Genomic DNA, 115,343 nt, shown 5'->3' on the forward strand with positions numbered 1-115,343 from the left:
GTAACAAGGTAGCCGTATCGGAAGGTGCGGCTGGATCACCTCCTTTCTAAGGAATATTACGGAAACCCCACACATTCGTCATTACTTTGTTCAGTTTTGAGAGGTCTAATCTTCTCAACTGAAATTTGTTCTTTGAAAACTGGATATTGTAAGAAAGCAATTTATGAAAAAAGAAACAATGTATACACCGCGTTTTAAATGAGTTTTTTAACGTTCTTATCGTAAGATAAAACGTATTAACGACAATTTTGAGTAATCAAAATAGGTTAAGTTAATAAGGGCGCACGGTGGATGCCTTGGCACTAGGAGCCGAAGAAGGACGGGACTAACTCCGATATGCTTTGGGGAGCTGTAAGTAAGCTTTGATCCAAAGATTTCCGAATGGGGGAACCCAGCATCTTTTATAGGATGTTACTACTAACTGAATACATAGGTTAGTAGAGGTAGACGCAGAGAACTGAAACATCTAAGTACCTGCAGGAAGAGAAAGAAAATTCGATTCCCTGAGTAGCGGCGAGCGAAACGGGAAGAGCCCAAACCAAAGAGCTTGCTCTTTGGGGTTGTAGGACACGACATTAAGAGTCATAAATGAATTTTGTAGAAGAAGCGACTTGGAAAGGTCCGCCGAAGAGGGTAAAAGCCCCGTATTTGAAACAAAGTTCACTCTGTTGTGTATCCTGAGTACGGCGGAACACGAGAAATTCCGTCGGAATCCGCGGGGACCATCCCGCAAGGCTAAATACTCCCTAGTGACCGATAGTGAACCAGTACCGTGAGGGAAAGGTGAAAAGAACCCCGGAAGGGGAGTGAAAGAGTACCTGAAACCGTGTGCTTACAAATAGTTAGAGCCCGTTAATGGGTGATAGCGTGCCTTTTGTAGAATGAACCGGCGAGTTACGATTACATGCGAGGTTAAGTTGATAAGACGGAGCCGCAGCGAAAGCGAGTCTGAATAGGGCGAATGAGTATGTGGTCGTAGACCCGAAACCAAGTGACCTACCCATGTCCAGGTTGAAGGTGCGGTAATACGCACTGGAGGACCGAACCCACGTATGTTGAAAAATGCGGGGATGAGGTGTGGGTAGCGGAGAAATTCCAATCGAACTTGGAGATAGCTGGTTCTCTCCGAAATAGCTTTAGGGCTAGCCTCGGAATTAAGAATCATGGAGGTAGAGCCACTGTTTGGACTAGGGGCCCTTCTAGGGTTACCGAATTCAGATAAACTCCGAATGCCATTGATTTATATCCGGGAGTCAGACTGCGAGTGATAAGATCCGTAGTCGAAAGGGAAACAGCCCAGACCACCAGCTAAGGTCCCAAAGTTACTGTTAAGTGGAAAAGGATGTGGGGTTGCTTAGACAACTAGGATGTTGGCTCAGAAGCAGCCATCATTTAAAGAGTGCGTAATAGCTCACTAGTCGAGTGACCCTGCGCCGAAAATTTACCGGGGCTAAACAGTACACCGAAGCTGTGGATAGAACCTTAGGGTTCTATGGTAGGAGAGCGTTCTAAGGGCGTTGAAGCTAGATCGTGAGGACTAGTGGAGCGCTTAGAAGTGAGAATGCCGGTATGAGTAGCGAAAGACGGGTGAGAATCCCGTCCACCGTATGACTAAGGTTTCCTGGGGAAGGCTCGTCCTCCCAGGGTTAGTCGGGACCTAAGCCGAGGCCGATAGGCGTAGGCGATGGACAACAGGTTGATATTCCTGTACCAGTTTGTTTTGTTTGAACAATGGAGGGACGCAGTAGGCTAAGGAATGCGCGCTGTTGGATATGCGCGTCTAAGCAATAAGTCTTGAAGTGAGTTAAATGCTTGCTACTATAAGGACAAGTTGTGATGGGGAGGGAACTAATAGTACCGAAGTTCCTGATGTCACACTGCCAAGAAAAGCTTCTAGTTAGAAACAATCTGCCCGTACCGCAAACCGACACAGGTAGTCGAGGAGAGTATCCTAAGGTGTGCGAGAGAACTCTCGTTAAGGAACTCGGCAAAATGACCCCGTAACTTCGGGAGAAGGGGTGCTGACCAATTGGTCAGCCGCAGTGAATAGGCCCAGGCGACTGTTTATCAAAAACACAGGTCTCTGCAAAATCGTAAGATGACGTATAGGGGCTGACGCCTGCCCGGTGCTGGAAGGTTAAGAGGATGGGTTAGCTTCGGCGAAGCTCAGAATTGAAGCCCCAGTAAACGGCGGCCGTAACTATAACGGTCCTAAGGTAGCGAAATTCCTTGTCGGGTAAGTTCCGACCCGCACGAAAGGCGTAACGATCTGGGCACTGTCTCAACGAGAGACTCGGTGAAATTATAGTACCTGTGAAGATGCAGGTTACCCGCGACAGGACGGAAAGACCCCATGGAGCTTTACTGCAGTTTGATATTGAGTGTTTGTACAGCTTGTACAGGATAGGTAGGAGCCATAGAAGCCGGGACGCCAGTCTCGGTGGAGGCATTGGTGGGATACTACCCTTGCTGTATGACCACTCTAACCCTCACCACTAATCGTGGTGGGAGACAGTGTCAGACGGGCAGTTTGACTGGGGCGGTCGCCTCCTAAAGAGTAACGGAGGCGCCCAAAGGTTCCCTCAGAATGGTTGGAAATCATTCGTAGAGTGTAAAGGCAGAAGGGAGCTTGACTGCGAGACCTACAAGTCGAGCAGGGACGAAAGTCGGGCTTAGTGATCCGGTGGTTCCGCATGGAAGGGCCATCGCTCAACGGATAAAAGCTACCCTGGGGATAACAGGCTTATCTCCCCCAAGAGTCCACATCGACGGGGAGGTTTGGCACCTCGATGTCGGCTCATCGCATCCTGGGGCTGTAGTCGGTCCCAAGGGTTGGGCTGTTCGCCCATTAAAGCGGTACGCGAGCTGGGTTCAGAACGTCGTGAGACAGTTCGGTCCCTATCCGTCGCGGGCGTAGGAAATTTGAGAGGAGCTGTCCTTAGTACGAGAGGACCGGGATGGACACACCGCTGGTGTACCAGTTGTTCTGCCAAGAGCATCGCTGGGTAGCTATGTGTGGAAGGGATAAACGCTGAAAGCATCTAAGCGTGAAGCCCCCCTCGAGATGAGATTTCCCATTGCTTCGGCAAGTAAGACCCCTGAGAGATGATCAGGTAGATAGGTTGGAAGTGGAAGTACAGCGATGTATGGAGCGGACCAATACTAATCGGTCGAGGACTTAACCAAATAAATGGTGGAACACATGAATCAAAAAGTAAATTGCGCTTACAATATCCAGTTTTGAGAGAACGAAGTTGTCTCAACTAAATAAGAAGTGTGGTGGCGACAGCGAGAAGGATACACCTGTTCCCATGCCGAACACAGAAGTTAAGCTTCTCAGCGCCGATAGTAGTTAGGGGTTTCCCCTTGTGAGGGTAGGACGTTGCCACGCAACTGATTTAAGCATCTAGTAGTTTACTAGGTGCTTTTTTTTGTATATTACAAAGCAAAAGATAGCTTAGAAGATACCTAATGGGCTAAAAGCATAATTTCAAAATAAGAAGCGAATAAAGTTATGGCTAGAGGTGTAAATCTAAATATAGATACGTTAGAGGTATTCTAAAGCCATCTATTACAAGTGCTATTACCTAGTACAGTTACGTGACAATGATTTTTAAGCATCTATCAAGTACTAAACGGGTTACTTTTCAAAGCAGTATGACTCTTAAGAATAAGATGAGAGCAAAAGCTAAGTAAGTATATAGTGAGTAATTGAATAGTAATCTAAAAAGAATCCTTTAGCTATTTTAGCTAAAGGATTCTTTTTAGATTCGTTATTTTTCTAACATCCAAGAGTCAGTTTGATCAGGACGATTATTTTGACTCCACCATTTTGCGATGTAGTTATTTCCTTGATAAACAACTTTATCTCCACCAGTATATGCTTTGCTTGAGTTCCAATCAACTGAAGCGTTAGGAGTAATTAATTGCCAAACATCTGAAATGTCTGGTTGCTCACCTTGTGTCCACCATCTTGCTTTATATTCTAGACCATTATACATTACTTTTTCATTATATAGATAAACAGTATTAGCATTCCAAGTTGTTGAAGGATCTGGTTTTTCTTGCTCTTTTGTTGTGACAGAAATGATTTGGCTGTTAGCTGAACGATTGCCAGCTGCGTCAAATGCAACAATACTATATTTATAAGTTGTATTTGCTTTAAGCTCTTTATCTGTATACATTAAATCTGTTGTTACTTTGATTGATTTTCCATCACGATAAATTTCATAACCAGTTACTGCAACATTATCAGTTGAAGCATTCCAATGTAACATTGTAGAGGTGGCGGTTGTCATATGTCCCATTAAACCTTCTGGTGTTGAAGGTTTCTCAGTATCTATTAATGGTTTTTCTGGTGTTTTAACGGTTAATGCTTTGCTATTTTTTGATACATTTCCTGCAGCATCAAGTGCTCGGATTTCATAGCGATAAGTTGTTTTTTCAGTTACGTTTAAATCATCGAAGGCAGTATCCTTTGTTGAATCAATTACTTTACCATCACGTAAAATTTCATATTTTGAAATTCCAACGTTATCAGTAGAAGATTTCCACGAAAGTTTAATTTGGTTAAATGCTGTATGGTTTGCTTTTAATTCAGTTGGGCTAGTAGGAGCTTGTGTATCTTCTTCCACTGGACCATTTTTAACATTTACATCAATTACTTGATAAAAAGCGAAGTCAGTATCTGAAATGTCCCATGCACCTACAATAACATGATATCCAGTACGATCTGAAGGAATAGTTATTTGTTGTGTAACTATTTTTTCAGGAATTTTTCCAAAATCATTTTTTGTTGAAATTTTTTCTAAATTCTCACGTTTTAGTGGTTCATTGGGATTCCAACCTTGCTTTGTAATGAAATAGTTCCAGCTATGAGTGCTATGAGGAGCTGTTAATTGCCAAGTGATATCTAACTTGCCTGTGTTGATGTCTGTTTGATGCCAATTAGTATTTTGTACATCCATCGGCTCAAATCCACTAACGCCACCACTAGCAATTTTACCATCCTGTGGACTATTAGCGACACTTGGAAAGCCTTTAGGAGCTTCAATACTTTGGGGTTCCCATTGTGCTCGACCAACTTCTTTGTTTAAGTTTCCGCCTGAGGCAGTTCCTTTATATGCTCGACTTTCAGGTTGTAAAATATAACCATGAGCTAAACTTTCTTGGTTAAAAGCGACTAAACCTACCCCAATTGTTGCGACTAGCATAAGTGGTTTCATTAATTTCATTTTCATTTTCTCCCTTTTGGTACCGATTTTTTAATCTTTTTTAATTTAACTTTAGTATATAGGAATTATGAGTTCATTTAAAAAGGATTTTTTGCAGTGATGGATGAAAAAATAACAATTGAAATAACTTGTTTTTTTAAAATCTACTTTTTTTTTAATGTAAATAAAGTATAATAAAAACTTAAACGAATATAGTTTTGTTATTTTAAGGAGTTTTATAAATGAATAAAACAATCGAAAAGTTAATTATTGAAAAAGATATTAGAAGACAATTAACAATTCTTAGTTTATTGGAATCAGGGAAAATCGGACTAACTTATGGTGAGATTTCGATAAAATTAAATTGTTCTAAACGTACTGTTTTAAATGATTTTGAAAAGATAAGAGGGTTACTTCCTGAAAATTGGGAAATTGAGACAACTCGAAAAAGTGGACTTTATTTAAAAAAATGCCCATATGAGCCGATGGCTATTTTATATGAAAAAGTGTTGAATCAATCTCCTATGGTAGAAATTTTAAAGGGCTTACTAGTGAATAAACAATGCTCTATCGGCGAATGGTCGGAAGTTTTACATATTGGTGAAGATACTACAAAAAAATATTTTAAAAAATTGAATACTATTTTATTAGAGTTTGATTTAACGATTCATCCTTCCAAGTTGATTATTGAAGGAGATGAGATCAATATTCGCTATTTTTACAGTCGTTTGTTGTTTAGTTCTTCAGAGATAGTATCAGTACGAAAAGAAAATAGTGTGACCTTTAGATTGTTTCAAGAATTTTTTGAAGCAATTCTTGAGAAGCAACGTTTTCAGATTGATCTCGCCGTTTCATGGAGTTATATTATTGCAAAAAGACTAGAGTGTGATCTTCAAATTGGTTTGTATTCGGATTCGGATTTATCGTTATTTTATAAAGAATCGTTTTTAAAATATGAGAAACCATTAAATAAACTATTGAACAGTTTAAAATTAGAAAATAACATTAGTTTATGCAGAGAAGAGCAGGAGTTTTTATTTATTGTTCTTTTAGAAGCATCGTTGTCTTCAGAAGTGGTTGTGGATGAACATCCTTCTATTTTTAATAATGCCACGAGGAAAATGCTTGAATGCTGTATGGATTTTTCAGCTGCAGTATGCCGAAATACAAGCTTAAAAGGAATTGAAAAAGAGTACGGAGAGCATTGTTATCAATTGTTAAACACAAAAGTAGTGTTGGGGAAAGTGTCTAAATTACTACAAAAAACTGAAGAGGGAATTAGTTTAGAGGTGGAAGCGAGTTATGGCGACTGGTTAGATGTGATAAAAGGAAACAGCAAGTTGCTTCCTAGTGATTTGATAACTGAAATTTCTTATTTTGAGGATTTGATGATAGAGCTAACTTTATTATTAATCGCTTGTCAGTCACAACATCAACAAGATAAAAAAATAGTAGTTCTCGCGGTGAATAGTTATCCTATTTGGTTGCAATTTGTTCGAGAAAATTTGGAGGTTAATCTTAATCGCTCAATTGAATTTGTTGATTTTTGTGACAAACCTTCTGCAATCAATGAAATTATTTTGTTACAGCCTGATGTAGTTATTACGAATCAAAAGCTTGATTTTCCAAAGGAACTTTTATGTATTTGGATTTCAAAAGTTCCAAGCTTTATTGAAATGCAACAAGTGATTGAAAAAGTTCATAGACTAATGTAGAAGGTTATAAAAGTGACAAATTACTTAAGAATGTTAAAAGATAACGCTAGATGTGCTATAATTGTTTAATATGTTTCAAAAAAATGATAAAATAAATACATGCTAACAAAAAATTAGTAGCATAGAAAATTAAGCAATCACTAATTGCTAAAAAAGGAATGAAATCAATGAGTATGAAGAAGACGACGATTGGTATAATTTTAGCAATCCTTATTCTAATAGTGGGTTTTTATAGTTTTAAGAGCATTGGGTATCAAACCAAGTTTCTTCCAAAGACAGTTGTTGATGGTGTTGCCATTGAAAATAAAACAATTTCTGAAGCAAACGCTGCTTTGAAAAGTCATTATCAAGATAAAGTATTTAAAGTAACAGAGGGTGAAAAAGAATTATTTTCATTTAAGGGTCAGGAAATAGGAATTACAGATGACTTTACTAAAAATCTTAAAAATTTGAAATCGAAACAAAATCCTTGGTCATGGCCTGTTCGAATGATGGGTTCTAAGGGTGATAAGGAAGAGATGAAGGATGTCACATTTAATGAGGCTACCTTTGATGCTTATTTTGCAAAACTACCGTTAACAAGCTCTGAACGTGTGAAACCGGAGAATGCGAAAGTTGAAAAAACAGCAACTGGTTTTTCAATCAAAAAAGAAATTCTAGGAAATACCTTTGATGAAGCTAAAGTTAAAGCTTGGTTGAAGAAAAGTATCGATGAAGGTAAGACAGACATTACTTTAGACGACACGTATCAAAAACCAACTGTTTATTCAAATGATAAAGCATTAAAAGATCGTTTGGCAAAATTAGAATCGTTAAGTAAATTAACCATTACTTACAATATCAGTGGACAATCAGTAACGGTTCCCCACGAAACCTTGCTAAGCTGGCTAGATGAGAATGACAAGGGTGAGGTTGCTGTAGATGAAGCTGGAGTGGAAAAATATGTGACTGAGTTAAGTAATCAATATAGTACGTATAAAAAAACCAGAACTTTTAAAAGTACTAATCGAGGAGAAGTCCAAGTGCCACCAGGTATTTATGGATGGACACTCAACGCAGAAGATGAAGCCCCAGCATTAGCAAAAGATATTTTAGCTGAAAAAAACTTAACCGATCGTAAGCCAATTGTAAGTGGGTCTGGCTATGGACGTGATGATATTGGAAATACCTATATCGAAGTTGATTTGGCTAGTCAACATATGTGGTATTACAAAGATGGTGCCAAAGTGTTAGACACGGATGTTGTTACTGGAAAACCAGCAACACCAACACCACCCGGTGTTTTTAGTGTATGGAATAAAGAACGAAATGCAACATTGCGTGGAGAAGATTATGCGACACCAGTAGATCATTGGATGCCAATTGACACTACAGGAGTTGGAATTCATGATTCACCTTGGCAACCAGCTTATGGTGGAACATTGTATCAAACGGTTGGATCACATGGTTGTATTAACACACCACCGGCGATTATGACTCAATTGTATGATATGGTTGAAGCAGGTATTCCTGTTGTTGTTTTTTAAATATTAAATAAAAGGATTGTCTATTACTTAGACAATCTTTTTTTTATTGGAAGACCTTTTTACATACTAGAACGCAAAAAAATAACTTTTTAAATCTTTAAATATAAATTAAAATAAGTATATGAATTCGTTTGTTTTTATAAAAATAGAAAAGAGGGTTAAAAATGAAGAAAAAAGTAGCAGTTCTTTTAGGCTTAGTTGTTTTGCTGTGTGGGATGAAAAATTTACAAGTTGAAGCAACAAGTAGTGAGGATGGCATTCCAAAAGTGAATTTTAGTCAAAGAGCAACTCAATGGCAACCGAATGTAATTGATATTTCAAGTTATCAAAAAGCAAGTGATATTGATTTTAAAAAATGGAAAGAGCAAGGAATTGAAGCGGTTGTTATCAAACTAACAGAAGGTATGGAAGATGATGCTCCGTATTATAGTCCAGAAGCAAAGGAGCAGATATCAAAAGCAACAGCTGCAGGTTTAAAAGTGAATTTTTACCACTTTAGCTGGATGAACAGTGTTGAAAATGCAAAAGCAGAAGCAGATTGGTTTACTAAAATTGCGAATCAGTACAATGTTCCGAAAGACTCTGTTATGGCACTTGATTTAGAAAATAGTGTTTTGACAACAGATCCACTAGCGTTAACAAATCAAGCCAATGCCTTCTTTGATCGAATGATTGAAAATGGGTATCCGAAAATTGATATGTATGCGTCACTATCATGGTATGGTACTCGCTTTTATACAGAACAGTTGAGAACTAAAAATTATTGGGTTGCTTATTGGGCGGATGAAAAACCTGAAATTTTAACCGGTATGTGGCAATTTGCAAGTGACTATCAGTTAGAAGGATATGATGGAATGCTTGACGCGAATATTGATTTTACCGGATATTACACAAAATAAAATAGTTGTTTAAGAAAGCTAATGAGATTTTTCTTGTTAGTTTTTTTATTTAAAAAACTAATTTGACATGTAATGCATTACATATGATAGGATGAAACCGTAAACAAAATTAAACAGAGACATGTAAATAGATTAAGGGGGCATTTAAAATGAGTAAAGTTGAATCAAATTTTCCAAAAGATTTTTTATGGGGCGGTGCAGTTGCTGCTAACCAATGTGAAGGTGCGTATTTAGAAGATGGAAAAGGGTTATCACCCGTTGATATTTTACCTGATGCGGCTCATGGTCGTTGGGATGCGTTGACAAATCCAAAAGAAGCAATCGCAACAACGTATGATTTTTATCCGAGTCATCAATCAATCGATTTTTATCATCGTTATAAAGAAGATTTAAAAATGTTAGCCGAGATGGGTTTTAAAACGTTTAGAACATCGATTTGTTGGGCACGTATTTTTCCAAATGGAGATGAAAAAACGCCTAATGAAGCAGGATTGAAATTTTATGATGATTTATTTGATGAATGTCATAAATATGGAATTGAACCGTTGGTTACAATTAACCACTTTGATACACCTGTCGCTTTATTTGAAAATTATGGTGGTTGGAAAAACCGTCAATTAGTTGATTTTTATTTAAATTATTGTGACGTTATTTTTAAACGCTACAAAGGAAAAGTAAAATACTGGATGACATTTAATGAAATCAACATGATCTTACACATTCCATTTTTCGGTGGCGGTATGGATGTTAGTGGTGAAGAAAACCCAATGCAAGCTAAGTATCAAGCAGCGCATCATCAATTAGTAGCATCTGCTAAAGCAACAAAATTAGGACATGAAATTGATCCAGAAAATAAAATTGGTTGCATGTTGGCAGCGGGAACCACTTATCCAAATACATGTAATCCAAAAGATGTTTGGGCAGCTCTTGAAGCAGATCGCGAAGGTTATTTCTTTATTGATGTTCAGGCTCGTGGTTATTATCCAAGCTATAGCAAACGCTTCTTCAAAGAAAATAATATTTCTTTAGATATAGCAGCAGGTGATTTAGAAGTATTGAAAGAAAATACAGTCGATTATGTTTCTTTCAGTTACTACTCATCACGCTTAACAAGTGCCGATCCAGAAGTTAACAGTCAAACGGAAGGCAATGTATTTGCTACATTAAAAAACCCCTATTTAAAAGCAAGCGAATGGGGCTGGCAAATTGACCCACTTGGGTTAAGAGTGACGATGAATGCGATTTATGATCGTTACCAAAAACCTTTGTTTGTAGTGGAAAATGGATTAGGTGCCGTTGATGCTGTGGAAGCAGATGGAAGTATCAATGATGATTACCGTATTGATTATTTACGTGAGCACGTTCGTGAAATGGGTGAAGCTATTGCGGATGGCGTTGAATGTTGGGGTTATACGCCATGGGGCTGTATAGATTTAGTCAGTGCTGGTACAGGGGAAATGAAAAAACGCTATGGTTTTATTTATGTTGATAAAGACAATGACGGAAATGGAACCTTAGATCGTTCAGCTAAAAAATCATTTTATTGGTATAAAAAAGTGATTGCAACAAATGGCGTTGAATTAGATTAGAAAAAATGACATTGGGTAGAGAAATCTATCTAATGTCATTTTTATTTATTTGAAAGGTAACATAAGGTATGTTATAATATAACTGCTGTTAATTAAATACAATTTGTCCGCCAGACACAATAAACTATATAAACAAGGCTTGTAAATCACTTGAAAAACCAATTTTTTAAGCGATTTAGCGAGCAGAAAGGTGATCCAATGAATATCTATGAAAAAATTAAATTTTTATCAAAGCAAAGAGGAGTAACAATTGCAGAACTAGAGCGAACGTTGCATTTTGGGAATAGTACCATTCGAAAATGGGAAAAACAATCACCATCAGTTGACCGTTTACATAAGGTATCAAATTATTTTAATGTGTCTATTTCAATGTTACTAAATGAGCAAGAGGATAACTATGCTAGTGAATTAAGCCATTTTATACTGTTACAAACAAGTGATTTAAAAGAAGAGTTACAAGCTTATTTGATTCAAGATTTTAAAGACTACTTGGAATTTAAAACAGATAAAGTGAAAAAAGAACAAAAAGATTAGTTAAGCTAATCGTCTTATATTATATTCTTCGAATATTGAATTGGATAATGGCCTATGGTATAGTATAAGCATAGTAATGATAACCAATTGGTTCAAATAACCCATTTATTGTTTTATTTGTTATTACTTTGTCCGCCAAGACACAATAGTTATATAAAACTATGCTTACAAACTTATTATAACGGTTGATATTCTAAAAGTCAAAATATTTTAGATTATTAGCTAAAACTTTTTTAGTTTGTAAAGCTAGAGAGGTTGATAAAATGAGTATTTATGAAAAAATAAGATTATTAGCAAAAGAGAAAAAAATTTCAATTGCAGAATTAGAACGCACCTTGAATTTTGGAAATAGCACGATTCGAAAATGGGAGCACCAATCTCCTTCGGTTGACCGCTTGCAAAAGGTTGCTGATTACTTTAATGTCAGCATTTCAACCTTAATTAATGAAAATAATATCCACTATTCAAAGGAACAAGAATGTATAGAGGAATTGAGCCAATTTATCTTACTTAAAACACATGGATTAGCCGAAGAAACACAAGCTTATTTGATTGAAGATTTTAAGGATTATTTGGAATTTAAATCAGATAAAGTAAGGTCTGAAGAAAAATAAAGAGTCACGGAATGACTGTTCCGTGACTCTTTGCTTGGTTAGTTTTTATTTTCAATTAAAGTTAATAATAAGAATTTTTGCCATTTTTTTTCTTGCATAAATTGTGTATCCAATTCTGGATCGACGTAATTAAATAATCTTATCCAAGATTGAGGTCTAATTTTGGAATGCATTCTAAAGATGCGAATCCAACTATATATTACACCCACAATCAAAATGAATAGACCTAAAAAAACCAGGGTACCAAGTAAAGTGGGATTATTTATAGAGGTACCTATCGCGACCCCCAATAGAGCTAAGACAGCACCACCAATAATTGATCCAAAGATAATCCAAAGAGTCGTTATCTGATAAGAATGAAATCCTTTAATATTAAAATATTTTTCTATTAGAAAAACCTGTTTCACTGGATTTTTCACTTTTTTGACAGGTATTTTATACATATCGATAAATAAATGGCTTGCTTCTTTTTCAACTTTAGTGTGTTTTGGAATAATAATTATTAACAAAATAAATAAAAAAAGATAGAACATTTTTTAAATCCCCCTATTGTTTGTAATACTAGACTAGTCACTCATTAAAGTATAGCACAGGAATGATTTCGGTTGTTATTTATTTTGTCCATTGTATTCTTAATTTTTTTATAGTACACTTGTGTCAATTAAAATAAACTTAATATAAAGCGTGGGGAGGTCATAAATGGCCTGAGAGTAAGCTGTGAGCTTAGACCCGTTGAACCTGTTGGTTAGTACCATCGTAGGGAGTGAACGTGTTCTTTTACTGTGCCTACTTTCCGTGGGCGCAGTTTTTTTATTGGTTAGGAGTTAGTATGAAAAAGAAAACGTTAGTCTATCCGCTAGTGACATTTCTTGCAATTTTGATGATTTGGGAGATGCTAGTTTCCATTGGCGGAATCCCGCTGTATATTTTGCCAGCGCCCTCTAAGATTATAAAGACATTGTTTGAGAACCGTTCGATATTGGCGATGCATGGAGTCGTTACATTGACTGAGGCAACGATTGGATTGGTGATTGCCAGCATATTAGCTTTTGGAATGGCACTAATAATGGATGCTTCTCAAACGATTAAGTTTTCAATCTACCCACATTTTGTTGTTTCCCAAACCATTCCAGTGATGATTTTAGGACCGCTATTTTCGATTTGGTTGGGTTTTGGTATGGCACCTAAAATTGTAATGGTGATCTTGATGTGTTTTTTTCCAATGGTCGTTTCATTTTCAGATGCTTTAGGGAAAGTTGAAGTGGCGCAATTAAATTTACTCAAAACGTTTGGTGCAAGTAAGGGACAATTGTATCGATTGGTTAAAATCCCAGCAGCGATTGGCGGATTTTTTTCTGGCTTACGTGTTGCAGCAACATATTGCATTGGTGGTGCGATTATAGGAGAGTGGCTAAACGCTTCAGCAGGCTTGGGCTATTACATGATTCGAGTGAAAAATGGGTACATGTTAGATAAGGTATTTGCCTGTGTAGTGGTCATTATTTTATTGAGTTTATTTATGAATGGTGTAGTAAAATTACTTGAAAAATTGGTTTATTTAAAAAGGGGAAAAAGAATATGAAAAAAATAGTAGTAGCAATAATAGCACTTATTTTCATCGGCAGTTTAGTTGGATGTAGTCAGGAGTCGAAAAAAAGTCAAGAAGCCAAAAAATTAAAAGATGTGACAGTTATTTTAGATTTTGTTCCAAATACAAATCATACGGGAATGTATGTAGCCTTGAAAAAGGGATACTATAAAAAAGCGGGTTTAAATGTTCAATTTGTTGAGCCTGGTAACGAAAATACTTCAGCTACTTTAGTTGCAACGGGAAAAGGTCAATTTGGGATCAGTTATCAAGAAGATGTTACTTATGCATTGACTTCAGAGGATAAATTACCGATTAAGACGATTGCTACGATTATGGAACACAACACTTCCGGCTTTGCGAGTGCTAAAAATAGTGACATTAAAAGTCCGAAAGATTTTGAAGGAAAAGTCTATTCTGGTTGGCAAGCGCCAAGTGAAGAAGCGACCATCAAAGCAGTTATGAACAATGTTGGTGCAGATTTCAACAAACTGACATTAGTAGGAGATTCTGGTGGTGGATTTGATTCATTAGGTAAAGACGTGGACATCAAATGGTTTTACGAAGGTTGGGATAACGTTAAGGCTGAAATGGCTAATGCAAAGTTAAACTATCTGCCTTTGCGAACGTTAGATAAGCGTTTAGATTATTACACACCCGTCATCATAACGAATAAAAAAATGATTGATGAAGATTCAGCTACAGTTACAGCATTTTTAGCAGCCACCAAAAAAGGATATCAGGAAGCGATTAAACATCCAGATGCTTCAGCAGAAATTCTTCATGAATATGCGAGTGATTATGATAGTGAATTCTTAAAAAAATCGCAACGTTTTGTGTCAAAAAATTATTGTGAAAATCCTGAAAAATGGGGAGAAATGAAGGCTGAAATTTGGGAGGGGTATACAGATTTTTTGTTTGTTAATAACTTGATTCCTAAAAAAATTGCTGCAGATGAGCAGTACACAAATCAATTTTTGAGTGAGGGTGAGTGATATGAAATTAAGGGTTGAATCTATTTCGTTCGCTTATTCAAAGAAGAAAATTATTGAAGAGCTTTCCTTTCAAGTTGATAAAGGAGAATTTGTTACAATTTTAGGACCTAGTGGCTGCGGGAAATCCACTATTTTAAAGTTGTTAACGGGTCTAACAGAAAAGCAAAATGGGCGCATTTTAGTAGATGGGAAAGTAGTGGAGGGATTGTCTTTAAAATTTTCCTATATGCCTCAAGAAGACCTTTTATTAGAATGGGAGACGGTGTTACAAAATGTCTGCTTATATCAGCGCATTCATAAAGAAAAATACAATCAAGAAGAAGTGATGCAACAACTTGAAGCGTTTGGTTTGAAAGGCTATGAGAATGCATACCCTAGTGAGTTGTCTGGTGGGATGCGGCAACGAGTCGCTTTTTTAAGAACAGTGCGTTGTGATGCAGATATTCTCTTGTTAGATGAACCTTTTGGAGCGTTAGACGTGATTACGAGAGGTGAAATGCAAGCGTGGTTGCGTACCTTAAGACAAACAGTGAATAAAACGGTACTTCTAGTGACTCATGACATTGATGAGGCTCTTTATTTATCAGATCGAATTTTAATAGTAGGAGGCAGTCCTTCTAAAATAAGAAAAGAATTTAACATCGAAGCATCTACTGATACCCATGAAGAGGGTACTGAAAATCTTGCGTTAAGAGCTGAAATTTATCACAATTTAAAAAGGCGGTAAGGTAAAAATGTTAAGTGATGCACATTTTCATATAAAACAAACCGATTTTTACTCCTTGTTAAAAGACGAATCTATTTTTGGAATCTTAAATTGTGACTCAAAAGCTGAATTTGATCAGCATCAAAAACGACTATGTAAGGATTCAAAAGTAATTCTAAGCGCTGGGATTCACCCGTGGAAGGCAGGTGAAAATGACTGGAAAGAGATGGAAACATGCTTTCAACAAGTTGCCGTTATCGGTGAAATTGGCTTGGATTCTATTTGGTGTGAGGTAGATATGGATGTTCAAATGACTATTTTTAAACATCAGTTGGCATATGGAGTAACACATAAAAAGCCAGTGATTCTCCATACAAAAGGAATGGAAAAAGAAATTGCCGAAATAATAAAAGAGTACCCTAATCGTTATTTGGTTCATTGGTATTCTAGTATGGATCATCTAGATGCATATATAGAACAAGATTGTTATTTTTCAATCGGTCCCTCTTTTGCAACAGATGCCGCAGTAAAACAAGTGGTTGAAAAAGTTCCCTTAAACCGTTTACTTGTTGAATCAGACGGAATTGAGGCGATGAACTGGGCGGTAGAACGAGACATTCAAGTGGGGAATTATGTAGAGATGCTAACGAACACTTTTAATTATTTAGCAAAGAAGAAAAATATAAAAATAGAGACGGCGATAGATTGTGTAAAAGAAAATTTGGAATTTTTTATTTGGACCGGGAATGAAAACGAAAGCTAGCATTAAAAAATGTCAAAGGATTTTAAATCCTTTGACGTTTTTTAAATAGTTTTATTTTACAACGATAACGGGACAAGCTGCATCGTGAATAATTTTTTTAGAAACACTTCCAACAACGATTCGATCCAAACCTTTACGATTATGATGACCGATAACGATAAAATCAACGGGATTCTTTTTTTCAAAATCAAGAATTTTAGTGGCTGCAAATCCTTCAAGAGCTACGATTTCTACCGCTAAATTAGCTTTTTCAACTACGTTTTTAACTTTAGTTAAGTAAGCATTTGTTTCTTCGTGAAGTTTTGACTCTAAGTCAACCGTTGTTTCAACAGCATCAGGAGCAATTTCTCGATTGATAACGTGTAAAATTGTGATTTTTCCTTGTTCTTTAAAGCTTTTTGCTAGTGTAATAGCTTCTTGCAACGCATGTTTTGATGTTTCATCCATATCCATAGGTACTAATAAATTCATAAAATCTTCCCCAATCTATTCAATATTATCTAAATAACGACGTCCAGCAAATAAGACAAGTGCGCCAACAGCAACGGCTGCTGCTGCAAACCAGAAAGTAACGTGAGGATTATACCAGTCAGCTAATTTTCCAGCTAACCAAGGAGCCAAAGCGCCACCTGTAAAACGAATAAAGCTGTAAGCAGAAGATGCGATTGAACGTTCAACGGGTGCGACTTCCATTACTGCAGTGGTGATTAAAGTGTTGTTAATCCCTTGGAAAAGACCAGCAATAATGATGCAAACGGAAATGACAGTACTGTTGTTTGCACCAAAGCCCATAATCATTAAATCAAAGGCAAATAATAGTAATGCGGTATACATCATATTTTTAGTGCCGAATTTTTCTTGTAATTTTGGAGCTAGGAAAACAGAGGAGATAGCTAAACAAAGTCCCCAGCCAAAGAAGACGAAACCTACTTGCATCGCGCTGTAACTTTCCATTCTAAAAGGTGAATAGGCCAATAAAGTAAAGAAACCGAAATTATAGAAAAGCGCAGTAATTCCTGTAATCAATAAACCTTTATGTTTTAAAGCGCGTAAAGCATCCCAAAAACCGACTTTTTTCTCAGGTTTTGGAATTTTTTCTAATAAAATGGTTACGGAAATAAAAGCGACAGTCATTAAGGTTGCAACGCCAAAGAACGGTGCACGCCAAGAAAAACTACCTAAAATTCCTCCTAGTAAAGGCCCAACAGACATTCCTAGTCCCATTGCAGCTTCGTACATAATAATCGATTGTTCGGTTCCGCCAACACTTACACCAACAATTGCAGATAAAGCAGTTGAAATAAATAAAGCATTTCCTAATCCCCAGCCGGCACGAAAGCCAACAAGTTGACCAACAGAATTAGAAAGTCCACCTAGAATTGCAAAGATAATAATAATGACTAGACCATATAATAAAGTTCGCTTTGCACCAATTCGACTTGAGATAAAGCCAGAAAAAAGCATAACAATACCAGTAACAAGCATGTAACTGGTAAATAATAAAGACGTTTGTGCAGGTGTTGCATGTAGTTGTTCTGAAATTGATTTTAAAATGGGATCAACTAAACCGATGCCCATAAAGGCAATAACGCAAGCAAAGGCAACAGCCCAAGCAGGTTTCGGTTGTTTTAATAACCCTTTTAAAACACTTTCCTGCTTTTCGACAGGCAGTTCATTTAATTCATTCAAATAATCTTGATTTTCTTCCACTTGTATTCCTCCTTGTATATCTATTTATTAGTATAGAAGACTCTTATATATATGTCAATATTTACATATATAAATATTGACATAATAGTTTGCTTTTTTTAAAATCATGTTATACTAGAGAGAGAAAAGTGTAAGGATTAGAGGAGGGTCATCATGAATTCATTAGGCTATACATTACTCAGTATGCTAGTTCGTAAACCATGCTCTGGTTATGAATTAAAAGGATACTTAGAATTATTTTGGCAGGCACATCACAGTCAGATTTATCCGCTCTTAAATAAGCTCGAAAAATTAGGGTATGTTGTCTATATTTCAGAAAATGACCCAATTCATAAAAAAATCTATTCCATTACAGATGAAGGAAAAGAATTCTTACAAGAGTGGATTCAAGGGAAAACAGCTAAACCAATTACAAGAGATGAATTTTTAGGAAAGTTATACGCTATTTCGATTATTGATCCTAAGCGTGTTGAAGAGCTTTTCCAAGAACGACAAGCCTATTTTCAAAAGTTAGCAACAATTCATAAGAAAACGTTAGATGAAATTGACGAACAGTTTGGTGCTGATTTAACAGGTGAAGGTTGGGAATCATCATTTGGACGTTATTTAATTTGTAAACGTCGTTATGATATGGATTTAGCAGAATTAGAGTGGTGTCAGTGGGCGAATGACCAGTATCGTCAAAAATTTAACAATAAAAATTTTTCAAACTAGATAAATAAGTAAAACCTTAGTGTAGCAAGATAGCTGACTAAGGTTATTTTTTTTGAGTTAAAATTAAAAAGAAAGGGCTTGCAATAAAATCGTTAACCATTTACAATAGAATCAAACTCAATCGAAACGTTTCGATAAAATAAGGAGATGACTTTTTTGAAGCAAACAGAATTAGTAAACTTAGTGGCGCAGTTATCATTAGAAGAGAAGATTGGACAATTACAACAATTAACAGGAAATTTTTATACAGAAGAAGAAGCAGAAATTACAGGACCAATGACCGAAGTAGGATTAACTGAAAAAAGTGTCTATGAGGCGGGATCTGTTTTAGGATTGTCTGGAGCAAAGGCAACAATGGAAGCGCAGTCAAAATATTTATCGAAAAATCGCCTGCAAATTCCATTGCTATTTATGGCAGATATTGTTCATGGTTATCGGACAATTTTCCCAATTCCGTTAGGCTTAGCTTCAAGTTGGAATCCAAAATTAGTTAAGAAAACCGCACAGGTGGCAGCAGTTGAATCAGCTGTTTCAGGATTACATGTTACTTTTTCACCAATGGTTGATTTAGTTCGAGATCCACGTTGGGGACGTGTCATGGAGAGTACGGGAGAAGATCCTTACTTGAATCAATTGTATGCGAAAGCCTTTGTTGAAGGATATCAAGGTGACTTGGCTAATGACCCATTAACAATCGCGGCGTGTGTCAAACATTTTGCTGCGTATGGTGCACCAGAAGGCGGGCGTGAGTACAATACCGTTAACATGTCAGATCGTCAGTTAAGAGAGTCCTACTTGCCAGCTTATCAAGCAGCGCTTGAGGCAGGGTGTAAATTAGTAATGACAGCCTTTAATACTGTAGATGGCATTCCAGCGACAGCTAACCGCTATTTAAATCGTGATATTTTACGTAAAGAATTTGGCTTTAAAGGTGTCTTAATTTCTGATTGGGCAGCAACTAAAGAAGTTGTCGCACATGGCGTGGCAGCAAATGAAAAAGAAGCCGCCGCATTATCACTTAAAGCAGGTGTTGATATTGAAATGATGGCATTTTGTTACCAACATTTCTTAAAAGAATTAGTAACAGAAGGCAAAATTTCGACGGATTTAATTGATGAGGCTGTTTTACGAATTTTAGAGCTGAAAAATGATTTAGGGTTATTTGAAAACCCCTATCGTGGAGCAAATGAAGAGCAAGAAGCTGCTCTTGTTTTTAGTAAAGAACATCAAGAGATTGCGCTACAAGCAGCTAGAGAATCTATTGTCTTACTGGAAAATAAACAGAATGTACTCCCTCTTCAAAAACAAGAAAAAGTAGCGTTTGTCGGACCTTTTGTAGAGTATCATGATCTTTTAGGGAACTGGAGTTGGAAAGGGAATCCAAGCGAAACCGAAACCATTAAAGAAGTGGCAAGCAAGCGTAAGGAATCCATTGAATTTGTTGCAACTTCAGGCATTTGGGAGCTGACGGATGAGGAGTTAACAGCTGCTCATAAAGCTGCAGAAAAAACAGATAAAATAATCCTCTTCTTAGGTGAAACAGCTGATATGAGTGGCGAGGCAAGTAGTCGTACAAATATTCAGTTGCCAACCGCTCAATTGACGTTGTTACGTGAGCTGAAAATCCATGGAAAACCAATTGTTGTAGTGACATTTAATGGCCGACCACTTGATTTGACAGAAGTAGCGGAGTTATCTGATGGATTAGTCGAGGCGTGGTTCCCGGGAACCAAAGGAGCTCAAGCTGTTACGGAAATTTTATTTGGTGAAACCGCGCCAACAGGTAGATTGACAATGAGTTTCCCTCGAAATGTTGGACAAATTCCAGTTTATTACAATCATTTTAATACGGGACGTCCCATTGATGCGAATGATGCTGATAACAAATATGTATCGAAATATTTAGATGTTTCAAATGAACCGTTGTATCCTTTTGGTTACGGTTTAAGCTACGATAAGGTAAGTTATCAAGATTTAGTGATTCAAGAAGAAACGATTGGGCTAGATGGCAAAATCAGTGCAAGTGTCACACTTCAAAACAATAGCAATCAACCGGTAACGGAAACGGTTCAATGGTATGTCCGAGACATTGTCGGAGAAGTTGTTCGTCCAATGAAGGAATTAAAAGGCTTTGAAACATGCATTGTTCCAGCAGGTGAAAGTAAGCTGGTAACATGGGAAATTTCAGTAGAGGAACTGGCATATATCCATGTGAACTTAGAAAAGAAAGCAGATGCTGGTGAATTTGTAGTAATGGTGGGAAGCAATAGTTCAGAAGTACTAGCGAAAACGATAACAGTAAAAAATTGAGGTGTAAGTAGTGGAAAATAGAGTGTTGAAAAATGGCAAAACGACTTTTAATTTTTTGCCAACTGGGGATTTATATCAAGTGAAGCACCAAGGAATTCAGTTAAATCAAGTAAAAGGAAATGTCATTGATGGATCAATGAATGGGATTTACCTTCGTATTTTAGATGATCTTACAGCCATTCAAGCTTTTCCATTAATTGGAGGAGCTGCCAAAGGACACATGTCCGTTGGGGAAAATCAGTTGAAATGGCAAGGCACAATTTTAGATATTGCTTATGAAGTCGTTTTTTCATTGACGGATGCTGGAATTTGGTTTTGGGATATTTTGCTTTCAGGAAGCGGGCATGTTGTTGATGTTGTTTATGGACAAGATATAGGCTTAGCTACACCTGATTCGTTACTGGCAAACGAGGCTTATGTTTCGCAATACGTTGACCACCGTGTGTTATCTGATGATTTGGGTGTGGTAGTGGCTTCTAGGCAAAATCAAGTTCAAAATGGTCAAAATCCATACCTACAGCAAGGTTCTTTAACGGGAGCTGCGCATTTTTCAACAGATGGGTTTCAATTTTTTGGGAAAAGCTATAAAGGGACGAATGTTCCTGCTATTTTAGCAAAAGAACAATTGGAAGATCGTGTGTATCAATATGAGTTTGCATACGTGGCGCTACAAACGAACCCAATCGTCTTGCTTCAGCAACAAAAGGTTAATTTTTACGGCATGATACTAGAGGATCATCCTTTAAAGATCGAAACGATTGAAAATAAAGCACTTATTTTAGAGAAATATCAAGAAATTCAGCAAACTAAAGGGAGTTTTGTTCCAATTGAAAAAGCGACTAAAAATTCTCAAATTAGTGGAATTTTGAATGGAAAAGAGCTAAGTAATGGGCAATTAGACCAACTTTTCCCCGCTAGAAAGTTAGAAGAATTCTTAGCAGGCCAAATCAGTTCCTTTTTTACAGAGTCTAATGAACATGTGGTGCTTGCAAATAAAGAATTGGAAATGGAACGACCAAATGGACACATTTTAATGAGTGGTAAGAGTGTTGATGCAAAAGAAGAGACGTTAACGACTACTTCTTATATGTACGGGGTCTTTCAGTCGCAAATTGTGGCAGGCAATACATTTATGAATCGTTTTATTTCAAACACCAGAAATCCGTTGAATACCTTCAAAACAAGCGGACAACGTATTTATTTACTAGTAGATGGGTGCTATCAATTACTGGCGATTCCTTCTGCGTATGAAATGGGCTTTAATTATGCCCGGTGGCATTATCAACTAGTGGATGATTTAATTACCATTACAGTTTATACAAAAACGACTCAGTCAGAAGTTGCACTAACCGTTCATTCTAAGCAAGGGAAAAAGTATCAAGTGCTTGTAACACAAGAAATTATTGTCAATGATACCGCAACTGATAATGCGCCTGATATAAAGGTGAATGCTACAGAAAATCAGTTAATTGCAAAACCTAATCAAGCAACGTTAGCTTATCAAAAATATCCGAATCTAACGTATCGAATGGAATGGGAAAGTGATGGAACCGCTAAATGGATTGCCAGTGATTTTTGGTTTGAAGAAGAGCTTGCAGAAGTGCAGATTCCAGTGACAAGTTTATTATTTGAACAGGTGAGCGAGCTTAGTATTACGATTTCAGCTAGCCTAGAAGGTGAGTTAACCGCTGTTTCACCAGAGTCTTTTAATGAAGCGACAGAAGCGTATCGTCTTTATTTAGCAGATTTGCATCGTCATTTTAATTTGACATCAGAGACGCCAAACACTGAAATAGAGCGATACAATACCATTGTTTGGTGGTATACCCACAATATGTTAATTCACTACTTGGTTCCACATGGGTTGGAACAGTTTGGTGGAGCCGCTTGGGGAACAAGGGACGTCTGTCAAGGTCCAATCGAATTCTTTATGGCAACGCAACGTTTTGATGTGGTAAGGGAAATTTTAACGATGATTTTTGCACATCAATTTGTTGAGGATGGCAACTGGCCTCAATGGTTTATGTTTGATCGTTATGAGGAAGTAATGGCAGATGAAAGTCACGGGGATATTATTGTCTGGCCGTTAAAAGTAATTGGCGATTACTTGGTAGCAACTGGGGATGTTTCGATTTTGGAAGTAGAAGTTCCATACATGTCACGCAAGGATAAAAAAGCAACGGACTTTAAGGAAAGTGTGAAGGAGCATATTGCAAAAGAATTGGCGTATATTACATCACATTTTCTACCGGGAACGTATCTATCTTGTTATGGCGATGGCGATTGGGATGATACCTTACAGCCTTACGATAGTCGCTTGAAGGAAGATATGGCAAGTACGTGGACGGTAGCGTTGACGTACCAAGCATTAAAAACATTTGCAACAGGAATAGAAAAAGTAAACCCAGAATGGTCAAAAGAGTTACTGGAACTGGCCCAAAATGTCGAAAAAGATTACCGAAAATACATGCTACAAGATCAAACGTTACCTGGATTTGTGTTAAAAGAGGGTGAAAGTTTTGATTACATTGTGCATCCAACGGATCAAAAAACACAGATTGATTATCGTTTGTTGCCAATGACAAGAAGTATGATTAGTGAATTATTGACTCCAACAGAGATGCGTCACCATATGGCGCTAATTGAAGACAATCTATTGTTCCCAGATGGTGTTCATTTGATGAGTCAACCGGCGACTTACCAAGGTGGTGTTAGTCAATACTTTAAACGTGCGGAACAAGCTGCAAACTTTGGTCGAGAAATAGGGTTGCAATACGTTCATGCGCATATTCGTTATTCAGAAGCCTTAGCAAAAGTTGGAGAAGGTCAAAAAATGTGGCAGGCGCTCTCAACAATCAATCCTATTTTATTGACGGACTATGTTGCAAATGCGGAAATCAGACAAAGCAATGCATACTTTAGCAGCTCTGATGGCAAGTTTGATACACGCTATGAAGCAGCAACTCATTTTTCTGAATTAAAAACTGGAGATCGTCTTGTAAAAGGCGGATGGCGAATTTATTCTAGTGGACCAGGCATTTATTTGAACCAATTTTTCACTCATCTCATCGGGATTCAAGTAGAAAAGCAAGCGTTGATTTTAGACCCTATGCTTCCCATCGAGTTAGGGGAAGTGAAGGTTGACTTTGCCTACTTGTCGATGCCGCTTAAGGTGATTTATCGATGGCATGAAGCGGAGGATAGTGTTGTTATTAATCAGCAATCGGTTCCATTTAAACGAACGTTAAATCCTTATCGTACAGGTGGGTTTAAAATTGAAGGGAATCAAATGCAGGAAATTGTGAAGAATACGACGGGTCCGATTCAAGTGATTGTCTCCATGAAAACAAGGTAATAATTTAAAAGAGTCTCCTATATAAAATTCATTTTTATATAGGAGCTCATTTTAAATTGTATCAAGTTAAACGTTTCACTTAATTTTTGTTTAAAAATTTGATGAAATTAGATTAGAATAGCAAATTAAGTATAAGAGATTATTATGTTTTTATTGCTGATTTTTCAATGTTTATATGGTTTTTAATGGATTTATTTAATAAGTTGCGTTCTTAAAAATAAAAAGATTGCAAGCGGTTACTTATCGTGTTAGAATAATTTATAGAAACGTTTCGATAAAAGGTTTTTTAAGAAAGGAAGTATGAAAATTGCAAAATACTGGAGGGAGTCCAACTTTCGTTCGAAAATCTAGAAAAAAATTTAAAGATCGATTGAAAACATTTATATCACAGTGGCAATTGCAATCCATGGTTCTTCCAGGCATTGCTTTTATGTTTATTTTTACTTATATTCCTATTTACGGACTGATAATTGCGTTTAAGAGCTATACAGTTGTTGATACAATTAAAGATGCACCGTGGGTTGGATTAGAGAATTTCCGCATTATTATGAATGACCAATTTTTTTGGGAATCAGTGGTGAATACGCTAGGCATTAGTTTATTGAAATTATTGTGTGGCTTTTTTATTCCCATTGTTTTAGCGATTATGATTTTTGAAGTGAAAAGTGGTCCTTTTAAACGTGTTGTTCAAACCGTTTCCTACTTACCCCATTTCTTATCTTGGATTATTCTTGGTGGGATGCTGATTAGTTGGCTGTCAACAAGTGGTCTATTGAATCAAGTCTTAGAGGGCGTTGGAATGATTGAACCAGGAGCTGGGCCAAATTATTTGCTAGATGCCGATAAATATTGGTGGATTGCGGTTTTATCTGATATTTGGAAGGAAGCCGGATGGGGAACAATTCTTTATTTGGCGACAATGTCTCGAATTGATCCGACTTTTTATGAAGCGGCTCGAATGGATGGGGCAAATAAATTAAAACAAATTTGGTACATTACAATTCCAATGTTAAAACCTATTATTTCGTTAAATTTAATTTTAAATGTAAGCGGTCTACTAGGGTCGAATTTAGATCAAACATTAGTTTTAATGAACTCGCAAAACCAAGCAAAATCAGAAGTAATTAATTCCTATGTTTACCGAATGGGGTTGGCGCAAGGCGATTTCTCTTATGCTACCGCAGTTGGATTAGGAATTTCAGTTGTATCAGTTATTTTATTATTTGTAGCAAATCAAGCAACGAAAAAAATGAATGATAACCAATCGGTAATCTTCTAGAAAGGAGCTACATGATGGCACTCATTAAAAAGAAATCTCAAATGAAGGAAAGTCGTTCTTTCTATTTGATTAATACGATTTTACTTGTTCTCTTTACGCTAATCATTATTATTCCAATTTGGAATGTAATTGTCTCTTCTGTTAGTTCAGGAAAGGCATTGGCAGATGGTGGTTTGATGTTATGGCCTAAAGAATTAACCTTTGATAATTATAAGCGTGTTTTAAGTGATGGTTCGATTTTAAATGCGTTCTTTATCTCTGTTTCTAAAACCGTTTTAGGCGCATTAACTCATGTTTTATTTTGTTCAATTATGGCTTATGCCTTAAGTAAAAAGCGTTTGGTAGGACGTGGCTTTTATACAACGTTTGGCGTGATCACGCTTTACTTTGGAGGCGGCATGATTCCTTACTATTTATTGATTCGTTCATTAGGATTATTAAATAGCTTTTGGGTGTATATTATTCCGAGTCTGTTAAGTTATTATGACGTGATTATATTAATGAATTTTTTCAGAGAAGTTCCTGTATCGCTGGAAGAATCAGCTAGGATAGATGGCGCAAACGATTGGACCGTCTTTTTTAGAATCTTTTTACCATTATCAAAACCCGCTTTAGCAACGATTACCTTGTTTAGTGGGGTAGCACAATGGAATGACTTTATGACAACGAAAATGTTTATTACCGATAAGGCCTTGTATCCCTTACAAATGAAAATCTATGAAATTATTGTTCAGTCTCAAATGCAGGGAATGGACAATATGGGCGCAAGTGCAATTGTTGAAACCACTACAAGGGGTGTACAACTCGCCACGATTGTGATTACAACCATTCCGATTTTGATTATTTACCCATTACTTCAAAAATACTTTATTTCTGGAATGATGGTTGGAGCAGTTAAAGAATAAAAGGAGGCAATAAAAATGGTTAAGATGAAAAGTTTGGCAGTAGGGGTATCGTTAGTAGCATTGACAGCAGTAGTATTAGGAGCGTGCGGCGGGAAAAATGCAGAAAATGATGGAGGCAAAGATTTCTCGATTGCTGATCGTTATAAGCTAGACAAAACGAAACCAGCGTGGGAATTAGATAAGAAGGAAGAGCCGACAACCCTTACTTGGTATTTAAACTCTGATTGGAAAACGATTCCTTTTGGAGATGACGTAACGACTGCGCAAATTAAAAAAGACTTGAATATTGACGTTAAATTCATTACAGGTGATGATACGAAATTAAACACGATGTTTTCTGGTGGCGATATGCCCGATATTGTAACGTTATTTGATCCAACCTCTTCAGCTGCAAAAAAAGCCAATACATGGGCATACCCATTAGATGATTTGGCTAAAAAATACGATCCTTATTTCAAATCAGTAACCTATGACCAAACCTTCAAGTGGTATCAATTAGATGATGGGAAAACATACGGCTATCCAAACTACTCAAACACGCAAGAAGACTATGATAGTGGTGTGATTCCAGTAAATACCAATTTCATCATTCGTCAAGATATCTATGAAGCATTAGGCAAACCAAGTGTTGCGACACAAGCAGAATTTGAAAATGTGATGAACCAAATCAAAGAAAAATATCCAGAGTTAACACCATTTGGATTTAGCCCATTAGGAGATACCACAGGTTCGCTAGGTGAACCCTTACAAGATTGGTTAGGTGTACCGCTAGAAAAAGACGGAAAATTCTATGATCGTAACCTAGATAAAGACTATCTAAGCTGGGTGAAGACATTGAATAAAGTCTATCGTGATGGTAATATTAGTGATGATAGCTTCGCTGATGATGGCCCAACTTTTGATGAAAAAATCAAGTCTGGTAAGTATGCAACTTTATTTATCAATGGAACCAGTGGACTTGTGCCACAACTACAAACCTTCTCAAATAACAACAAAGGCAATGCGTATATGGCGATTGACGGACCAAAGAGCACACTTGGCAATGAGCCTACATTAAATCAAACAGGTATTTCTGGTTGGTTAGTAAACTATATTACAAAAGACGCTAAAGATCCTGCTAAAGCAATCCAATTATTCACCTATTTATTAGATAAAAAAGGACAAATTTTAACTCGTTACGGTGTTGAAGGCGAAACGTATCAATACAACCAAGACGGAAAAATTGAATTTTTACCAGAAGTATTAAAACTAAAAGAAGACAATCCAGTTGAATATAGTGAGAAATATCGTATCAGCGAATTCTTATACTTTAACCACGACCGCAACAATGCGTTAGGTGTTGGTTCAACAGATGCTTCTGTGAATCAAATGCAAGAGTGGGGCAAGGGAAAACTAAAACCTCATTTCATTATCGAAAATACCAATCCTGATGCGGGTACTCCAGAAGCTAGAAGCTTTGACGGCATTAAAACGAAATGGAGCACAGCGTTAGTTGGAATGATTCGCTCAAAAGATGATGCAGGATTTGATAAAAAATTAGCAGACTACAAAACATTCCTGAAAGAAAACAACTGGGATAAGATTGAAAAAGTAAGAAATGAAAAAATGAAAGAAAACAAAGAAAAACTTGAAACGAAAGACTAAGAGTAGGGGAGAAGCCAAAAAGAATCGTCTTTTTGGCTTCTTTCAACTAGGAAAGGAAACTGACCATGAATGATATCTTTAAATTAAATGGCCCGCTGTTTACCTTATTAAATCGAATCGCGAACTTAGCAATTCTAAATGTCTTGTTTATCCTTGCGTGTCTCCCAATTTTTACTATTGGTGCGGCGATAACAGCGCTATTTAGTGTGATTTATCGCTCGAATAAGGATGACCATTTGGCCATTGCCAAGGAGTTTTTTAAAGCTTTTCGAGAAAATTTTAAACAAAGCAGTTTGTTGTGGGGCATTCATTTAGTGATGATTTTACCTTATGTTGGTGTAACAGCCTACGTCATTCGTTCATTTCCAGTCTTTACGTTACCGATGGCAATTATCGGTTCAGTTTTAGCTCTCTATTTTATCGTACCCTATGCCTTACAAAGTCAGTTTAAAAATAGTGTGAAAGAAACAATGAAAAATGCGCTGTTGATTGTGTTTCGCTTTTTACCTTACGTGATGATGATGTTCTTAGTCGGCCTTGTCTTATTAGTGATTTTGCCGGTGTTTTATCGTCAGACATTCTACTTTGTCACCTTGTTTGGTTTTTCTGTTACAGCACAACTTCAACTTATTTTCTTTAAAAAAATCGTTACACAATTAGAACAATTAAAGGAGGGATGACAATTGGTTGGAATTAAAGACATTGCAAATCAAGCGGGAGTCTCTATTTCAACGGTTTCCTATGCGTTGAACAATAGTCCAAAAGTAAAAGAAGAAACACGGTCACGTATTATGAAAATTGCCGATGAGATGAACTACATTCCAAATATGGCAGGGCGGACATTGAAAAGGCAACAAACGAATTTGATTGGTGTTTATTTAACGAATTATGGAGGCTCATTTTATGGATCGCTCCTTGAAGGCGTAACTAAAACTCTTGGGAGACACGGTTACGATATGATTGTGTGTTCCGGAACAAAGTCCCATTTATTTTTACCAGAAAAATTAATTGATGGAGCCATTATTTTAGATGCTACTTTTCCAACAGCTGAAATCGAAAAATATGCTGAGCGAGAGCTGAATATCGTTGTATTGGATCGCGAACTAGAATCAGAAAAAGTCTGTCATGTCTTGTTAGATAATCAAGCAGGAACGACGTTAGCTTTAGATTATTTGTTAGCGCAAAGTCCAACGAAAACCTATATTGTAACGGGACCTGACCACACATATGACAGCAATATTCGGTTAGCGATTGCCAAGCAAGAACTGGAACGCTTTGAACATATTGAGTACGAGGTGCTGGAAGGAAACTTTACAAAAGAATCTGGAATGCGGGCAGCTAAAAAGATTGCGGAAAAAAATGAAAAAAACGTCGCTGTTTTTTGTTTAAATGACGAAATGGCCATCGGGATGTATGATTATTTAGCAAAAACCGACCTAGAAATTGGGAAGGATATTCGAATTATTGGTTTTGATCATTCGGAGGTCAGTCGTTATATCCAGCCTAGACTGGCTACTGTTGATTATTCGATGTACAAATGGGGCGCGGTTGCGGCAGAAAAAATATTAGCGTTGCTTGAGGGTACTCCTGCAAAAAGTGAGCGAATTTACACAACCTTGATTCGAGGGGAATCGGTGGAAGGAGTGCAAGATTAATGGTTTTTGAAAACTATTTACCCGAAATGACCCGCAAACCGGATTTTGAAGAATTTTGGAAACGAACCTTAAAAGAACTAGCTTCAGAAAAACTGGCTTTAAAATTAACCCCCTATGAATACCCGAGTGACTCGATTGAGATTTTTTCCATTCAATTCACAGGGTTATTTGGAGAAGTGTTAAATGGATGGTATCTTTTACCCAAAAATCGACAAGGGAAAGTTCCTTGCATGATTGACTATTTAGGGTATTTATCAGTTGTTGGAGAGCCGATTGGCCATTTACATTGGGCGTCATTAGGATTTGCAACTATTGTCATGGATGTTCGCGGACAAGGTGGGTTAACAGGAGATGCGCATCCATACCCAGTTCCATTACTACCAATGCCAATTACTCATGGATTACTCAATCGAGAAGTTTATTACCAACGAAGACTCTTCGCGGATGCGTTACGGTGTGTCGAAGCAGCAGAAGCTTTGCCTGAAATTGACAATAAGTTCATCAGCCTTACTGGAGCAAGTCAAGGAGGTGCCTTAGTAATGGCCACAGCTGCACTAGGCAAAGAACGAATTTTTGCTTCCTTTCCAGATGTTCCTAGCAGTTCAGATATAGCCACACGTATTCAAGAAGAAACAGGAAGTTTCAAAGCCATTGCGGACTATTTGCGTATGAATCCAGAAAATGAAACGGCTGTGCTAGATGTCCAAACTTATTTTGATACTATGAATTTAGCGGAATGGATTACCTGCCCCGTTTATGCCTCAGTAGCATTGAAAGACCCTGTTTGTCCTGCGAAAAATTATTTTGCTTCCTACAATCGAATTCAATCAAAAAAAACGATGACTTGTTATCCTTACAATGGCCATGAGGGTGGCGGACAAAAGCATTTGTTGAAGAAAATGAGGCTGGCTAAACAGTTGGTTGAAGAGAGAAGTAGATATTGAAACTGCAGGAAATAAACTAACCTTTCATGTTACGAATATCAGTGGTACTGGCGGAAGCTACACTCAATTTATTAAAGGCAATGATACAACAGAAATTATTGAGTTTGATGGAAATGCAAGTTTCCCAAACAACCCTACCAGAAAAGATACAGTTAGAAATTCAGATCATGTTATTATAAATACAGAAGAGTTGTGGAAAAATAATTAATTGATTTAGTAGACTTAAGAAACTATCAGTATACCGGTTTCTTGGGTCTTTTTATTTTGTTTTATAGTTGAATTTTTAGCGTGTCTTCAATTTTTTTTGATGTTATTTTATTAAAAAATAGTCTGGAAATTAAAAAATAATACTTGACATCCCATGAGATTAGAATTAGATTAGTAAATAAGAATTAGATTAAAAATAAATTAAAAAATAAATGGAGAACCCAAACGAAAAGGAGAATACAATGATGATGACTCAAACAACTAAAGCTAACCAAAAAACGCCAATGTTCCATTCAGTCATTACAATTTTATTACTTTAGAAGGGCTTTGAACACTGAAAAATCAGTAGTTTGAGTCCTGTTTGTGATTGCTAAACGGGATTCTTCGCTAAAAGCATCCCTACTTTATTGTATAGGGATGCTTTTTTTATTTTAAAGAAAAGGAGTGATAAGGATGCGTAGTGATACGATCAAAAAAGGAGTAGAACAAGCTCCAGCAAGAAGTTTATTGCATGCAACAGGTCAAATAAGAAGTTCGGGGGATATGGACAAACCGTTCATTGCAATTTGTAATTCTTATATTGATATTGTTCCAGGTCACGTTCATCTAAGAGAACTAGCAGATTTGGCAAAGGAAGCCATTCGTGAAGCTGGAGGAATTCCTTTTGAATTTAATACGATTGGAGTAGACGACGGAATTGCGATGGGACATATTGGGATGCGTTACTCCTTACCAAGCCGTGAAATTATTGCCGATGCTGCAGAAACAGTTATTAATGCCCATTGGTTTGACGGCGTCTTTTACATACCAAACTGTGACAAGATTACGCCAGGTATGCTATTAGCAGCTGTTCGAACGAATGTACCCGCTATTTTTTGTTCAGGAGGTCCCATGAAAGCAGGACTTTCTGCAACTGGTAAAGCATTGACACTCTCTTCTGTCTTTGAAGCGGTAGGAACCTTTAAAGAAGGCAAAATGTCGAAAGAAGAATTTCTAGATATGGAGGCAAATGCTTGTCCAACCTGTGGCTCTTGTGCGGGAATGTTTACGGCTAATTCAATGAATTGTCTGATGGAAATTCTTGGAATGGCAGTCCCTTTTAACGGAACAGCCTTAGCCATTTCAGATGAGCGTCGTGAGTTGGTGAGGCAATCAGCTTTTCATTTGATGGATTTAGTGAAAAATAATATCAAACCGAGAGACATCATTACAAAAGATGCCATTGATGACGCCTTTGCTTTAGACATGGCAATGGGAGGCTCAACTAACACTGTTTTACACACATTAGCCTTAGCCAATGAAGCAGAAATCGACTATGAACTAGAGCGAATCAATGAAATCGCAGCTCGTGTTCCTTATTTATCCAAAATTGCTCCCTCTTCTGCTTATTCAATGCACGATGTCCATGAAGCGGGTGGCGTACCTGCGATTATCAAAGAGCTAATTGATTTAGAAACGGCTATTCATCCCGATCGAATAACAGTAACAGGAAAAACACTTCGAGAAAATGCAGCGAACGCTAAGATTTTAAATACGGAGGTTATTCATCCAAAGGAAAATCCTTACAGCCCAGTTGGCGGTTTGTCCATGCTATTTGGCAATATTGCTCCAAAAGGCGCAACTATCAAGGTAGGTGGCGTTGATCCTTCTATCAAAGTTTTTAAGGGAAAAGCCATTTGTTTTTCCACTCATGATGAAGCAGTGGCAGCTATTGACGATCACCGCGTTACACGAGGACATGTAGTGGTGATTCGTTATGAAGGACCAAAGGGCGGTCCTGGAATGCCTGAAATGTTGGCGCCTACCTCATCTATTGTTGGGCGTGGTTTAGGAAAAGAGGTAGCTCTCATTACAGATGGTCGTTTTTCAGGAGCAACAAGAGGAATTGCGGTGGGACATATCTCGCCAGAAGCAGCAGCAGGTGGACCAATTAGTTTAATTGAAGATGGCGATGAAATTACCATTGATTTAGTTCAACGAAAAATTGATATGGCGGTTTCAGATGAAGAGCTAGAGCAACGGAAAAAACGAGTACCAAAGTTTAAGGCAAAAGTAAAAACCGGCTATTTAGCAAGATATACGGCTTTAGTCACTTCTGCTCATACCGGTGGGGTATTAAAAATTCCAGATGACTTATTAGATTAAATGAGAGGTGAATCCGATGGAATCGAATAAACAAGCAATGAAAAGTGGCGCAAAACTTTTAGTAGAGGCCTTAGAAAACCAACACGTAGATTTGATTTTTGGTTATCCTGGCGGAGCCGTTTTGCCTCTCTACGATGAATTTTATAAAAGTAACATTCCCCATATCCTAACCAGACATGAGCAAGGCGCAGTTCATGCAGCAGAAGGCTATGCACGTGTAACTGGAAAGCCTGGAGTGGTGGTAGTTACGAGTGGTCCGGGAGCGACGAATGCTTTGACAGGAATTGCAGATGCAATGAGCGATTCGATTCCTTTAGTTGTCTTTACAGGGCAAGTTCATCAGCCGGGAATTGGAAAAGATGCCTTTCAAGAAGCAGATATGATCGGCTTAACTACACCAATTACTAAATACAACTATCAAATTCGCGATGTAAAAGAATTGCCAAGAATTGTCAATGAAGCTTTTTATATCGCTTCAACCGGTCGCAAAGGTCCGGTAGTCATCGACATTCCTAAGGATATTGGAATCTTAACAACAGCCAACGTTCATCCCATTGACATAGAGTTGCCAGGTTATCATCCAGAATCTACTTTTAACGAGGATCAACTAAGCCGAGTGTTCCAGTTGTTAAAAAAAGCGAAGAAACCTTTGATTTTAGCTGGAGCGGGCATACATCATAGTGGAGCAGTAGAGGCGTTGCAAGAGTTTAGTCAGTATCATCAAATCCCTGTTTTAACAAGTTTATTAGGACTAGGAAGTATCCCCCATAACGATCTATTATTTTTAGGAATGGGCGGTATGCATGGTTCTTATGCAGCTAATATGGCGTTGTCTGAATGCGATGTGTTGCTTAATTTTGGGGCCCGTTTTGACGATCGTTTAGCAACGAAGCCAACTGAATTTGCACCTAATGCTGCAATTGTTCATGTTGATATTGATCCAGCTGAACTGGGAAAAGTCATTCAGACAGATGTTCCGATTCATGGTGATTGTCAAGAAGTCCTAACTCAATTGCTAACGATGCAGAAGGAACCACTTTTTCCTCAAGCAGAATGGCTTCGAACAAGTCAATTAAGAAAAACAAACTATCCTTATAAATACACAGATTCGACTGAGATTATCAAACCTCAAAAAGCGATTGAATTAATTGGAGAAATAACAAATGGTGAAGCAATTGTTACAACTGATGTAGGGCAACATCAAATGTGGGTTGCACAATTTTATCCATTTAAAGAACGTTATCAATTGGTCACAAGTGGTGGATTAGGAACGATGGGTTTTGGAATTCCAGCTGCAATTGGCGCACAGTTTGCCTATCCAGAAAAATTAGTCGTCTGCTTTGTAGGCGATGGAGGGTTTCAAATGACCAATCAAGAACTGGCTATTTTAAACGACTATCAGTTAAATGTTAAATTTATTATTTTAAACAATGGCGTTTTAGGAATGGTGAAACAATGGCAAGAAAAATTTCATGGCGAACGCTTTTCTCATTCGATATTTAATAGTCAACCCAATTTTGTAAAACTAGCAGATGCCTATGGTATTAAAGGAATTCAGCTAACGGCCCCCACAACCTTAGAAGCAGATTTGAAGGCTATCTTTAATGAAACGGGTCCTGCGGTCATCGATATTATTGTAGACAGCAACGAGTTGGTTTTGCCAATGGTAGCAGCAGGTCAACCCAATCATTGTATGGAAGGAGTGGAGTAAATGCGACGATTGATTACAGCTACAGTTAAAGATATGACCGGAGTGATGAATCGCTTTACAGGTGTATTTGCTAGAAGGCAATACAATGTATTAAGCATCGCTGTTGGAAAAACGATTGAAGCAGGTATTTCAAGAATCACCATTGTCGCAGCGATTCCAACGGAGGAAGATGCTAGACAAGTGGTTCAACAACTTAAGAAACAAATTGATGTTTTAAAGGTCAAAGATATTACGGATTGTTCTCATGTCGAGCGGGAATTGGTTTTATTGAAAGTGACCGCTCCACTCAAAAAACGTGCTGAAATCAACGCATTGATGGAACCCTTCCGTGGAACCGTGATTGATGTTGGAACAGAAAACATCGTCATTCAATTAGCAGGAACAAGTGAAAAAATAGAAGCCTTCATTGAACTAATTACTCCTTACGGTATTGAACAAATTGCACGAACAGGTGTTGCTGGTTTTACACGAAGTCCTAAAAATAATCAGGAATTATAGCACTACCCAATAAACTAAAAAACTTGGAGGTACAAAAAATGGCAAAAATATATTATGAAAATTCAGTAGCAACAGATGCGTTAACAGGTAAAAAAATTGCAGTGATTGGATACGGTTCGCAAGGACATGCTCATGCTCAAAATTTACAAGATACAGGTCATGAAGTTGTAATTGGCATTCGCGAAGGGGATTCCGCAGATAAAGCGAGAGCAGATGGATTTGAGGTGCTTTCAGTTGCCGAAGCAACGAAGCAAAGTGACGTAGTGATGATTTTATTACCAGATGAAAATCAAGGAAGTGTTTATGAAGCTGAAATCAAACCGAATTTAAAAGCAGGAGATGCGCTAGTCTTTGCTCATGGTTTTAATATTCATTTTGATGTTATTGAACCGCCAGCAGATGTAGATGTTTTCTTAGTAGCACCAAAAGGTCCAGGACATTTAGTACGTCGAACTTTTGTAGAAGGAGCAGCTGTTCCAGCATTGTTTGCAGTTTATCAAGATGCCACCGGAAATGCACGTGACTTAGCATTGTCCTATGCAAAAGGAATTGGGGCAACAAGAGCAGGTGTTTTAGAAACCACCTTTAAGGAAGAAACTGAAACGGATTTATTTGGTGAACAAGCCGTTCTTTGTGGCGGAGTGACGCGTTTAATTCAAGCGGGTTTTGAAACACTAGTGGAGGCAGGTTATCAACCAGAAGTAGCTTATTTTGAAGTGTTACATGAGATGAAATTAATTGTTGATTTGATGTATGAAGGTGGAATGGGTAAGATGCGCCATTCGATTTCCAATACGGCTGAATACGGGGATTATGTATCAGGCCCTCGTGTAGTGACGGAGGATGCGAAAACAGCAATGGGAGAGGTATTGGCAGATATTCAAAATGGAACGTTTGCAAAAGCCTTTACAGCAGATAACGCCAATGGATTTCCTGAATTTAAAGCGATGCGTGAAAAACAAAAGGGTCATCAGATTGAAGCAGTGGGGGCAACATTACGTGAAATGATGCCTTTTGTAAATCCAAAAAATTAAACTAAATAGCAGCACCTTTCTTTCAATTAAGGAAGAAGGGTGCTCCTTTATAAAAACAACGGAGGAGGAATTGGAAATGACAGAGATTCAATTTTTTGATACGACTTTGCGAGATGGCGAACAAACGCCAGGTGTTCATTTTGACCAAAACGAAAAAGTTCAAATTGCAAAACAACTTGAAAAATGGGGCGTAAATGTGATTGAAGCAGGATTCCCAATTGCTTCAAAAGGTGATTTTGAATCTGTACAAGCAATTGCTAGAGCTTTAAAAAAAGCGACTGTTTGTGGACTAGCTCGTTGCGTCAAGGAAGATATTGATTGTGCCTACGAAGCTCTTAAAGAAGCTTTTTCTTCACAAATACATATCTTTATAGCTACCAGTGACATTCATTTAAAATATAAGTTGAAAATGACTCAAACAGAAGTTTTAGAAACGATTCAAGAGCACGTTCGCTATGCAAAAGAGCGTTTTGAAGTTGTACAGTTTTCTCCAGAAGATGCCACTCGAACGGAATGGGGCTTTTTAGTCCAAGCAGTTCAAACGGCAATTGATGCAGGGGCTACGATTATTAATATTCCTGATACAGTAGGCTATACCAATCCGACTGAATTTGGCGCTCTTTTTCGTCATTTAAAAGAGCAGATTCTTCAATTTGATGAGGTGATTTTTTCAACCCACTGTCATGATGATTTAGGAATGTCTGTTGCCAATGCGCTTGCCGCAATTGAAAATGGTGCAAGGCGTGTCGAGGGAACTGTCAATGGAATTGGAGAACGTGCAGGCAATACCTCTTTAGAAGAAGTCGCTGTAGCATTGCATATTCGAAAGGACTACTATCAAGCTGACTCGACGATTGTTTTAAATGAAACCAAACGAACCAGTGAGTTGGTTAGTCGTTTATCCGGCATGATGGTACCTAAAAATAAAGCTGTAGTTGGAGGGAATGCGTATGCGCATGAGTCAGGAATCCATCAAGATGGTGTTTTGAAAAATCCTGACACCTATGAAATTATCACACCTTCTCTAGTAGGCGTAGAAAAGAATAGCTTGTCTCTTGGAAAACTATCCGGCCGACATGCATTCTTAACGCGTTTGGCAGAACTTGGTTATCACTTAGAAAAATCCGAAGCAAAAGGAGCTTTTCAGCGCTTTAAACAATTAGCCGACATGAAAAAGAACATTACAGAAGAGGATCTTCACGCTCTTGTGCTGAGTCAAGAAGTAGAAAAATCAGCTAAATACGAGCTGACTCATTTGCAGTTACAGTACGTTACTGGTGGCGTTCAAGGAGCCGTTTTAACCATCGTAACCGATGAAAAGGTCATCTTAGAAGATGCGGCTACAGGATCTGGGAGCATTGAGGCAATCTATAATACAATTAGCCGTTTATTGGGTCAAGAAGTGGAATTGACAGACTATCGAATTCAGTCAATCACTAATGGGAAAGATGCGCAGGCAGAAGTGCACGTTGCAGTCAAAGCACAAAATGGAGAGCTGTATCACGGAATAGGTATTGATTTCGATGTGTTGAATGCATCCGCAAAAGCGTATCTACAAGCATGCAGCAAAGTAAAAGAGCAAACTGAAAAAAGGGGGATAAATTAGTGGCATACCAAATTACAGCTTTGTCAGGAGACGGTATTGGTCCTGAGCTTATGGCGAGTGGCTTGCAGGTATTAAACCAAATAGGCGAACGATTTGAGCACCGTTTTACAATTCAAGAAAAACCCTTTGGAGGGATTGCCATTGAAGAACAAGGAAATCCGTTGCCAGCAGAAACGGTAACCGCTTGTCAGCAAGCAGATGCGATTTTATTAGGAGCAATTGGTGGCGAACAATGGCAAAATTCAGAAAATACGCCAGAAATGGGTCTGTTGCGATTACGAAAAGAACTGCGCTTATTTGCAAATTTACGCCCGATTACAGTTCCTAACAGCGTTGCTCACTTGTCGCCATTAAAAGCAGAAATAGTGACAGGAAGCGACTTTGTGGTAGTTCGTGAATTAACTGGGGGCTTGTATTTTGGAGAGCCAAAGGAGCTTCGGGAATTTGATGCAGTGGATACGCTTCACTATACAAAAAAGGAGATTGATCGAATTGTACGCTACGCTTTTGAACTGGCGATGACAAGACGGAAAAAAATCACTTCGGTAGATAAGGCAAACGTACTAGCCACCAGTAAATTATGGCGTCAGACGGTGGAGGAAATAAGAACTGATTTTCCAGAAGTAACGGTGGAACATTTATATGTTGATGCTGCTTCCATGCTGTTAATTCAACGCCCTACAGAATTTGATGTGTTGGTAACGGAAAACTTATTTGGAGATATTTTAAGTGACGAAGCCTCGGTTTTAACAGGATCGTTAGGTATGTTGCCTTCAGCGAGCCATAGTGTATCAGGCCCTTCTTTGTACGAGCCAATCCACGGTTCAGCCCCAGATATTGCAGGAAAGAATTGTGCCAATCCCATGTCGATGATTTTATCTGTCGCCTTAATGTTGCGACAAAGCTTTGGGTTACATGAGGAAGCAAATGCAATTGAACTAGCAGCGGACCAAATTATGCGGAACGGTTATCTAACAGCTGATTTAGGGGGAAGTACGACAACGACTGACTTTACAAAACAGTTGTGTAAAAAAATTCGTGAAGGAGGGAGCGACTAATGGGGAAAACCTTATTTGATAAGCTATGGGATCGACATGTGATTTACGGAGAAATCGGTGAGCCACAACTATTATATGTTGATTTGCATTTAATTCATGAAGTCACGTCTCCTCAAGGATTTGAAGGTCTTCGTTTGGCCAATCGAGGAGTTAGAAGACCAGATAAAACTTATGGGACATTGGATCACAATGTTCCAACCGAGGATATTTATCATATCCAAGATTTAGTTGCTAAGAAACAAATTGAAGCCCTCCAAAATAATTGTCGAGAATTTGGCATCACGTTGGCTGATAACGGCAGTGAAAATCAAGGGATTGTGCATATGGTTGGACCAGAAACGGGTCTAACACAGCCAGGGAAGGTAATCGTGTGTGGTGATTCCCATACAGCAACTCATGGAGCCTTTGGTGCTATCGGTTTTGGCATTGGAAGTAGTGAAGTGGAACATGTGTTGGCTACGCAAGCAATTTGGCAGCAAAAACCTAAATCAATGGGGATTGAAATTACGGGGAAATTGGCTAAAGGCGTCTATGCAAAGGATATCATTCTTCATTTAATCGCAACATACGGGGTTGCTTTTGGAACGGGGTATGCAGTAGAGTACTTTGGCGAAACAGTTCGTGGAATGACCATGGAAGAACGCATGACGATTTGCAATATGGCCATTGAAGGTGGCGCAAAAATGGGGATGATGGCGCCAGATCAAACCACATTTGATTACCTCGAAGGTCGAAGCTACGCACCCAAAAACTTTGCTAAAGCTGTGTCAGATTGGCAAACGTTAACGACTGATGCCGATGCACACTTTGATACATTACTACAGCTAGATGTGAGTGAATTAGCACCCTACGTGACGTGGGGAACGAATCCAGAAATGGGCGTGCCCTTTGGAACTGCTTTTCCTGCAAGTGAATCCATGAATCATGAACGAGCGTACGATTACATGGGGTTAAAACCAGGGCAAAAGGCAGAAGATATCCCTTTAGGTTACGTGTTTATAGGGTCGTGTACAAATGGAAGGTTATCAGACTTAAAAGAAGCCGCAAAACTAGTGGATGGAAAAACAGTGAAAGCGGAGATACGTGCCTTGGTTGTACCGGGATCGAGACAAGTAAAAAGAGCAGCTGAAAAAATAGGGTTGGATAAAATTTTTAAAAAAGCTGGTTTTGAATGGCGTGAGCCAGGATGTTCCATGTGTTTAGGAATGAATCCAGATCAAGTTCCTGCTGGGATACATTGTGCATCAACTTCGAATCGGAATTTTGAAGGGCGGCAAGGAAAAGGAGCTCGAACACACTTAGTTAGTCCCGCTATGGCAGCTGCAGCAGCTATTCACGGACATTTTATTGATATAAGACAGGAGGTGTGATGAAGATGGAGCCAATTAACAGACATTTTGGCACAACGGTTGCTTTAATGAATGATAACATTGATACCGATCAAATTATTCCCAAATCATTTTTAAAGCGAATTGAAAAAACAGGCTTTGGAGAATTTTTATTTGATGAGTGGCGCTATTTGCCTGACAGAACGCTAAATGAAGATTTTTCATTAAATGATCCAGATAGGCAAACTGCAACGATTTTAATTACGGGGGAAAACTTTGGATGTGGATCTTCTCGAGAACACGCAGCATGGGCATTGTTAGATTACCATTTTCGCGTCATTATTGCGGGAGGTTATAGTGATATTTTTTATATGAATTGTACAAAAAATGGCATCTTACCGATTGAACTGCCTAAAAAAGCAAGACAAGCATTAGCTACATTAAAAGGTCATCAAAAAATTGAAATTAATTTACAACAACAACTAGTGAAGAGTCCCGTTGGAGAGTACTCCTTTACGATTGACCCCGTTTGGAAACACAAACTGATTCATGGCTTAGACGATATTGCAGTGACCCTAGGAAGCCATCAAGAAGCATTAACGAATTATGAAAAGCAAGTTGACTTTAATTATCAATAGAAGGAGGTTACTTTGTGGAGAAATTTGTTACAAAAACAGAAATCGAGAAAGCTTATCAAGTCTTAAAGCCAATTGTAAAACAGACACCGTTAGAAAAAGATCTGTATCTTTCAAAAAAATACAATTGCAATGTTTACTTAAAAAGAGAAGACTTACAATGGGTCCGTTCATTTAAATTACGAGGTGCTTATTATGCCATTTCTCAACTCTCAAAAGAGCAGATGAAACAAGGTGTAACCTGTGCGAGTGCTGGAAATCATGCACAAGGAGTCGCTTATACTTGTGCTACATTAGCAATACCAGCAACTATTTTTATGCCTACAACGACTTCAGCTCAGAAAATTTCCCAAGTAGAATTTTTTGGTGGAGAAATGGTAAAAGTTGTGTTAACAGGAGATACATTCGATGAATCAGCCTTTGCAGCGAGCGCTTTTTCAAAAGAAAAAGGGTCTGTATTTATTCATCCATTTGATGATCCAGCGATTATAGCAGGTCAAGGAACAGTGGGGGTGGAAATCAATACAGATTTAGATAAAGCTGGAATCAAAGCCGATTATTTATTGGCTGCAGTTGGTGGAGGAGGCCTTATTTCAGGTCTGCTCAGTTACTTTAAAGAGGTAAGCTCAACTACTAAAGTCATTGGAGTTGAACCTTCCGGTGCTGCTTCAATGGAGCTATCATTAGCTCAAGGGAGTGTTACGACTTTATCAGAAATCGATAAGTTCGTAGATGGCGCAGCAGTTGGAAAAGTAGGGCAGTTAAATTACCAACATTGTAAAAAATGGATTTATAAAATGATAAGCGTTGAAGAAGGTGCAGTCTGTTCAACGATTTTAGATTTATATACAAAGCAAGCGATTGTTGCGGAGCCGGCAGGAGCATTATCGGTTGCAGCATTAGAAGCGATGAAGGAAGAACTAGTTGGTAAAACAGTGGTTTGTGTGATTAGTGGAGGGAACAATGACATTAATCGAATGCAAGAGATTGAAGAGCGGTCATTGTTATTTGAAGGACTAAAGCATTACTTTTTAGTGAATTTCCCACAAAGACCAGGTGCCTTGAAAGAATTTGTGAACGTTGTACTAGGACCAAATGATGATATTACAAAATTTGAATACACGAAAAAAGTAAATCGAGGAAGTGGTCCTGTTATCATCGGAATTCTCTTAAAAGAGAAGAGTGACGCTTCTGAACTCGAGGAACGTGTAAGAAGTTTTGATTCGTCGTATCTTTCAATTAATAAAAATCCCATGCTATATACGTTATTGGTATAGTGTAACTATTTACTATATTACAGTAAGTAATTTTTTTGTCACTGAAACGAAAATTATTAAGCTGCTTTTTTGTGCTATACTCAGTTCATACAAAACAAACATTATGAATAAAAAAAATATAGATATGAAGAGAAAAGCGGAGGAAACAGCAGTGAATAAAAAAATGACCCAATTAGCCGTTTTAACAGTGCTATTAGCTAGCCCAGTTGTTTCAACTATTGCAGTTCATGCAGAAACAATTGATACAAAAATCGAAGAACAAGATAAAAAAATCGATACATTAAAAAGTCAAACAAAATTAACTCAAGATGATTTAGTGAAAATAGAAGATACTGTATCAAAAAATGAAGACAAATCAAAACAAATTTTAACAGATATCCAAAATACACAAAATGATGTGGATCGTTTAGCCAAAGAAAATATGAAGCTAACTAAAAAAATTGAGCAACGCAACGATCAATTAAAAGAGCAAGCCCGCTCTGTTCAAGTCAATGGCGCATCTGAAAATTACATTGAATTTGTGATTTCAGCCGAGTCTTTATCGGATGTTATTGGACGAATTGACGTGGTAAGCCAAGTCGTTTCAGCGAATCGCAATATGGTAAAACAACAAGCTGAAGATAAAGCTAAAGTTGCAGCTCAAGAAAAAGAAGAGTCAAAAAAAGTGAATGAGCAAAAAACATTAGCGCAAGAATTATCAGAAACACAAAGCAAGTTGCAACAACAAAAATTAGAAAAAGAAACAATCGTAGCTCAATTAGCAGCTGATACATCAACTGCCGAAGGGGATAAACAAACCTTCTTAGCTCAAAAAGTTGCAGCTGAAAAACAAGCCGAGGACTTTAGAATTGCTAAATTAGCAGCCGACAAACAAGCGCAAGAAAATGCCGCAGCTCAAAAAGCTGTTGCTGAAGAAGCTGCAAAAGCAAATGTTAAAACACCGGCTGTAGCAGCACCAACAAATACAACTACGAATAACAACAACCAAGGCTCATCTTCAACGCCTGTTGGTGGCGGAGCATATGGAATGCCTGTTAATAGCCCAGTGTCATCGTCTTATGGACCTCGTTCTGGTTACGACCAAAACGGTTTCCACAAAGGAATTGATTTTGCAAGCCCAGTTGGAACTCCAGTCCACGCCTCATTAGATGGAGTGGTTGTCATTGCACAACAAGACGGAATGCCTGTATCAGGTTATGGTATCGCAACAGTTATCAAACACGACAACGGGACATGGACGCTGTATGCTCACCAATCTTCTCAATCAGTTCGTGTAGGTGATCGTGTCACAAAAGGACAAGTTATTGGTGCAACTGGCGCAACGGGACAAGTTGATGGACCACATTTACATTTTGAAATCCGCACAGCGCAAAATGGCGGAATGGGAAATGTTGTCAACCCAGCACCTTTATTAGGACTATAATCAATTAGATTAAGTCCTAATAAAAAAGCTTTTTCAATTAACAGTTGACAAACCTAAAAATCTTTTCTATACTTGTAACAATTCAAAAATTTAGTTATGGAGTGAGTGACATGAGTTTAACTAACAATACTAATAAACAATTAAATAATCGTTACTTTAGCTATTTTAGATAAGTTTGTAGTCATGAAACTCATGGGTGCAGACAACGCAAACTTGTTTGTATCTATGATGGCTAGAGAATTTTAAGTTGACCAAATTCGCCACATAGATTTCGAAAAAATCTATGTGGCTTTAATAGTTCAGTGATGACGATTCTGTTCATCCGTTAGCATCCACTTTAGATTTTTGACAAATCTAAAGTGGATGCTTTTTTATTGGCATTTTGATCTAAAAATCACTAATCCAAACTGAATTCAAGAAAACTTATCCAAAGGAGGAGCACTAAATGGCAGAAAGAATCACAGGAAAAACAGAACTAATTGGCTTATTTGCAACACCGATTCGTCATAGTATTTCTCCGCAAATGCATAATGAAGCTTTTCAACGTTTACAGTTGGATTATGCGTATCTAGCTTTTGAAGTTGGACAAGAACAACTTCCATCCGCAATTCAATCTATCAAAACACTCGGAATGAGAGGCGCTAACTTATCAATGCCAAATAAGCAACTGGCATGTCACTATATGGATTATCTTTCCCCAGCAGCAAAACTGGCGGGAGCAATCAATACAATTGTCAACGACAATGGAGTATTAACAGGACATATAACCGATGGAACAGGTTTTATGAGTGGTTTGCTACAAGAAGGAATTCAAATTATAGGGAAAAAAATGACTCTACTTGGAGCAGGAGGTGCGGCAACTGCTATCTGCATTCAAGCAGCGTTAGACGGTGTGTCATCAATTGCAATCTTTGACCGTTATCCAGAAAAATATAAAGAAAAAATTGCGACTATCAAAAAAGAAACGAATTGTACTATTCAGATTTATGACTTAGCAGATTCGGATAAATTACACATTGAAGTGAGAAACAGTGCAATTTTGGTCAATGCTACAAACGTAGGCATGAAGCCATTAGAAAATGAAACCCCCATTCATGATACAAGTGTATTTAGAAAAGATTTAGTGGTGGTAGATGTTATCTATACTCCAAGAGAAACCATAATGCTTAAGCAAGCAAGAGAGGCGGGTTGCCAAACGTTAAACGGTTTAGGGATGTTGCTTTGGCAAGGAGCTGCAGCATTTCAATTATGGACAGGAAAAGAAATGCCGGTTGCTGAAATCAAAGAGTTATTATTTTAACTAAAAACAATTAATGGAGGAACAGATAATGATTATTACAATGAAAGCAGAAGCAACACAAGAAGAGATTCAAGCGGTGATTAAAAAAGTTGAAGAAGAAGGCTTAGCAATTCAACTGAATGAAGGGTTAGAAAAACTTGTTATCAGCGTTATTGGTGACACAACGAAAATTCAAGAAGCACTATTTGAAGCCTGCGATGGTGTTGAAAATGCAGAGAAAATTTCATCCACTTACAAATTAACAAGCCGTGAATTCCACCCAAGTTCAACCGTAATTGACGTTGACGGTATTAAAATTGGAGATGGTCATTTTGTTACAATGGCAGGTCCTTGTTCGGTAGAATCTAGAGAGCAAATTATCGAAACTGCAAAAATTGCTAAAGCAGGAGGCGCTCAATTTTTACGTGGAGGTGCCTTTAAACCAAGAACATCGCCATATGCCTTCCAAGGGCTAGAAGAAGAAGGCTTGAAATACATGCGTGAAGCTGCAGATTTAACTGGATTAAAAGTAATTACCGAAGTAATGGATATTGAAAATTTACCATTAGTAGCAAAATACGCAGATATGCTTCAAATTGGTGCCCGAAATATGCAAAATTTCCAATTGTTACGTGCTGTAGGAAAAACGGGAATGCCTATCGCGCTAAAACGTGGCATTTCAGGTACGATAGATGAGTGGATTCATGCGGCTGAATACATTGCCAATGAAGGAAACTTTAATATTCTGTTTGTTGAACGTGGCATTCGTTCATACGAAACTTACACTCGAAATACCTTTGACTTAAGTGCAGTGCCAGCGATTAAAAAATTAAGTCATTTTCCAATTATGGTAGATCCAAGTCACGGAACAGGTCGCTGGGAAATGATAGAGTCAATGTCATTAGCTGGAATAGCTGCTGGAGCCGATGCTTTGATTGTGGAAATTCATCCAGATCCAGCTAACGCATTATCTGATGGGCCGCAGTCGCTAACTCCTGAAAACTACGAAAAAATGATGAAAAAAGTAACAAAATTAACAGCGTTCATGAAAGAAATCGACGAATAGGAAGTGGACAACTCATGGAAATCAATGTAAATTTACCCGACCATCGCTACACACTTACCATTGAAAAGGGCTTGCTACAAGATGTTGGCAATTGGGTCAAAAAAAAATGGCAGCCGCAACGTATTGTGGTGGTGACAGATGAAACCGTTGAGGCATTATATGGAGAAACGGTAATCACGAGCTTAACTAAAGCAGGTTTTAAAGCTCATTTAGCCGTTGTACAACCGGGAGAAACGAGTAAAAGCTTAACTGTAGCAGAAGCATTATATGGTGCGTTTCTAGATGCTGGACTAACCCGTACCGATGGTGTGATTGCGTTGGGCGGTGGAGTAATTGGAGATTTAACAGGTTTCGTTGCGTCTACTTACTTGCGAGGGGTGCATTTTATGCAAATTCCAACGACGCTATTAGCACAAGTCGATAGCAGCATTGGAGGCAAAACCGCGGTTAATCTACCTCAGGGGAAAAATTTGATCGGCACCTTTGCTCAACCTGATGGGGTTTTAATTGATCCCATGACATTGAATACTTTAGAGCCACGCCGAATTCGTGAAGGCATTGCTGAAATAGTGAAAATGGCTGCGATAGCGGATTATGAACTTTGGACACTACTAGCGAGTCTAAAAGATGAGGCAGAGCTAGTTGCTCACAGCGTAGAAGTTATTGCTGCGTGTTGTGAAATCAAGCGAAAAGTAGTAGAAGAAGACGAATTTGATACTGGAAATCGTTTGTTACTAAACTTTGGGCACACGATTGGCCATGGCATTGAGCAAGTTGCAGGGTATGGCATCTGCACACATGGAGAAGCCGTTGCTATTGGAATGGTTCAAATGAACACCATTACCGAAAAAAAAGGACTCACAGCAGTTGGCACAACGCAGCAATTAAAGGATATGTTGGATAAATTTCATTTGCCACTTAGCTGGGAACCGTGGGAGCCTGAAAAATTATTAAAAGCAATGAACCACGATAAAAAAGCAACAGGCGATACTTTACGGATTATCTATTTAGAAGAGATTGGAAAAGCCAGTTTGAAGCGCATTTCAACAAATGAATTATCAGCTTATTTAATCAAAGGGGAGTGACAGAAAATGAGATATTTAACAGCAGGGGAATCACACGGACCAGAACTAACAGCTATTATTGAAGGCTTGCCAGCCGGAATGCCGCTTTTAAAAGAAGATATTGATAAAGAATTAAAACGTCGTCAACAAGGGTACGGACGTGGCGGACGAATGAAAATTGAAAAGGATCAAGCAAGAATCACTGCTGGTATCAGACATGGACGAACTATGGGCTCGCCTGTTTCATTAGCCGTTGAAAATAAAGATTGGAAACACTGGGAAACCGTTATGAGCATTGAACCAATTGACGAAAAAAAAGTGGGCATGCGTCGTGTATCAAAACCCCGTCCAGGACATGCAGATTTGGTTGGTGGCATGAAATATGGACACCGCGATTTACGAAATGTATTAGAGCGATCAAGCGCTAGAGAAACCACTGTTCGAGTAGCAGTAGGTGCGATTGCAAAAAAATTATTGCATGAACTTGGTATCGAAGTCGTTGGACATGTGCTAGAAATTGGTGGCGTTCGTGCAGAGCTTGGAAAGAGCTATACAACAGCTGAAATCAAAGAGCTATCAGAGAATTCACCAGTGCGTTGTTTAGATAAAGAGGTAGAACAACAAATGATGACGAAAATTGACGAAGCTAAAAAAGCGGGAGACACAATCGGTGGCGTTGTTGAAGTCGTTGTTGGTGGTGTGCCAGCAGGGTTAGGAAGCTATGTACAATGGGATAAAAAATTAGACGCTAAAATTGCGCGTGCCGTAGTGAGTATCAACGCATTTAAAGGTGCAGAATTTGGTGTGGGCTTTGAAGCTGCAAGAAGACCAGGCAGCCAAGTGATGGATGCAATTGAATGGGATGAAAAAACAGGCTATACAAGAACGACGAATAACTTGGGCGGATTTGAAGGAGGTATGACCAACGGTATGCCAATTGTGGTACGTGGTGTAATGAAGCCAATTCCTACCTTATATAAACCATTACCAAGTGTCGATATTGATTCAAAAGAAACCTTTAAAGCAGATATTGAACGTTCAGATAGTTGTGCAGTTCCAGCTGCGAGTGTTGTCGCAGAAGCCGTTGTGGCATGGGAAGTTGCAGAAGCATTATTAGATAAATTTGACGGAGATTCATTTAAGCGTCTAAAAGAAGAATTAGCTGAATACCGTGAATACATCAAGAATTTTTAATTCGTAGAAAGCTAAGGAGGATTGGATGGAGAAAAAAAGAGTAGTAATTATTGGATTAGGTTTAATTGGCGGCTCAATTGCTCTAGCAATCCGTAAAAAGCACCCAGCTGTAACGATTATTGGAATTGATTTAGACCAAAAACAGCTGAAAATAGCTTGCGCATTAGGAATTATTGATGAAGCGAGTAATGAAATCAAAAAAGAAGCTGAAAATGCGGATTTAATAGTATTTAGTTGCCCAGTTAAGGCGACAGAAACCTTTTTAACTCAAATGGTTAGTTGGTCGCTAAAGCCGACTGTTTTAGTAACGGATACAGGAAGTACAAAAGGCTCTATTATGGATGCAGCAGCAGGACTTTTAGCCAAAGGGATTCACTTTATTGGTGCGCATCCAATGGCAGGTTCACATAAATCAGGTGTACAAGCGGCAAAAGTTGATTTATTTGAAAATGCCTACTATTTGATTACGCCAGCAGATAATCAACCAGATAGTCAGGCAGTAGTGGAAGAATTTAAACAGTGGTTTGATGGAACAGCAAGCAAATTTTTAATTTTAAGCCCTGCAGAACACGATCAGATTACAGGAATGTTGAGCCATCTTCCACATATTATTGCGGCTTCTTTAGTCAATCAGACGACGGATTTTAGCGTAAAGTACCCGCTAGCGAAACGATTAGCTGCAGGTGGTTTTCGAGATATGACGCGCATAGCATCATCTGATCCAACGATGTGGACAGATATTTTATTATCAAATAATCAAGTATTGATTCAGCTAGTAACAAATTGGCGAGATGAAATGAGTCAACTACTTGAGATGCTTGAATCGAACGACAGCAAGGCTATTTATCATTTTTTTGATCAAGCAAAAGAAACAAGAGATGCCATGCCGATTCACAAAGAAGGCGCCTTGCCAGCATTTTTTGATTTATTTATTGATGTACCGGATTACCCAGGTGTTATTTCAGAGGTAACAGGTTACTTGGCACAAGAAAAAATTAGTGTAATCAATTTGAAAATTTTAGAAACAAGAGAAGAAATTAATGGGATTTTGCAGCTAACTTTCCAAAACCAAGAAGACTTAAAACAAGCTAAATCTTGCATTCAAAAAAACAGTAGCTACCATTGTTACAACAAGTGAAAGGACGACATTCAATGAAATTAATGACAAATAAGACCAATTTAACCGGTACCATCAAAGTTCCAGGAGACAAGTCCATGTCACATCGTAGCATTATGTTTGGAGCTATTGCCACAGGTGAAACACGGATTCAGCATTTTTTAAGAGCAGACGATTGTTTAAGTACGATTAACGCATTTCGTCAACTAGGTGTCCAAATTGATGAAATGCCAGAAGAAATTATCGTACACGGCAAAGGCTGGGATGCATTAAAACAACCTTCTCAAGCGATTAATATTGGCAATTCAGGAACAACGATTCGTTTACTGATGGGGATTCTTGCAGGACGTGATTTTTCAACTACTGTTTTTGGAGATGAATCGATAGCAAAGCGTCCAATGAATCGAGTGATGTTGCCTTTAAATCAAATGGGAGCAGACTGCAAAGGCAAGGAAGGTACTGAATTTCCGCCAGTTACAGTCAAAGGATCAACAAGCTTACAAGCCATTCATTACGAAATGCCAGTGGCAAGCGCTCAAGTGAAAAGCGCAGTTTTGTTTGCTGCTTTACAAGCAGAAGGCGAAACGACGATTGTTGAAAAGGAAAAAACCAGAGATCACACAGAACATATGATTCGTCAATTTGGTGGGGATATTGAAGTAGATGGGTTGACGATCCGATTAAAAGGAAAGCAAGAGTTTACAGGACAAAAGATGGTTGTGCCAGGAGATATTTCTTCTGCAGCGTTCTTTATGGTGGCAGGCTTAATTCTTCCTAATAGTGAAATACGATTAGAAAATGTGGGTTTAAATCCAACAAGAACGGGAATCATTGACGTTATCAAAGCGATGAATGGTCAGCTAACTATTACTGATGAAAGCAGAGAAACAGGTAAGTTGGCAGGAACGGTTACTGTTTCGACAAGTGAATTAGTCGGAACTGAGATAAGTGGTGAAATGATTCCGCGTTTAATTGATGAGCTGCCAATTATTGCCTTACTTGCCACTCAAGCTACTGGAAAAACCATCATTAAAGATGCAGCTGAATTAAAAGTGAAAGAAACCAATCGAATTGACGCAGTCGTGAAAGAATTGACCACATTAGGAGCTGTGATTACAGCTACAGATGATGGCATGATTATTGAAGGGCAAACGCCTCTTCACGGAGGAAACGTAACGAGTTACGGCGATCATCGGATTGGAATGATGCTGCAAATTGCAGCCTTGCTAGTAACGACAGGAGAAGTAGAATTAGAACGATCAGAAGCGGTTTCCGTTTCGTATCCTAATTTCTTCGAGGATGTCGCGTCATTATGTCAATAAATGGAGGGTCGCCTAAATGAGGAAAATCATATTAACCGGATTTATGGGTGCAGGAAAAACTACCGTTGGTCAGCTATTGGCAAAATTAACAGCCAGTGAACACGCAGATATTGACAGCGAAATCATGGAAGAGCAAGGAATGTCTGTTACGGAATTATTTGAAACTTATGGCGAACAAGGATTTCGTGACTTAGAACATCAAAAATTAAAAGAAGTTGTAGCAAAAGAGGCCATTATTTCAACAGGTGGAGGGATTATTTTAAAACCTGAAAATCGTCGTATTTTAGCAGAAGAATATCCAGTTGTCTATTTGAAAACAGATCCAGCTATCTTTTTAGAACGTTTAAAGGGAGATACAACTAGACCGTTAGTTCAAGAAAAAACGCCCACTGAAATACGAGCTATTTTTGAACCACGGATCAAGCTTTATGAAGAAACAGCAGACTTGATTATTAAAACAGACCAGTTAACGCAAATACAGGTAGCTCAAGCTATTTTAGCAGCATTAGAAAGTGGAAAGTGAGGAGGAGTTTAATGATGAAAATTGCCTATTTAGGTCCTAGCGCTTCATTTACTTACTTAGCAACTCAATTAGCCTTTCCTAATGCAGAGTTGATTCCTTACCCAACGATTCCTGCCTGTATTCAAGCAGCTGAAGAGCGCAGCGTAGATGTAGCTGTTGTTCCGATTGAAAATACAATAGAAGGTCCCGTAAATGTCACCTTAGATTATTTATATCATCAATCGAATTTGTCGATTCAAGCCGAACTTGTTTTACCAATTCATCAGCATCTAATGGTTCACCCAAGACATGTATCTGAGTGGAAAAAAGCAACTAAGGTACTTTCTCATCCACAAGCATTAGCTCAAAGTCAGCATTTTTTGACAACAGAAATTTCCAAAGCCGTTGTGGAGTCAACACCTTCAACGGCGTATGCTGCTGAGTTTATTTCACAACATCCTGAGCAAAATCTTGTAGCCGTAGCCTCAAAAGTATCTGCAGACGAATACCAACTCACCATTGTAGCTGAAAATATTCAAGAGTTGGAAAACAATCAAACACGTTTTGTTTTGCTGAGTCATCAGAATGTTGAGTTGCCTAGAATCAGTCATAAAGAAAAAATATCGATGAGCGTGACATTACCAGATAATGTTCCAGGAGCACTTCATAAAGTACTAGCAGCTTTTAGCTGGCGCCAAATTGATTTATGTAAGATTGAATCAAGACCGCTAAAAACGGTATTAGGTGAGTATTTTTTCTTAATTGATTTATATGTAAACAATCAACAAACCTTAATTCAGCATGCAATTGAAGAAATTGAATTATTAGGTGGTGTAGTGAAGGTATTTGGTTGTTATGCTGTATACCCAATTCAGTGAAATTAAATTAATTGATTTCTTTCATAAATGCGATTTATGAGAGTTGTCTAATGGTAAATTATCAGAATATTCATAATTATCTTGCTTCTTTCTCATTTATCAGTTATATTAATAACAATCACTTTTAAAAAGGGGATTTAAAAGTGAAGGATAAGAGATAAGGGGTGCACATAATGAAATTAAAAAAAGTAGGTTTGGGAATACTTTTATTTTCAGTAGTACTGGCTGTGGGTTGTTCCAATACAGCAGACGATAAAAGTAAAAATAGCACTAAAAAGGATCAATCAGGTAAAAACTTAGCAGATGAGCAGGTTTTAAATTTAGTAGAAATAGCAGAATTGCCTACAGGAGATACAGCACTTGCAACAGATACGGTTAGTTTTACCGTATTCAATCAAGTAATGGAAGGTTTGTATCGTTTAGATAAGAAAAATCATCCAGTTCCGGCACTTGCAAAAGAAAAAGTGACCACAAGTGAAGATGGATTGACCTATACTTTTAAATTAAGAGACGATTCTGTATGGTCAAATGGCGATAAAGTAACAGCAAATGATTTTGTTTTTGCATGGAAGCGAGTCGTTGATCCAAAAACATCAGCACCATATGCGTACCTATTTGAAGGAATCAAAAATGCTAAAAGTATTATGGAAGAAGGAGCAGATCCTGCTACTTTAGGTGTCGAAGCAGTGAATGATTTCGAGTTTAAGGTAACAATGGAAACACCGGTTCCTTATTTTGTTTCATTAATGGCTTTTCCAACATTTTTCCCACAAAATGAAAAATTTGTTACGGAACAAAAAGATAAGTATGGGACTTCAAGTGATGCCATGCTTTCGAACGGCCCGTTTGTTTTCAAAGGCTGGGAAGGAACGAATTTATCATGGAAGTATGAAAAAAATCCAACTTATTGGGATAAGAAAAATGTCTACTTAGATACTATCAATGTAGAAGTTATTAAAGAAACCGCAACGGCTTTGAATTTATACGATGCAGATAAATTAGATCGTGTTCTATTAACGGGTGAATATGCAAAACAGTATCAAGGAGACAGTGAATATGACGTTGAAACAGAAGCACGATCAGCGTATATGCAATACAATCAATTACGCAACGGCCAAAAAACGCCATTAGCAAATGAAAATATGCGTCAAGCAATTGCGGCTTCCTACGATAAAAAGCTTTTAACTGAAGAAATTCTAGCAAATGGTTCAAAAGCATTAACAGGTTTTGTTCCACCTAGTCTTGCTTCAAATCCTAAGACAGATGAGGATTTCTGAAAAGAGTCAGGGAACTACTTGCCATATGATAAAAAAGCAGCGAAAAAATATTTTGATGCTGCTAAAAAAGAATTAGGCACAGAAAAATTTGAAATTGACTTAATTGCAGACGATGATGAAACGAATAAGAAAATCAGCGCGTTCTTAAAAGATCAAATTGAAACAAGCTTACCAGGTGTCACAATCAAAATCCGTTCATTGCCATTCAAGGTTCGTTTAGAAATGGCGACAAATCAGGACTATGATTTACAACAAGGCGGATGGGGAGCGGATTTTGCAGACCCAGTAAACTTTATTGATTTACAACAAACAAACAGCCCGTACAATCGTGCAAGCTACAGTAATGCGAAGTATGATCAATTGTTAGAAGATTCAAAAACGATTCACGCAACGGATCCAGAAGCACGTTGGAATGATTTACTAGCAGCAGAAAAAATCCTGTTAGATGAAGCAGGCATCTCACCGATGTTCCAACGAGCAGGAGCAACCTTGCAAAAATCTTATGTAAAAGATGTTTACAATCATCAAGTAGGAGCGAAATACACGTATAAAAATGCTTATATTGAAGCTCATTAACAAATAAGAAAAGGATCTTCTATAATAGAAGATCCTTTTCATACATAATTTAAAAAGGAGAGGCTAACAATGAAACTAATCAACTACAAAAATAACGATCCAGAATCGACTAACTACAATGAATACCCCTTAAATATAACGGATGCTAGCAATCAACAGTTAGCCTTTCTTGTTTTAAAATTCCTAGCAACAGTTGAAAAAATATATTTAGAGGAGACAGGTGAAACTAAACTGCCACCTTCTCATAGTGTAGCAGTCATTCCAACACATCTTGTAAGTCCAGTTACAGACATCTATCTTTATATAATGAAGACAGCAGCAAATCCTTCGACTCCCTTTTCGCTTTTTAGGATACCTAAGGAAAAAGGTTCTTTAACAGAACTTGATTTTCAGCAGAAAATTTTGCAAAAAATGTATCCTAAAGACAAAATGGTAACAAAGTTGTCTCTCAATCATTATTATCGCCAATTGAGATACTTAACTGAAGATGAATGTTTAGGTTTATGCGAAAAAAATATCCGTTTACAAATACAAGCGGTTATTAGCGGTTAGTTAAGTACAATTCTTTTAACAACTCTCGCTTGTCATCTGTTAAATCTAGCGCTTCTTTTAAATAATTATCCGCAGAACCGAATTCTTTTAACATTGTTTGATAAGAGGCTTCTAAATACTCTGGTCGGACTTCGAGTGCTACCTTAGCCATATTGATTTGTTGAATTGGAGCGTTAGCCGATTTTAACTGAGCTAAAACTTGTTGATTGTAAGCTTTCCGGTAAGTATTACTTAATAGAAAATCAGCCATAATCAAGTCGTTATCCGCATCTAACGCACTTAAAAATAAGGCTCCACCAAAACCAGTGCGATCTTTTCCGGCAGTACAATGGAAATAAGTAGCGCCCTTTTTTTCTTGAAGCAATAAGTTGAAAAACTGTTGATAGCCTTGGTGTGCATGGGAACTTGTTACAAAGTCACGATAAATTTCTAACAAATAAGATTCTGGCTCTGCTCCTGTTTGACTCATTTCCTTCATAATTTCTGCGGGGTCTGCAGAAACTGGGGAATCGTCTCCTAAAATATTAATGAAGTGATTTTGAACATTTGGGAGTTTGGGGTCAGGACGTGCTTGATCTTCAACAGTTGTTCTAAAATCGATTACCTGCTTTAACTGATATTCCTTCATTAAAATGTCTTGATCGCCAGAATCTAGACCATATAACTCAGCACCACGTAAGACCTTTTTTGGTAAAATCGTACCAGATTTTGTTTGGTAGCCTCCGTAGTCACGAACGTTAACTAAACTTTTTAATTTTAAAGGGTGTCCTTTGAATTCTTTTTCTTTCATGTAATTCCCTCCCATAGATAGTTTCTGTTATCTTTAAGTGTAGGTCACTTTTTTCTATTTTGCAAGCTTGAAAAAGTTCTTAATTTCTTGATAAATAAGTGGTAAAAATAAGCGAAGTATTAGATAATAGAAGTAATAACGTTTACATGAGGGGGAGAAAGATGAAAACTGAAAAAGAAAAAATGATTGCTGGGGAATTTTACAATCCAGGAGATGCTGAATTAAGAATAGGCAGACGGAACGCTCGTAAACTAGTGAAAGAATACAATCAAAATGACCACCGAGAAAAAGGAAAGCTTATTTTAGAAAAATTGCTTGGTAAAGTAGGCGAGAATGTTTTTATTGAGCCTAATATTCGGGTAGATTATGGATACAATATTGAAGTAGGAGATAATTTTTATGCAAATTTTGATTGCACATTTTTAGATATTTGTCCGATTAAAATTGGGAACAATGTCATGTTTGCACCTGGTGTGCAGCTTTATTCAGCAACCCATCCACTTGATCCTACAGAGCGTAATAATGGCTTAGAACTTGGCAAACCAATAACAATTGGTGATAATGTTTGGGTAGGTGGCTCGGCGATTATTGTTCCAGGTGTTACGTTGGGGGATAATGTGGTTGTAGGAGCAGGAGCAGTAGTAACAAAATCATTTCCTAAAGATGCAGTAATTGCAGGAAACCCAGCAAAAATCATTAAAATTATTGAGCCAAAATAATAATAAATAGAAAGGGAGAAAATGGATGAGAATTGAGCATGTAGCTATTTGGGTTGAAAATATTGATGTGATGAGAAAGTTTTATGAACATTATTTTGAAGCAGAAGTAAGTGGTCTTTATGAGAATCCGAAAAATCAATTTAAGTCTTATTTTTTAACTTTTCAAGATAAAACACGCTTGGAAATTATGCAACAAGCAACGGTTACACAGCGCGTTGATAACAAGCATTTAGGCTGGGCACATCTTGCCTTTTCAGTTGGAAATCGGGTCAATGTAGATGAGTTAACCCGTCGACTAATAGAAGACGGCTTTGTCTGTCAAAATGGTCCCCGAATAACTGGAGATGGTTATTATGAAAGTGTAATAGAAGATCCTGAAGGGAATTTAATTGAAATTACAGAATAAATTCAACAAAAAGAAATGGGCGATAGTGAAATGTTAGAAAAACAGCGAAATGAAATTGATGAACTAGATAAGCAATTAGTTGCTTTATTCGAAAAAAGAATGGAATTGGTTACTGAAATTGGAAATATTAAACAAAAAAATAATCTACCAATTTTTGATGAAAGTCGAGAGATTGTCGTCATTGAACGAGCAGTAAGTCGATTGAAAGACCCAAGCTATAAGCCTTACGCATCTTGTTTCTTTAAAGATTTAATGACGATCACTAAAAAATATCAACGTTCTTTATTTGAGGAATAAAAAAAAACTGATTTTCTCATATTAAAAATCAGTTCGTCTTTTTTAGTTGTTTTTTCTTTTTACGTCGTTTGCGAGCGTTTAGAACTTCTTGTTTTAAACGTTCATTTTCTTCTTTTGTTTCCACATAAGCAAGGTAGATTAATGAAACTGTATAAATCAAGCAAAGGTATAAAAAAGTAATGATGAGTGTTTCCATACTGTTGCTAATAAAATAAGCAGTGAAACTGATAATGCTGATAATGATTAACTGATTTCTACTTGGTTTGCCAATGATTGCGAATTTATTTTTAATTTGTAAAATGATCGATTTTTTTTTCGGTTGTTTTTTCTTTTGAATAGGTAGTTTTGATTTCTTGATAGTAGAGGGATTGTGACGTTTTTTTACCTTTTTTTTAGTTGTTTTCGGAGTTGTTTTTTTGACAGAATGGCTAAAATTTGGGAAAACAAAGAATGGTTTACTAAGAAAACCTTGTTGAATGAGTACACGAAATGTTACTATAATGGTATAATAAAACATGAGTACTGTTAACGTAAGATAGTAACTTGTGTGTGGCATCAGTGTTCTCCTTTCAAAATGAACGATGTTTGAGAATTGATAAGAGTGATTTTTTCAATTTATTAAAATACTAGTACCATTTTACCATATAAAAGGGAGTTTAGGGTACAGGAAAATCAAATTGAAAATTCAAAATAAAAATCGCAAGAAGCCTGTATTCAGGACAATTAAACTATAAAAGTATTGGAGGAAAGTATATGTTACCGTTTGCTTGGTTTAAGAAAAAGAAACACGATGATTATGATGAGTACGATGAAGAATATGATGAAGAATTCGATGACGATGATTACGAAGATTATGATGATGAAGATTATGACGACGATGAAGAAGAAGAAGAGGATCGTACAAAATATGATTATGAAGCAATTGCTGGTAAATTTGAACGAGAAAATGCTCGCTTATTTAAAGACAATGAACGTTTGAAGAAAAAATTGGTAATGGCAGAAGAAGAGTTAAAAATGACTGCAATTGAAAAACAACAATTGCATGACCGTATTGAAACCATGCAACAAGGTACGGACTTTAGTCAACAAAGTACGAAAAAACAATTAAATGATACGATTGAATTATACACTCAAGTGAACGAAGAAAATCAACTATTAAAAAAACAGCTTGAAAAAATCAATACGTATAGCTTTGATGTCCTAGACACAGAGAAAAAATTAGCGAAATATAATGTTCTAGAAAAAGAAAATATTGAATTGAAAACACAGTTAACAAATGTAAAAATTGATTTAGCTGATGCGGTCTTAAATGCTAAAGAGATGGCGAAAGATATCATTACTCAAGCAAGCAATGAAGCGAATGTATATCAAACTCAAATTCAAGCACAACGTAAGTCGTTATCAAATGACATCAATGAAATTTATTACGAGCTAGATCAAACAAGATTGAAATTAAATGGCTTATTTACAGATGTGCGTACTCAAGTAGATGAGTTAAAAACATTGGCTGAAAATGAAAATAAATAAATAATCAAAGAAGATGGCGAATGCGCTATCTTCTTTTTTTATAAAAAAAAACTAGCAGAAGACTGCTAGTTTAATGTTTATTTAGTTGTTTCTTTTCAGAATACTAAATCGTTTCTTTTTTTTCTCATCAAATTCGTCATCATCATCGAACTCATCGTCGTCATCAAATTCGTCATCATCATCGAACTCATCGTCGTCATCAAATTCGTCATCATCATCGAATTCATCGTCGTCATCAAATTCGTCACCATCATCGAATTCATCGTCGTCATCAAATTCGTCACCATCATCGAATTCATCGTCGTCATCAAATTCGTCATCATCATCGAATTCATCGTCGTCATCAAATTCGTCATCATCATCGAATTCATCGTCGTCATCAAATTCATCATCATCATCGAATTCATCGTCGTCATCAAATTCGTCATCATCATCGAACTCATCGTCGTCGTCAAATTCGTCATCATCATCGAACTCATCGTCGTCATCAAATTCGTCATCATCATCAGATACCTCATCAATATGTCTATGGTTCAGGTATGCAGTACAAAAAAGGTACATGCTGATTACTACAGAAATAAAAGATAATCCAATTTGTGGATAAGAAGTTTGAGAATAAACCGAAAGAATAAAGAAAATCAAGGTCACAATACTTAACAGCATTGTAGAGTAGTGAATTAATTTATATTGTTTCTCACTATGTTGAATACGTACATCTAGCTTATTGTCTAGTTCGATCGCTTTATCTTCTAAATAAGCAATATCTTCTTGTGTTTTAGTCGCCAAAATATGCTCTTTATGAGCTAAGCTTTTTTCAATGGCAGCTTTATGTTGTTGGAATTCTTCTTTATAAACTAAGAAGGATTCGCGCTCAGCCTTAAGCTGATAACGTTCATCTGCAATTGTATTTTCATGTTGTGCTTTTTCTAATACAATCGCTTTTTCAGCTTCTTCTTTTAATGCGAAGATATTAGCTTTAGCAAGTTTTAGCATATTTTCAGCTTCATTTTGCGTATTTTCAATCAGAATTTGAGCATCACTACGCGCGCTTTTCAAAGCTGTTTCAGCTTGTTCAGCAGCGATTTCACTTTTCTTTTTAGCTTCACCATTTGCACTGTTAATAATATTACTTGCCATTTTTTTGGCATCTTCAATTAATTTTTTGTTTTGTAGCTCAAGTTCTTGATTTTGAAGATCAATTTGTTTATTTTGGTTCTCAGCTTTTTCTTTGATGTCATTCAATAATTGTTGTGCTTCACGACCGGCTAAATCAATTTTTTCTTCAGCAATCTTTTCAGCTTGTTGAATAATTTCTTTTTCACGGGCTTTAAGATCAAGCTCTAGGGTATTTTGTCTTTCTTGATAGAATAAATCAAGTTTTTCAATTTTTTCTAAGTATTTACGCTCATACTCTTGTTCTTGATCTTCGTGTTTTTTAGTTAATTGAGCTAGTTTTTCTTGATAATTTTTTTCATCAAGCTCTTTTTTAGTCTGTGCTTGTTTTTCGAGTTCAGCTAATTTTGTTTCATATTTTTTATTGAATGCTGCTTCTTCTTCTTTACGAGCATTTTCAATAGCGATTTCTTTGGCTAAATATTTTTGTTCGTTTAATTCTTGTTGATCTGTATAGATTCCTTCAAGCATTTTCATTTTTTCGTGGTATTTTGTTTCAATATCTTTTTGTTTTTCTTCAGAAAGACGTTCGATTTCAGCCACTTTATGATTGTATTGTGATTCAAGTTCTTTTTGTTCAGTTAGTTGTTGTTCTTTTAATTGTTCGAGTTGTTGATTAAAATTACTTTCCAACTCACTAGCAACTAATTGCTGCTTTGTTTCAATCCGGTTTGCTTTTTCTTGGTAATCAGCTTCTAATTTAGCTTGTTTTATTTCAAAAGCAGCTTCTAATTCAGTTAAACGTTTTTCATAATTTGCTTCTAGCTCAGTATTTTTTTCAATGTTGCGATTGTTGTCAATGCTTTTAAATTGAATTGTATTATTTGAGCGTGGGCTTTTTTGAAAAGCAGTTTTATTTGGTAAAACGGTAGCGTTACGTTGATTAATGTTATCAGTAGATTGTTCTTCTGATTTGATTTGATTAAAAACTAATTCGCTTTTAAACGGATCATCTTTTTTAGAATCAGTTGTTGGTTTAGAACTGACTTCATCTGAAGATAAAGCATCCATCAACGCATTTTTTTTATCTAAAAAATCATGAAGTTTCATAGGTGTACTCCTTTTTGTAGTTTTATCTTTTTTATTTTTCCCCTAGATGTTCAGACTAAAATTAAAGATACAACCAAACCGGCTGTATCTTTAACTTGGTTTAATAGTTATCGTTTATAGAACGCGATTAAAGTCCATTGTATCATCATCTTGTGTAGCAGATGGTGTTAGGCCTTTATAGAAGTTTGCGTAACCATTTTTCATTAATTCAGTGTATAAAGGTTTGATGAAACTTGTAAACTGCTCATTTGTTGTAAATTGTTCTTGGAATGCTTTGATTGTATAAGACAAGCAGTTATCCCATTTAGCAGATTTTGAGAAAATTAAGTTTGACTTGTTTCCTTGTAATAAGTTTTCTAAATAAGGTTGTAACAACAAGCTTCCCCCACCAGTAAAGATGATGTGTTGACCTTGAACATTAATGTTGTATCCACGAGATGCTAATTCACTAACGATTTCTTTTTTAATAAAGTTTTGAACAACATTATTAATGAAAGCAGTTGAATCAGAGAATCCTTCGATAGCACCGATGTCGAAAATTTTACCAGTTAAGATCGCTTCATTGTAATCAATACCACGGAAGTTCACGTTAGGATTTTCGATTGCTCTTCTCAATTCGGCTTCAAGAGTGGTTTCTAAATAATTCACTCCAGCTGCATCGATTGAGAAAGCTGTTTTCGCGTTGCCTTTATTGTCGAATTCACGGAAGTTTACATTTTGTCCACCAATATCTAACACGTAAAGTGAATAATAATCTTCTACTTCAGTCATTCTTGGTAACATTGCTTGTCCTTCTGGTAAGACGATGACATTTGTTAATTGGAAAGAAACGTCTTTGCCATTTTGTACGAATTCAATATGACCATCTTTATCACCATAAATCAGACGTTGGTAATCTTCGCGACGGAAGTTGTTTTGGAAATCTGTTGAAGGATAGCCTAAAACAAGTAATACTTCTTCGTCGTGATCTTCTTCAGTTAAAAAGTCTGCCACGGTTGCATAAATACATAATTTGTGGTGCAATGTATTTTTTGTTAATTCTGTGTTATAAGTGGTATCCACACCTTCACCTACCATATAGTTATGGCCATTTAGTTCCATACGGTATTGACGTAAAGAGCTGTCTTCTTCTAAAAATCGTTCTTCGATAATCTCGTTAGATTTTGAAGGAAATGAGTTCACGTATTCTAGAGTGCCATTGTTTGAAAAACAAAAGCTTTTTACTTCATTTTTACCTGGATCTACTACAATAATTTTCATATTGATCTCCTTTATTTTTTCAAATTTATCAGGCTAGTTTATACTATCGATTAGTTGCATTAAATCACTTGTAATATAAAACTTCACTACCTATAATAGTCCAATTTTAAAGGAGGGAAGTCAACTGATTTATGGAAAATTATCGTTGTTTTTTTTTGCGTATTTTCGTCTCAGAAAAGGGAAAAAATAAAAAATAACTTGTAAGCGAATATCCTCGTTTAATATTTACTAGTTTTCCTTAATTATATAAGGGTTTCATTATTATGTTATCTAAATAAAAGAACAAGATTAAAGTTGAAAAAAGTAGTTAAATAGTTTAGTTTTATTTTTACAAAAACGTGAATTATTTTGAAACACTAAAAGAATAGCCTTTTTTTAAAACGAGAAGAAAAAAAAGACATCCTTAATTTATTTTAAGGATGTCGAAAAAGGGATTATTTATTTATCAAAAACATTATTTTCATAATGGAATGATTTTTTACAGGTTAACGAATGACATCTTCTGTTTCAGGATCAAAGAAATGGCCTTTATTTAAATTAAAGGCTAGGTCAACAAATTCGCCTGGATTATGGAAATCTCTTGCATCTACTTTAGAGATAAATTCGGTGTTATCAATACGAGTATACAACATTGTTTCGGCACCTAGTAATTCCGAAACGACAACTTCAGCATGAACAACACTTTCTGGATTTGAATCAAGGGTGATTTGCTCACTATGAATATCTTCTGGACGGATACCAAAGATTAATTTTTTGCCTTCGTATCCTTTTCCTTCTAGTAATTTACGTTTTCCTTCTGGAATTACTAATTTTAGTCCTAAACCATTAGAAATAACATTGCCTGTTAACGTGACCTCGAAGAAATTCATAGCTGGGGAACCAATAAAGCCGGCTACAAAGACATTTTTAGGTGTGTCGTATACTTCTTTAGGTGATCCAATTTGTTGAACAAAGCCATCTTTCATGATGACGATTCGATCGGCCATTGTCATAGCTTCTGTTTGGTCATGGGTTACATAGATAGTAGTAGTTTCCAAACGACGATGTAATTTCGCAATTTCAGCACGCATGGCAACTCTTAGTTTTGCATCTAAGTTGGATAGTGGTTCATCCATCAAGAAAACTTTAGCGTCACGAACAATTGCACGTCCTAAAGCTACACGTTGACGTTGTCCACCGGATAAAGCAGCTGGTTTGCGTTGTAAGTATTCTGTTAAACCAAGAATTTCACCTGCTTCTTCTACTCTTTTTTTAATTTCGGCTTTATCGTATTTACGTAATTTTAAACCAAAAGCCATATTGTCGTATACAGTCATATGCGGATAAAGAGCATAGTTTTGGAAAACCATCGCAATGTCACGATCTTTAGGTGCTACATCATTCATTAAAGTATCGCCGATGAAAAGTTCTCCTTCGCTGATATCTTCTAGTCCAGCAATCATTCTCAATGTAGTTGATTTTCCGCAACCAGAGGGTCCAACGAAGACAATAAATTCACGATCTTGAATAGTTAAATTAAAATCTGTAACTGAAAAGTTTTCAGCATTGTCATATTTTTTATAAATGTTATTTAAAGCAATCTCTACCATGATATCATCCCACATTCTATTTATTTTGTTGTTAAATCAAGTATATTAGAAAACGGTTTCATTTGGTATGGCGTAATGCACAAAAAAGACTTAATAGTTTCGTAAAAGCTGCACAAAATAAGCGCGCTAGCAAGGATGAGATTAAAAATTTCTTTTTTTTAAGAAAAAATTTCAATAAAAGTTTCATCTTAATATGCTACTATTAAGAAGAATAAGCCGGTATTTGAAAAGGAGCGAAATAATAAAATGATTGAAAAAAATTGGGATGATGGTGTAATTTATAATATCGGATTTATGGCGCAAATTCATTTGAAAAACGGAGAAATCAATCAAAAAGAAATTCATCAAACAATAGTGTTGCCTATGACTCTTTCTGAACTAGAAATTAAAGTCCTTATTTTGGAAAAATTTGATCATATTATAGAAGTGACTTATGTAGATGAATTATACTCCGCTTTGATTTTAAAAAACTAAAAATAAGTAGATTGAAAAACGCAGTTTAAGAGAAAGTTTCTTAGACTGCGTTTTTTAGATTAAAAGTGTTCTTTTTTTTCACGGAAATTACGAATATTGTGGTTAAATACTTCAGAAATGACTAAGCCAGATGCGATAGCGCCAGCAACTAACAGAACCTTTACGCTAAATGAGACGGCGGCTACATAGTCTCCTAAAACAAGATTACGAACTGCTTGATAAGCCAAGGCACCAGGAACCAATGGAACAATACCTGGAATGTTAAAAATAGTCACAGGCAGTTTTTTTATTCTGGAAAAGAGATTACTGAAAATAGCTACGGTGAACGCGCCTAAAAAGGTTGCTAAAACAGTACTAACACCAAATTGACCTGTTCCCCAATAAACAATCCACCCTAGCATCCCTGTTAAACCACAGCTTATTAAAGAACGTTTTGGTACATTTGTAATAATGGCAAAAGCAGCCGTTGTTAAAAAACTAAAGGCTAATTGAATAGTTAAGTCAAACATAGTGGTAGAGCTCCTTTCTGTTTAATAGAACATTTGGAAGACGACAGCGATTCCGATTCCAATCATACAAGCAGTAATCAATGCTTCTGTACCCCGTGCCATACCAGACAATAAATGCCCTGCTAATAAATCACGAACTGAATTGGTAATCGGTACGCCAGGAACTAAAGGCATGACGCTTCCGATAATCATTCCATCTACACTGACACCCCATCCAATTGAGACCGTTGTAATAGCAAGCAATCCAATCACAAAAGCAGCAAAAAATTCAGCTAAAAATTTAACTTTTAAAAATTCATTACTATAGTAATAAACAGCAAAACCAATGGCTCCAATAATGCAGGATTGAATAAAGTCAGGCCATGCACCACCAAATAGAATCATTAAGGTACCACTAACCACAGCGGCTGCGATAATTTGTAACCAAATAGGAAAAAAATCATTTTCACTTTCCACCTGTTTAAGATGTGTGGAAAGTGTTGGGAGATCAATTTTTTGAGCGGAAAATTCTCGAGATAAATCATTTACTTTGGATACACGTTCAAGATTGATTGAACGGCTGGGAATTTGTTGTAATTTAACAGAGCTTCCGCCTTCTATTGCCATAAAAATACCCGTTGGAGTTACAAAACTAATCCCTTTTTTACCACTTTCAACAGTCGCGATTCGATTCATCGTATCTTCTACCCGATACATCTCAGCGCCACTCTCCATCATAATTTTACCTGCTAAAAGACAAGTATCTAATAATAAGTCTGTATAGGCTTTTGACAAGAGAAAACCTCCTTTAATTAAATGGATTTCTAAGCATTCATACTCACTAATAGTATCTTAAAAAGCGCAAGATGGCTAGTTTTTTTACAAGCAAAAGTAACTAGACTTCTCAGTTTAAAGACGAACGTTTTTTAGAAGTAAGGGATTTCAATTTAGCTTTTTTTATGAAAAGTTTTTCATTTTTTATAAAAAAGCTTTCATTTTTCATGAAAATCCGTTATCATCAATTAACTATTTCGTTACTTTAAAAAGGAGATGACACGATTGGAACAAAAAACAGTTGAAAATTTGCCAAAAGTAGAATTACATTGTCACTTAGATGGATCTGTAAGTAAAAAAACACTTCGCAACATTGCTAATGAGCAGGGTTATGAACTTCCTGAAAATGAAGAAGCCCTATGCACCTTAGTAGAAGCGGGTGAAGGCTGTCAAAGTTTGTTGGAATATATTGGGAAATTTGAGACGGTTTTAGATTGCTTACAAGTAGAGTCAGCTCTTGAAGAAGTTGCGTATGAATTGACTGGGGACGTTGCAAAAGAAAATGTGACCTATATAGAAGTTCGTTTTGCACCCATGCTTTCAACGCGTAAAGGGTTATCTGCAGAACGCGTCATCCAATCGGTAGTAGAAGGATTAAAAAAAGGTGAACGAGATTTTGGTGTTAAAAGTAACGGAATTTTATGTATGATGCGAGGGCATCAGGAAAAAGACAACCTAGAGATTGTTGAATTGACGAAAGAATTTTTAGGTCAAGGGATTGTAGGGATTGATTTAGCAGGTGACGAAGCCAATTATCCGCCAAAAGAGTATAAAAAAATAATTAAGTTAGCAGTAGAGTATGATTTACCCATAACCCTTCATGCAGGTGAATGTGGTTGTGCAACAAATGTGCAAGATTCAGTCGATTTAGGAGCTACTCGAATTGGCCATGGGATTGCTCTAAAAGATGATCCAGAGATTTTAAATTATTGTATTTCAAAAGGGATTACCGTTGAAATTTGTCCAAACAGTAACTTGCAAACAAAAACGGTAGACAAATGGGAAAACTACCCCTTTGAAGAATTTCAAAAAGCTGGATTGAAATTGGCTGTTAGTACAGATAATCGAGCTGTTTCTAATACTAATTTAACAAAAGAATTTATGACATTAGACCGTTTGTATCAAATTGGCTATAAAGGAATGGAAGAATTAACACTTAATGGCATTCAAGCTAGTTTTGCAGATGAAACAACGAAAAAAATATTAAAAAAACAAGTTTTAGAGTCGTACCAGTTAGTCCATTAAGAATAAGGATTGAGCCTACTATTCAAAAGATCAAAAATGAATCTATTTTTGGTCTTTTTTGCGTTGATAATGCGAATATAAGCGCCAGATTATAATAATTCGTTTGACGTAATAATTATCGTTTGTTACAATTAAACTAGTAAAACGAACTACTAAAAAGGAGTGGAAATAATGAATTTAATCAATACTAAATTAATGGAATTTGAAGCAGATGCGTACCAAAATGGTGAATTTATTAAAGTAACAACCGATGATGTTTTAGGAAAATGGAGTATTTTCTTCTTTTACCCAGCAGATTTCTCATTTGTTTGTCCAACTGAATTAGGAGACGTTCAAGATCACTATGCAGCATTACAAGCGATTGATTGCGAAGTTTATTCAGTTTCAACCGACAGCCACTTTGTACATAAAGCGTGGGCGGATGCGACGGATACAATTGGAAAAATTCAATATCCAATGATTGCTGATCCAACTGGAAAAATCTCACGTTTCTTTGGCGTGATGGATGAAGAAGCTGGTCAAGCATACCGTGGTTCATTCGTCGTAAATCCAAGAGGCGAAATCAAAGCTTACGAAATCCATGATATGGGAATTGGTCGTAATGCCGATGAACTAGTTAGAAAATTAGAAGCTGCTCAATTCGTGGAAGAACATGGCGATCAAGTTTGTCCTGCAAACTGGAAGCCAGGAGCAGATACAATTGCACCAAGCCTAGACTTAGTTGGTAAAATTTAACATGAAATAAATAGAAGCTCTGTTCCATAATGGATGGAATGGAGCTTTTTTTAGAAGACAAATAAAAAGGAGTTTTGAAACGATGACAGAACAGATATATGATTTGATTATTATTGGTGGTGGACCGGCAGGCTTGTCTGCAGGCATTTATGCAGGGCGGGCAATGTTGGACACCCTGATTATTGAAAAAGAAAAAATTGGTGGACAAGTGACAACGACTTCTGAAATTGTGAATTATCCAGGGGTTCGAAAATCAACTGGTGCAGGATTGACGGAAGAAATGTACTTACAAGCACAAGATTTTGGCGTGGAATTTGCGACGGGCGAAATTAGTGAAGTTGGATTGGAACAAGAAGTTAAGATTATCAAAACAGCTACGACAACTTATAAAACCAGAGCAGTGATCATCGCAACGGGTGCATCGGCACGTAAGATTGGATTTCCAGGAGAAACAGAATTTACAGGTCGAGGAATTGCGTATTGTTCAACCTGTGATGGTGAATTTTTCAGTGGCTTAGATATTTTTGTGATTGGTGGAGGTTATGCTGCGGCAGAAGAAGCGGTCTTTTTAACACGTTATGGAAAAAGTGTTACAATGATCATCCGAGAGCCAGATTTCACCTGTGCTAAAATGACTGCAGATCAAGCAAAAAACAATCCAAATATTAAAATTATTTATAATACCGAAGTCAAAGAAGTAACAGGTGATGATTTCATGAAAAAAGCTGTTTTCTTAAACAATGAAACGGGGGAAACGTTTACTTATGAAGCTTCTGCAGAAGATGGCGCATTTGGGATGTTTGTATTCGCTGGGAATCAGCCAAGTACCGAAATCTTTGAAGGCAAAATTGAGTTAACGCCGCAAGGATTTATTCCTACGAATGAGCTCATGGAGACGAGTGTGACGGGTGTTTATGCAGCAGGTGATTTACGTGTTAAAGAATTGAGACAAATCGTTACAGCTGTAGCAGATGGTGGAATTTCAGCAACAGTTGCTGAAAAATACGTTACAAATGAAAAAGAACGTCTTGGATTGCCAGCCGTTAGTGAGAAAATGTTGAAAAAAGAAGTGAAAGAACATAAAGCAGAGTCTGTTAAAAAAGCTGAAAAGTCAAAAACTACTGCTTCAAATGAGTGGTTCCCAGAAACGATGAAAGAGCAGTTAAAGGGTATTTTTAGTAAACTGACAACGAATGTAACCTTAGTGAATCTATTTGACCAAAATGATGCAAAATCAATTGAATTGCAAGCCTTTTTACAGCAAATTGAGCCTTTAAGTGAACATATTCAATTTGAAAACCGCATGTTGGGCCAAGACGATGCATTTGAAAAGAAAATCAATTTAACAAGAACGCCCACAGCTGTCTTATTGAATGATCAAGGAGAATACACAGGAATTAAATTTAGTGGCGTTCCAAGTGGACATGAATTAAATTCATTAGTCTTAGCGATATACAACGTGGGAAGTGCGGGCCAACCGATTGAAGATGCATTAGTTCAACGGATTCAAAAATTACCTGCTTCAAAAATTGAAATTTGTGTCTCTTTAACCTGTCATTATTGCCCAGATGTAGTAGCAGCTTGTCAACGCATTGCCTCTCTTAATCATAAGGTAGAAGCAGAAATGATTGATACAGCCCTATTCCCTGATTTGAAAAAAGAGAAGAAAATTATGAGCGTTCCAGCGATGATTATGGATCATCAGCAAGTGATTTTCGGAGCTAAAACCTTAGAAGAAATCGTAACGGCATTAGAATCAGCTCAATAGAATAAACAATCAAAACCCCAAGTTCATTTTCATTGAATTTGGGGTTTCGTTTTTAATAAGCAGAAGCAGCCAATAAAACGATTAAATTTCCCTATTATTCAATCAATGAATCTGTATTTTTGTTTGGTTTTTGTTATACTAAGAAGTGATTAAGAGAATTAAGGAGCGAATCAAAATGGTAGAATTACCAGTGGGTCTAGTAGCGCAAGTAGAAGAATTATTAACCAAACAAGAAAAAGTTTTAGTCAGCTGGGTAACAAAAATAGAGTCGTTGAACCTATTGATGATTTTTAAACAAGGAAAAGGAGTATATTCAACAAAACGCTTTTTTTGGCAAAATCCTTCAAAAAAGGTAACGCTAGTGGGATTAGGAAGTACAAATCAATTTTGCTCAAATAAAGGAATAACGAGTTATCAAGGTGTCCACGAATTTAATCAGCAATTAAAAAAACAAACGGCAACGAATCAAAAAAGGCGCGCAACGGGTGCCCTTTTATTTGGTGGCTTTGACTTCGACCCTGAACGTGGAGAATCTAAAGAATGGCAAGATTTTCAATCGGCATTTTTTTATTTGCCAACGTATTTAGTAACTGTACTTTCAGAAGAAACCTACTTAACTATTAATTTTTACGTAGATTCTCAAACAGACTTACATCAGAAGGCTAACGAATTTTTTGGGAAATGGGAAGAACTTCTTGAAGAACAAATAGTACCTAAAGCAGCCAAAGCAGTTGTTACCAACAAAACTGAATTAGCAACAACAGAATGGATACAAGCCGTTGACGAAACAGTTGAATTGATTAAACAATCCACGACGTTACAAAAAGTGGTATTATCTAGGCAATTATTGGTTGAACACGATTCAGTTGTAGACGTTGAAGATGTTTTAGAGCGGCTGATGATGACGCAACAAAATAGTTATTTTTTTGTTTTAGAAAATAAAGAGAAAGCTTTTATTGGTGCAACGCCAGAACAATTACTTGCAGCAGAGAATCAGCATTATTATTCAGCTTGTGTAGCTGGATCTGCCCCAAGAGGGAAAACGAAAGCAGAAGATCAAGTCATTGGAGAGGCATTATTGAAGGATCATAAAAATACACATGAACACCATTTAGTTGTTGAAATGATTTCTGAAACCCTACGAACATTGACGCTGGATTTGAATGTTTCTGGAAATCCAACACTTTTAAAAAATCGAGATATTCAGCATTTATTTGTGACAGTTGAAGGAAAAAGACAGGCGACTGTTCCATTTCTAATGGCAGTTAAAGCCATGCATCCAACTCCAGCATTAGGTGGTTTACCAAGAAACGAGGCGTTAGCAGTTATTCGTGAAAAGGAGCCTTATCATCGTGGGTTTTATGGAGCACCAATTGGTTGGCTAAACCAAGATGACGAGGGAGAATTTGCTGTAGCTATTCGTTCAGCCTTACTAATGGAAAAGCAAAGTATATTATTTGCAGGTTGTGGCTTAGTAGCCGGTTCAAAATCAGCAGAAGAATTAATTGAAACAAGAATAAAATTTCAACCGATGTTAAGAGCTTTAGGAGGATTAGATCATGAGTAACTACCAAGTAGCAATGACCGATTATTTAGCGACATTTATTGAAGAATTGATTCAAGCAGGCGTCAAAGAAGCCATAATTAGCCCCGGTTCACGTTCTACTCCGTTGGCTATTTTGATGGCAGAGCATCCAGCTTTAAAAATTTATGTTGACGTCGATGAACGTTCAGCAGGTTTTTTTGCGTTAGGGATTGCTAAAGCAGGGAAACGTCCCGTCGTTTTATTATGTACATCAGGGACAGCAGCAGCTAATTATATGCCAGCAGTAGCGGAAGCAAAATTGTCAGAAATTCCTTTATTAGTATTAACTGCGGACCGACCTCACGAACTACGAAATGTCGGCGCTCCTCAAGCAATGGATCAGGTTCACTTATACAGTACTCATGTGAAATATTTTACGGATATGGCACTCCCAGAAAACTCAGTCGAAATGCTACGCTATGCAAAATGGCAAGGGAGCAAAGCAGTTGATATTGCAATGACAGCGCCACGTGGTCCCGTTCATTTGAACTTTCCATTAAGAGAACCACTTGTTCCAATTTTAGACCCCTCTCCATTCACACAAGAAAAAGCAATTCGTCATACCCATATTTATTACGCGCATCAAGTGATTCAACCAGAACTTATTCAACAAATTATTGCTAGTTGTGAAGGTAAAAAGGGAATGATTATTGTAGGACCAAATAGTAAGAAAGAATTTGCCGAACCACTTGCGGCGTTTGCCAAGCAAATCAAATGGCCTATTTTAGCAGATCCGTTGTCAGGATTAAGAACATATGGCGATACTGACAACACGGTTATTGACCAATACGACACCTTTTTAAGAGAGCAAGATTTAGTGACGGAGTTGATTCCAGAAGTCATTATTCGATTTGGAGCAATGCCCGTTTCTAAATCTTTAATGAAATGGATTGAACAATTTGAAGATAGTTTGTATTACTTGGTGGATTCTGGTAATGAGTGGAAAGACCCAACGAAGCAAGCAACGGATATCATTCACTGCGATGAACGCTTTTTAGTAGATGCTTTAGCAAAAGACTTTAAAAAAGCAACCAGTTCAGATTGGTTGCAAAGTTGGCAACATTTCAATAAGGCAACAGAAACGGTTGTTAACGAGTATTTGACCACCTTAACAGAAGCAAATGAGGGACAATTGATTCGCTGGATTAGAGAATATTTACCAACAAAATCAGGATTGTTTATTGGGAACAGTATGCCAATTCGAGATGTGGATACCTTCTTTAATAAAACAAATAAATCAATCAAATTATTAGCTAATCGTGGAGCTAATGGAATTGACGGAGTCATCTCGAGTGCCTTAGGTAGTGGAACCGTAATTCAGCCTATGTATTTGGTAATTGGAGACTTATCTTTTTATCATGATATGAATGGTTTGGCAATGGCTCAAAAATATGGCTTAAATTTAACAATTATTCTAGTCAATAATAGCGGTGGCGGCATTTTTTCATTTTTACCGCAAGCAACGTTACCAAAACATTTTGAGACACTTTTTGGAACGGAACTAGCTTTGAATTTTGAAACGATTGCAGAATTGTACCAAGGTAATTACCAAGCGCCTAAAACACAAGAAGAATTTCATGAAGCAATGGATTTAGCTAGTTTTCATAAAGGGCTAGATATTATTGAAATCAAAACCAATCGATATGAAAATGTAGCAAGCCATCGTGAGCTTTATCAAGCAGTGTCAAAAGCCTTAAAGGATCATGGTTATGGTTATGAAAATTAAGCTAAGAGGGCTGAGCTATGATTATGTTCTTTCCCAAGGACAGTCAAAGACAACCTGGTTGTTGCTACATGGATTTACAGGGACGAAGAACACTTTTCGTCAAATCCTGCCAGTCTTAGAAGAAGACACGGTTTTGACGCTTGATTTGTTGGGTCACGGCAACACAACAAGCCAAGCGGACTTTTCCCGCTATGCAATTGAGGAGCAATGTAAGGATTTAGCAGACTTATTAGATCAACTAGAGGTTCCAAAAGTCTCGCTACTCGGCTATTCAATGGGAGGGCGATTGGCATTAGCCTTTACGTTATATTATCCAGAAAGAGTAGAGAAATTGGTTTTAGAAAGTAGTTCACCGGGATTGAAAACGCAAGAAGAGCAACAACTACGTCAAATTCAAGATCAAGCATTAGCCGATAAAGTCATGGAAAAAGGCCTTGTCTCATTTGTAAACGATTGGGAAAATCTCGCCTTATTTTCATCGCAAAAAAAATTGCCACTTGCTACACAAGAAGCGATTCGCAAAGAACGCCTTAGTCAAGATGTAGAAGGGCTGCAAAAAAGTTTGCTTGGTATGGGAACAGGAAGTCAGCCTAGTTACTGGAATCAATTATCCGCTATCAGTTGTCCTGTTTTTCTTTTTGTAGGAGCATTAGATACTAAATTTTGTCAACTTGCAGCTCAAATAAATCCCCACTTAAAAAAGGGATCCATTGTTACATTTTCTGAAGTAGGGCATGCCGTTCATCTAGAAGCGCCAGCAGAATTTTCTGTAGCATTAAAAAACTTAGACAGTAGAAGGTGAGACCTATGAAACTTAGCCAAGTAAACCTGTATCAGTTAGCTATGCCTTTAGTGACACCATTTGTTACGAGTTATGGTGTGATGAAAGAAAAGCCATTTTATTTGGTGGAAGTAGTTGAGGAGAATGGTCAAAAAGGTTACGGAGAGCTGGAAGCTTTTGCAGTACCTGATTATACAGAAGAAACGAGTGAGACCGCTTATCTGATTTTAAAACATCATTTGCTTCCGTTGTTAAAAGGTGAGGACATTCAACATCCACGTGAAATAAAAGAACGGTTTTCAAGCATTAGAGGAAATGAAATGGCAAAGGCAGCCGTTGAATCAGCTGTTTGGGATTTATATGGAAAATGTAAACACCGTTCTTTAGCAAGTTTACTTGGAGGAAGTCGTCAAATAATTGATGTCGGTGTAAGTATTGGAATTCAAGAAAATACAGACACACTGTTAGAACTTGTTTCAAAATATGTAGATGCAGGCTATACACGAGTGAAATTGAAAATTAAACCAGGATTCGATAAAGAACCCATTCAAGCTATTCGAGAAAAATATCCAACTTTAGTATTAATGGCAGATGCCAATTCAGCATATACGAGATCTGATATCAAATTGATAAAAGAATTGGACCACTATCAGTTAGCCATGATTGAACAACCTTTTGGTGTCCGAGATTTCTTAGATCATGCTTGGTTGCAAAAGCAAGTTCAAACCAGAATCTGCCTAGATGAAAATATTCGCTCATTGTCTGATGTCCAATTAGCAGTGGCATTAGGCAGTTGCAAGGCAGTTAATTTAAAATTTTCGAGAGTGGGTGGATTAACTGAAGCGTTAGAAATCATTTCGTATTGTGACCAAGAAGACCTATTAGTCTGGTGCGGAGGCATGCTTGAAGCGGGCGTAGGACGAGCTCACAATTTGGCTTTGGCTTCTCGTTCAGAATTTCGTTTTCCTGGAGATATTTCACAAACGAGCCGTTATTTTGAATCAGATATTGTAACGTCAGATTTTTCATTCAAGGAAGGAAAAATGTCCGTGCCAAATGGGTTTGGAATAGGTGTGGCTATCGATTTTAAACAAGTAGATAAGTTTTTAATTCAAAAAGAAACGTTACTTTTAAGTAATAAGTGATTGTTTCTTTCCTTGGAAACTGCTAAAATGCAAGACGTACTGTTTTAATCAAATTGAGAAAACTTAAAGGAGTTTACCAATCAAATGCATAAAGATATTCAAGAGATTCTTTACTCGGAGCAAGAGTTACGAGCAAAAGCCGCCGAATTAGGAAAGCAGCTGTCAAAAGATTACGAAGGAAAAAATCCTTTGGTCGTTGGAATTTTAAAAGGCGCTATTTTTTTTATCACTGATTTAGTGAAGGAAATGGATATTGACGTTGAGTTAGATTTTATGGATGTTTCTAGCTATGGAAATGCAACTGTTTCTACAGGTGAAGTAAAAATCATTAAAGACTTGAGCACGAATGCTGAAGGGCGCGATATTTTAATTGTGGAAGATATCATCGATAGTGGGCGTACATTGGAATATCTAGTCAACTTATTTAAATACCGTAAAGCGAATTCAGTGAAATTGGTAACATTGCTTGATAAACCAGAAGGTAGAGTAGTGGATATTACCGCAGATTATGTAGGGTTCCCAGTACCTAATGAATTTGTTGTAGGGTATGGAATTGATTATGCTGAAAAATATCGCAATTTGCCTTACATTGGAATTGTAAAACGTGAAGTTTACGAATGATGAAATCGAAAAAAAAGGGAATTTTGACTAACAGTCAAAATTCCCTTTTTTTATAGAAGAATTATAGCTTCAAAGCTAGACCTTCTGCATCTTCTTCAATGACTATAATTTTTTTTACGTTATTAAAGCAGTTCGAAATACTAGTTTTTACTTTTTCTTGGGACCATTCTGTTGGAAAAACCAACGTTTTGCTGATTTCTAAGTTAGTATGAGTTTGAAATACAACATAATAAATGGTGACATCATTCCAATATTGTTCAATAGTCATCAGCTACCTCCTAGTGTTCTTTTTAATGTAGCCCAACAAACAACTAGTATGGACTACTTCATTAAGGGTTAGGGTAGTACCTATTGAAGATTGCTACATTTAGTTTTCTTTTTTGTTTTATATAAAACAAGTAGACCAACGATAGCACTTAGTGCACCAATCTTAAAATAAAGAGCTAATTTTTCCTCACCTGTTTGAGGAAGTTTGTTAAGATTCGATTCTTTAATTGAGGGTGCTGGTTTCTCAATAGGATCTTGAGGTTTTTCTTTGATTGGCGGTACTACGGAAGATGAATCTGAATAGTAAAACTCAACGGTTCCAGTCGTTTCATAAATGTTATCATCTGCCAAAGCTTGTGTTGGAATACTAAGACATATCAAAATTGAAAGTAGCGACGCAATGAAGATTGGTTTCTTATTTTTCATTTAGATCTCCTTTCTTACTAAGGTGTATCAGATAGTGTCCATACAATTGAACTGGAATACTTTACAACTTTTTTTGCGGCAGTTTTAGGGACACTTAATTCAAACTTAGATAGTTCTAACGTCGAAATTCCCGTTCCTTCATTTGCTTTTGCACCAAAAATAGTTTTTTCTTCATTTGGAATTAAAGTTGCAGTGGTTCCTTGAATTCCATTAGATGGAATCACATTTGCATTACTATTTACAGTACCTGCTGTTATGAGTAAGTGTGCGCCTGTTAATTCGGTGGCACCATTTTTGAATTGTTCCAATTGTTTGGCTTTTAATTTCCAGCCACTTGTTGTTGTACGGTTATCGTCAACTTTTAAAGTGCTAGTAATGGTTTTACTGGTTTGATTTCCATCTACTGTAGCAAGCCATTTTTCATCCGAACTATTTTGAATTGAATGTGTTCCGAAGTTTAAGTCACTTGGGAATTGACTATCAATCATGGTTACTCGTTGTTTTTCATTAAAAACAACGAGTGGTGTTTGCTCAGTAGAACTCACTGTAAAGTGCTGTTTCGTTTCATCTAAAACGTACCCAGTAGGTGGGATTGTTTCTTGGAAATAGTAATCGCCATAATCTAGAGCAATGTTAATTATACCGCTAGCATCTGTAATTAAATCTGTTTTAATAGGTACAGATTCACCTTCCTTATAAAGATCAAAATGTGCATCGGGAAGAACGATACTTGGATTTTCTTTGTCTTTTTTGATTAAGGAAATCTCTTTAGCAGCTTTTTTATTGGAAAATTTTCCAGAATTCATAAAATTAAAAAATTGTTCAGTACCAGGTCTGCTAACGTGTTGATTTGTAAGAGATAGAGGCAGATATAAAGGATTCAATTCATAACCAGGAGGCGGTTCTGTTTCGGAAAATAAATAATTCCTAGGATCTAAATTACTAACAATAATTTCCCCGTTTTCATCGGTAACCAGGTTTTCTATCATCACTTCGTTAGTCATAGGGTCAATTATCTCGAATTTGGCTCCAGGCAATACAATAGATGGATCATCGGCATCAACTTTTGTTAGCTTAATGCTACCTTTGAGAGGTGTATTAGAAAAAATAACTTCGGTATCTCCAGTTATTGTAACATCTTTAAAAGATTCGTCTAGGTCATAAACTACATAACCACTTCTTGTACCGACCTGCGTTTGTACAATATTGTATTTACTTCCAGGTTTTGCAGCTATTTTAAAGGCTCCAGCAACAGCATTGTGGAGACCTAAATTTTTACCATCCTCGAATACGGAAAACTTTCCGCCATCAAGGTTGATCGAAGGATCTGTAGAGTCAACTAAACGTACCGTAAGAACTGAATTTCCATCACCATCACCGCCACCACCAGATTTTGGTGTGGAGACAGTTAAATCTCGGATTTGGCTACCTGAAGAATAGGAAAGAATACGGTTGAAGTACCTCCCTGCAGTGCCGCCATCATTAGCTTTCATAGCAACGTTAATAATACCTGAAGGTCTATTTGTTCCCTCTCCGATATCTCCAAATTCAACTTCGAAACCTCCGCCGACACGTCCATAAATTGAAGAATTTGGAACAGGTTCAATTTGAGTATATTCTCCAGTGTCTTTATTGTATTCTCCCCAACTTGCCCAAATACGATCAGGCATATACTCTTGATCAACGGGTAAATCCACTATTGTTGTGCGGTTACTTTTGACACCTGAATAATTTACTCGAATACTCCAAATAACGATTTCAGGATTAGAAGTATCTACTTGACCAAATTTATATAAACGTTCGTTAGGATCAACGGAAGAAGCTTTTTTTACATCAAGATTAATTGACTCTTGAGCTTTTGTATCAAAATTTAATTGAATCCTTTGATCTTGATTTTGTACCTGGCTAAAATCTAACTGGGCTGTAAAATTAATGGTACCAGATCGGTTTGTTAAGGATACAAATGCTTCGTTAATTGTGAATTCTAATGTTTTTTCTCCAGTTGGAGAGACTATTATTTTCCACGAACCAACAACTATACCTTTGTTATTTGTAACATTTAGTGGACCTGTTCTGAGCGGATTTAGCTCACGAGGTAGAGTTGATTTTATGACATCACCAGCTACTAAATTAGCTGAATTAGGAACAGACCAACTAAATGAAATGTTAAATTGATCATAATAATCAATTTTATCTCCATTTTTTACAGGACTAGTTGTATCTCCAACAATACGTTCCATAGTAACTGAATCATAATACTGATTTATAGCATAATTTTCCAATTTAGCTGATGGATTTAATAAATTAGAAGTTCCAACATTGGGTGAAGGAATAATGGTGTCTAATTTATTTTCTAAGGTTGGTTTATCTGGTATAGAATGTGTTTCTTCTAGTAGCTGTTCAGACACAATTGGGTTTTCTTTTTGTTCGATTACTTCCTCTGTGTTTCTAGTCAGTGCATCTAATTCTGTAAGTGGATTTTGCACAAGAGGATCTTGTACAGTCACAGGTTCTGTAGGACTTGGTGACTCCGCTTGAACAATGGTGCTCATGGGAGCAACTGTCGAAAGTAAAGTCATATATAGTAAGACATTTAAAAATATTTTTTTCAAAGTAAAAGCTCCTTTCTGAAAGTGTAGTATCGTATAATACTGTATTTTGGGGGTAACTACTTGAAATTAACAAAGCAGTAGTTACTTAATTGATTTCATTATATTAGAAACGATTACTCAATATCAGATGGTTTTTTTTTCTTTCTTTTTTTTCTTTGTTGAGCGATTCTTCTGCGTTGTGCTGCTTTTTTTCTTTTCTTTTTATTTTTTAGATAGATAAAAAGAATGAGTAGAATTACAAGCATCAGAGCACTTAATAAAACGAAAAGCGCAATGACAAGTTTACTGTCAAAAATACTACTACGATCGATTGTTACATCTTTTTCGTTGTATTTTTTTTCTTCCTCTTTAGAAACAGTAAATTCTTTTTCAAATTTTTCTTTTTGATCATTGTGGCTGTAGGTTCCTTTAACGGTATACGTTCCAGCTTCATAAGAAGCACCATTTAATGGGACTTGAAAATTAAAGGAACTATTAGGTGCCATCGATAAACCGTTAGTGCTGACTTCATATAAAGTTTCAGAAGTTCCTTTTTTAGAAACTCTTGCATCAATTGAAAAGTTGCTTAAAAAAGCTGGCTGATTATTTTCGAATAGAACTTGAGTTACATTCCGATAATTTTCTTGTCCAGCACTAGCTTTAATTACCTTTAAATTACCTGATAGCTCAGTGCTACTAGGGTCAGATCTCAGTAAGATCGCAATTTCTCTAGCAAAGTAATTTTTAACATTGCCTTTATTTTTGGTTTTATCTTCTTTAAATAAATATAAACCTCCTGCCAATACGCCATCAAATTTTTCATTTGGTGTGTTGATATGGATAGGAAGGCTGTAGCTTTCATTCGGTTCAATTTCAATTGTAGTTTGATCGAGTGTTACGATGTCTTCAATATTGTATTTTAGGTTTGGAGCCTTCTCTTTGCTCTTAGTTGAGTAAGTAACAACGCCAACAAGGTTAGTATGTGCACGATTAATAGAAGGGCTGATTGTCATTTTCTCATTAGATGTATTTTTAATAATGACAGTTAAGTCTTGTTTAGAACCTGGTTCAACCATTAAATCATAATACGTAACATTTTTATTAAACTGATTTTCTGGTAATGCAGCCTCTGTTGTGAAATTTGCTAATTTATTTGGGTCGCTAGTTTCATCCGCTTGTACATTCAAGATAGGGAAAAGCGATCCTAGAAAACAAGCAAAAAAAATAAGTAACCTTTTTTTCATTTTTATAGGGCATCCTTTCAAAAGTGAATATAGATAGCCAAAATAAATGACTATTTATATTTCTTGATTTTTAATTAGTTTACAGGTGTATCTGATAAAGTCCAAGTGATAGAAGTTTTGTAAACACCCATTCTTTTTTCAGAAGTAGCAGGTACAGCTAATCTAAATTCATTTAATGCTAAGTGTGAATCTCCAGCGCCAGTGTTAACTTTAGCTCCAAAGAAGTCCACATCAGCATTGATAGGTAATTCTTTATCAACATTAATGGCACCAACAGTTGGCAAAACGCCACCTACGTTAGTAGCATCGCCAGTTTTAATTGTTAGAGCAGCAGCTTCTAATTCTACAGAATTAATGCTAAATTGTGCATTTTGCTTAGCTTTAATAGTCCAACCAGCTGAAGAACCGCGTTTGTCTGAAACATTTAATGAACCAGTAGTAACAGTTGTTCCATCTGTTGTAGCAGACCATTCTTCATCTGCTTCATTTTGGATTGCATGTTTACCAAAATCTAAATTTGATGGTAATCCACCACCAAAAGTACTTTCACCATCTTCGATGGTAATTTTACCTTCAGTAAATTCAACTTGACCAGTAGTTCCTTTTGTTTCTAAATCTGCAGCTGATGCGAAAGGAGCACCTACTAATCCTAAAACTCCTAATGATAAACTTGCAATTACTAATTTTTTCATTTTTATTTCCCCCTAATATTTTTTTGTATTCTATCTCATAAGTATGATAATAGCACTACAATAATAAGATTATCATATGGGAGGCGACATTATTTATCTTTAAGAAAGACAAATAACTTAAATGTGAATAAAAAAAAACAATTTCTATTTAAATTATTTTTGAGATTATAATCTCAAAAAGGAAATGTGAAAGAAAAGAATAAAAAAACTCAATGCATTCAGCATTGAGTTCAGGTTTTAATTTAATTTGGTCAGTAAGATCTCAAATATCCTTTTACTAAGTTTATGAAGGGGGAATGAAAGGAGTAAGCAAACAATAAAAATAAGCGTACTTAATCCTAATAAAATAAGATTCATTAATGGTTGTTGAATAATTTGATGAATAGGAATCCATTCTTCCCATAAAAGGGTGCGAATCAAAGGATGTTCGTGAATTAAGTAAATACCAAAGATAAAAGGGATTATTTTATTTCCCCAAGTTTTCTTAAAATGAGTTTCTTTAAAGAAAAGGAAAAGCAATACGGAAGAAAGTAAAACAAAAGGGGAATGGTAGTCAGTCATCCAATCTTTGTAGTCAATTAAAAAGAAATACACTGTTAATCCTACTGCAATATTAAAATAATGGAATAGATACCAACCAGACTTCCATTTGAAAGGCAATTGATACAATTGGAAATATGCGCCTAAAGTATAAAGTAAGAGGAAAGTTGAGATACTATAGCCTTCATTCATCCCTAAAATCGGTAAGTGAGAAAATGTAGCCCAGAATGAAAAAATTGCAATGCTTCCTATTAGTACCTGTTGAAATTGCTTTTGAGTTAGTTGGTTTAAAAATAAATTTAAAAAAGGAGAAAGAAGATACAACACAAGGTATAAGGTTGCAAACCAGTAATTTCCCCAAAAAAGAACGAATATCCAATGAAAGAAATCTTGGATTGAAAAGGTAAGTGGCGTAAAGAGAACAATCATCAAATAAATAAAAGCTGAATAAAAGCTCACTTCAAATGCAAAGTACGCTATTTTTTTACGTTTAAATCCTTTTTTTATTAAAAAATAGCCACTGATTAAAACATAACAATTTGAAGCGACAATGGCTAAATTTCGAAATAAATACAATGTAAATAACTGAATTCCTGAGGGCAAACCATAATGGAAAATGCCGAAAGTTTGTGAGTGTAACAAGACAATCATAAACATCGAAAGAATACGTAATAAATCGAGGTTACGATTGCGATGTTGTTTAATAGAAGATATCATCAATAAGCTCCAATCATAGGGTAGTCAATTTATGGCGGAAATTAATTTTGTACTAATATATCCAATTACCATTCCTAAAAAACGTGCAAAGAGTATCAAGTAAAGAGAGTGAAGGGTTGAAAATTCAAATTGAAGAGCCCATCCTAGAAACATAATAAAAATTAAAAAAAGCATTTTTATAAAAATAGAAATAGAGTTTCCTCGATAAAAAAAACCGCCAAGTGGAATAAAAAAAAGTGTTTCAATTAGCCACTCACTTAGGTGAAGGGATCTATGGAGAAGCTCATCAGCTCTAAAAAAACTGTTATATAGTAGAAAAGAAAAATAAATTACTATTAAAACAGGGAATAATTCTTTTCGAATTGGATTTAATTTTTTATTGGTTAAGAGAATGATGCTAGTAAAAACCATCCCAAAAAACAATGAAAAGAAGACATTGTTTTTTGGGAATTCAGTATAAAATTCGTTGAAGACGGTTTTTGTTAATACATAGGAAGCAAAAATATAAAAATCGTAGAGTAAAAAACTTTTGATAATTTTAGATGTACTCATGAAGCGTCGTTTAAAATGCTAGCACCGGTCGGATAAAAAGCAGTTAATTCTCCAGTTTCAGCAAGTTGATTAGAATAATTTGAAAGTGTAGCAGATAAGGTTGCTTGGTTAGTGCTGTTGCTTGCTTTAAAAGCAATTAGATAAGGTTTTGTTACGTCTTTAATAGATAGTATAAGTTTACCATCAACAACCGATTGTTTGATTTCTTTGGATGTTTTAACTAAATCATTGTTTTTAATTTCAAATAATTGGAAACTATCAGTATCAATTTCATTTTTGTTGCCGATCATAATCTTAATCGAAGCGTCGGGCATTACTTTTTCAGCATAATTGATCCGAAGATTCCAATCGACTAATTTTTCTTGTTTATTGTACATGCCCCAACCGTTTATCAACTCGTTTTTAAGAGGAGTATCTTCTTTTTTGATTTTAATTGTTAATTTTTTTTCGTTTTCTCCCATAGGAAATTCAATTGTTTTTTCGTTGACTTTATTCCAAGACTCAGGAGATAGCTTAACGGTAAAGTAGAAAATTCCTTTCATTTTATTCTTAGTTTCCATCAAGTTATCAGGATCTGTGAATTTGATTTTTAATTGATTTGTTTCACTAAATAAATAAATTTCACCAATTTTTTCTCCCTTATTTGTAAGCAAACTGAAATTTAAATCGTTGACAATATACATTTCTTTAGGAATAGTGTAAACTAACTCATCTCCTTTTTTCTGGTCAGTTAGGCTCCAAGTATATTGTAATTTCACCATGTCTGATAAACGATACTCTTTACTTATTTCGTTGTTTTTAAAGCTGATATCGTCAATGAATTTTGAAAATTGGTAGTTTTGGTAATTTTTTTCAACCGTATCGCGGTCGATTGCATTTACGTAATTTCGAATAATAGCAAATGAAAGGATAAAGCATAGGCTTAACATTAGTAAAACAAAAATCTTTTTTTTCATAAAATAAAACTCCCCTATAGTAGTTATCAAGCTACTTGTTTTTTTTCAGTTAATACGTGCATTTTCTCATTAGGCAGCTCGTCCTTTTGAGGAATAGTGTAGCGTTTTTGTTGTTTCATGGTACTAAAATAAGTATGTGATTTCGCAAAGAATGCCCCCATATCTGCGTTACTAGTTGTAGGTACCATCGGTCTTTTTTTAGGACTTAGGAATGTCCGTTTTATAAAATTCATTAATGGAAAGTAGCATCCAAGAAAGAAAATAAATTTTATAAGAGTAAAAATAAGTTGTAAAATTGTAACAGAAAAGAGTAAATCCTCAAGCTTAATTGCGGGTACTTGTGTAAGATAACTGTTTTTTCCAATAAAATAGTAATTAAAAACAGCAAAAGGAACTTTACAAATCTTCAAAATCACCCAATAAAGAGCAACAGAGCTACCGACTTGCATAATAAAACTCAAGCTTCTTCGACTCTTCATCCATTTCCACCTCCTCGGTCAGGACTTTCCCAAACTGCTTGTCCACCTTTCAAGTACGTTCGAATCCCGTACGGAATGGCGATTAACAACGTAATCGGATTAATAACCCAATACAATAAAATGTACCAAATAGCAAAAAAAGAGGTTCCTAACAGTTTAAAATCATACTTCAAATTAATAAAAATCGACAATAGGTATTGAAAAATAGAGAATACAGTAATAATCACAGTTAAAATCAATGTAATCATTTGAATATCTCGAAAAATAATCCCTTTTGCCAAAATAACAGGTAATAAGCTATACCATAAAATCGACCAAATAATGCTGGAAAGTTGCTCTAAATACAACACAATCAAACCAAAATTAAACTGACGCTCTAAAAAGATATCCGCATTTTTCAATAGCACTTCAATTCCACCTTGAGACCAACGAAGTCGTTGTTTAAACAGGCTGCTTAGTTTTTCTGGAACAAGCATCCAACAAACGGCATCTGGTTCAAATAGAATCCGCCAATGTTTACGCTGCAATCGCCAAGTAATGGAAATATCTTCAGTAATGCATTCTTGATCCCACCAACCAACATCAAGCAATGCTCCTTTACGAAACATGACACAGACACCCGAAACGGTATTTAACGTACCAAAAATTGATTGTGCTCGCTTAATAAGACCAATAATTGAAAGAAATTCTACGGTTTGGATTTTTCCAATAAATGTTTTTCGATTTTTGACAATAGGATTTCCCGTCACAGCACCAACATCCTGATTCGATTTCCCTAAAAAATTTTGAACCATTGCGTGAAGTGCATGTTTATCAACTGTTGCATCAGCATCTAAACAAAGTAAAAATTCAGCTTTGCTAAAAATAGCTCCTTGAATCAAGGCATGTGCTTTTCCTAAATTGGTTTCAACATTACAAACACGAATATTTTGATACTGATTCGTTAAATTGATTAAATGTTTCAATGTATTGTCAGAAGAGCCATCGTTGATCGTGATAATCTCGTAGTTTGGATAGTCAATGGTAGTTAATAATTGATTGATCGTCTTATCAATATGTGCCTCCTCATTGTAGCAAGGGATTAAAATAGATATAAATGGCTTAGAAGTAGTCTTCTTTTTAAAACTAACTTCACTTTTGATAAAAAAAACAATCGAAAAAACAATCCAAATTAAACTCATAAAAATAGGGTAAAAGAACAGTAGATAAATCATAAAATCACCTTTCGAAAATGTTGCTAGAATAAACTTTGGATAAGACTAATGACTACGTGGAGCCTTTATAAGGAATGAAATAAGTATAGGGAGCCCTTTTAATATGCTTGTGAAACCTCTAAAAAATTAGTATAACACGTTTTATAAATAATGTCGTTATTTAAATTTTACTGTTATTTAGAAAATTCAAATTGAATACAATAGAATCATTTTTAAAAATATCTGATTTTTTAAATAATATGATTTATATTCGCTTGTGTATTGCCCATCCAAAAGCTTTATTTTTTTTTACAAAAATTATGATATAATTCAAGAGAGCGAAAAAGGAGTGAACCAAGTGAAAATGAATTGGGATCAACTATTAGATGACGAGCGTCGTAGAAAAACGAACGTCAATTACGCAAAGTCAAAAGATGTGCGAAGCGCATTTGAAAATGATTATCAACGAATTGTAATGAGTGCTTCATTTAGACGATTGCAAGATAAAACACAAGTATTCCCTTTAGAAAAAAGTGATTTCATACGGACTCGATTAACACATTCAATAGAAGTTTCAACGATTGCGAAGTCAATGGGAAGTATGGTAGCTTATCACTTATTAGAAACAGGGTTAGATCCAGAACTCACAAAAGAACATGCTGAAAAGATACCGGAAGTACTATCTTGTGCAGGTTTATTGCATGATATGGGCAATCCGCCATTTGGTCATTTTGGTGAAGAATCAATTCGAGAATGGTTCCAGTTAAATATGGATCAATTAGCTTATGGAGATCATTTTATTTCAGATATTTTAGAGCCACAAATGCAACAAGATTTTTTCAACTTTGAAGGGAATGCACAAGTGCTACGAGTAGTTTCTAAGTTGCACTATCAATTCGATGATTATGGTATGAATTTAACCTATGCAACCTTGAACAGTATTATGAAGTACCCAGTTTCTTCGTTAGAGATTTCTAAAAAAGAGATAAGAAGTAAAAAAATGGGGTATTTTTATGCAGATCAAGAATTGTTTGAAGATGTGACGAATTCAACAGGTGCTAGAAGTAAAAGACACCCATTAACTTATTTGCTAGAAGTAGCAGATGATATTGCATATTTAAATGCAGATTTAGAAGACGGCATGAAAAAAGGAATCGTAACAGTTGCTCAAATGTTAGAAGAGTTCGAAGCGGTAGAAGAGCCTAACAGAGTGACCGCTACTGTTCACCAAGAACTTATTAAGCGAAGCGAACGTTATAAGGATCATGACGACAGTTTTACTGGTCAGCAGTGGATTGCATCAAGTCTAAGAGGTCAACTGATTAATCGTTCATTGGAAGTTTTTTATGAGCATTATTTTGAAATTATGGAAGGTACCTTTAATGAGTCATTAATAGATGCTTCGGAAGCAAAACAACTTGTTCAAATTTTACAGCAGTTATCAAGAAAGTATCTTTACCAAGATAAAGGAGTACTGGAAACAGAGTTAGCAGGAAGTGAAATCATTAGCTCGCTATTAGATATGTTTGTACCAGCAGCGATTTATTATGATAGCAAAAATAGTCATTTGGAAACAATGAAAAGCAAACGATTAATGGCGTTGATTTCAGATAACTATATTGGTTGTTACTTCAAAAATGCGGAAGGGCAAGATGATACGACTAAACTGTATTTGCGCCTGCTACTGATTACCGACTTTATTTGTGGGATGACGGATAGTTATGCAAAAGACTTGTATCAAAAATTACATGGATTAAATTAACTTATGAGCTTCAATCAACAGCATGTTGGTTGAAGTTTTTTTATTTTTCCTAAGTATTGGGAATTAACAGAAAAAGGAAAGCGTCCTTCTTCTATTGAAACAATAAAATTAGAATGCTTTAATAAAAGGAAGAAACTAATAAACGAATTAGGGATGGGAATGAGAACAAATGAAGAAATGGCTGACTGTATTTGCAATCGTCGCTTTTTTTACAGTATCAAATACTGTATTTTCCGAGAATCTCCCAATTGAATACGAAATTGAAGAAAAGAGTGAAAACCAAAAAATAATTGCACATTATACCTATGAGTCTTATCAAACTGAAACAAAAAAATTCTATCGGCAGTTACTAGTTATTGTATTTATACTAGTCGTGTTAAGTGGTCTTATTATTTATTTGACTATAGAATAAAAGAAAAGGTTGGTAGAGGTTAACCAATAAGAGTCTTATAAAGTCATTTTATCGAAGAACTGTAAATCGATGAAAATGAGCTTTATTTTTTTTGTTAAAAACCAACAAATATTTAAAATTCAAATTCAGAAATACGTGTTATATTATGGTTTCAAAGTACTTTAATATACAAAGAAAAGGGGAGAATAGTAGTGAAAAAGATTCATTTGAGAAAAGGATTTACAAAAGTAGCATTGATTGCAATGCTAGCAACAACTGCAGGGGCAGTGTTAGCGCAACAAGCAGCACAAGCAGAGGGCGTAGCAACTGAAGAGGTTGTTAAAGTTGAAGGTGCAACAGTTGTAACCAATTTTGCTGAACTAAAAGCAGCTTTAAAAAATGCTTCAGTTACAGCAATTGAAGTTGCAGATAATATTGAATTTACAGGAGCAATTACAGGTGTTCCAATGCGTGATATTCAGATGTATTCAAATCCAGGAGTGACCATCAATTTAAACAAGTATTACATCTCAGCAGCAATTTCTTCAAAAAATTCAGCAACATTTACGTTAACAGGAGCAGATGTTAGTGTAACAAAACGCTCATTAGGAACATTCTTTAAAGGATGTCTTGGCTGGGATTTCGTGTCAAAAGATAATGTTTTTAATGGAGAAACATTTGTTCAATTAGACAAAGGAACTTTGACATTCGAAGGCGAAAATTCATTTGATACAGAAGATGAAATTGGTTGGGTAAAAAATGTAGTTTTTGCTGAAAACTCTAAAGTAACAGGTGTGGCATCAAACAGTGTACATGACCGTGCTGCCTTCAAATTTAAAGTAGCAGATGGACAAGCAATTGTAAAAAATGGTGCAGTTGTTGATTTAGAAGTAAAAAACAAACTTCACCCTGTATTTGGCGGTTACATCAATAAAATTATGGTTGAAGACAATGCTTCAGTTAAAATTGTAGCAGAAGGTCCTGTAGCAACAATGACAAAATCTCTTAAAGGCGAAGTAGCAGAAATTAATGCAGGTTCAAAAGCAGTTGTCGATTTCCAATCAACAAGTGCTACAAAACAAACGTTAACTTTACCAAAAGGTGGATCACAAGTGAACCTTTCTAGAGGTGCAACATTCAATGTTGTGGGTGCAGCTAAAACTGGCGTCATTTCAAGTGCAACGGATACAGCGTTCAACATTGATCGTTCTAAATCAGTTGTGATTGAAAATACTAATCTTGCAGCACCACTATTTACAAAAACATCATTGAAAACAACTGTAGCAATTGATAAACCAAGTAGAGTACGTGTTTACGACCGTCAAGGTGCCGTACAAACAACATGGAATATCAAAGGTTCATCATTTAGTGTTAATAAAGGTGCAACGGCTTCTGTAGATTCAAGCAATGCTGATTTTGTTGCAAACTTAAAAATGCAAGATTACAGTAAATTTGAATTATTATCAGCAACAAACTAGTCCAAACAGTTATATGAGGCTGATAAGCTAAAGAAAAAGCTATTAAACAAAGAAATTTTACATTTCTTATGTTTAATAGCTTTTTTTACGTCTCTTGAATTGCAAAATAATTGCCTTCGTTATCAGAAAAGTTAAACGCACGGCGCCCAGGCATTGAAACCAACTCACCTACAGTAACACCCTTTTCTTTAAACTGTTGATAGGTCTCATCAAGATTAAACGAATCAAATAGTAGAGAAGGAGTCGCTAAGTTTAGTTCAGGTTGCATTTTTGCAATCATTTCCTTATTGTGTAGCACTAAGCTTGTGGTTGCTTCTTTTGTAGGCGCAATTTCAATCCAATAAAAGCCATTATCTGCTTTTTCCTCTGCTAAGATAATAAACCCAATTTTGTTTACCCAAAATTCAGCAACTGCTTTTTGATCTTCAACGTAAAGCATTATTTGACCAATATTCGTAATCATAGCGATTCCTCCAATTAAATTTTATGTTGTGCTTTGTCATGATACAAGTCTTTATCTGCAGAAATATACAACAAACCGCTGTTACTTTCCACATCAGATACACCGATTCCAACTGAAGTAGATAAAGGAATTAATTCATACCCCTCTTCAACATAAGGGTTCTCTTGTATCAATGATTTGATTAAGAAACGAAAATCTTCAATTGAAGCGTGAAGATCACGTTTGGGAAGTAAAATCGCAAACTCATCGCCACCTAGACGATAAATACGACTATTAATTTGTGGATGTTCATTTAAAATTGCTGAAAAATGAATTAAAACTTCATCCCCAGTCGCATGGCCATAGAGATCATTGATTTTTTTAAAGTTATTAATATCTAAAAGAAATAAAATAGTCGATTCTTGTTCACTTAAATCTTTTTTTAATTGATTATCAAAAGAAAAGCGATTTGGAATTTTAGTTAAATAGTCAATAGTAGAAGCTTTTTCCAATTTTTGATAGGATACTTTTCGATCTTCCATATCTTTTAAAAATTGATTGTTCAGAATAATTCCAATGGTATTGTAGCTGACCGAAGCAAGAATAAGCAGCCAATTAGCCCAAGAATTACCTGAGTAGGAAAGAAAGTTTAAAATAACAGGTATTTGAATAGTAGCAAAAATTAAGAAGAGTCGTTTAGCTGGAGAATACTCTTTAAATAAATGACTAATAAAAATTTGGCTAATGCCAATTAAGAGATACAAAATAAAAAAACGAAAACCTTTATCAGAAAAATCATAAAAATAACGACCAGATCCAATAATGACACTGGCTACAAAAGGAGAAATTCCTCCTACCCAAAAACTACATATTACAATTGGAACTAGGCGCAAGTCAATCATAAATTCATTATTAAAGAAGATTGAAAAAACTAGTAATAAAATTCCGGTAATACCACTATAGATACCAAATTGGATTTTCTTAAAAAATTTTAGTTCAGAATTAACACCTTTTTTAGTTAACTTTGAAAAAAGATAAGAAGCAGTTATTAAGATTGAAAAGTCTGAGATGATAACTTTAAAAATAGTAAACATTTAATTGACTCCTCATAAGATAAGTAAACTAATCATACAATAAAATTGCTTTGTTTTAAAGTGGGGAGCCAATCGCTCTATTCAATAACGTTACTAGTTATTTGATTGTCTTGATAAAATAACCAAGAAGTTTTCTCTGAAATTCGAAGCATCTTCTTTCGTAAAAGGTTTAGGTCCTTTGGTTCGCTTGCCACTTTTTCGAACCATTGCACTTAAATAACGAGATTGTAATAACTGATCGATGTTGTCCATGGTATATTGAAATCCGGTATGGTGTAGAACGATACATCCTTTAGCTAAGGCTAATGAAGCTAAGCCGTAGTCTTGCGTGATGAGTACATCGTCTTTTTTTACAAGTTGCATAATCCGATAATCAGCAGCTTCAGCCCCGTTGTCTACATAAATTGTATTGACATTAGGTGGTTGTTGAACGGTTGAAAAATGAGAAATACTAGTGACAATAGTAATTTGAAAATGTTGTTCAGTTCCTTCGTCAATAATAATAGATTTGACTGGACAAGCGTCGCCGTCGATAAAAATAGTCAAAGTGAATCGATCCTTTCGTTTCATTTCCTTCTATTATAACTGAAAAAAAATAGAGGAGCTATTTATTCGATAGTATAAATAGAAACCTACCAAATATGCTAGAAATATTATCATAAACGTTAGAAAAATAGTAGAAATCGCTTTTTTATACGAAATTTTTGTAATATAAATGTAATATTAGGTAGTGTTTTTATAGGTAAAAGGAGAATTTCATTTTTCTCAAAAAATAATCCTCTTTTTTTCATTAAAATATTACATAAAAAAAAGAAGGTATTAAAAAAACGGTTGAAATTTTATGGAAAAATAAAAATAAGAAAAGTACTTTAATGAAAGGCTTTAGACTAGTTAATATGCAAATAAAATGAATATATAAATTATCAGAAAATTCAGTTTAATAACGATTATGTTTGGATTTCCCTCTTTTAATCAACTGTCGTCATAGAGTTGTAACGGATTGTTAACCTTAAGCCCCAAGGAATACGTTAATCTTATTGGAGTCGAGCAACGCAAATGTTTCTCGAAAAAATAACAACACTAGAAACTAGATAATAGATGGAGGAATTTATTCAATGAATTTCAAGAAAACAGTAGTAACGACGGTAGCAGCATTAAGCTTGGCAGTAACAGGTTTATATGTAACAGCAAATCAAGCAGACGCAGCAGCACTTCCTAATGGCAACTGGCAAATCGAAAAGAATGATACTTTATCTCATGTTAGCGAAAAAACAGGAGTATCTGTTCAAACTTTAATCACTAATAACAACAACATTAACCCATTAACTTTACAAATTGGTTCTGAATTAATCATAAACGGTGGGAGTCTTACTTCAACACCTGCAGTTGCAACTACTCCTGTGGTAGAAGAAACTACTACTGAAGCAACAACTGTCGCACAAGCGCCGGTAGCAACAGGTGTTGCTGCAGGAACATTTAATGCAAGTTATTATACTGCATTTGATGGTTCACAATCAGGCGTTACGGCGAATGGTACGGATGTACGTGGCGGACAAACAACAACTGCTGATGGTTACCGTATTATCGCAGCTGATCCAAGCGTATTACCATTAAACACAATTGTATCAATTACAACAAGCAATGGCGAAAGCTTTATGGCTAAAGTGTGTGATACAGGTGGTGCTATCAAAGGAAATAAAATCGATATTTTAGTTGGATCACCTTCTGAAGCGTTAAGCTTAGGACGTTCAGTAGCAACGATTTCAATCGTAAAATAATTCACTTGAAAAAGCCTACTCGAATCATTTATGATTCGAGTAGGCTTTTTTTGATTAAAACCATACTAATCTATCTTTTCCCGCCCGTTTCGCTTCGTAAAGAGCTTTGTCCGCACGAACATATAGAATATCACTGCCCTCATAGGAATCAGTGTCAGATAAATAATTAAATTCCGTCATGCCAATGGAAACCGTAATAGGAAGAGGAAGCTCATTTTCAATAAAAGGATGAGTAATTAATTGCTGACGAAATTCTGCTAAGATTTGAGTGGTTTCTTTTTTTGAAAGACTCGTTAAAATCGCAAATTCTTCGCCCCCAACGCGATAAATGTAAACATCTTTTCTTTGGGTAACTTCATTCATCTGTTTTGCTAAATACTTTAATACTAGGTCTCCTGTTTGATGGCCATACGTGTCATTAATCATTTTAAAGTTATCAATATCAAGAATGCCAAGGGCAAAGGCTTGTTTTGATTTTTTACTTAAAATATACGTATCACTTAAGTCAGCACTAAAAATACGACGATTGTACAGACCGGTTAAATGATCCGTCGAAGCTCGTGCTTTATAATGATTCATGGTATTAGTAACGGAAACAGCCATATTAATAATGACGTAAGTAATAAGGAAAATGCTGCTAAAAATTAGGAAATAGAAAAATAGATTTAGGAGTTTTTGTGGTTGCAAGAGAGGGGCATAGACAAAAGAAAAAATAAAAATTCGTAAAATAATGAAAAAACTTAAAAAAACAATAAGTGATTTTTTCCAGGAATATTGCTGTTTTTTAGCTAAAATACAAACAGCGAGTAATAAAAACGTTAATAAAATGTTATTTAGATAAAAAGACAAACCGCCGGTACCACTTAAAAGGTATTGTAAGGTTTTTCCAAAGACCACCACACATGTTGTGATTTCTCCAAGCTGAATACTCCCATACATGACAGAGAAAAAAATAAATACATAACGCATATCAACTTTAAAACTATTAAAAATCACAATCTCATTATTTGACAGAATTAAACTGGATAGACCAATAAAAAAACCAAATAAAAAAATAACCCAGAAAGGCGTATTGGTGAGGTCAATTTGATTGAAGATGCGACTATTTCCAGAAAATTTTAATGCTACGAAATAACAAGTTAAAACGGTGCTGACAATTAGTGCCAAATTAATAATAATTTGATTGCCGATGAGCAACATAACAGTTCCACCTCTAAATGATTGATTTAATTAAACGATACCTAAGGATTTGAGTATACCATAGATAGAACTTTAAAACGTAATTGAAAATGTAAAAATAAAATAAAAAAGAAAAAACTGCTAAAATAAGAATGGAATTAAATTTTATTTACAGGAATTTATATAGTACAATAGAGCTACAGATAATTTTATGGAGGTGTGGGGTTTTATACCCAATATGATATTAACAATTCGATTTTTAGGTATTGTGTTGCTGATTGCAGCAACTGCAATTTTTGTGGCAGCAGAATTCGCTTTAGTAAAAATGAGAGCCAGTCGTTTGGATCAAATGGTAACGGAAGGTGTTAAAAATGCACCGTTAGCAAAAAAAGTACACAGTCATTTAGATGCGTACCTGTCTGCCTGTCAATTAGGAATTACATTGACTTCTTTGGCATTAGGTTGGATTGGGGAGTCGACGGTTGAAGCAGCGATTCATCCAATTTTCGTTTATTTAAATATTCCAGGCGCTGTTACGAAAGTCGTAGCTTTTGCTATTTCATTTTCAATTATTACATTTTTACATGTAGTGGTAGGAGAATTAGTTCCAAAGTCATTTGCCATTTCAAAGACCGAGCAAGTTGTCTTGTTCGTTGTTCGTCCGTTGCATTTTTTCTATAAATTGATGTATCCATTTATTTGGGGATTAAATCATTCAGCGGGAGCTGTATCAAGAATGTTAGGATTTGAATTTACTGGTGAAGGCGATGAATCTCACAGTGAGGAAGAATTACGCTTAATCGCATCAGAAAGCTACAAGCATGGCGATATTAATCAATCTGAACTGAACTATTTAAACCGTGTTTTTGATTTTGACAATCGTTTAGCTAATGAAGTCATGATTACTAGACAAGAAATGGTTGTAATGAATTGTGAAATGACGATTGAAGAAGCAGCGGAATTTTCATTAAATGAGCAATATACACGTTATCCTGTCATTAAGGATTCAAAGGATGATATTGTAGGAGTCTTAAATACAAGGGACTTATTTCATGCGTATGTTAAAAAAAATGTCAAGCCTACAGATACAATTGAAAGTCTGATTCAGCCGATTATTCAAGTGATGGAAACTGTTCCAATCAGTGATTTGCTTGAAAAAATGAAAAAAGAACATCGTCACTTAGCGATTTTACTTGATGAATACGGCGGAACAGAAGGTCTTGTAACTGCTGAAGATATTCTCGAAGAATTAGTGGGCGAAATTCGAGATGAATTCGATATTGATGAAATTCCAGACATTCAAAAAATAACGGCTTCTCATTATGTGGTTGCTGGAAAAGTTTTACTTGAAACGATTGAAAAAATCACGAAAGTAAAAATAGATGATGAAAGTTCAGTTAACACTATTGGTGGTTGGATTTTAAGTCAGAAATATGACGTTGAGATAGGTGATGAATTTACTTATCAAGGTTTGCATTTCAAAGTAGTTGAATTGGAAAACCATACCGTTAAAACCATTGAGTTAAAATTTGACGAACATGAACAATAAGCAGCAGTTTAAAATAAGTAGGATTCCTTCACTAGGAGTTCTACTTATTTTAATAGTCTTTTTTACAAAAAAAATGTCACAGAACAGACAAGAAAATAGGTTTTTTTGATTAGAAGAGTTGGCAGAAAATGAATCCTGTGGTAGGCTTTTAGAGGATAAGAAAACTTTGTGAATTTTTAATAATGACTAGATAGAGCTTTTGCTCAATAAATAGCGAGCGCATCAGTTTTTGACTAGTCTATTTAAATTCGTGAAATAGACAATTTAATAAGGCTTCTTAGGAAGAACGATTTAAATTGAAGGAGGAAGAAGAATGATTGAACTGATTGCAACAGTGGAATCAATCCAGCAAGCTCGTGAACTAATAGTAGCGGGAATCAACACGTTATATGTAGGAGAGGATTTTTATGGATTACGTTTGCCGACCTCATTTAAAAAAGAAGAATTAAGCGAAATAGTCCGATTAGCTCACAAGGATAATGTGAAAGTTTGTGTAGCAGTGAACGCGATTATGCATAATGACCGCATTGATTTTGTGCCGGATTATTTAAGCTTTCTAGCGGATATTGGGGTAGACCGTATTGCAGTAGGCGATCCTGGGATTATTCATATTTTAAAAACAAAAGACATTAAGTTGCCATATGTGTACGATGCCCAAATCTTAGTAACGAGTGCCAAACAAATTAATTTTTGGGTACAGCGGGGCGCAGTTGGCGCAGTTTTGGCAAGAGAAGTTACCTATGAAGAATTGAAAATAATTGCTCCACAAGTAACGGTACCGACTGAGATGCTTGTTTATGGCGCTACTTGTATTCATCAATCTAAGCGACCATTAGTAGAAAACTACTTTAATTTTATAAAAAAAGACGAAGATACGTCAAAAGAGCGTGGCTTGTTTATTTCAGAACCTAAAAAAAAAGATACCCACTATTCTATTTATGAAGATATAAATGGAACCCATATTTTTGCTACAAATGATATTAATTTACTGCCTGAATTGGATAAACTAGTTGATATCGGGATGACCCAATGGAAGCTTGACGGTATTTTTACTAAAGGTGAAGCTTTTGTTGAAATTGCGAAAATTTTTGTGAAGGCAAAAGAGGCTTTTGAAAAAGGGCAATGGACACCTACATTAATGGAAGAATTAAATCAGCAAATTCTTACACACCATCCAGCAGACCGAGAATTAGATGAAGGATTTTTTGTAAAAGATCCTAATGAAGTGAAATAATAAGGAGCTAATGAAAATGAGAATAATTGAAAAGAAACCTGAAGTTCTTGCCCCCGCAGGTACACTTGAAAAGTTAAAAACAGCGATTTATTATGGAGCAGATGCCGTTTATATTGGTGGAGATGCTTATGGTTTGAGAAGTCGAGCAGGTAATTTTACCTTTGATGAGATGCGTGAAGGGGTTGAATTTGCCAAAAAATACAAGGCAAAAGTATATGTTGCAGCGAATATGGTGACACATGAAGGCGATGAGAAAGGTGCTGGAGAGTTTTTTAGAACGTTACGAGACATTGGCATTAGTGCAGTGATTGTTTCAGATCCAGCGTTGATTGAAATTTGTGCGACAGAAGCGCCGGGCCTGCCGATTCATTTATCTACTCAAGCTTCTGCAACGAACTACCAAACGTTAGAATTTTGGCGTGAAGAAGGTCTAGAACGTGTAGTTTTAGCTCGTGAAGTTGGTATGGAGGAAGTAAAAGAAATTCGTTCAAAAACAAAGGTTGAGATTGAAGCGTTTATTCATGGTGCGATGTGTATTTCGTATTCTGGACGATGTGTGTTATCGAATCACATGTCACAACGAGATGCCAATCGTGGAGGGTGTTCGCAATCATGTCGCTGGAAATATGATTTATTTGATATGCCGATTTCAGGTGAGCGTGAATCGTTGGTAGGTGGACAACCTTTAGAAGAATTTTCAATGAGTGCAGTGGATATGTCAATGATTCATCATATTCCTGAATTAGTAGAAAACGGCGTAGATAGTTTGAAAATTGAAGGACGGATGAAATCAATTCACTATGTTTCGACAGTATCTAATGTTTACCGTCAGGCGATTGATACGTATTGCGCGGATCCGGATAACTATGTCTTCAAGCAAGAGTGGGAAGATGAATTATGGAAAGTCGCGCAAAGAGAATTATCGACTGGTTTTTATTACGGTGTTCCAACCGAAGATGAGCAACTATTTGGCAAACGTCGTAAAATTCCAGCTTATGGGTTTATTGGACAAGTCTTAGCCTATGATCCTGAAACTAAAATTGCGACCATTCAACAACGGAATAACTTTGGGGTTGGGGACGACGTTGAATTCTACGGTCCTGGTTTTACTCATAGTCATCAAAAAATCGAGGTTTTATGGAATGAAGACGATGAAGCGATTGATCGCGCACCAAATGCGATGATGATTGTGAAAACGAAAGTGACAACGCCTGTTAAAAGATATGATATGATTCGCAAACAACGCTAAACAAAATGTTATTTGAGCGTTGATTTAATAAAAAAGCATTCATTTTTAAATGAATGCTTTTTTTTCATGGATTAATCGTCATTTTCAAATTCAAGCTGAGTGCCATCTTGTAAAGTAAGTTCAATTTGATAGTTGGTGTAGTCAGGTAATTGATAGGCAATTTGAAGAGTTTTAAGAAGCGAGTCTGCTGTTGCGGCAGAAAAGTCAGTTGATTGGAAAAGATCTTCGATTTTATTTTGAGCTCTTATCCCTTTAGATTTTTCATGATTTTGCTGTATTTTAGCTTTCACTTCATTGTTTTGAACTTGATAACTCAGTTTTAACTTTTGGTGATGGGATCGGTAGTCGATTTTCATTTTTTGAACGGCTAGAAGTGTCGTTTTTTGTGTGGTGTCCTCAAGTTTTTCTGAATAGTTACTACTATCGTTTGATTCTATAGAATCTTCATTGGTGGTGGCCGAAGTTATTTCAATAGGTTGTGCTCGCTCTTCTTTAAAGACAGAAAGTTCTTGTTGGCCATAGATTATTAAAACGAGAATCCAAGCGGGCCATAATTTATTTCTCATAGTGCAAACTCCTTTAAAAATAGGTTGTTCTTTAATTAAACCATAGACTATTGTAAAAGAAAAGACCGTCTTTCCCATTTAATTAGAAAGACGGACTTTTTTTGTTTTAAAAATTAAATTGAACTTCAACGCCGAAGTGATCAGATACTACAGGTTGATTGATTCCGTTAAAAATAACCACGGAAGAGCTAATTTCGATAGGTTGATTTGTAAATATATAATCAATTCGTAAGGCATCAGTGGCACTTTTCCAACCATCAATTGCCGCTGGAACCGTTATTCCGCTATCTTTTTCCTTAGCCTGTTGAAAAGTGTCAAGCCAATTTTCATGTAAAATTAAGTCATAGCCTTCATTTTTGACTGTAGCAGGACTGTTAAAATCTCCCATTAAGAAAGTTCGTGTGTTAGGCTCTGGCATGGCTGTTAACAAAGTAGCCCATTGTTCTTTGAAAGGATTCTTATTGTCATTCCACCAGCCAAAGTGAACGCTATAAAACCAAGCGGTTTGATTGTTTAAAGTTGTTTTGATGCCAATAACTTTTCTAGTTTGATAGTTTGTATAATCCGTTTCATTAGAAATAGTAAAAGAAGTCGTTGCTTCAATTGGTGTTAAGCTTAGTAAGGCGACGCCTTCATCAAATCGATCATACCCAATATGATTGGCTACCCAAGTCCAATCATATTGGAGCCCTTTTTTAGCCAATTGTTCTTGTAGTACGGCAGCAAAATTGTCCTGACGGAGTATTTTTTGGTTATCAACCTGATGAAAATGATTCTTTTTTTCAAGAGGAAGAGCGTTAATTGATTGGTTTACTTCTTGCAAGGCAATAACGTCATATTTTTTCTGAATTAACGTTTCAACAAGTAGCTCTAATTTTTCAAGAGCATGTTCTTCTAGCCAGCTGTGTGTATTAAGTGTCAACATTTTCATCATTACTTACCTAGCACGTCATTGATATCTGATTTTAAAACATCTGCTTTTGGTCCGTAAACAGCTTGAATTCCAGTATCTTTTTTAATTAAACCCAATGCCCCTAACATCGTCCATTCTGCTTCTGTCCCAACTAAAGTTGGATCTTTGACAGTGACACGAAGCCGCGTCATACAAGCATCTACATCGACAATATTTTCTACCCCACCCAAAGCACTGATAATTCCTTGAACTTGTTGGTCCTCAGAGATATTTGGTTGAGATTCGCCATCCGTAGATCCGTTGCTATCGTCAATGTAATTTCCATTACGTCCAGGAGTTGCCATTTTGAAACGTCCAATTAAATAGTAAGCAACAAAATATGAAATGGCAAAGAATACTAAACAACTAATCACATAATTGATAACATCCCCCGTTAACCCTGCTTTTACTGAAAGTGGCAAGCGAGTGATGAATTCTAGATTACCAAAAGAATGCACACGTAAGTGAATTAAGTCGGCTAAAGCGAATGAAGCACCTTGTATAACAGCGTAAACAGCGTATAAAGCAGGTGCTGCAAACATAAACATAAATTCTAAAGGTTCGGTAACGCCAGTTAAAAAGACAGCGATTGCTGCAGATAAGAAAATAGTTTTATATTTTGCACGTTTGTCTAAATCAACACGACGGTACATTGCAAAGGCAATACCCATCAAGGTTCCAGAAGAACCAATCATTTGTCCGACTTTAAAACGAGCAGGAGTAACAGTTGTTAACAACTGTTGATAAGCAGAAGTATCGCCAGCATTTTTAAAATTCACTAAATCACTTGCCCATGCAAGCCATAGAGGGTCTTGACCAAAAACTTCTTTCCCTGCATTTACGCCTGACATAATAGTATATGTTCCCCCAAGTGCGGTGTAATTGATTGGAATTGTTAACATATGGTGCAGTCCGAATGGAAGCAATAAGCGTTCAAGAGTTCCATAGATAAAGGGTGCTAACACGGGAGCGGTTTCACTGCTGGTTGCAATCCATAACCCAAACTGGTTGATTCCTGTTTGGATAACTGGCCAAACGATGGCTAAAATAATAGCGATGATTACTGACCACATGATTACGACAAAAGGAACGAAGCGCTTTCCATTAAAGAACGCTAAAGCATCTGGTAATTTGCGATAGTTGTAATACTTATTGTAAACAATCGCTCCAACAAATCCCGAAATGATTCCGATAAAGACCCCCATATTTAAAGCGGGAGAGCCTAGTACAGAAGTAAAGTATCCGTTTACTAAAATCTTAGTGCCAAAAAGAGTGTGTGTAGTTGCATCTGGTTCAAGCAACATATCGCTTGTTACACCAAAAATGGAACCGGTTGTAATATTAATTAGAATAAATGCTAATAGTGCTGCAAAGGCACCACCTGCTTTTTCTTTTGCCCACGAACCTCCGATAGCTGCGGCAAAAAGGATATGCAAGTTTGTAATGACTGCCCATCCTAAATTTTCTACAACGCTTCCAATTGTGAGTACGAGATGAATATCCCCTCCTGCCAATGCGATAATCTTACCAATACTAATCATTAATCCAGCGGCTGGCATTACCGCAATAACAACCATTAAAGCTTTACCAAATTTTTGCCAAAATTCAAACGAGAACATCTTTTTCATTTTATTGTTCGCTCCTTCTTTGTAGATGGGAATTTTTTATATAAGTAAAATTTATGAATATTTTGTGCAACCGGTTGCTTTGATTATAAACTGAACTGTTAGCAAATTGCAAGAGATAAATTTGTTGTCTGATGAATAAATAAAATAAAAGGAATTGACAAACGCAACCGGTTGCGTTTATGATAAGGGTGTTGTAAGACCAAAAAAGATAAATACAAAGATAATGGAGGAATCAACATGACAATTGAACGTTTATTTGATATTGATGCTTGGAAGGTAAAAACAAATACACTAGATAAAGAAAATCGCCGGTTACAAGAAAGTTTGACAAGTTTAGGAAACGGATACATGGGGATGCGAGGCAACTTTGAAGAAAGCTATTCAGGAGATCATCATGAAGGGAATTACATTGCAGGCGTTTGGTATCCAGATAAAACACGTGTAGGTTGGTGGAAAAATGGCTACCCAGAGTATTTTGGGAAAGTAATTAATTCAATTAACATTATTGCAATGGATATTTTGATTGACGGCAATGCAATTGATTTATTTACCGATCAAATAGAAGACTTTTTATTAGAATTAGATATGGAAAAAGGTGTGTTACGCCGAAGCTTTATCGTGAGTAAAAATGGAAAACGTATTAAATTTGAATTTCAACGTTTTTTAAGTTTAGCAGTTAAAGAGTTATGTAGCATTCAAGTTATCGTAACAAATTTAGGTGAACCAGCCAAGATTGAGATTCAGTCACAATTAAATGGGGATGTCCGAAATCAAGATAGCAACTACGATGAAATGTTTTGGTTACCTGTTGAAGCAGCTTCGAATCGTTTAGTAGTAGAAACAAAGCCAAATGATTTTGGAATTGAGCAATTTACCGTTGCTGCTACAATGAGCAATACGGTTGAAGGTTTAGTAAAGACGACTGAAAAAATTGAAGAATTAACGGTTTCTGAATGTTTTTCGGGAAAATTAGAAACGAATCAAAAAGCTAGTTTGACAAAGAACATTATTGTCACTACATCAAGAGACTACGATAAAGAGGCTGTTTTAAAAGCAGGGGAAGCGTTAATGGAAGAGAGTATCGTCCCTCACTCATTTGAAGAGCTAAAAACAGCGCATGAAAAAATCTGGGCAGATAGATGGAAGTTAAGTGACGTTGAAATTGGCGGCGATGATGCACAGCAACAGGGAATTCGTTTTAACTTATTCCAACTGTTTTCTACCTATTATGGTGAAGATATGCGTTTAAATATTGGACCTAAAGGCTTTACTGGTGAAAAATATGGCGGTGCTACTTACTGGGATACTGAAGCGTATGCTGTACCGTTGTATTTAGCATTAGCAGACCCATCCGTTAGTAAAAATCTCTTGAAATACCGCTATGAACAGTTACCTGGTGCGTACCATAATGCAAAACAACAAGGCTTAGCAGGTGCGTTGTATCCAATGGTTACTTTTACAGGAATCGAGTGCCACAATGAATGGGAAATTACATTCGAAGAAATTCATCGTAACGGTGCGATTGCTTATGCCATTTATAACTATACTAATTACACAGGAGACCATAGCTATGTAGCAAATGAAGGCATGGATGTTTTAGTTGGAATCAGTCGTTTTTGGGCAGATCGCGTTCATTTTTCAGCAACTAAAAAACAGTATATGATTCACGGTGTGACGGGACCAAATGAATATGAAAATAATATCAATAATAATTGGTATACAAATAAGTTAGCCACTTGGACGTTAGCTTACACACTAGAAAAATTACAAACTGCAGATAAAGAGGCAGTAAATCGTACGAATGTAACAGAAGAAGAAAAACAAAAATGGCAAGATATCATTGAGAAAATGTACTATCCTTATGATGCAGAAAGAGATGTTTTTGTTCAACATGATACGTTTTTAGATAAGGAATTAATGCCAGTTAGTCAATTAGCAAAAACAGATTTGCCAATCAATCAAAACTGGTCGTGGGATAAAATTTTACGTTCATGTTTTATTAAGCAAGCAGATGTTTTACAAGGAATTTATTTCTTTAATAACCAATTTACTAAAGCTGAAAAGCAACGGAATTTTGATTTTTACGAGCCAATGACGGTTCATGAGTCAAGCTTGTCACCATCTGTTCATGCTATTTTAGCAGCAGAATTAGAAATGTCTGAAAAGGCAGTTGAACTATACGCGCGAACTGCACGCCTAGATCTAGATAACTACAATAATGATACGGAAGATGGTCTACACATTACCTCGATGACAGGAAGCTGGTTAACGATTGTTGAAGGCTTTGCAGGAATGCGAACATTTGCAGACACGCTTTCCTTTAAACCGTTTGTACCAGCAGATTGGGACTACTATCGTTTCCATATCAATTATCGTGGTCGTTTAATCTTTATTGAAGTGAACCAAACTGAAACCAGTTTGACATTACTATCCGGCGAGCCGTTGACATTAAACTTATACGATGAAGTGGTTGAATTAGTGACTAAATTAACAGTTCCAACTTATCAAGTCTAAAAGCATTTTACTTGTGGAAAATAAATGATAGAATAGGATGAACTAGTATGAAAGCAGTATTATTTGATTTAGATGGTGTCATTACAGATACCGCCCATTATCATTACAAAGCATGGCGCTGGTTAGGGGAAGAAATTGGCGTGGTGGTAGATGAAGCTTTTAATGAAGAGTTAAAAGGAATTAGCCGCTCAGAATCTCTTGAAAAAATTCTTGAAAAAGGGAATTTGACAACTAAATATACTCAAACTGAAAAAAATGAATTGACTACCAAAAAAAATGATGTCTACCAAAAAATGATTGAAGAAATGACGCCAAATGATCTTTTACCAGGCATTCAAGAGTTGTTGCTTGATTTAAAAGAAAAGCAGTTGAAAATAGGTTTAGCTTCAGCAAGTCAAAATGGTCCGTTTATCTTAGCAAAATTAAATATTGCCGATTTATTTGATACAATCGTTGATCCAACAACTTTAAAAGCAGGGAAGCCTGCACCAGATATCTTTATTCAAGGTGCAAAACAGCTAGCGATTGCTCCGGTTGATTGTGTAGGAGTGGAAGATGCTATTGCGGGAGTATCGGCGATTTGTGCAGCAAATATGGCGGCAGTTGGTGTAGGAGATGCAGTGCAATTAAAAGAAGCAACGAAGGTTGTTCCTACAACGGATTTATTGACGTATCCTTTATTAGAAAAAACATGGCAGGACTACCGGAATGAAGGTTAATACAGAAACCATTTTGCTTCATCCAAAAGGTAAAATTGAATCGTATACGCTTGATAATGAAGCTGGTTTTTCTGTAACGCTGTTGAACTACGGTGGTCGTCTAACGGCCATCAATGTTCCAGACCGAGATGGATTCAGTGAAAATGTTGTGTTGAATTTAGAAAATATTGACGGTTATCTAGCGGATCAAGCTTATTTTGGTGCACTTGTTGGCCCGGTTGCTGGGCGCATCCGAAATGGAAAATGGAAGGCACACCAGCTTACACAAAATCAATTTCCACATCATATCCATGGAGGAGGAGCAGGTTTTCACCAACAAATTTGGCATAGTGTTCCTTTTGTAACAGAGGAAGAATGTGGTATTCAGTTAAGCTTGGTTTTACCTGACGGAACAGATGGTTATCCAGGAGAGTTGCAATTACGTGCTACGTATACGATTACGAAAAATCAAGAACTGAAGCTAGAAATGGTAGGAAGTAGCAATCAAGAAACGTTATTTAATCCAACCAATCATGCGTACTTCAATTTAAGTGGAAATGGAAAAGAAAAAATTTCAACGCATATTTTGCAAATAGCTAGTGATCAAGTAGCTGAGTTGGATCATGAAAAAATTCCTACAGGACGTCTTATGGATGTTGAAGGTACTAATTTTGATTTTCAATCGCCAAAGCTGTTAGCTAGGCAATTTTTTAAACAGCCACAGGGCTATGACGATGCGTTTAAACTAAAACATAAAGAGGGGCAACCTCAGCTTTACTTGGCGGATCCAAAGAGCAAACGGAAAATGGAAATCACCACCAGTGAAGAAAGTGTTGTAGTATTTACAACAACAAATATGGACGAGAATTACGTTGTTTGCAATCAAAAGATGTCTAGTCACTTAGGGATTGCGATTGAACCACAAGGATTACCCGATGCTGTTCATCATTCAAATTTCCAATCGATTCTATTACAGCCAGGTATTCCTAAAAAACATCAGACGATTTATCAATTTGGTTTGATAGACGAATAATAAAAAGGAGTTAAAAAAATGGCAGTTACAATCAAAGACGTTGCAAAAAAAGCTGGCGTTGCTACATCTACTGTTTCCAGAACGATTCAAGATCACAGTAGTATTAGCGAAAAAACAAAAATAAAAGTTCGTCAGGCGATGGCGGATTTGGGGTATGTGCCAAATTTTTCAGCTCAAAGTTTAGCTAGTAAGACGACTAAAACGATTGGAGTAATTATGCCAGTTTCAGACGGTGTTGCATTTCAAAATCCATTCTTTTTAGAAGTAATTCGTGAAATTAGCAAAGTGTGTAACGAAAAACACTACATGGTGTCTCTTGCTTCAGGAAAAGATACTGGTGAATTATTAGAGAGCATTAAAATGATGGCACGTCGTGGAACGGTTGATGGTTTTATTGTTTTGTATTCTACGTGGGAAGATCAAATTATTGAATATTTACATGAAGCGAACTTGATCTATGCAATGGTTGGTCGCCCGTATCTCTTTGAAAATGAAACATTGTATGTAGATAACGATAATAGATTGTCTGGAAAAGACGCGACAAATTACTTGCTTCAAAAGGGACACACTCAAATTGGGTATGTGGGGGATGATTTGGATCAAGTAGTTACGATTGAACGGATGGCGGGTTTTCGAGATGCGTTGCAAGAAGCAGGAATCGCTATTAATCCACAACAATCTATTTTAATGACAGATTCTGACAATGCAACTGTTACACAGCCATTAGAAAAGTTATTTGAACATCAAAAAACGGCACCGACGGCTTTAGTAGTTAGCGATGATATGCTTGCGGTAACAGTGATGCAACGGTTATTAATGTTAGGCTACCAAGTTCCGATGGATGTTTCAATTATTAGTTTCAATAACTCGATTTTTGCCAAAATGGCCTATCCTAAATTAACTTCGATTGATATTAATGTTCCGCAACTTGGTCAACAAGTCGCACTGAAATTGATTGATAAAATTGAAGAAAAAGAAGCACCGTTTGTAAAAATGATTATTCCTCATGAAATTATTGAACGGGAAACAGTAGCTTCGAAATAACACTTTTTTAATAAGAGTGTTTTTTTTGGAATTATAAATAATCAATGTTATTGATGTTTATAAAAAGCTATGTCAAACTATTAAAAGGGCAATTATGCCTAATGAACAAAGGGGGATTTTAATCGATGAAACAATGTGAAAAATGTCAAACCGAATTAACTGAAGAGCAGGATGTTTGTCCAAATTGTAGTGAAGACAAAGAGAGGACAGATTTGTTACAAGAAGAGATTGTTTCAGAAAAAGGAGCAGATGAGCCCGATACAGGAAATGTTGATTCAGCAGTTATTAAAGAACATGCTCATCATTACTGGTCGTATTTACGTCAAACCTTGAAAACACCATTAAAAAAAGACAATGCAGGTCAATGGTGGTATGGTCTGGTTTCAGTTGGATTGATTTCATTATTTACAGCATTTTGTATGGCACGATTAGTTTCAGCTTCTCCATACAGTGGACTTTTTTCTGATAGTAACATGATGGGAACACTAGGAATATTCTTTAAAATTTTTATTGCAACAGGGATTCAATTATCGTTACTAGCAGGTGTATCCTATGGGTTTAATCATTTAGTGATGAAAAATGAGATGGAGTGGAAAACATTTTCATTGTATTTCTTTAATTTATTGAATGGTTCAATTATTGTAACAGCAATCATGGCTATTTTAAGTATTATTGGTTATTCCGTTTTAGATATCATTACGTACTTAGCGATCTTTAATTTAATGCTTTATTTTGTTGCATTTTTAGTAACGATCGTTTTCAATGAAAATAAAAGTCGCTTGGATACCTTTTACCTAGCCTTAGCTAGTGGTGCAGTAGCAGGTGCGGTTCTGTTATTCTTTGTTCGAATTATTTTTGCTAGTTTATTAGGATCGTTCTTTAAAAAAAAGAAAAACATTAGACAATTAGTTGTCTAATGTTTTTTCAATTAAAACGCTTTTTTTCCACTTGCGAATTTTTGTTCTAAAGTTTGTAAAAGGAGCTACTGTGTTAATATGAATCCATTTCCAAACAGGCCACATCGCTTTAGTAGTTGCCCAAGAACGCTGATTAGGTAAGAATAGTTCATCATCAGAAAAGGATTCTATAAGTGTGTAAAGTTCGTTTAATGAATCTTGTAATAATTTTCTTTGCATAGTCAAGGGCAGGTTCCCATATTTATCATAAAAAGATTGATAAAGTCCGCCTAAATTATTCCATTTATAATCAGGAGTTGGAGTGGTTACGTGGAGACCTTTTTGCTCTGCTGTTTCCCAGCTAAGAAGGAGCTGAATCCAACCAATTTGATAAGATAAATTTTCGGAAGGGGTGCGGTCAACTTCTTCAATTCGGGTGTTTTTTAAAGTTTCGGGAATAGCGTCGAATTCGGAATCGTATTTTACGTGTTTTTTTTTGATTTCATCGAGTAAGTCTTGTTTTGTTTCATAGTTTTTCATTGTGTACCTCCTATATAGAATGGTTATAGGTTTATTGTAAACCTTCCCATTGTGTAAGAGTCAACTCTTATTTTATCAAAAAATGTTATAATAGATCAAAAAGGAAGTGTGGAATTGGATTACTTTAAAGAGTGTATGTTGCAAATCGATTCGATTTTCTATTGTCCGAATCAATTTGTGGTGAAAAACTTAGCTGAAGAAGTGCAGAATAGGGAGTATGCTGGTGGCGTTTTCCAATTAAATCAACTATCGATTCGTTTTCGGGTTGCTAAAATCACTCCAACAAAAATTGGACAGTTTGTTGCATTTTGGGAGAAAGATCCTTTAAATAAAAATCAAGCTTTTCATGAAAAGGAAAGTCCAGATTTGTTAGTAGTGACAACTTTTCTTGGAGAGAGAATAGGTCAATTTGTCTTTCCTAAAGGTGTTTTGATAGAGCAACATATTTTACGGACAGATTCACAAAAAGGGAAAATGGCCATGCGGGTTTATCCAAGTTGGGATTCTCCAACTAGCAAACAAGCCCAAGTAACACAAAAATGGCAGCTAGACTATTTTGTTGAATTTACAGACAATCGGGACAGCTTTAAAGCACGTCTTGAAGCGTTATATGGAAGGTAACTAAAGTCTGTAGATGCAGTTGGAATCGTTTTTTCATTGTTTTTAATCTAAGAAATACATGAGTTTAGTATGAGTCTTTATTAACCAAATAACTGAAAAGCCTAATTAAATAGCTTTTTTTTTATTTTGGTTGTGGATGAATTCTTATTCAAAAGAGCTTATTGGTCTATCAGAAAAAAGGAGCATCATTTTTTATTTTTTTATGTTATAATTGACACATTGTTTACCTACGTAAAATGGAGGATTGTCTCATGTTAAAGAAGAATCAAGCAGTCTGGCAAGAAACGTTAAAAGTTGCGATGCCACTTTGCTTAAGTTATATTCCTGTTGGTCTTGCTTGTGGCGTATTGTTACAAAAAGTTGGATTTAATGGGTTGTATACCGCACTTATCTCGTTTTTAGTCTTTTCTGGTGGTGCTCAATTTCTGGCCGCAGCTATGTTAGTAGATTCAGCTCCAATTCTCTCGATTATCATGATGACGCTATTTTTAGAATTGCGCTACATATTGCTTAGTTCTAGTTTATCGACATTTATCAAAAAAGAAAAGCGCGGCTTTATAGCTTTGTTTACTAAAAGTATTAATGATGAAAATTATGCAGTTAATTATTTGAAGTTTTCCACTGATTCAAGTTGGAATGCCCATAAGGCTCTGATGGTCAATCGTTATTCGTTAGCATCTTGGTTAGTGAGTACCGTTGCAGGTACAATGTTAGGGTCAGTGCTTCCATTAGATGTTCATATTGTTGATTTTGCTTTAACTGCGATGTTTATTTATATGTTTACGATGCAGTTGCAAAATAAATTAATTATTTTTGTAGGTCTTTTTTCAGGATTATTGTCAATTATGACGATGTTGATTTTAAAAAGTACGATTGGTTTGATTTTAGCCACAATTATTGCTTCTTTTACTGGTTATATGATTGAAAAGCAATTAAAGAAACGGAATCTTGCTGGCAAACTAAAGTTTAAAGAAAAAACACGACAACCGTTAGAGACGGAGGCAACGACACCACATGAATAGTCAATTTATCTTATTGATCTTAGGAATGGCATTTGTTTCGTATTTGCCAAGAGTGATTCCGATGATGTATTTTTCTAAGCGTGATATTCCTGAATGGTTTCATGAATGGATGAAATATGTTCCAGCTGCGTTGTTTGCGGCCTTGTTCTTTAAAGATGTTTTTATTGTAGATGGCGATTTTTCGTTATTTAGTAATTTGAAAATTATTGCGGCAGTAATCGTGATGGCAGTTGCTTATAAAACAAAGTCGATGGGACTTTCAGTTATTGGTGGTTTAGCAGCGATATTATTGCTGACGTATGCATTTTAAAATAAGAAAAACCTGATACATTTCAGCCATAAAAAGGTTGAAATGCATCAGGTTTTTTTGATAGTTGAGTGCTTCTATGAGATACGATATTCCATCACGTAATCATCCAGTACATAGCCGCCACCAATATCAGCCACTTGTTCTTTAATGGTTGTAAAACCCATTTTTTGATAGGCTGCAATTGACTTGTCGTTGTATTTGTTGACTGTTAATTGGATGGCAGGTAAGTTGCTTGATTTTGCTTCTTTGAGAATGTGTTGGAAAACAAAAGAGCCGATGCCGTGTTGTCTAAAATCAGCTAATACATAAAGTTTGCTTAGAAATAAGTGGTCCGCTTTGATTTCAAATCCTGCGTAACCAGCCCATTCTTTTGTACCGTCGGCTTTTATAACTTGGATTAAATAGTAGGTCATCCCACTTTGGATGTCTTGGAACATTTTATCAGCCGATTGTAAGTGGGTCAGCATATAAGAAACTTGATCCGCGCCGATGATTGGAATGTAGTGTTCTTGCCAAATTTTAGTAGCTAATTGGTTTAAGAGTAAGGCGTCTTCTTTTGAAGTTGCTGAAATTAAATGGATCATCATCTGAGCTCCTTTTTATGAGGTAATTAAAAAGGGATAAAACCGAATTTATCCCTTTTTAAAATTAAACTAGTTTAACTAATGAGTAATTTTTCTTGCCTTTACGAATTAAGATGAAACGTTCGTCAAATGAGTTGCTTGGAGAAGCGACAGCATCCACACTTTCAACTTTCTCCCCATTCATTGAAATTGCGCCGTTGTTAATATCTTCACGGGCTTGGCGTTTTGAAGGCTCGATTCCAAGATCAACTAACCAGTCCACAATGTTTTTTTCTTCTTTAGCTGCTTCGAAAGTTGGCATATTTTTAAAGCCTTCTTCGATTTCATCCGCATTTAGATTTTTAACGTCACCTGAGAATAAAGCAGCTGTAATTTTTTCTGCTTCTGCTAATGCGTCAGCACCATGAACAAAGTTGGTCATTTCTTTAGCTAACGTTTTTTGAGCTTCACGTTTATGTGGTTCTGTTGCCACTTTGTTTGCAAGGTCATCAATTTCTTCTTTTGTTAAGAAAGTGAAGAATTTCAAGTATCTCACAACGTCACGATCATCTTGGTTTAACCAGAATTGGAAAAACTCAAATGGTGTTGTTTTCTTAGAATCTAACCAGATTGCGCCACCAGCAGTTTTACCAAATTTAGTACCATCCGCTTTTAACATCAATGGAATTGTCAAACCGAAGGCTTTCGCTTCAGCGCCTTCTTTTTTACGAATTAAATCTAAACCAGCAGTAATATTGCCCCATTGATCCGCGCCACCAATTTGTAATTGAACATCATGGTGCTTGAATAGGTGAAGGTAATCCATTGATTGAAGAATTTGGTAGGTGAACTCAGTGAATGAGATTCCAGTTTCTAAACGACTTGAAACGATATCTTTAGCTAACATTGTGTTGATGTTAAAGTTTTTACCGTAGTCACGTAAGAAATCAAGTAATGTCAAATCATGTGTCCAGTCAAAGTTGTTCACCATTGTCACGTCGTCATTTCCACCAAAGTCGAATAGGCTTTGCATTTGTGCAGTTAAGGCGTCTACGTTTGCTTGAACTTGTTCCATTGTTTGCAGTTGGCGTTCGGATGTACGACCACTTGGATCGCCAATTGTACCAGTTGCCCCACCAATTAAAATGTAAGGGTGATGTCCAGCCAGTTGGAATCGTTTCATCATCATAAATGGAATTAAATGTCCAATATGCATACTATCTCCAGTTGGATCTACTCCACAGTACAATGAAATATTTTTCGTCTCTACAAGTTCTCTTAAGCCCTCAGCGTCAGTTTGTTGGTTGATGGCATCGCGCCATTGTAATTCATCAATAATGTTCATGTGTTCTTCACTCCTTCAAATTAGTTAGAAATATAAAAAAGTCCCTACCAAACCGAAACATAAAGTTTCAGTTTAATAGGGACGAATTAACCGTGTTACCACCCAAATTACATAAACAACTCAAAAGCAAAGTTGTAAATGTCACTCATTTACTAGATAACGTTCGTAAAACGCTTGAGGTTAGTCAAGAAACTCCAGAGTGTACTTCGCAAAAGTTATTTGTACTAGATTTCACCGACCTCTAGCTCTCTACAAACAGGGATAACATGCTACTGCGCTCTTTCAAAGTAAGTTATTTATGAGATTGACCAAAGTATAGTCCAAGAAAAAAACTTTGTCAACAAGCAAATTATTAAATAGTAAAAATATGAGCATGAAAGTGAAGTGAAAACAGATTAAAATAAGCTTATTCTTTTTTTAAAATAGTTTTTTATTTTTACTTAGTAAAAGTGATTTTTGCTAAAGTTGATTTCAATAAAGAATTTCATTTTATTTTCCTTAACATAACTTCATGACTTTTAGTGAATAATTTGATATAATCAGTCAAGAGCATACTATTAAAAAAGGAATCAAGATAAGTTTGTGAAAGGAGTTTTGATTTTGCAGATAGATAAAATACGCGATCAAATGCTAGATGAATTTTTTGATGGTATTTTAGCATTGGAATCAAAAGAAGAATGTTTTGCTTTTTTTGATGACTTACTAACATTGAATGAGATTAAAACGATGGTGCAACGTTATCAAGTTGCGAAAATGCTATATGAAAAGAAAACATATAGTGTCATTGAAAAAGAGACTCACGCAAGTACAGCAACAATTGCTCGAGTGAAGCGTTCCCTTTTTGACGGGAACAATTCTTATGATATGTTGTTTAAACGAATTGAATTGGAAAAGAATGATCAAACAAATAATGATGAAGAATAAGAGCAAGGCTTTAACTAGTTTCAGAACTTAGTTAGGGCTTTTTTTGTTGGAGGCAGATTGTTCTAAAAAAACAAAGTGTTATTTTAACTAAAAATACTAAAAAAATGATGAGAATTAAAATGAGTAAAAAGAGATGTTTTCTCATTTTTAACTTCTTTTTTTTTCATGTTGAAATGAACAAAAGTGATGATGGTAGCATGTGTTAATTTTTAATCGAAAAAAATAGAAAGAAAGTTTGTGTATAAAATTCGATAATGTCGAATTCGTGTCTTTTTTAATCGTAATCGCAAATTTGGGGATTTTCTTAATTAGGGACTTGAAAAGTCTTTAATGAAGCTTCTTTTTGTGAAAAAATTATATTTAAGTTGTTTTTTTGTTTTTATTCGAATTGATAAATTTATGTATAATTAGATAAAAATGCATAAAAATAAATAGATGAAAATACTTTTGCACGCTGTTTCTTTAATGCGTTAACGAGTTGAAGCTTTAACGAAAACCCTTAACAAAGAAGTTGGTAAAAGTCTAATTTTCTTTTAATATAAAGGGTTTTTAGCTTGTTGACAAACTTCTTTTTGAGGACTAAACTAACGCATGTATTAACAAGTTAGCAATTGTTTATCGATTTTATTTGGAATTTGAAAATCAAATTTAAAATGTATAAATTACTATATAAAGTTATCGAAACATTAGTATATTTGTTTTTTGAATTGTGAAATAAATCGAAAACAACATTTAATAGAAGTTTTTTGACTTAAGGTACTAATTGAATTTTTATTGGCGCTATCAATTAGTCAATTACCTCAGAAAACTCCTAAACTAAAAAAGGAGTGGTAAAGCTATTATGGGAAAATCTAAAAAATTATCATTATTTGGTTTAATTGGAATTACAATGGCCTTCTTTGGAACGGTTCGTAGTGTTCCAACGTTAGCTTCAACAGGATGGTCGCAAATCTTCTATATGTTATTAGCAGCCTGTGTCTTCGCATTACCAATTGCGTTAATGTCAGCTGAGTTATCAACGGGTTGGCCAGAAGAAGGAGGACCTCAAGTTTGGGTGCGTAACGCACTTGGCGAAAAATGGGGTTTTGTTACTTCTTGGTTATTATGGGTGCAAATGTTCTTTGGAATGGTAATGGTTGCTTCAACAGTTGGAGTATTACTAGGTTATGTTATTAACCGTCCAGAACTTGGTACAAACAATATTTTCATCTTCGTGATGATTTTAATTTCTTATTGGGGAATTACGTTATTGAACTTGAAATTTGACATGGTTAAAATCGCAGGTGACTGGGGTGCAATTATCGGTGTTTATATCCCATTCTTAGCACTAGTGATTCTAGGCGTGCTATATATGGCAAAACACGGAATTAATGCAGATAGCTATTTAGGTCATTTTGAAGCTGGTAAACTATTACCTGATTTCAGTGATTTAGGAAGCTTACCAACATTAACAGGAATTATCTTTATCTTTGCAGGGGTTGAAATTTCTTCTGTTCATGCAAATAATATCGACAATCCAAAACGCAACTATCCAATCGCAGTAATCGCATCTGTTCTATTATTAGTTGTTTTCAACTTAGTAGCAGGTTTAAGTGTGGCAGATAGCGTACCAGCAGGAAAAATGGAATTAGCAAATATTACACAACCATTTGTAATTATGACGCAAGACTTAGGGATTCCATCAATTTTCAATAACATTATTTCACTAATGATTTTAGTTGGGGTATTGGTTCAATTAAGTGCATGGGTCTTAGGCCCAAGTAAATCAATGATTAAAGTGGCAGATGAAGGAAATCTTCCTCCATTCTTCCAAAAACGTAATGCTAAAGGAATTCCAATTACATTTGTCATGATCCAAGCAATCGTTATCTCTCTTGTATCTTTCTTATATGTAGTAATTCCAGATATTAGTGCAGCGTTCTTAATTATTACGATTACAACAACGATTCTTTATTGCATCGTTTATCTATTGATTGCCATTTCAGCAATTAAATTACGTTACAAAATGCCAGAAGTAGAACGTCCATTTAGATTAGGAAGTAAAGGCAATGGCTTAATGTGGTTTGTTGCAGGACTTTCAATCTTAAGTGTTATCGTAACAATTCTAGTAAGTTTGATTCCACCATCTTCAATTTCTGAAAGTGGTCATATCGGTTATATTATCTATCAAGTAGCAGCAACGGTGATTATGGTAGTGATTGCGTTACTAATCTTCAAATTTAAAAAACCAGAATGGAAAAAACAAGATTAATCAATAAAAAATAACAAGCATCTGACATCCTATACAAATGTCCTTGCTTTCACTCAAAAACAACTTTACAGGAGGAACACATCATGAAAAACACATTTAATACAGATGATACTAATTTAAAAGCTTTATTCCTTGGCGACAAAGGCGAAAACGTTGATTTATTCAAAGAAATTTTAAACAAAATGATCGACGAACACGTTGGTTGGAGACAAAACTACATGCCTCAAGATTTACCAGTGATTACTCCACAAGACAGAAGTTCAAAAGAATTCCAAGCAACAGCAGATAACATGAGAAGCGTATTTAACGTATTGTCTTCACGTTTACGTACTGAATCACTTCCATGGCACTCAGCAGGTCGTTTCTGGGGTCATATGAACTCTGAAACATTAATGCCAGCCATTATTGCTTATACAACTGCAATGCTTTGGAACGGAAACAACGTGGCTTACGAATCATCTCCAGCAACTTCTCAAATGGAAGAAGAAGTCGGAATGGAATTTGCAACATTGATGGGTTATAAAAATGGTTGGGGACACATCGCAGCTGATGGTTCAATCGCTAACTTAGAAGGATTATGGTATGCACGTAACATGAAATCATTGCCATTTGCTATCCAAGAAGTAGCACCAGAAATGGTTGCAGGTAAATCTGAATGGGAATTATTAAATATGTCTACTGAAGAAGTTCTAAACATTTTAGACCAACTTCAAGATCAATTTGACGAAATTAAAGCACGTTCAGCGCGTAGTGGTAAAAACTTAGAAAAATTAGGTAAATGGATTGTGCCACAAACAAAACATTATTCATGGTTAAAAGCTGCTGATATTATCGGTATTGGTTTAGACCAAGTGATCGCTGGTGAAGTAAACAGTGAATACCGTATGGATATTGATAAATTGGAAGCACAAATTCGTGATTTAGCTGCACAAGGTATTCCAACTCTTGGGGTAGTAGGTGTTGTTGGTTCAACTGAAGAAGGTCAAATCGACCGTATCGACCAAATTATTGCATTACGCGATAAATTAGCTGCAGAAGGTATTTACTTCTATGTACACGTTGATGCTGCATACGGTGGTTATGGACGTTCAATCTTCTTAGATGAAAACGATGAATTTATTGAATGGGATCAAATCGAAGCTGTTTACGCTAAAAACGGCATCTTCATGGAAAAAAATGATTGGTTAACAAGAGAAGTTTATGAATCATTCAAAGCAATCAGCTTAGCTGAATCTGTTACAATCGATCCTCATAAAATGGGTTATATCCCTTACTCTGCAGGTGGTGTTGTAATTAAAGATATCCGCATGCGTGACGTTATTTCTTACTTTGCAACGTATGTATTTGAAAAAGGCGCTGATATTCCAGCCTTATTAGGTGCATATATTCTTGAAGGTTCAAAAGCCGGCGCAACTGCAGCTGCTGTATGGACTGCACACAAAGTATTGCCATTAAACGTAACTGGTTACGGTAAATTAATGGGTGCAAGCATTGAAGGAGCTTATCACTTCTATCACTTTATCGACGGCAAAGAATTCAAAGTTGGCGACAAAACAATTGAATTGCATGCATTAACAAAACCAGATTTCAACATGGTAGATTATGTATTCAACGAAAAAGGCAACACTGACTTAGTGAAAATGAACAAATTAAACCATGATTTCTATGATTATGCTTCATATGCAAAAGGTGGTTTATACAACAATGAATTTATCACTTCACATACTGACTTTGCGATTGAAGAATATGGACACAGCCCATTTGAATTTGTAAATGGTTTAGGTTTCTCACGTAAAGAATGGGAACGTGCTGACAAAGTAACCATCTTACGTGCTTCTGCAATGTCACCATATATGAATGATAAAGAAGTATTTGACGAATATGCAGCTAAAATTGAAGCAGCAATTCAAAGTAAATTAGAAGCAATCTATGCTGAAGAAAACTAATTGAACGAAAATGTAAGTCTTAGCTGACTTGAAATCGGTATTCAACTGATTCCAAGT

At 36.1% G+C, this 115,343-nt stretch carries 98 protein-coding genes, 3 rRNA genes, 3 pseudogenes, 1 riboswitch and 1 other annotated feature (1 of these 106 cut by a window edge); of the genes and pseudogenes, 74 read left to right on the plus strand and 30 right to left on the minus strand.

From position 1 onward, the window contains the following. From BR52_RS11275 to rrf, 3 genes are all read left to right on the plus strand, one after another. Positions 1-46, plus strand: a 16S ribosomal RNA gene (locus tag BR52_RS11275) (it extends 1,509 nt beyond the left edge of the window). 218 nt (positions 47-264) lie between these two features. After that, positions 265-3,186 (plus strand): 23S ribosomal RNA (locus BR52_RS11280). 89 nt (positions 3,187-3,275) lie between these two features. Further along, positions 3,276-3,391, plus strand: a 5S ribosomal RNA gene (gene rrf / locus BR52_RS11285). The 16S, 23S and 5S rRNA genes sit together here, the layout of an rRNA operon. Before the next feature lie 382 nt (positions 3,392-3,773). On the opposite strand, the gene BR52_RS11290 is transcribed toward rrf, so the two are convergent. Further along, positions 3,774-5,234, minus strand: coding sequence for a lytic polysaccharide monooxygenase (locus tag BR52_RS11290; protein ID WP_034572838.1), 1,461 nt, complete (start codon positions 5,232-5,234; stop codon positions 3,774-3,776). A 221-nt stretch (positions 5,235-5,455) separates the two neighbouring features. Here BR52_RS11290 and BR52_RS11295 point away from each other — a divergent pair, with 221 nt between their 5' ends. From BR52_RS11295 to BR52_RS11320, 6 genes are all read left to right on the plus strand, one after another. Then, positions 5,456-6,928, plus strand: a complete 1,473-nt coding sequence (locus BR52_RS11295; RefSeq protein WP_034572843.1) for an AcpB/EbpR/MafR family transcriptional regulator — start codon at positions 5,456-5,458, stop codon at positions 6,926-6,928. A gap of 167 nt (positions 6,929-7,095) precedes the next feature. Beyond that, a complete protein-coding gene (locus tag BR52_RS11300; protein WP_034572846.1) occupies positions 7,096-8,454 on the plus strand; it encodes a L,D-transpeptidase family protein in 1,359 nt (452 codons plus the stop codon). 164 nt (positions 8,455-8,618) lie between these two features. After that, entirely contained in the window at positions 8,619-9,353 is a 735-nt protein-coding gene (locus BR52_RS11305) for a GH25 family lysozyme (protein WP_034572849.1), read from the plus strand. A 149-nt stretch (positions 9,354-9,502) separates the two neighbouring features. Next, positions 9,503-10,942 (plus strand): 6-phospho-beta-glucosidase, encoded by a 1,440-nt coding sequence (locus BR52_RS11310; RefSeq protein ID WP_034572853.1) that lies wholly within the window; start codon positions 9,503-9,505, stop codon positions 10,940-10,942. A 198-nt stretch (positions 10,943-11,140) separates the two neighbouring features. Beyond that, positions 11,141-11,476, plus strand: a complete 336-nt coding sequence (locus BR52_RS12645; protein WP_051915718.1) for a helix-turn-helix domain-containing protein — start codon at positions 11,141-11,143, stop codon at positions 11,474-11,476. Between the two features lie 263 nt (positions 11,477-11,739). Beyond that, positions 11,740-12,090: a helix-turn-helix domain-containing protein gene (locus BR52_RS11320; RefSeq protein WP_034572858.1), complete on the plus strand. Its 351-nt coding sequence runs from the start codon at positions 11,740-11,742 to the stop codon at positions 12,088-12,090. 38 nt (positions 12,091-12,128) lie between these two features. On the opposite strand, the gene BR52_RS11325 is transcribed toward BR52_RS11320, so the two are convergent. Further along, positions 12,129-12,623, minus strand: coding sequence for a hypothetical protein (locus BR52_RS11325; protein WP_034572860.1), 495 nt, complete (start codon positions 12,621-12,623; stop codon positions 12,129-12,131). A 142-nt stretch (positions 12,624-12,765) separates the two neighbouring features. Further along, positions 12,766-12,871: riboswitch (TPP riboswitch) on the plus strand. A gap of 48 nt (positions 12,872-12,919) precedes the next feature. On the opposite strand from BR52_RS11325, the gene BR52_RS11330 reads away from it, so the two are divergent. From BR52_RS11330 to BR52_RS11345, 4 genes are read left to right on the plus strand one after another with little or no spacing between them, the layout of a single operon-like run. Further along, positions 12,920-13,672: an ABC transporter permease gene (locus BR52_RS11330; RefSeq protein WP_034572862.1), complete on the plus strand. Its 753-nt coding sequence runs from the start codon at positions 12,920-12,922 to the stop codon at positions 13,670-13,672. Further along, positions 13,669-14,673, plus strand: a complete 1,005-nt coding sequence (locus tag BR52_RS11335; protein ID WP_034572864.1) for an ABC transporter substrate-binding protein — start codon at positions 13,669-13,671, stop codon at positions 14,671-14,673. The genes BR52_RS11330 and BR52_RS11335 overlap by 4 nt, the downstream gene beginning before the upstream one ends. A gap of 1 nt (position 14,674) precedes the next feature. Next, the gene (locus tag BR52_RS11340; protein WP_034572866.1) at positions 14,675-15,400 is read left to right on the plus strand and encodes an ABC transporter ATP-binding protein; all 726 of its coding nucleotides are present in this window, start codon (positions 14,675-14,677) and stop codon (positions 15,398-15,400) included. A 7-nt stretch (positions 15,401-15,407) separates the two neighbouring features. After that, positions 15,408-16,142, plus strand: a complete 735-nt coding sequence (locus BR52_RS11345) for a TatD family hydrolase (protein WP_034572868.1) — start codon at positions 15,408-15,410, stop codon at positions 16,140-16,142. Between the two features lie 51 nt (positions 16,143-16,193). Here the strand turns inward: BR52_RS11345 and BR52_RS11350 are convergent, their stop codons facing one another. Then, on the minus strand, positions 16,194-16,613 hold the full coding sequence (locus BR52_RS11350) for a universal stress protein (RefSeq protein ID WP_034572870.1): 420 nt from the start codon (positions 16,611-16,613) through the stop codon (positions 16,194-16,196). A 15-nt stretch (positions 16,614-16,628) separates the two neighbouring features. Then, positions 16,629-17,852, minus strand: a complete 1,224-nt coding sequence (locus BR52_RS11355; protein ID WP_034572872.1) for an MFS transporter — start codon at positions 17,850-17,852, stop codon at positions 16,629-16,631. 153 nt (positions 17,853-18,005) lie between these two features. Here BR52_RS11355 and BR52_RS11360 point away from each other — a divergent pair, with 153 nt between their 5' ends. From BR52_RS11360 to BR52_RS11505, 30 genes and pseudogenes are all read left to right on the plus strand, one after another. Continuing rightward, positions 18,006-18,566 carry a PadR family transcriptional regulator gene (locus tag BR52_RS11360; RefSeq protein WP_034572874.1) on the plus strand — a complete coding sequence of 187 codons (561 nt, stop codon included), beginning with the start codon at positions 18,006-18,008 and terminating at the stop codon, positions 18,564-18,566. 156 nt (positions 18,567-18,722) lie between these two features. Further along, positions 18,723-20,876, plus strand: coding sequence for a glycoside hydrolase family 3 N-terminal domain-containing protein (locus tag BR52_RS11365; RefSeq protein ID WP_034572876.1), 2,154 nt, complete (start codon positions 18,723-18,725; stop codon positions 20,874-20,876). A 10-nt stretch (positions 20,877-20,886) separates the two neighbouring features. Further along, the gene (locus BR52_RS11370; protein WP_034572878.1) at positions 20,887-24,231 is read left to right on the plus strand and encodes a GH36-type glycosyl hydrolase domain-containing protein; all 3,345 of its coding nucleotides are present in this window, start codon (positions 20,887-20,889) and stop codon (positions 24,229-24,231) included. Positions 24,232-24,637: 406 nt separating this feature from the next. Then, positions 24,638-25,510, plus strand: coding sequence for an ABC transporter permease (locus tag BR52_RS11375; RefSeq protein WP_051915752.1), 873 nt, complete (start codon positions 24,638-24,640; stop codon positions 25,508-25,510). A 14-nt stretch (positions 25,511-25,524) separates the two neighbouring features. Continuing rightward, positions 25,525-26,415, plus strand: coding sequence for a carbohydrate ABC transporter permease (locus BR52_RS11380; protein ID WP_034572880.1), 891 nt, complete (start codon positions 25,525-25,527; stop codon positions 26,413-26,415). Positions 26,416-26,439: 24 nt separating this feature from the next. After that, positions 26,440-28,059 carry a type 2 periplasmic-binding domain-containing protein gene (locus BR52_RS11385; RefSeq protein WP_034573904.1) on the plus strand — a complete coding sequence of 540 codons (1,620 nt, stop codon included), beginning with the start codon at positions 26,440-26,442 and terminating at the stop codon, positions 28,057-28,059. Positions 28,060-28,124: 65 nt separating this feature from the next. Then, positions 28,125-28,739 (plus strand): DUF624 domain-containing protein, encoded by a 615-nt coding sequence (locus BR52_RS11390; RefSeq protein WP_034572882.1) that lies wholly within the window; start codon positions 28,125-28,127, stop codon positions 28,737-28,739. Between the two features lie 3 nt (positions 28,740-28,742). Continuing rightward, a complete protein-coding gene (locus tag BR52_RS11395; RefSeq protein ID WP_034572884.1) occupies positions 28,743-29,714 on the plus strand; it encodes a LacI family DNA-binding transcriptional regulator in 972 nt (323 codons plus the stop codon). Continuing rightward, positions 29,714-30,658, plus strand: coding sequence for an acetylxylan esterase (locus BR52_RS11400; RefSeq protein WP_034572886.1), 945 nt, complete (start codon positions 29,714-29,716; stop codon positions 30,656-30,658). The genes BR52_RS11395 and BR52_RS11400 overlap by 1 nt, the downstream gene beginning before the upstream one ends. Further along, positions 30,636-30,866: a hypothetical protein gene (locus tag BR52_RS11405; protein ID WP_034572888.1), complete on the plus strand. Its 231-nt coding sequence runs from the start codon at positions 30,636-30,638 to the stop codon at positions 30,864-30,866. The genes BR52_RS11400 and BR52_RS11405 overlap by 23 nt, the downstream gene beginning before the upstream one ends. 452 nt (positions 30,867-31,318) lie before the next feature. Continuing rightward, complete coding sequence (ilvD, locus tag BR52_RS11410; protein ID WP_034572890.1) at positions 31,319-33,010, plus strand: dihydroxy-acid dehydratase; 1,692 nt, start codon at positions 31,319-31,321, stop codon at positions 33,008-33,010. A 16-nt stretch (positions 33,011-33,026) separates the two neighbouring features. Continuing rightward, entirely contained in the window at positions 33,027-34,721 is a 1,695-nt protein-coding gene (gene ilvB / locus BR52_RS11415; protein WP_034572892.1) for a biosynthetic-type acetolactate synthase large subunit, read from the plus strand. Beyond that, positions 34,722-35,219 (plus strand): acetolactate synthase small subunit, encoded by a 498-nt coding sequence (ilvN, locus tag BR52_RS11420; RefSeq protein ID WP_034572894.1) that lies wholly within the window; start codon positions 34,722-34,724, stop codon positions 35,217-35,219. Next, positions 35,216-36,253 (plus strand): ketol-acid reductoisomerase, encoded by a 1,038-nt coding sequence (ilvC, locus tag BR52_RS11425; RefSeq protein WP_301969959.1) that lies wholly within the window; start codon positions 35,216-35,218, stop codon positions 36,251-36,253. The genes ilvN and ilvC overlap by 4 nt, the downstream gene beginning before the upstream one ends. A gap of 76 nt (positions 36,254-36,329) precedes the next feature. Further along, positions 36,330-37,859: a 2-isopropylmalate synthase gene (locus tag BR52_RS11430; protein ID WP_034572898.1), complete on the plus strand. Its 1,530-nt coding sequence runs from the start codon at positions 36,330-36,332 to the stop codon at positions 37,857-37,859. Then, the gene (gene leuB, locus BR52_RS11435; RefSeq protein WP_034572900.1) at positions 37,859-38,917 is read left to right on the plus strand and encodes a 3-isopropylmalate dehydrogenase; all 1,059 of its coding nucleotides are present in this window, start codon (positions 37,859-37,861) and stop codon (positions 38,915-38,917) included. Before BR52_RS11430 ends, leuB begins: the two co-directional genes overlap by 1 nt. Then, the gene (gene leuC / locus BR52_RS11440) at positions 38,917-40,287 is read left to right on the plus strand and encodes a 3-isopropylmalate dehydratase large subunit (protein ID WP_034572902.1); all 1,371 of its coding nucleotides are present in this window, start codon (positions 38,917-38,919) and stop codon (positions 40,285-40,287) included. Before leuB ends, leuC begins: the two co-directional genes overlap by 1 nt. Before the next feature lie 5 nt (positions 40,288-40,292). Beyond that, complete coding sequence (gene leuD / locus BR52_RS11445; RefSeq protein WP_034572904.1) at positions 40,293-40,883, plus strand: 3-isopropylmalate dehydratase small subunit; 591 nt, start codon at positions 40,293-40,295, stop codon at positions 40,881-40,883. 14 nt (positions 40,884-40,897) lie between these two features. Then, the gene (gene ilvA, locus BR52_RS11450; RefSeq protein ID WP_034572906.1) at positions 40,898-42,157 is read left to right on the plus strand and encodes a threonine ammonia-lyase IlvA; all 1,260 of its coding nucleotides are present in this window, start codon (positions 40,898-40,900) and stop codon (positions 42,155-42,157) included. Positions 42,158-42,308: 151 nt separating this feature from the next. Next, positions 42,309-43,580, plus strand: coding sequence for a murein hydrolase activator EnvC family protein (locus tag BR52_RS11455; RefSeq protein ID WP_034572908.1), 1,272 nt, complete (start codon positions 42,309-42,311; stop codon positions 43,578-43,580). 445 nt (positions 43,581-44,025) lie between these two features. Next, positions 44,026-44,880: a shikimate dehydrogenase gene (locus BR52_RS11460; protein WP_034572911.1), complete on the plus strand. Its 855-nt coding sequence runs from the start codon at positions 44,026-44,028 to the stop codon at positions 44,878-44,880. A 28-nt stretch (positions 44,881-44,908) separates the two neighbouring features. After that, on the plus strand, positions 44,909-45,925 hold the full coding sequence (aroF, locus tag BR52_RS11465; RefSeq protein WP_034572913.1) for a 3-deoxy-7-phosphoheptulonate synthase: 1,017 nt from the start codon (positions 44,909-44,911) through the stop codon (positions 45,923-45,925). 14 nt (positions 45,926-45,939) lie between these two features. Further along, entirely contained in the window at positions 45,940-47,010 is a 1,071-nt protein-coding gene (aroB, locus tag BR52_RS11470; RefSeq protein ID WP_034572916.1) for a 3-dehydroquinate synthase, read from the plus strand. A 6-nt stretch (positions 47,011-47,016) separates the two neighbouring features. Next, a complete protein-coding gene (gene aroC, locus BR52_RS11475) occupies positions 47,017-48,183 on the plus strand; it encodes a chorismate synthase (RefSeq protein WP_034572918.1) in 1,167 nt (388 codons plus the stop codon). 25 nt (positions 48,184-48,208) lie between these two features. Next, positions 48,209-49,321, plus strand: a complete 1,113-nt coding sequence (locus BR52_RS11480; protein ID WP_034572921.1) for a prephenate dehydrogenase — start codon at positions 48,209-48,211, stop codon at positions 49,319-49,321. 14 nt (positions 49,322-49,335) lie between these two features. Next, complete coding sequence (aroA, locus tag BR52_RS11485; protein WP_034572923.1) at positions 49,336-50,622, plus strand: 3-phosphoshikimate 1-carboxyvinyltransferase; 1,287 nt, start codon at positions 49,336-49,338, stop codon at positions 50,620-50,622. A gap of 16 nt (positions 50,623-50,638) precedes the next feature. Then, positions 50,639-51,145 (plus strand): shikimate kinase, encoded by a 507-nt coding sequence (locus BR52_RS11490; RefSeq protein WP_081890736.1) that lies wholly within the window; start codon positions 50,639-50,641, stop codon positions 51,143-51,145. A gap of 14 nt (positions 51,146-51,159) precedes the next feature. Beyond that, positions 51,160-52,002, plus strand: coding sequence for a prephenate dehydratase (gene pheA, locus BR52_RS11495; protein WP_034573910.1), 843 nt, complete (start codon positions 51,160-51,162; stop codon positions 52,000-52,002). A gap of 401 nt (positions 52,003-52,403) precedes the next feature. Further along, positions 52,404-53,855, plus strand: a pseudogene (locus BR52_RS11500) (peptide ABC transporter substrate-binding protein). A gap of 69 nt (positions 53,856-53,924) precedes the next feature. After that, positions 53,925-54,407 carry a hypothetical protein gene (locus tag BR52_RS11505; protein ID WP_034572925.1) on the plus strand — a complete coding sequence of 161 codons (483 nt, stop codon included), beginning with the start codon at positions 53,925-53,927 and terminating at the stop codon, positions 54,405-54,407. Here BR52_RS11505 and BR52_RS11510 read toward each other — a convergent pair. Continuing rightward, positions 54,397-55,197, minus strand: a complete 801-nt coding sequence (locus BR52_RS11510; protein ID WP_034572928.1) for a tyrosine-protein phosphatase — start codon at positions 55,195-55,197, stop codon at positions 54,397-54,399. The genes BR52_RS11505 and BR52_RS11510 overlap by 11 nt on opposite strands. A 161-nt stretch (positions 55,198-55,358) precedes the next feature. Here BR52_RS11510 and BR52_RS11515 point away from each other — a divergent pair. From BR52_RS11515 to BR52_RS11525, 3 genes and pseudogenes are all read left to right on the plus strand, one after another. Then, positions 55,359-55,907, plus strand: a pseudogene (locus tag BR52_RS11515) (maltose acetyltransferase domain-containing protein); the annotation flags it as partial. Between the two features lie 34 nt (positions 55,908-55,941). Further along, on the plus strand, positions 55,942-56,322 hold the full coding sequence (locus BR52_RS11520) for a VOC family protein (protein WP_034572933.1): 381 nt from the start codon (positions 55,942-55,944) through the stop codon (positions 56,320-56,322). 30 nt (positions 56,323-56,352) lie between these two features. Next, positions 56,353-56,619 carry a chorismate mutase gene (locus BR52_RS11525; RefSeq protein WP_034572936.1) on the plus strand — a complete coding sequence of 89 codons (267 nt, stop codon included), beginning with the start codon at positions 56,353-56,355 and terminating at the stop codon, positions 56,617-56,619. 28 nt (positions 56,620-56,647) lie between these two features. Here the strand turns inward: BR52_RS11525 and BR52_RS11530 are convergent, their stop codons facing one another. Beyond that, positions 56,648-57,175, minus strand: a complete 528-nt coding sequence (locus BR52_RS11530; RefSeq protein WP_034572938.1) for a hypothetical protein — start codon at positions 57,173-57,175, stop codon at positions 56,648-56,650. A 197-nt stretch (positions 57,176-57,372) separates the two neighbouring features. Between BR52_RS11530 and BR52_RS11535 the strand changes: the two genes are divergently transcribed. Beyond that, positions 57,373-58,146 carry a hypothetical protein gene (locus BR52_RS11535; protein WP_034572941.1) on the plus strand — a complete coding sequence of 258 codons (774 nt, stop codon included), beginning with the start codon at positions 57,373-57,375 and terminating at the stop codon, positions 58,144-58,146. Positions 58,147-58,227: 81 nt separating this feature from the next. Here BR52_RS11535 and BR52_RS12895 read toward each other — a convergent pair whose 3' ends face one another. The 3 genes from BR52_RS12895 to BR52_RS11550 all read right to left on the minus strand — a co-directional run bounded on the left by BR52_RS12895 (position 58,228) and on the right by BR52_RS11550 (position 63,218). Continuing rightward, entirely contained in the window at positions 58,228-60,369 is a 2,142-nt protein-coding gene (locus tag BR52_RS12895; RefSeq protein WP_156099060.1) for a coiled-coil domain-containing protein, read from the minus strand. Positions 60,370-60,483: 114 nt separating this feature from the next. Beyond that, positions 60,484-61,629: a ParM/StbA family protein gene (locus tag BR52_RS11545; RefSeq protein ID WP_034572944.1), complete on the minus strand. Its 1,146-nt coding sequence runs from the start codon at positions 61,627-61,629 to the stop codon at positions 60,484-60,486. A 485-nt stretch (positions 61,630-62,114) separates the two neighbouring features. After that, the gene (locus tag BR52_RS11550; protein ID WP_034572948.1) at positions 62,115-63,218 is read right to left on the minus strand and encodes an ABC transporter ATP-binding protein; all 1,104 of its coding nucleotides are present in this window, start codon (positions 63,216-63,218) and stop codon (positions 62,115-62,117) included. A gap of 246 nt (positions 63,219-63,464) precedes the next feature. Here BR52_RS11550 and BR52_RS11555 point away from each other — a divergent pair, with 246 nt between their 5' ends. Continuing rightward, positions 63,465-63,692 (plus strand): hypothetical protein, encoded by a 228-nt coding sequence (locus BR52_RS11555; RefSeq protein ID WP_034572950.1) that lies wholly within the window; start codon positions 63,465-63,467, stop codon positions 63,690-63,692. Positions 63,693-63,751: 59 nt separating this feature from the next. On the opposite strand, the gene BR52_RS11560 is transcribed toward BR52_RS11555, so the two are convergent. Both BR52_RS11560 and BR52_RS11565 read right to left on the minus strand, forming a co-directional pair. Next, positions 63,752-64,201, minus strand: coding sequence for a threonine/serine exporter family protein (locus tag BR52_RS11560; RefSeq protein ID WP_034572953.1), 450 nt, complete (start codon positions 64,199-64,201; stop codon positions 63,752-63,754). 21 nt (positions 64,202-64,222) lie between these two features. After that, complete coding sequence (locus BR52_RS11565) at positions 64,223-64,975, minus strand: threonine/serine exporter family protein (RefSeq protein WP_034572958.1); 753 nt, start codon at positions 64,973-64,975, stop codon at positions 64,223-64,225. Positions 64,976-65,239: 264 nt separating this feature from the next. On the opposite strand from BR52_RS11565, the gene add reads away from it, so the two are divergent. From add to hpt, 8 genes are all read left to right on the plus strand, one after another. Then, positions 65,240-66,259, plus strand: coding sequence for an adenosine deaminase (gene add / locus BR52_RS11570; RefSeq protein ID WP_236707188.1), 1,020 nt, complete (start codon positions 65,240-65,242; stop codon positions 66,257-66,259). Positions 66,260-66,430: 171 nt separating this feature from the next. Further along, positions 66,431-66,994: an alkyl hydroperoxide reductase subunit C gene (gene ahpC, locus BR52_RS11575; protein WP_034572964.1), complete on the plus strand. Its 564-nt coding sequence runs from the start codon at positions 66,431-66,433 to the stop codon at positions 66,992-66,994. Between the two features lie 82 nt (positions 66,995-67,076). Beyond that, the gene (locus BR52_RS11580) at positions 67,077-68,762 is read left to right on the plus strand and encodes an FAD-dependent oxidoreductase (RefSeq protein ID WP_034572967.1); all 1,686 of its coding nucleotides are present in this window, start codon (positions 67,077-67,079) and stop codon (positions 68,760-68,762) included. A 175-nt stretch (positions 68,763-68,937) separates the two neighbouring features. After that, complete coding sequence (locus tag BR52_RS11585) at positions 68,938-70,329, plus strand: isochorismate synthase (protein ID WP_034572970.1); 1,392 nt, start codon at positions 68,938-68,940, stop codon at positions 70,327-70,329. Next, entirely contained in the window at positions 70,322-72,073 is a 1,752-nt protein-coding gene (menD, locus tag BR52_RS11590) for a 2-succinyl-5-enolpyruvyl-6-hydroxy-3-cyclohexene-1-carboxylic-acid synthase (protein ID WP_034572972.1), read from the plus strand. The genes BR52_RS11585 and menD overlap by 8 nt, the downstream gene beginning before the upstream one ends. Further along, positions 72,057-72,875, plus strand: a complete 819-nt coding sequence (gene menH / locus BR52_RS11595; protein ID WP_051915719.1) for a 2-succinyl-6-hydroxy-2,4-cyclohexadiene-1-carboxylate synthase — start codon at positions 72,057-72,059, stop codon at positions 72,873-72,875. The genes menD and menH overlap by 17 nt, the downstream gene beginning before the upstream one ends. A 5-nt stretch (positions 72,876-72,880) precedes the next feature. Next, positions 72,881-73,999, plus strand: a complete 1,119-nt coding sequence (gene menC, locus BR52_RS11600; RefSeq protein ID WP_034572975.1) for an o-succinylbenzoate synthase — start codon at positions 72,881-72,883, stop codon at positions 73,997-73,999. A gap of 84 nt (positions 74,000-74,083) precedes the next feature. Next, the gene (gene hpt, locus BR52_RS11605) at positions 74,084-74,620 is read left to right on the plus strand and encodes a hypoxanthine phosphoribosyltransferase (RefSeq protein ID WP_034572978.1); all 537 of its coding nucleotides are present in this window, start codon (positions 74,084-74,086) and stop codon (positions 74,618-74,620) included. A gap of 61 nt (positions 74,621-74,681) precedes the next feature. Here hpt and BR52_RS11610 read toward each other — a convergent pair whose 3' ends face one another. The 9 genes from BR52_RS11610 to pgaC form a co-directional block, all read right to left on the minus strand. After that, positions 74,682-74,888 carry a hypothetical protein gene (locus tag BR52_RS11610; protein ID WP_034572981.1) on the minus strand — a complete coding sequence of 69 codons (207 nt, stop codon included), beginning with the start codon at positions 74,886-74,888 and terminating at the stop codon, positions 74,682-74,684. Between the two features lie 80 nt (positions 74,889-74,968). Then, on the minus strand, positions 74,969-75,313 hold the full coding sequence (locus tag BR52_RS11615; protein WP_034572984.1) for an EF2685/EF0750 family sortase-dependent surface protein: 345 nt from the start codon (positions 75,311-75,313) through the stop codon (positions 74,969-74,971). A 17-nt stretch (positions 75,314-75,330) separates the two neighbouring features. Then, positions 75,331-77,925: a SpaA isopeptide-forming pilin-related protein gene (locus BR52_RS11620; protein WP_034572987.1), complete on the minus strand. Its 2,595-nt coding sequence runs from the start codon at positions 77,923-77,925 to the stop codon at positions 75,331-75,333. Positions 77,926-78,038: 113 nt separating this feature from the next. Next, on the minus strand, positions 78,039-79,148 hold the full coding sequence (locus BR52_RS11625; protein ID WP_034572989.1) for a WxLIP family cell surface protein: 1,110 nt from the start codon (positions 79,146-79,148) through the stop codon (positions 78,039-78,041). A gap of 74 nt (positions 79,149-79,222) precedes the next feature. Beyond that, on the minus strand, positions 79,223-79,840 hold the full coding sequence (locus BR52_RS11630) for a WxL domain-containing protein (protein ID WP_034572993.1): 618 nt from the start codon (positions 79,838-79,840) through the stop codon (positions 79,223-79,225). 237 nt (positions 79,841-80,077) lie between these two features. Next, entirely contained in the window at positions 80,078-81,097 is a 1,020-nt protein-coding gene (locus BR52_RS11635; RefSeq protein ID WP_034572996.1) for an acyltransferase family protein, read from the minus strand. A 548-nt stretch (positions 81,098-81,645) separates the two neighbouring features. Continuing rightward, complete coding sequence (locus BR52_RS11645) at positions 81,646-82,605, minus strand: collagen binding domain-containing protein (protein WP_034573001.1); 960 nt, start codon at positions 82,603-82,605, stop codon at positions 81,646-81,648. 26 nt (positions 82,606-82,631) lie between these two features. Beyond that, entirely contained in the window at positions 82,632-83,084 is a 453-nt protein-coding gene (locus BR52_RS11650; protein ID WP_034573004.1) for a hypothetical protein, read from the minus strand. Continuing rightward, positions 83,081-84,298, minus strand: coding sequence for a poly-beta-1,6-N-acetyl-D-glucosamine synthase (gene pgaC, locus BR52_RS11655; protein ID WP_034573007.1), 1,218 nt, complete (start codon positions 84,296-84,298; stop codon positions 83,081-83,083). Before pgaC ends, BR52_RS11650 begins: the two co-directional genes overlap by 4 nt. A 343-nt stretch (positions 84,299-84,641) precedes the next feature. Between pgaC and BR52_RS11660 the strand changes: the two genes are divergently transcribed. From BR52_RS11660 to BR52_RS11670, 3 genes are all read left to right on the plus strand, one after another. Beyond that, on the plus strand, positions 84,642-86,039 hold the full coding sequence (locus BR52_RS11660) for a deoxyguanosinetriphosphate triphosphohydrolase (RefSeq protein ID WP_034573919.1): 1,398 nt from the start codon (positions 84,642-84,644) through the stop codon (positions 86,037-86,039). A 169-nt stretch (positions 86,040-86,208) separates the two neighbouring features. Next, complete coding sequence (locus tag BR52_RS11665; protein ID WP_034573010.1) at positions 86,209-86,451, plus strand: hypothetical protein; 243 nt, start codon at positions 86,209-86,211, stop codon at positions 86,449-86,451. 191 nt (positions 86,452-86,642) lie between these two features. Continuing rightward, entirely contained in the window at positions 86,643-87,908 is a 1,266-nt protein-coding gene (locus BR52_RS11670) for a pectate lyase-like adhesive domain-containing protein (RefSeq protein ID WP_034573013.1), read from the plus strand. A gap of 85 nt (positions 87,909-87,993) precedes the next feature. Here BR52_RS11670 and BR52_RS11675 read toward each other — a convergent pair whose 3' ends face one another. The 3 genes from BR52_RS11675 to BR52_RS11685 form a co-directional block, all read right to left on the minus strand. Next, complete coding sequence (locus BR52_RS11675; RefSeq protein WP_034573016.1) at positions 87,994-88,371, minus strand: VOC family protein; 378 nt, start codon at positions 88,369-88,371, stop codon at positions 87,994-87,996. Between the two features lie 14 nt (positions 88,372-88,385). After that, a complete protein-coding gene (locus tag BR52_RS11680) occupies positions 88,386-89,444 on the minus strand; it encodes a GGDEF domain-containing protein (protein WP_034573018.1) in 1,059 nt (352 codons plus the stop codon). Positions 89,445-89,537: 93 nt separating this feature from the next. Further along, positions 89,538-89,990 carry a YaiI/YqxD family protein gene (locus tag BR52_RS11685; protein ID WP_034573921.1) on the minus strand — a complete coding sequence of 151 codons (453 nt, stop codon included), beginning with the start codon at positions 89,988-89,990 and terminating at the stop codon, positions 89,538-89,540. Between the two features lie 569 nt (positions 89,991-90,559). Between BR52_RS11685 and BR52_RS11690 the strand changes: the two genes are divergently transcribed. After that, a complete protein-coding gene (locus BR52_RS11690) occupies positions 90,560-91,222 on the plus strand; it encodes a 3D domain-containing protein (RefSeq protein ID WP_034573020.1) in 663 nt (220 codons plus the stop codon). 54 nt (positions 91,223-91,276) lie between these two features. On the opposite strand, the gene BR52_RS11695 is transcribed toward BR52_RS11690, so the two are convergent. Continuing rightward, on the minus strand, positions 91,277-92,422 hold the full coding sequence (locus BR52_RS11695) for a GGDEF domain-containing protein (protein ID WP_034573023.1): 1,146 nt from the start codon (positions 92,420-92,422) through the stop codon (positions 91,277-91,279). A 217-nt stretch (positions 92,423-92,639) separates the two neighbouring features. Here BR52_RS11695 and BR52_RS11700 point away from each other — a divergent pair, with 217 nt between their 5' ends. The 3 genes from BR52_RS11700 to BR52_RS11710 all read left to right on the plus strand — a co-directional run bounded on the left by BR52_RS11700 (position 92,640) and on the right by BR52_RS11710 (position 96,433). Next, complete coding sequence (locus tag BR52_RS11700) at positions 92,640-93,950, plus strand: hemolysin family protein (protein WP_034573025.1); 1,311 nt, start codon at positions 92,640-92,642, stop codon at positions 93,948-93,950. A 313-nt stretch (positions 93,951-94,263) separates the two neighbouring features. Next, positions 94,264-95,184 carry a peptidase U32 family protein gene (locus tag BR52_RS11705; RefSeq protein ID WP_034573029.1) on the plus strand — a complete coding sequence of 307 codons (921 nt, stop codon included), beginning with the start codon at positions 94,264-94,266 and terminating at the stop codon, positions 95,182-95,184. A gap of 16 nt (positions 95,185-95,200) precedes the next feature. Then, positions 95,201-96,433, plus strand: a complete 1,233-nt coding sequence (locus tag BR52_RS11710) for a peptidase U32 family protein (RefSeq protein WP_115588689.1) — start codon at positions 95,201-95,203, stop codon at positions 96,431-96,433. A gap of 71 nt (positions 96,434-96,504) precedes the next feature. Here BR52_RS11710 and BR52_RS11715 read toward each other — a convergent pair whose 3' ends face one another. From BR52_RS11715 to BR52_RS11725, 3 genes and pseudogenes are all read right to left on the minus strand, one after another. Then, positions 96,505-96,999 (minus strand): YusW family protein, encoded by a 495-nt coding sequence (locus tag BR52_RS11715; protein ID WP_034573034.1) that lies wholly within the window; start codon positions 96,997-96,999, stop codon positions 96,505-96,507. A gap of 106 nt (positions 97,000-97,105) precedes the next feature. Further along, the gene (locus BR52_RS11720; protein WP_244266943.1) at positions 97,106-97,924 is read right to left on the minus strand and encodes an endonuclease/exonuclease/phosphatase family protein; all 819 of its coding nucleotides are present in this window, start codon (positions 97,922-97,924) and stop codon (positions 97,106-97,108) included. Positions 97,925-97,941: 17 nt separating this feature from the next. Further along, positions 97,942-99,579: pseudogene (locus BR52_RS11725) on the minus strand (PTS transporter subunit IIBC); the annotation flags it as partial. 237 nt (positions 99,580-99,816) lie between these two features. Between BR52_RS11725 and BR52_RS11730 the strand changes: the two are divergent. The 5 genes from BR52_RS11730 to BR52_RS11750 all read left to right on the plus strand — a co-directional run bounded on the left by BR52_RS11730 (position 99,817) and on the right by BR52_RS11750 (position 105,785). Continuing rightward, positions 99,817-102,093, plus strand: a complete 2,277-nt coding sequence (locus BR52_RS11730; protein WP_034573044.1) for a glycoside hydrolase family 65 protein — start codon at positions 99,817-99,819, stop codon at positions 102,091-102,093. A gap of 47 nt (positions 102,094-102,140) precedes the next feature. Then, positions 102,141-102,812: a beta-phosphoglucomutase gene (gene pgmB / locus BR52_RS11735; RefSeq protein WP_034573046.1), complete on the plus strand. Its 672-nt coding sequence runs from the start codon at positions 102,141-102,143 to the stop codon at positions 102,810-102,812. After that, the gene (locus BR52_RS11740) at positions 102,802-103,824 is read left to right on the plus strand and encodes an aldose epimerase family protein (protein WP_034573049.1); all 1,023 of its coding nucleotides are present in this window, start codon (positions 102,802-102,804) and stop codon (positions 103,822-103,824) included. The genes pgmB and BR52_RS11740 overlap by 11 nt, the downstream gene beginning before the upstream one ends. Positions 103,825-103,842: 18 nt before the next feature. Beyond that, positions 103,843-104,868 carry a LacI family DNA-binding transcriptional regulator gene (locus BR52_RS11745; RefSeq protein ID WP_034573053.1) on the plus strand — a complete coding sequence of 342 codons (1,026 nt, stop codon included), beginning with the start codon at positions 103,843-103,845 and terminating at the stop codon, positions 104,866-104,868. A gap of 125 nt (positions 104,869-104,993) precedes the next feature. Then, positions 104,994-105,785, plus strand: a complete 792-nt coding sequence (locus BR52_RS11750; protein ID WP_034573056.1) for a class-II aminoacyl-tRNA synthetase family protein — start codon at positions 104,994-104,996, stop codon at positions 105,783-105,785. Here BR52_RS11750 and BR52_RS11755 read toward each other — a convergent pair. Beyond that, positions 105,774-106,304 carry a ClbS/DfsB family four-helix bundle protein gene (locus BR52_RS11755; protein ID WP_034573059.1) on the minus strand — a complete coding sequence of 177 codons (531 nt, stop codon included), beginning with the start codon at positions 106,302-106,304 and terminating at the stop codon, positions 105,774-105,776. The genes BR52_RS11750 and BR52_RS11755 overlap by 12 nt on opposite strands. A gap of 114 nt (positions 106,305-106,418) precedes the next feature. On the opposite strand from BR52_RS11755, the gene BR52_RS11760 reads away from it, so the two are divergent. The 3 genes from BR52_RS11760 to BR52_RS11770 all read left to right on the plus strand — a co-directional run bounded on the left by BR52_RS11760 (position 106,419) and on the right by BR52_RS11770 (position 108,257). Further along, positions 106,419-106,925 (plus strand): MepB family protein, encoded by a 507-nt coding sequence (locus tag BR52_RS11760; RefSeq protein ID WP_034573062.1) that lies wholly within the window; start codon positions 106,419-106,421, stop codon positions 106,923-106,925. 251 nt (positions 106,926-107,176) lie between these two features. Further along, entirely contained in the window at positions 107,177-107,947 is a 771-nt protein-coding gene (locus BR52_RS11765) for an AzlC family ABC transporter permease (RefSeq protein WP_034573065.1), read from the plus strand. Further along, positions 107,940-108,257, plus strand: coding sequence for an AzlD domain-containing protein (locus tag BR52_RS11770; protein WP_034573068.1), 318 nt, complete (start codon positions 107,940-107,942; stop codon positions 108,255-108,257). Before BR52_RS11765 ends, BR52_RS11770 begins: the two co-directional genes overlap by 8 nt. Before the next feature lie 74 nt (positions 108,258-108,331). Here BR52_RS11770 and BR52_RS11775 read toward each other — a convergent pair whose 3' ends face one another. After that, a complete protein-coding gene (locus BR52_RS11775; protein WP_034573071.1) occupies positions 108,332-108,841 on the minus strand; it encodes a GNAT family N-acetyltransferase in 510 nt (169 codons plus the stop codon). A gap of 64 nt (positions 108,842-108,905) precedes the next feature. Further along, positions 108,906-110,165, minus strand: coding sequence for a tyrosine--tRNA ligase (gene tyrS / locus BR52_RS11780; RefSeq protein ID WP_034573074.1), 1,260 nt, complete (start codon positions 110,163-110,165; stop codon positions 108,906-108,908). A 74-nt stretch (positions 110,166-110,239) separates the two neighbouring features. Then, positions 110,240-110,460, minus strand: a binding site (T-box leader). A gap of 305 nt (positions 110,461-110,765) precedes the next feature. Here tyrS and BR52_RS11785 point away from each other — a divergent pair. The 3 genes from BR52_RS11785 to tdc all read left to right on the plus strand — a co-directional run bounded on the left by BR52_RS11785 (position 110,766) and on the right by tdc (position 115,286). Then, positions 110,766-111,089, plus strand: a complete 324-nt coding sequence (locus BR52_RS11785) for a YerC/YecD family TrpR-related protein (protein WP_034573077.1) — start codon at positions 110,766-110,768, stop codon at positions 111,087-111,089. A gap of 841 nt (positions 111,090-111,930) precedes the next feature. Further along, positions 111,931-113,340, plus strand: coding sequence for a tyrosine-tyramine antiporter (tyrP, locus tag BR52_RS11790; protein WP_034573079.1), 1,410 nt, complete (start codon positions 111,931-111,933; stop codon positions 113,338-113,340). Between the two features lie 83 nt (positions 113,341-113,423). After that, entirely contained in the window at positions 113,424-115,286 is a 1,863-nt protein-coding gene (gene tdc / locus BR52_RS11795) for a tyrosine decarboxylase (RefSeq protein WP_034573082.1), read from the plus strand. The last annotated feature ends 57 nt before the right edge of the window (positions 115,287-115,343 follow it).

This window comes from Carnobacterium divergens DSM 20623 (assembly GCF_000744255.1).
Lineage (GTDB): Bacteria > Bacillota > Bacilli > Lactobacillales > Carnobacteriaceae > Carnobacterium > Carnobacterium divergens.

What these genes read in the sequence shown, in the direction of transcription:
- aroA (WP_034572923.1), top strand. Translation starts at nt 49,336, where the DNA reads ATGAAATTAATGACAAATAAGACCAATTTAACCGGTACCATCAAAGTT.
- BR52_RS11460 (WP_034572911.1), top strand. Translation starts at nt 44,026, where the DNA reads ATGGCAGAAAGAATCACAGGAAAAACAGAACTAATTGGCTTATTTGCA.
- BR52_RS11340 (WP_034572866.1), top strand. Translation starts at nt 14,675, where the DNA reads ATGAAATTAAGGGTTGAATCTATTTCGTTCGCTTATTCAAAGAAGAAA.
- pheA (WP_034573910.1), top strand. Translation starts at nt 51,160, where the DNA reads ATGAAAATTGCCTATTTAGGTCCTAGCGCTTCATTTACTTACTTAGCA.
- BR52_RS11625 (WP_034572989.1), bottom strand. Translation starts at nt 79,148, where the DNA reads ATGAAAAAAAGGTTACTTATTTTTTTTGCTTGTTTTCTAGGATCGCTT.
- BR52_RS11300 (WP_034572846.1), top strand. Translation starts at nt 7,096, where the DNA reads ATGAGTATGAAGAAGACGACGATTGGTATAATTTTAGCAATCCTTATT.
- BR52_RS12895 (WP_156099060.1), bottom strand. Translation starts at nt 60,369, where the DNA reads ATGAAACTTCATGATTTTTTAGATAAAAAAAATGCGTTGATGGATGCT.
- BR52_RS11730 (WP_034573044.1), top strand. Translation starts at nt 99,817, where the DNA reads ATGACAATTGAACGTTTATTTGATATTGATGCTTGGAAGGTAAAAACA.
- BR52_RS11320 (WP_034572858.1), top strand. Translation starts at nt 11,740, where the DNA reads ATGAGTATTTATGAAAAAATAAGATTATTAGCAAAAGAGAAAAAAATT.
- BR52_RS11630 (WP_034572993.1), bottom strand. Translation starts at nt 79,840, where the DNA reads ATGAAAAAATTAGTAATTGCAAGTTTATCATTAGGAGTTTTAGGATTA.
- aroB (WP_034572916.1), top strand. Translation starts at nt 45,940, where the DNA reads ATGGAAATCAATGTAAATTTACCCGACCATCGCTACACACTTACCATT.
- BR52_RS11650 (WP_034573004.1), bottom strand. Translation starts at nt 83,084, where the DNA reads ATGAAGAGTCGAAGAAGCTTGAGTTTTATTATGCAAGTCGGTAGCTCT.
- BR52_RS11660 (WP_034573919.1), top strand. Translation starts at nt 84,642, where the DNA reads ATGAATTGGGATCAACTATTAGATGACGAGCGTCGTAGAAAAACGAAC.
- BR52_RS11585 (WP_034572970.1), top strand. Translation starts at nt 68,938, where the DNA reads ATGGTAGAATTACCAGTGGGTCTAGTAGCGCAAGTAGAAGAATTATTA.
- BR52_RS11505 (WP_034572925.1), top strand. Translation starts at nt 53,925, where the DNA reads ATGAAACTAATCAACTACAAAAATAACGATCCAGAATCGACTAACTAC.
- BR52_RS11480 (WP_034572921.1), top strand. Translation starts at nt 48,209, where the DNA reads ATGGAGAAAAAAAGAGTAGTAATTATTGGATTAGGTTTAATTGGCGGC.
- BR52_RS11720 (WP_244266943.1), bottom strand. Translation starts at nt 97,924, where the DNA reads ATGTTGACACTTAATACACACAGCTGGCTAGAAGAACATGCTCTTGAA.
- leuD (WP_034572904.1), top strand. Translation starts at nt 40,293, where the DNA reads ATGGAGCCAATTAACAGACATTTTGGCACAACGGTTGCTTTAATGAAT.
- BR52_RS11390 (WP_034572882.1), top strand. Translation starts at nt 28,125, where the DNA reads ATGAATGATATCTTTAAATTAAATGGCCCGCTGTTTACCTTATTAAAT.
- BR52_RS11430 (WP_034572898.1), top strand. Translation starts at nt 36,330, where the DNA reads ATGACAGAGATTCAATTTTTTGATACGACTTTGCGAGATGGCGAACAA.
- tdc (WP_034573082.1), top strand. Translation starts at nt 113,424, where the DNA reads ATGAAAAACACATTTAATACAGATGATACTAATTTAAAAGCTTTATTC.
- aroC (WP_034572918.1), top strand. Translation starts at nt 47,017, where the DNA reads ATGAGATATTTAACAGCAGGGGAATCACACGGACCAGAACTAACAGCT.
- leuC (WP_034572902.1), top strand. Translation starts at nt 38,917, where the DNA reads ATGGGGAAAACCTTATTTGATAAGCTATGGGATCGACATGTGATTTAC.
- BR52_RS11560 (WP_034572953.1), bottom strand. Translation starts at nt 64,201, where the DNA reads ATGTTTGACTTAACTATTCAATTAGCCTTTAGTTTTTTAACAACGGCT.
- aroF (WP_034572913.1), top strand. Translation starts at nt 44,909, where the DNA reads ATGATTATTACAATGAAAGCAGAAGCAACACAAGAAGAGATTCAAGCG.
- BR52_RS11705 (WP_034573029.1), top strand. Translation starts at nt 94,264, where the DNA reads ATGATTGAACTGATTGCAACAGTGGAATCAATCCAGCAAGCTCGTGAA.
- BR52_RS11345 (WP_034572868.1), top strand. Translation starts at nt 15,408, where the DNA reads ATGTTAAGTGATGCACATTTTCATATAAAACAAACCGATTTTTACTCC.
- pgaC (WP_034573007.1), bottom strand. Translation starts at nt 84,298, where the DNA reads ATGATTTATCTACTGTTCTTTTACCCTATTTTTATGAGTTTAATTTGG.
- BR52_RS11530 (WP_034572938.1), bottom strand. Translation starts at nt 57,175, where the DNA reads ATGCCACACACAAGTTACTATCTTACGTTAACAGTACTCATGTTTTAT.
- BR52_RS11755 (WP_034573059.1), bottom strand. Translation starts at nt 106,304, where the DNA reads ATGAAAAACTATGAAACAAAACAAGACTTACTCGATGAAATCAAAAAA.
- BR52_RS11375 (WP_051915752.1), top strand. Translation starts at nt 24,638, where the DNA reads ATGGTTCTTCCAGGCATTGCTTTTATGTTTATTTTTACTTATATTCCT.
- BR52_RS11525 (WP_034572936.1), top strand. Translation starts at nt 56,353, where the DNA reads ATGTTAGAAAAACAGCGAAATGAAATTGATGAACTAGATAAGCAATTA.
- BR52_RS11715 (WP_034573034.1), bottom strand. Translation starts at nt 96,999, where the DNA reads ATGAGAAATAAATTATGGCCCGCTTGGATTCTCGTTTTAATAATCTAT.
- BR52_RS11510 (WP_034572928.1), bottom strand. Translation starts at nt 55,197, where the DNA reads ATGAAAGAAAAAGAATTCAAAGGACACCCTTTAAAATTAAAAAGTTTA.
- BR52_RS11665 (WP_034573010.1), top strand. Translation starts at nt 86,209, where the DNA reads ATGAAGAAATGGCTGACTGTATTTGCAATCGTCGCTTTTTTTACAGTA.
- menC (WP_034572975.1), top strand. Translation starts at nt 72,881, where the DNA reads ATGAAACTTAGCCAAGTAAACCTGTATCAGTTAGCTATGCCTTTAGTG.
- hpt (WP_034572978.1), top strand. Translation starts at nt 74,084, where the DNA reads ATGCATAAAGATATTCAAGAGATTCTTTACTCGGAGCAAGAGTTACGA.
- tyrP (WP_034573079.1), top strand. Translation starts at nt 111,931, where the DNA reads ATGGGAAAATCTAAAAAATTATCATTATTTGGTTTAATTGGAATTACA.
- BR52_RS11535 (WP_034572941.1), top strand. Translation starts at nt 57,373, where the DNA reads ATGTTACCGTTTGCTTGGTTTAAGAAAAAGAAACACGATGATTATGAT.
- BR52_RS11740 (WP_034573049.1), top strand. Translation starts at nt 102,802, where the DNA reads ATGAAGGTTAATACAGAAACCATTTTGCTTCATCCAAAAGGTAAAATT.
- BR52_RS11325 (WP_034572860.1), bottom strand. Translation starts at nt 12,623, where the DNA reads ATGTTCTATCTTTTTTTATTTATTTTGTTAATAATTATTATTCCAAAA.
- BR52_RS11610 (WP_034572981.1), bottom strand. Translation starts at nt 74,888, where the DNA reads ATGACTATTGAACAATATTGGAATGATGTCACCATTTATTATGTTGTA.
- menD (WP_034572972.1), top strand. Translation starts at nt 70,322, where the DNA reads ATGAGTAACTACCAAGTAGCAATGACCGATTATTTAGCGACATTTATT.
- tyrS (WP_034573074.1), bottom strand. Translation starts at nt 110,165, where the DNA reads ATGAACATTATTGATGAATTACAATGGCGCGATGCCATCAACCAACAA.
- BR52_RS11690 (WP_034573020.1), top strand. Translation starts at nt 90,560, where the DNA reads ATGAATTTCAAGAAAACAGTAGTAACGACGGTAGCAGCATTAAGCTTG.
- BR52_RS11310 (WP_034572853.1), top strand. Translation starts at nt 9,503, where the DNA reads ATGAGTAAAGTTGAATCAAATTTTCCAAAAGATTTTTTATGGGGCGGT.
- BR52_RS11765 (WP_034573065.1), top strand. Translation starts at nt 107,177, where the DNA reads ATGTTAAAGAAGAATCAAGCAGTCTGGCAAGAAACGTTAAAAGTTGCG.
- BR52_RS11700 (WP_034573025.1), top strand. Translation starts at nt 92,640, where the DNA reads ATGATATTAACAATTCGATTTTTAGGTATTGTGTTGCTGATTGCAGCA.
- BR52_RS11635 (WP_034572996.1), bottom strand. Translation starts at nt 81,097, where the DNA reads ATGATATCTTCTATTAAACAACATCGCAATCGTAACCTCGATTTATTA.
- BR52_RS11385 (WP_034573904.1), top strand. Translation starts at nt 26,440, where the DNA reads ATGAAAAGTTTGGCAGTAGGGGTATCGTTAGTAGCATTGACAGCAGTA.
- BR52_RS11775 (WP_034573071.1), bottom strand. Translation starts at nt 108,841, where the DNA reads ATGATCCATTTAATTTCAGCAACTTCAAAAGAAGACGCCTTACTCTTA.
- ilvD (WP_034572890.1), top strand. Translation starts at nt 31,319, where the DNA reads ATGCGTAGTGATACGATCAAAAAAGGAGTAGAACAAGCTCCAGCAAGA.
- BR52_RS11615 (WP_034572984.1), bottom strand. Translation starts at nt 75,313, where the DNA reads ATGAAAAATAAGAAACCAATCTTCATTGCGTCGCTACTTTCAATTTTG.
- BR52_RS11580 (WP_034572967.1), top strand. Translation starts at nt 67,077, where the DNA reads ATGACAGAACAGATATATGATTTGATTATTATTGGTGGTGGACCGGCA.
- ahpC (WP_034572964.1), top strand. Translation starts at nt 66,431, where the DNA reads ATGAATTTAATCAATACTAAATTAATGGAATTTGAAGCAGATGCGTAC.
- BR52_RS11295 (WP_034572843.1), top strand. Translation starts at nt 5,456, where the DNA reads ATGAATAAAACAATCGAAAAGTTAATTATTGAAAAAGATATTAGAAGA.
- BR52_RS11745 (WP_034573053.1), top strand. Translation starts at nt 103,843, where the DNA reads ATGGCAGTTACAATCAAAGACGTTGCAAAAAAAGCTGGCGTTGCTACA.
- BR52_RS11380 (WP_034572880.1), top strand. Translation starts at nt 25,525, where the DNA reads ATGGCACTCATTAAAAAGAAATCTCAAATGAAGGAAAGTCGTTCTTTC.
- BR52_RS11335 (WP_034572864.1), top strand. Translation starts at nt 13,669, where the DNA reads ATGAAAAAAATAGTAGTAGCAATAATAGCACTTATTTTCATCGGCAGT.
- BR52_RS11710 (WP_115588689.1), top strand. Translation starts at nt 95,201, where the DNA reads ATGAGAATAATTGAAAAGAAACCTGAAGTTCTTGCCCCCGCAGGTACA.
- BR52_RS11360 (WP_034572874.1), top strand. Translation starts at nt 18,006, where the DNA reads ATGAATTCATTAGGCTATACATTACTCAGTATGCTAGTTCGTAAACCA.
- BR52_RS11290 (WP_034572838.1), bottom strand. Translation starts at nt 5,234, where the DNA reads ATGAAATTAATGAAACCACTTATGCTAGTCGCAACAATTGGGGTAGGT.
- BR52_RS11550 (WP_034572948.1), bottom strand. Translation starts at nt 63,218, where the DNA reads ATGGTAGAGATTGCTTTAAATAACATTTATAAAAAATATGACAATGCT.
- BR52_RS11330 (WP_034572862.1), top strand. Translation starts at nt 12,920, where the DNA reads ATGAAAAAGAAAACGTTAGTCTATCCGCTAGTGACATTTCTTGCAATT.
- menH (WP_051915719.1), top strand. Translation starts at nt 72,057, where the DNA reads ATGGTTATGAAAATTAAGCTAAGAGGGCTGAGCTATGATTATGTTCTT.
- pgmB (WP_034573046.1), top strand. Translation starts at nt 102,141, where the DNA reads ATGAAAGCAGTATTATTTGATTTAGATGGTGTCATTACAGATACCGCC.
- BR52_RS11555 (WP_034572950.1), top strand. Translation starts at nt 63,465, where the DNA reads ATGATTGAAAAAAATTGGGATGATGGTGTAATTTATAATATCGGATTT.
- BR52_RS11305 (WP_034572849.1), top strand. Translation starts at nt 8,619, where the DNA reads ATGAAGAAAAAAGTAGCAGTTCTTTTAGGCTTAGTTGTTTTGCTGTGT.
- BR52_RS11490 (WP_081890736.1), top strand. Translation starts at nt 50,639, where the DNA reads ATGAGGAAAATCATATTAACCGGATTTATGGGTGCAGGAAAAACTACC.
- BR52_RS11645 (WP_034573001.1), bottom strand. Translation starts at nt 82,605, where the DNA reads ATGAAAAAAAAGATTTTTGTTTTACTAATGTTAAGCCTATGCTTTATC.
- BR52_RS11675 (WP_034573016.1), bottom strand. Translation starts at nt 88,371, where the DNA reads ATGATTACGAATATTGGTCAAATAATGCTTTACGTTGAAGATCAAAAA.
- BR52_RS11770 (WP_034573068.1), top strand. Translation starts at nt 107,940, where the DNA reads ATGAATAGTCAATTTATCTTATTGATCTTAGGAATGGCATTTGTTTCG.
- BR52_RS11545 (WP_034572944.1), bottom strand. Translation starts at nt 61,629, where the DNA reads ATGAAAATTATTGTAGTAGATCCAGGTAAAAATGAAGTAAAAAGCTTT.
- BR52_RS12645 (WP_051915718.1), top strand. Translation starts at nt 11,141, where the DNA reads ATGAATATCTATGAAAAAATTAAATTTTTATCAAAGCAAAGAGGAGTA.
- BR52_RS11750 (WP_034573056.1), top strand. Translation starts at nt 104,994, where the DNA reads ATGAAACAATGTGAAAAATGTCAAACCGAATTAACTGAAGAGCAGGAT.
- BR52_RS11400 (WP_034572886.1), top strand. Translation starts at nt 29,714, where the DNA reads ATGGTTTTTGAAAACTATTTACCCGAAATGACCCGCAAACCGGATTTT.
- ilvN (WP_034572894.1), top strand. Translation starts at nt 34,722, where the DNA reads ATGCGACGATTGATTACAGCTACAGTTAAAGATATGACCGGAGTGATG.
- ilvB (WP_034572892.1), top strand. Translation starts at nt 33,027, where the DNA reads ATGGAATCGAATAAACAAGCAATGAAAAGTGGCGCAAAACTTTTAGTA.
- BR52_RS11350 (WP_034572870.1), bottom strand. Translation starts at nt 16,613, where the DNA reads ATGAATTTATTAGTACCTATGGATATGGATGAAACATCAAAACATGCG.
- BR52_RS11695 (WP_034573023.1), bottom strand. Translation starts at nt 92,422, where the DNA reads ATGTTGCTCATCGGCAATCAAATTATTATTAATTTGGCACTAATTGTC.
- BR52_RS11520 (WP_034572933.1), top strand. Translation starts at nt 55,942, where the DNA reads ATGAGAATTGAGCATGTAGCTATTTGGGTTGAAAATATTGATGTGATG.
- BR52_RS11680 (WP_034573018.1), bottom strand. Translation starts at nt 89,444, where the DNA reads ATGTTTACTATTTTTAAAGTTATCATCTCAGACTTTTCAATCTTAATA.